At 47.1% G+C, this 85,500-nt stretch carries 86 protein-coding genes (1 of these 86 only partly in view); 31 read left to right on the top strand and 55 right to left on the bottom strand.

Annotated elements, in window-relative coordinates:
• Nucleotides 1–209: 209 nt before the first annotated feature.
• Complete coding sequence (locus BHE18_RS16700) at nt 210–1,043, bottom strand: SDR family NAD(P)-dependent oxidoreductase (RefSeq protein ID WP_071619670.1); 834 nt, start codon at nt 1,041–1,043, stop codon at nt 210–212.
• 112 nt (nt 1,044–1,155) lie between these two features.
• On the opposite strand from BHE18_RS16700, the gene BHE18_RS16695 reads away from it, so the two are divergent.
• Nucleotides 1,156–2,133: a helix-turn-helix transcriptional regulator gene (locus BHE18_RS16695; RefSeq protein WP_071619639.1), complete on the top strand. Its 978-nt coding sequence runs from the start codon at nt 1,156–1,158 to the stop codon at nt 2,131–2,133.
• A gap of 77 nt (nt 2,134–2,210) precedes the next feature.
• Here the strand turns inward: BHE18_RS16695 and BHE18_RS16690 are convergent, their stop codons facing one another.
• From BHE18_RS16690 to BHE18_RS16680, 3 genes are all read right to left on the bottom strand, one after another.
• Nucleotides 2,211–2,813 (bottom strand): response regulator transcription factor, encoded by a 603-nt coding sequence (locus tag BHE18_RS16690; protein WP_071619638.1) that lies wholly within the window; start codon nt 2,811–2,813, stop codon nt 2,211–2,213.
• Nucleotides 2,810–3,901 (bottom strand): sensor histidine kinase, encoded by a 1,092-nt coding sequence (locus BHE18_RS16685; protein WP_071619637.1) that lies wholly within the window; start codon nt 3,899–3,901, stop codon nt 2,810–2,812. The genes BHE18_RS16690 and BHE18_RS16685 overlap by 4 nt, the downstream gene beginning before the upstream one ends.
• Nucleotides 3,902–3,967: 66 nt before the next feature.
• Nucleotides 3,968–4,387: a hypothetical protein gene (locus BHE18_RS16680; protein ID WP_141771906.1), complete on the bottom strand. Its 420-nt coding sequence runs from the start codon at nt 4,385–4,387 to the stop codon at nt 3,968–3,970.
• Between the two features lie 171 nt (nt 4,388–4,558).
• Between BHE18_RS16680 and BHE18_RS16675 the strand changes: the two genes are divergently transcribed.
• Together BHE18_RS16675 and BHE18_RS16670 are read left to right on the top strand one after the other, a co-directional pair.
• Nucleotides 4,559–4,750: a hypothetical protein gene (locus tag BHE18_RS16675; RefSeq protein ID WP_071619635.1), complete on the top strand. Its 192-nt coding sequence runs from the start codon at nt 4,559–4,561 to the stop codon at nt 4,748–4,750.
• Between the two features lie 179 nt (nt 4,751–4,929).
• Nucleotides 4,930–5,637: a DNA alkylation repair protein gene (locus BHE18_RS16670; RefSeq protein ID WP_071619634.1), complete on the top strand. Its 708-nt coding sequence runs from the start codon at nt 4,930–4,932 to the stop codon at nt 5,635–5,637.
• Between the two features lie 270 nt (nt 5,638–5,907).
• Here BHE18_RS16670 and abc-f read toward each other — a convergent pair whose 3' ends face one another.
• Both abc-f and BHE18_RS16660 read right to left on the bottom strand, forming a co-directional pair.
• Entirely contained in the window at nt 5,908–7,542 is a 1,635-nt protein-coding gene (gene abc-f / locus BHE18_RS16665; protein ID WP_071619633.1) for a ribosomal protection-like ABC-F family protein, read from the bottom strand.
• 541 nt (nt 7,543–8,083) lie between these two features.
• Nucleotides 8,084–8,596 (bottom strand): hypothetical protein, encoded by a 513-nt coding sequence (locus BHE18_RS16660; protein ID WP_071619632.1) that lies wholly within the window; start codon nt 8,594–8,596, stop codon nt 8,084–8,086.
• Nucleotides 8,597–8,958: 362 nt separating this feature from the next.
• On the opposite strand from BHE18_RS16660, the gene BHE18_RS16655 reads away from it, so the two are divergent.
• Nucleotides 8,959–9,738, top strand: coding sequence for a TerC family protein (locus BHE18_RS16655; RefSeq protein WP_071619631.1), 780 nt, complete (start codon nt 8,959–8,961; stop codon nt 9,736–9,738).
• A 50-nt stretch (nt 9,739–9,788) separates the two neighbouring features.
• Here BHE18_RS16655 and BHE18_RS16650 read toward each other — a convergent pair whose 3' ends face one another.
• The gene (locus tag BHE18_RS16650) at nt 9,789–10,907 is read right to left on the bottom strand and encodes an NADH-dependent flavin oxidoreductase (protein WP_071619630.1); all 1,119 of its coding nucleotides are present in this window, start codon (nt 10,905–10,907) and stop codon (nt 9,789–9,791) included.
• A gap of 184 nt (nt 10,908–11,091) precedes the next feature.
• Here BHE18_RS16650 and BHE18_RS16645 point away from each other — a divergent pair, with 184 nt between their 5' ends.
• Nucleotides 11,092–11,433, top strand: a complete 342-nt coding sequence (locus BHE18_RS16645; protein ID WP_071619629.1) for a VOC family protein — start codon at nt 11,092–11,094, stop codon at nt 11,431–11,433.
• A gap of 58 nt (nt 11,434–11,491) precedes the next feature.
• Here the strand turns inward: BHE18_RS16645 and BHE18_RS16640 are convergent, their stop codons facing one another.
• From BHE18_RS16640 to BHE18_RS16615, 6 genes are all read right to left on the bottom strand, one after another.
• Nucleotides 11,492–11,890: a DoxX family protein gene (locus BHE18_RS16640; RefSeq protein WP_071619628.1), complete on the bottom strand. Its 399-nt coding sequence runs from the start codon at nt 11,888–11,890 to the stop codon at nt 11,492–11,494.
• Nucleotides 11,891–12,137: 247 nt separating this feature from the next.
• Entirely contained in the window at nt 12,138–13,340 is a 1,203-nt protein-coding gene (gene chrA / locus BHE18_RS16635) for a chromate efflux transporter (protein ID WP_071619669.1), read from the bottom strand.
• A 17-nt stretch (nt 13,341–13,357) separates the two neighbouring features.
• Entirely contained in the window at nt 13,358–13,663 is a 306-nt protein-coding gene (locus BHE18_RS16630; RefSeq protein WP_071619627.1) for a PadR family transcriptional regulator, read from the bottom strand.
• Nucleotides 13,664–13,828: 165 nt separating this feature from the next.
• Nucleotides 13,829–14,269: a cell wall hydrolase gene (locus BHE18_RS16625; RefSeq protein WP_071619626.1), complete on the bottom strand. Its 441-nt coding sequence runs from the start codon at nt 14,267–14,269 to the stop codon at nt 13,829–13,831.
• Between the two features lie 354 nt (nt 14,270–14,623).
• Complete coding sequence (locus BHE18_RS16620) at nt 14,624–16,414, bottom strand: hypothetical protein (RefSeq protein ID WP_071619625.1); 1,791 nt, start codon at nt 16,412–16,414, stop codon at nt 14,624–14,626.
• A gap of 2 nt (nt 16,415–16,416) precedes the next feature.
• Nucleotides 16,417–18,474: an efflux RND transporter permease subunit gene (locus BHE18_RS16615; protein ID WP_071619624.1), complete on the bottom strand. Its 2,058-nt coding sequence runs from the start codon at nt 18,472–18,474 to the stop codon at nt 16,417–16,419.
• A 161-nt stretch (nt 18,475–18,635) separates the two neighbouring features.
• Here BHE18_RS16615 and BHE18_RS16610 point away from each other — a divergent pair, with 161 nt between their 5' ends.
• On the top strand, nt 18,636–19,208 hold the full coding sequence (locus BHE18_RS16610; protein WP_328585895.1) for a TetR/AcrR family transcriptional regulator: 573 nt from the start codon (nt 18,636–18,638) through the stop codon (nt 19,206–19,208).
• Between the two features lie 341 nt (nt 19,209–19,549).
• Here the strand turns inward: BHE18_RS16610 and BHE18_RS16605 are convergent, their stop codons facing one another.
• Nucleotides 19,550–20,515, bottom strand: a complete 966-nt coding sequence (locus BHE18_RS16605) for a quinone oxidoreductase family protein (protein WP_071619623.1) — start codon at nt 20,513–20,515, stop codon at nt 19,550–19,552.
• Between the two features lie 262 nt (nt 20,516–20,777).
• Between BHE18_RS16605 and BHE18_RS16600 the strand changes: the two genes are divergently transcribed.
• Nucleotides 20,778–20,957 carry a hypothetical protein gene (locus BHE18_RS16600; protein WP_071619622.1) on the top strand — a complete coding sequence of 60 codons (180 nt, stop codon included), beginning with the start codon at nt 20,778–20,780 and terminating at the stop codon, nt 20,955–20,957.
• 59 nt (nt 20,958–21,016) lie between these two features.
• Here the strand turns inward: BHE18_RS16600 and BHE18_RS16595 are convergent, their stop codons facing one another.
• Nucleotides 21,017–22,111, bottom strand: coding sequence for a flavin monoamine oxidase family protein (locus tag BHE18_RS16595; protein ID WP_071619621.1), 1,095 nt, complete (start codon nt 22,109–22,111; stop codon nt 21,017–21,019).
• Nucleotides 22,112–22,347: 236 nt separating this feature from the next.
• Here BHE18_RS16595 and BHE18_RS16590 point away from each other — a divergent pair, with 236 nt between their 5' ends.
• The 3 genes from BHE18_RS16590 to BHE18_RS16580 all read left to right on the top strand — a co-directional run bounded on the left by BHE18_RS16590 (nt 22,348) and on the right by BHE18_RS16580 (nt 24,093).
• The gene (locus tag BHE18_RS16590) at nt 22,348–22,785 is read left to right on the top strand and encodes a MarR family transcriptional regulator (protein WP_083573841.1); all 438 of its coding nucleotides are present in this window, start codon (nt 22,348–22,350) and stop codon (nt 22,783–22,785) included.
• Nucleotides 22,786–22,906: 121 nt separating this feature from the next.
• Complete coding sequence (locus BHE18_RS16585) at nt 22,907–23,572, top strand: SDR family NAD(P)-dependent oxidoreductase (protein ID WP_071619620.1); 666 nt, start codon at nt 22,907–22,909, stop codon at nt 23,570–23,572.
• On the top strand, nt 23,569–24,093 hold the full coding sequence (locus BHE18_RS16580; protein ID WP_071619619.1) for an NAD(P)H-dependent oxidoreductase: 525 nt from the start codon (nt 23,569–23,571) through the stop codon (nt 24,091–24,093). Before BHE18_RS16585 ends, BHE18_RS16580 begins: the two co-directional genes overlap by 4 nt.
• A gap of 390 nt (nt 24,094–24,483) precedes the next feature.
• On the opposite strand, the gene BHE18_RS16575 is transcribed toward BHE18_RS16580, so the two are convergent.
• From BHE18_RS16575 to BHE18_RS16525, 11 genes are all read right to left on the bottom strand, one after another.
• Nucleotides 24,484–24,861, bottom strand: coding sequence for a DUF5661 family protein (locus BHE18_RS16575; RefSeq protein WP_235860352.1), 378 nt, complete (start codon nt 24,859–24,861; stop codon nt 24,484–24,486).
• A 99-nt stretch (nt 24,862–24,960) separates the two neighbouring features.
• The gene (locus tag BHE18_RS16570) at nt 24,961–25,416 is read right to left on the bottom strand and encodes a hydrogenase maturation protease (RefSeq protein WP_071619618.1); all 456 of its coding nucleotides are present in this window, start codon (nt 25,414–25,416) and stop codon (nt 24,961–24,963) included.
• Nucleotides 25,416–26,825: a nickel-dependent hydrogenase large subunit gene (locus BHE18_RS16565; RefSeq protein WP_071619617.1), complete on the bottom strand. Its 1,410-nt coding sequence runs from the start codon at nt 26,823–26,825 to the stop codon at nt 25,416–25,418. Before BHE18_RS16565 ends, BHE18_RS16570 begins: the two co-directional genes overlap by 1 nt.
• On the bottom strand, nt 26,818–27,723 hold the full coding sequence (locus tag BHE18_RS16560) for a hydrogenase small subunit (protein ID WP_071619616.1): 906 nt from the start codon (nt 27,721–27,723) through the stop codon (nt 26,818–26,820). Before BHE18_RS16560 ends, BHE18_RS16565 begins: the two co-directional genes overlap by 8 nt.
• Complete coding sequence (locus BHE18_RS16555; protein WP_071619615.1) at nt 27,723–28,250, bottom strand: cytochrome b5 domain-containing protein; 528 nt, start codon at nt 28,248–28,250, stop codon at nt 27,723–27,725. Before BHE18_RS16555 ends, BHE18_RS16560 begins: the two co-directional genes overlap by 1 nt.
• A gap of 49 nt (nt 28,251–28,299) precedes the next feature.
• On the bottom strand, nt 28,300–29,307 hold the full coding sequence (gene hypE / locus BHE18_RS16550) for a hydrogenase expression/formation protein HypE (RefSeq protein ID WP_071619614.1): 1,008 nt from the start codon (nt 29,305–29,307) through the stop codon (nt 28,300–28,302).
• Between the two features lie 5 nt (nt 29,308–29,312).
• Nucleotides 29,313–30,419 (bottom strand): hydrogenase formation protein HypD, encoded by a 1,107-nt coding sequence (hypD, locus tag BHE18_RS16545; RefSeq protein WP_071619613.1) that lies wholly within the window; start codon nt 30,417–30,419, stop codon nt 29,313–29,315.
• Nucleotides 30,376–30,627 (bottom strand): HypC/HybG/HupF family hydrogenase formation chaperone, encoded by a 252-nt coding sequence (locus BHE18_RS16540; RefSeq protein ID WP_071619665.1) that lies wholly within the window; start codon nt 30,625–30,627, stop codon nt 30,376–30,378. Before BHE18_RS16540 ends, hypD begins: the two co-directional genes overlap by 44 nt.
• Before the next feature lie 25 nt (nt 30,628–30,652).
• The gene (gene hypF / locus BHE18_RS16535) at nt 30,653–32,944 is read right to left on the bottom strand and encodes a carbamoyltransferase HypF (protein ID WP_071619612.1); all 2,292 of its coding nucleotides are present in this window, start codon (nt 32,942–32,944) and stop codon (nt 30,653–30,655) included.
• Nucleotides 32,929–33,588 carry a hydrogenase nickel incorporation protein HypB gene (hypB, locus tag BHE18_RS16530; RefSeq protein WP_071619611.1) on the bottom strand — a complete coding sequence of 220 codons (660 nt, stop codon included), beginning with the start codon at nt 33,586–33,588 and terminating at the stop codon, nt 32,929–32,931. The genes hypF and hypB overlap by 16 nt, the downstream gene beginning before the upstream one ends.
• Nucleotides 33,585–33,944 (bottom strand): hydrogenase maturation nickel metallochaperone HypA/HybF, encoded by a 360-nt coding sequence (locus BHE18_RS16525; protein ID WP_071619610.1) that lies wholly within the window; start codon nt 33,942–33,944, stop codon nt 33,585–33,587. The genes hypB and BHE18_RS16525 overlap by 4 nt, the downstream gene beginning before the upstream one ends.
• A 268-nt stretch (nt 33,945–34,212) precedes the next feature.
• On the opposite strand from BHE18_RS16525, the gene BHE18_RS16520 reads away from it, so the two are divergent.
• Nucleotides 34,213–34,524, top strand: coding sequence for a hypothetical protein (locus BHE18_RS16520; RefSeq protein ID WP_071619609.1), 312 nt, complete (start codon nt 34,213–34,215; stop codon nt 34,522–34,524).
• Between the two features lie 475 nt (nt 34,525–34,999).
• Here BHE18_RS16520 and BHE18_RS16510 read toward each other — a convergent pair whose 3' ends face one another.
• Both BHE18_RS16510 and BHE18_RS16505 read right to left on the bottom strand, forming a co-directional pair.
• Nucleotides 35,000–35,668, bottom strand: a complete 669-nt coding sequence (locus BHE18_RS16510; protein ID WP_071619607.1) for a P-II family nitrogen regulator — start codon at nt 35,666–35,668, stop codon at nt 35,000–35,002.
• Entirely contained in the window at nt 35,652–37,151 is a 1,500-nt protein-coding gene (locus BHE18_RS16505; RefSeq protein WP_071619606.1) for a DUF1538 domain-containing protein, read from the bottom strand. The genes BHE18_RS16510 and BHE18_RS16505 overlap by 17 nt, the downstream gene beginning before the upstream one ends.
• 348 nt (nt 37,152–37,499) lie before the next feature.
• On the opposite strand from BHE18_RS16505, the gene BHE18_RS16500 reads away from it, so the two are divergent.
• Nucleotides 37,500–38,069 carry a glycerol-3-phosphate responsive antiterminator gene (locus BHE18_RS16500; RefSeq protein WP_071619605.1) on the top strand — a complete coding sequence of 190 codons (570 nt, stop codon included), beginning with the start codon at nt 37,500–37,502 and terminating at the stop codon, nt 38,067–38,069.
• A gap of 44 nt (nt 38,070–38,113) precedes the next feature.
• On the opposite strand, the gene BHE18_RS16495 is transcribed toward BHE18_RS16500, so the two are convergent.
• Nucleotides 38,114–38,647, bottom strand: coding sequence for an MgtC/SapB family protein (locus tag BHE18_RS16495; RefSeq protein ID WP_083573840.1), 534 nt, complete (start codon nt 38,645–38,647; stop codon nt 38,114–38,116).
• A gap of 394 nt (nt 38,648–39,041) precedes the next feature.
• On the opposite strand from BHE18_RS16495, the gene BHE18_RS16490 reads away from it, so the two are divergent.
• Nucleotides 39,042–42,023: a lamin tail domain-containing protein gene (locus tag BHE18_RS16490; protein WP_071619604.1), complete on the top strand. Its 2,982-nt coding sequence runs from the start codon at nt 39,042–39,044 to the stop codon at nt 42,021–42,023.
• Nucleotides 42,024–42,058: 35 nt separating this feature from the next.
• Here BHE18_RS16490 and BHE18_RS16485 read toward each other — a convergent pair whose 3' ends face one another.
• The 5 genes from BHE18_RS16485 to BHE18_RS16465 all read right to left on the bottom strand — a co-directional run bounded on the left by BHE18_RS16485 (nt 42,059) and on the right by BHE18_RS16465 (nt 46,931).
• Nucleotides 42,059–42,844: an HAD-IIA family hydrolase gene (locus BHE18_RS16485; RefSeq protein ID WP_071619603.1), complete on the bottom strand. Its 786-nt coding sequence runs from the start codon at nt 42,842–42,844 to the stop codon at nt 42,059–42,061.
• A 262-nt stretch (nt 42,845–43,106) separates the two neighbouring features.
• Nucleotides 43,107–43,847: an MBL fold metallo-hydrolase gene (locus tag BHE18_RS16480; protein ID WP_071619602.1), complete on the bottom strand. Its 741-nt coding sequence runs from the start codon at nt 43,845–43,847 to the stop codon at nt 43,107–43,109.
• A gap of 12 nt (nt 43,848–43,859) precedes the next feature.
• Complete coding sequence (locus BHE18_RS16475; protein ID WP_071619601.1) at nt 43,860–44,669, bottom strand: carbohydrate ABC transporter permease; 810 nt, start codon at nt 44,667–44,669, stop codon at nt 43,860–43,862.
• A 15-nt stretch (nt 44,670–44,684) separates the two neighbouring features.
• On the bottom strand, nt 44,685–45,575 hold the full coding sequence (locus BHE18_RS16470) for a carbohydrate ABC transporter permease (protein ID WP_071619600.1): 891 nt from the start codon (nt 45,573–45,575) through the stop codon (nt 44,685–44,687).
• A gap of 75 nt (nt 45,576–45,650) precedes the next feature.
• Nucleotides 45,651–46,931 (bottom strand): ABC transporter substrate-binding protein, encoded by a 1,281-nt coding sequence (locus tag BHE18_RS16465; RefSeq protein ID WP_141771905.1) that lies wholly within the window; start codon nt 46,929–46,931, stop codon nt 45,651–45,653.
• 770 nt (nt 46,932–47,701) lie between these two features.
• On the opposite strand from BHE18_RS16465, the gene BHE18_RS16460 reads away from it, so the two are divergent.
• On the top strand, nt 47,702–48,244 hold the full coding sequence (locus tag BHE18_RS16460) for a DUF6143 family protein (RefSeq protein ID WP_071619599.1): 543 nt from the start codon (nt 47,702–47,704) through the stop codon (nt 48,242–48,244).
• A complete protein-coding gene (locus BHE18_RS16455) occupies nt 48,237–48,806 on the top strand; it encodes a DUF6143 family protein (RefSeq protein ID WP_083573839.1) in 570 nt (189 codons plus the stop codon). Before BHE18_RS16460 ends, BHE18_RS16455 begins: the two co-directional genes overlap by 8 nt.
• A 79-nt stretch (nt 48,807–48,885) precedes the next feature.
• Here BHE18_RS16455 and rlmD read toward each other — a convergent pair whose 3' ends face one another.
• Both rlmD and BHE18_RS16445 read right to left on the bottom strand, forming a co-directional pair.
• On the bottom strand, nt 48,886–50,292 hold the full coding sequence (gene rlmD, locus BHE18_RS16450; RefSeq protein WP_071619598.1) for a 23S rRNA (uracil(1939)-C(5))-methyltransferase RlmD: 1,407 nt from the start codon (nt 50,290–50,292) through the stop codon (nt 48,886–48,888).
• A gap of 15 nt (nt 50,293–50,307) precedes the next feature.
• A complete protein-coding gene (locus BHE18_RS16445) occupies nt 50,308–51,177 on the bottom strand; it encodes a DNA-3-methyladenine glycosylase family protein (RefSeq protein ID WP_071619597.1) in 870 nt (289 codons plus the stop codon).
• Nucleotides 51,178–51,292: 115 nt separating this feature from the next.
• On the opposite strand from BHE18_RS16445, the gene BHE18_RS16440 reads away from it, so the two are divergent.
• Nucleotides 51,293–51,727: a DUF4362 domain-containing protein gene (locus BHE18_RS16440; protein ID WP_171910733.1), complete on the top strand. Its 435-nt coding sequence runs from the start codon at nt 51,293–51,295 to the stop codon at nt 51,725–51,727.
• A 54-nt stretch (nt 51,728–51,781) separates the two neighbouring features.
• Here BHE18_RS16440 and pdaA read toward each other — a convergent pair whose 3' ends face one another.
• The 7 genes from pdaA to BHE18_RS16410 form a co-directional block, all read right to left on the bottom strand.
• Nucleotides 51,782–52,555, bottom strand: coding sequence for a delta-lactam-biosynthetic de-N-acetylase (gene pdaA / locus BHE18_RS16435; RefSeq protein ID WP_071619595.1), 774 nt, complete (start codon nt 52,553–52,555; stop codon nt 51,782–51,784).
• Nucleotides 52,556–52,769: 214 nt separating this feature from the next.
• A complete protein-coding gene (locus BHE18_RS16430; RefSeq protein WP_071619594.1) occupies nt 52,770–53,330 on the bottom strand; it encodes a DUF4825 domain-containing protein in 561 nt (186 codons plus the stop codon).
• Between the two features lie 103 nt (nt 53,331–53,433).
• Nucleotides 53,434–53,610, bottom strand: a complete 177-nt coding sequence (locus BHE18_RS23310) for a hypothetical protein (RefSeq protein ID WP_171910732.1) — start codon at nt 53,608–53,610, stop codon at nt 53,434–53,436.
• Between the two features lie 52 nt (nt 53,611–53,662).
• A complete protein-coding gene (locus BHE18_RS16425) occupies nt 53,663–54,100 on the bottom strand; it encodes an NUDIX hydrolase (protein WP_071619593.1) in 438 nt (145 codons plus the stop codon).
• A gap of 133 nt (nt 54,101–54,233) precedes the next feature.
• The gene (locus tag BHE18_RS16420; protein ID WP_071619661.1) at nt 54,234–55,787 is read right to left on the bottom strand and encodes a fumarate hydratase; all 1,554 of its coding nucleotides are present in this window, start codon (nt 55,785–55,787) and stop codon (nt 54,234–54,236) included.
• A gap of 98 nt (nt 55,788–55,885) precedes the next feature.
• Entirely contained in the window at nt 55,886–56,332 is a 447-nt protein-coding gene (locus BHE18_RS16415; protein ID WP_071619592.1) for a GNAT family N-acetyltransferase, read from the bottom strand.
• 414 nt (nt 56,333–56,746) lie between these two features.
• Nucleotides 56,747–56,929, bottom strand: a complete 183-nt coding sequence (locus tag BHE18_RS16410) for an SE1561 family protein (RefSeq protein ID WP_032085683.1) — start codon at nt 56,927–56,929, stop codon at nt 56,747–56,749.
• A gap of 113 nt (nt 56,930–57,042) precedes the next feature.
• Here BHE18_RS16410 and yfkAB point away from each other — a divergent pair, with 113 nt between their 5' ends.
• Nucleotides 57,043–58,170, top strand: coding sequence for a radical SAM/CxCxxxxC motif protein YfkAB (yfkAB, locus tag BHE18_RS16405; RefSeq protein ID WP_071619591.1), 1,128 nt, complete (start codon nt 57,043–57,045; stop codon nt 58,168–58,170).
• Nucleotides 58,171–58,408: 238 nt separating this feature from the next.
• Here yfkAB and BHE18_RS16400 read toward each other — a convergent pair whose 3' ends face one another.
• Complete coding sequence (locus BHE18_RS16400) at nt 58,409–58,588, bottom strand: hypothetical protein (protein WP_032085681.1); 180 nt, start codon at nt 58,586–58,588, stop codon at nt 58,409–58,411.
• A gap of 289 nt (nt 58,589–58,877) precedes the next feature.
• On the opposite strand from BHE18_RS16400, the gene BHE18_RS16395 reads away from it, so the two are divergent.
• Nucleotides 58,878–59,174, top strand: coding sequence for a hypothetical protein (locus BHE18_RS16395; protein WP_071619590.1), 297 nt, complete (start codon nt 58,878–58,880; stop codon nt 59,172–59,174).
• Nucleotides 59,175–59,281: 107 nt separating this feature from the next.
• Here BHE18_RS16395 and BHE18_RS16390 read toward each other — a convergent pair whose 3' ends face one another.
• The 3 genes from BHE18_RS16390 to cax all read right to left on the bottom strand — a co-directional run bounded on the left by BHE18_RS16390 (nt 59,282) and on the right by cax (nt 62,875).
• On the bottom strand, nt 59,282–60,097 hold the full coding sequence (locus BHE18_RS16390; protein ID WP_071619589.1) for a YfkD famly protein: 816 nt from the start codon (nt 60,095–60,097) through the stop codon (nt 59,282–59,284).
• Nucleotides 60,098–60,341: 244 nt separating this feature from the next.
• Nucleotides 60,342–61,661, bottom strand: coding sequence for a hypothetical protein (locus BHE18_RS16385; RefSeq protein ID WP_071619588.1), 1,320 nt, complete (start codon nt 61,659–61,661; stop codon nt 60,342–60,344).
• A 155-nt stretch (nt 61,662–61,816) separates the two neighbouring features.
• The gene (gene cax, locus BHE18_RS16380) at nt 61,817–62,875 is read right to left on the bottom strand and encodes a calcium/proton exchanger (RefSeq protein ID WP_071619587.1); all 1,059 of its coding nucleotides are present in this window, start codon (nt 62,873–62,875) and stop codon (nt 61,817–61,819) included.
• Between the two features lie 141 nt (nt 62,876–63,016).
• Here cax and BHE18_RS16375 point away from each other — a divergent pair, with 141 nt between their 5' ends.
• Entirely contained in the window at nt 63,017–63,436 is a 420-nt protein-coding gene (locus BHE18_RS16375) for a pyridoxamine 5'-phosphate oxidase family protein (protein WP_071619586.1), read from the top strand.
• 137 nt (nt 63,437–63,573) lie between these two features.
• On the opposite strand, the gene BHE18_RS16370 is transcribed toward BHE18_RS16375, so the two are convergent.
• Nucleotides 63,574–63,960, bottom strand: a complete 387-nt coding sequence (locus tag BHE18_RS16370) for an OsmC family protein (protein WP_071619585.1) — start codon at nt 63,958–63,960, stop codon at nt 63,574–63,576.
• Between the two features lie 122 nt (nt 63,961–64,082).
• Between BHE18_RS16370 and BHE18_RS16365 the strand changes: the two genes are divergently transcribed.
• Together BHE18_RS16365 and BHE18_RS16360 are read left to right on the top strand one after the other, a co-directional pair.
• Nucleotides 64,083–65,267 carry an MFS transporter gene (locus BHE18_RS16365; protein ID WP_071619584.1) on the top strand — a complete coding sequence of 395 codons (1,185 nt, stop codon included), beginning with the start codon at nt 64,083–64,085 and terminating at the stop codon, nt 65,265–65,267.
• A 218-nt stretch (nt 65,268–65,485) separates the two neighbouring features.
• Nucleotides 65,486–67,408, top strand: a complete 1,923-nt coding sequence (locus tag BHE18_RS16360) for a heavy metal translocating P-type ATPase (protein WP_071619583.1) — start codon at nt 65,486–65,488, stop codon at nt 67,406–67,408.
• A gap of 775 nt (nt 67,409–68,183) precedes the next feature.
• On the opposite strand, the gene BHE18_RS16355 is transcribed toward BHE18_RS16360, so the two are convergent.
• From BHE18_RS16355 to BHE18_RS16340, 4 genes are all read right to left on the bottom strand, one after another.
• Nucleotides 68,184–68,720, bottom strand: a complete 537-nt coding sequence (locus BHE18_RS16355; RefSeq protein WP_071619582.1) for a DUF1572 family protein — start codon at nt 68,718–68,720, stop codon at nt 68,184–68,186.
• Nucleotides 68,717–69,283 (bottom strand): ATP-binding protein, encoded by a 567-nt coding sequence (locus BHE18_RS16350; protein WP_071619581.1) that lies wholly within the window; start codon nt 69,281–69,283, stop codon nt 68,717–68,719. Before BHE18_RS16350 ends, BHE18_RS16355 begins: the two co-directional genes overlap by 4 nt.
• Before the next feature lie 18 nt (nt 69,284–69,301).
• Entirely contained in the window at nt 69,302–69,703 is a 402-nt protein-coding gene (locus BHE18_RS16345) for a hypothetical protein (protein ID WP_141771904.1), read from the bottom strand.
• Nucleotides 69,704–69,819: 116 nt separating this feature from the next.
• Nucleotides 69,820–71,025 carry an MFS transporter gene (locus BHE18_RS16340; RefSeq protein ID WP_071619579.1) on the bottom strand — a complete coding sequence of 402 codons (1,206 nt, stop codon included), beginning with the start codon at nt 71,023–71,025 and terminating at the stop codon, nt 69,820–69,822.
• A gap of 688 nt (nt 71,026–71,713) precedes the next feature.
• On the opposite strand from BHE18_RS16340, the gene BHE18_RS16335 reads away from it, so the two are divergent.
• The 4 genes from BHE18_RS16335 (at nt 71,714) to BHE18_RS16320 (ending at nt 73,694) form a co-directional block, all read left to right on the top strand.
• Nucleotides 71,714–72,073, top strand: coding sequence for a winged helix-turn-helix transcriptional regulator (locus BHE18_RS16335; protein WP_071619578.1), 360 nt, complete (start codon nt 71,714–71,716; stop codon nt 72,071–72,073).
• 175 nt (nt 72,074–72,248) lie between these two features.
• Complete coding sequence (locus BHE18_RS16330; protein WP_071619577.1) at nt 72,249–72,668, top strand: MarR family winged helix-turn-helix transcriptional regulator; 420 nt, start codon at nt 72,249–72,251, stop codon at nt 72,666–72,668.
• 24 nt (nt 72,669–72,692) lie between these two features.
• Complete coding sequence (locus BHE18_RS16325; protein ID WP_071619576.1) at nt 72,693–73,328, top strand: nitroreductase family protein; 636 nt, start codon at nt 72,693–72,695, stop codon at nt 73,326–73,328.
• 66 nt (nt 73,329–73,394) lie between these two features.
• On the top strand, nt 73,395–73,694 hold the full coding sequence (locus BHE18_RS16320; protein WP_071619575.1) for a putative quinol monooxygenase: 300 nt from the start codon (nt 73,395–73,397) through the stop codon (nt 73,692–73,694).
• Nucleotides 73,695–73,739: 45 nt separating this feature from the next.
• Here the strand turns inward: BHE18_RS16320 and BHE18_RS16315 are convergent, their stop codons facing one another.
• Nucleotides 73,740–74,216, bottom strand: coding sequence for a hypothetical protein (locus BHE18_RS16315; protein ID WP_071619574.1), 477 nt, complete (start codon nt 74,214–74,216; stop codon nt 73,740–73,742).
• Nucleotides 74,217–74,556: 340 nt separating this feature from the next.
• On the opposite strand from BHE18_RS16315, the gene BHE18_RS16310 reads away from it, so the two are divergent.
• The 3 genes from BHE18_RS16310 to BHE18_RS16300 all read left to right on the top strand — a co-directional run bounded on the left by BHE18_RS16310 (nt 74,557) and on the right by BHE18_RS16300 (nt 79,025).
• Nucleotides 74,557–76,191, top strand: coding sequence for a PTS transporter subunit IIBC (locus BHE18_RS16310; protein ID WP_071619573.1), 1,635 nt, complete (start codon nt 74,557–74,559; stop codon nt 76,189–76,191).
• A 2-nt stretch (nt 76,192–76,193) separates the two neighbouring features.
• Nucleotides 76,194–77,003 (top strand): endonuclease/exonuclease/phosphatase family protein, encoded by an 810-nt coding sequence (locus BHE18_RS16305; protein ID WP_071619572.1) that lies wholly within the window; start codon nt 76,194–76,196, stop codon nt 77,001–77,003.
• A gap of 342 nt (nt 77,004–77,345) precedes the next feature.
• Nucleotides 77,346–79,025: a hypothetical protein gene (locus BHE18_RS16300; RefSeq protein WP_071619571.1), complete on the top strand. Its 1,680-nt coding sequence runs from the start codon at nt 77,346–77,348 to the stop codon at nt 79,023–79,025.
• Nucleotides 79,026–79,454: 429 nt separating this feature from the next.
• Here BHE18_RS16300 and BHE18_RS16295 read toward each other — a convergent pair whose 3' ends face one another.
• Nucleotides 79,455–80,312 (bottom strand): alpha/beta fold hydrolase, encoded by an 858-nt coding sequence (locus tag BHE18_RS16295; protein WP_071619570.1) that lies wholly within the window; start codon nt 80,310–80,312, stop codon nt 79,455–79,457.
• A gap of 13 nt (nt 80,313–80,325) precedes the next feature.
• The gene (locus tag BHE18_RS16290) at nt 80,326–80,871 is read right to left on the bottom strand and encodes a DJ-1/PfpI family protein (RefSeq protein ID WP_071619569.1); all 546 of its coding nucleotides are present in this window, start codon (nt 80,869–80,871) and stop codon (nt 80,326–80,328) included.
• Between the two features lie 218 nt (nt 80,872–81,089).
• Here BHE18_RS16290 and BHE18_RS16285 point away from each other — a divergent pair, with 218 nt between their 5' ends.
• The 3 genes in view from BHE18_RS16285 to BHE18_RS16275 are tightly spaced (at most 45 nt apart) and all read left to right on the top strand, a layout consistent with a single transcriptional unit that may run on beyond the window.
• Nucleotides 81,090–82,811, top strand: a complete 1,722-nt coding sequence (locus BHE18_RS16285; protein ID WP_071619568.1) for a pyruvate oxidase — start codon at nt 81,090–81,092, stop codon at nt 82,809–82,811.
• Between the two features lie 11 nt (nt 82,812–82,822).
• Complete coding sequence (gene coxB / locus BHE18_RS16280) at nt 82,823–83,827, top strand: cytochrome c oxidase subunit II (RefSeq protein WP_071619567.1); 1,005 nt, start codon at nt 82,823–82,825, stop codon at nt 83,825–83,827.
• Between the two features lie 45 nt (nt 83,828–83,872).
• Nucleotides 83,873–85,500 carry the 5' portion of a cytochrome c oxidase subunit I gene (locus tag BHE18_RS16275; RefSeq protein WP_440480397.1) on the top strand. It continues 301 nt past the right edge of the window, so 1,628 of the gene's 1,929 nt are visible here — the first part of the coding sequence; the start codon lies at nt 83,873–83,875; the stop codon falls past the right edge of the window.

Here is an 85,500-nt window from a genome sequence, read left to right as displayed (position 1 = left end):
AGGTTAAACTGTAAGTGAGTCATCTTTATTCCCTCTCTTCATTGTTTATCGTCGTTGAAAACAGTGTTGCCAAGAAGGAATAAAATGACTCTTTTTCTTTTTACACAATTATATGGACTTAATCAATTTCCACTATAAAAAAGGCCCGCCCTTCATCACATCAAAGTGATAAAGGACGGGCCACCGAATCCTGGCACCTGTGCCACAATCTATACAGTAAACGGCGGAACATACCGCCCGTCGATATCGGTAAAGCCGTATTCCTTCGCGAGGTCACCAGCCTTAAATACCTGCCCGCTTTTCTCCATCACGTCCGGGTCACCCGCGAGTGCGGTGATGGCCCGTCCGATATAGCGCGGCGATTCGGTCTGCTCCAGATCCGCGAAGTCCTTCCAATTATCTTCATCCGCCCCGAAATGCTTCAGGACCAGTTCAGTCCTCATGAACCCGGGGGAAACGGCAAGGACCGCAATCCCGTCATCCTTCAATTCTTCGGATACACCATACGCCATGCGGACAAGCGCATTTTTTGCCAGGTCATAATAAAACTGTCCCGTGTATCTGCCCTCATCCCAGAAGGTGGTGTGAAAGATGACCCCTCCCCGATTTTCGCGGAGCAGCGGGATCGCATAATGATTCGTTGCCAATTGGGCCCGCACACCCGCCGTGAACATCTTATCCCAAAGGGCAAGCGGCAGCTCCCAGAAAGCACCCGGTTCCACGCCGATATCATGTGCTCCCCATACATTATTGACGAGGATATCCAGCTTCCCCTGTTCGTCACGTATCTGCTTGATGACGGCTTCTGTTTCCGCATCAATCGTATGATCACACCGGACCGCCACAGCTTTCCCGCCTGCCGCTTCAATTTCAGAAACCGTATCATCAATCGTCCCGGGCCAATCATTGGTTGCGTCTCCTTTCGTGCTCCGGCCCGTGACATACATGATCGCCCCCGCTTTTCCAAGCTCGACCGCTATTCCACGACCCGCTCCCCGGCTGGCCCCGGTTACAAGTGCCACTTTTCCAGTCAATGATTTCATGTCCATCATTCCTTCCATGTTCAAGATACTCTCATTATACGATTGCATTCTTGACATCAAGTGTCATATTTAATTAAATAAAAGTAATCAATTTTAGAAAAGGTGAACGAAAATGAGAGGCGACAGACTGATTTCCATCCTTCTATTACTGCAGTCACACGGCCGAATGACCGCGGGCGAACTGGCAGAAGAGCTCGAAGTATCGGAAAGGACCATCTACAGGGACATGGATGCATTAAGCGGGACAGGCATCCCGGTCGTCGCGGAACGCGGTAAAAACGGCGGCTGGTCGCTGCTCGAAAACTACAGGACGGATCTGACAGGACTCAAGGAAGCGGAGATACAGGCCCTCTTTGTTTCCCCTTCCGCACATTTGCTCGAGGATCTCGGCCTGACCCGCACCTCCGCAGAAGCAAGAAACAAATTGATCGCTTCCCTTCCATCGACTTACCGCGAAAACGCCAGGGACGTCTGGAACCGGATCCACATCGACACCCGTTCGTGGCGCAGGCAGCAGGAAAAAACATCTTCTTTCGAAGTCCTGAAACGAGCGATATGGGAAGAAAACAAGTTGATGATCACCTATCAAACGGCAGACGGGAAGCAAGATGACCGTATAGTCTCCCCCCTCGGCCTCGTAGCCAAAGGGGATCTCTGGTACCTGATTGCACTCAAGGACAACGGAGAAATCCGTAACTACCGGGCTTCTCGGATCCAGCGCGCCGAACTGCTCGATGAAGCATTCACGAGGCCAGCTGACTTCGAGCTCGCCGAATACTGGAATTCTTCCACCAAAGCCTTCATCAAGAACCTGCCCAGCTATGAAGTGAAGGTGGAGGCTGCTGCAGCAATTGTTTCCAGGCTCACCTTCAGCGGCCGTTTTGCCCGGGTCCTTGAGGTTGGAGCAGAAAGCGGGAACGGCAGGGTCCCCGTTACCCTCTCGTTCGATACGGAAAATGAGGCCATCGGCTACCTGCTCGGATTCGGGGATCAGGTGAAAGTCGTCGAGCCCGTCGAATTGGGCAGCCGGATTTTGGAGATGGCTGAGCGGACAGCGGCTTCTTATCGTGAACAAGACAATTCTAACTAAAGCAGATAAGACCGCTGCACAGGCGGTTTTGCCGATGAGTCCGGCATCCCTGCCATTATGCTTCGTGGCCGCAGGTCTCAATCGATCCATCCTTTCCTTTTTGCAATCACCACAGCATCGATCCGGTTCTTTGCTTCCAGTTTTTGAATGATCTCGGATATATAATTCCTAATGGTCGGAGGAGAAAGAAATAATGACTGACTGATTTCTGAAACAGATTCTCCCTTTTCTAACTGACACAAAACATCCTTTTCCCTGATGGTGAGGGGATTAACTTCCTCAAACATCGTATGCGACAGCTGTGGACTGAAGACTTTACTGCCTTTCAAGATGGAGCGCAAGTTTTCCGCCAGCTTCGCTACTGGTGCGTCCTTTAATAAATATCCCCTCACCCCCGCCTGGAGGGCTCTCTGCAAATAACCGCTCCTTGCAAAAGTTGTCACGATCACAATCCGGCAAGGGTTACCTTCATGCTGAAGGGTTTTTGCCACATCAAGGCCATTCAGCACCGGCATTTCGATATCAAGGATTGCGATGTCCGGAAGACAGTTCCTGATCAGCCTCAGCGCCTCGCTCCCGGTGGATGCTTCCCCGATCACTTCTATGTCTTCTTCCATGGACAGTAAACTTCCCATCGCACCCCTCAGCATCCCTTGATCTTCTGCAATGATTACCTTCATCCCGTCACCTCCTTCACTGGAACATCCACCATCGGTATATTGATTGTCACTTTTACCCCGCCTTCGGATACTGATTCGATATCCAATCTTCCTTCAATCATAGCAAGCCGCTCCTTCATGCCGAATAAACCGCTCCCTTTCTGCACATTCATCTCTTCCAGACCCCGCCCGTTGTCTTCCACCTCCAGGATATATGACCCGGTGCTGTTATGCAGAATGATTCTGCATCGGTCCGCTTGACTGTGCTTTAAGACGTTTGTGACGCACTCTCTGAGGCACAGTCCGAGTATCTTCCCGATAACTGGCGGAATGTCATCAGCCCGTTCCTCCACCTGAACGTCCAAGCCGGCTGATTCGAGCATCGTTGAAGCTTGAATCACCTCATCAGACAGGCATACCGTCTGCATATCGCTGACCAGCTTGCGCGTCTGTACCAATGTGTTGCGTATGATCTCCTGAAGTTCCCTTGCCTCATCGACTGCTTTATCCGGTTTAACCGGAATCAGCCTTTCAATCAATTCCCCTTTTAAAGTCAAAAGGGATAAGGTATGTCCCAGCGTATCATGCAGATCCCTTGAGATCCGCCCCCTCTCTTCAAGTTTCACCAATCTGATAATTTCCTCATTTGCACCCTGTAGCTCACCCTTCATTTCATAGTACAACTGTTGCGACCGCAGAAAATAAGGAACTCCTAACAGGAAAATGAGAACGGTAATCCAAGCCCAATTCTCCTCTCCGATATCAGCCGCACCATAAAAAGAAGCAGTCAGCGTATATACAATCATCAATAAAACATTAACTGCTGTAATCCGAAAAAAGGAGGATAAGTGACCAGCCATAATGGCTGGATAGATCCCATACCAGCAATTCCATGGAGAAAAGAACACCATCAGCAGGCATACACACCCATGCTGCAGGATGATCAGCAATCCACGGTATGATGCCAGCTTCATGCCCCTCCAAAAAGCCGCGGCAAGAATAAGGAACAGGACATACCCGTACCACTCCTCCCCAAAGGGAAGAAACACCATACTTATTGCAGGAATGACCAGCAGTGTCATCCAATTGAATTTGCTTGGAGTTTTCACTCTTCCTCCCCCTCTTATAAAAAGCTGCATACCTATTGATTTTACAAGGTAAGCCGGAAGTCCTCTTTATTTTCGGGAATAAATCGATTTACGCATCCATACCGGTATCCATGCAATGGAGAGTGCAGCTACGAGAGCATGAATCGTATTTGCCACCCCTGCAATGCCTGGCTCTGCCGGAAAAGCCCAGTCAAACAGCGAGAGCAGCACCCCTGTAAAGACGGTGATCAGTCCGAAGTAAAGCCTGGGCCTTTTCGTTTTGCCCTTTAATTTTAAATAAATGTATGCACCGATGATGTTGACGGTGACACACGCAAATACAATCGACAATGGCGTCATTTTTACAAAACTAACCCCCTGCCAATAACAAAGCACCCAATACAATAGTACCGCCGCTGCACCCGAAACCAGACCGACAGCTGAACCAACCTTCCATACACTTTTCATGCTTGCACCAACTTTCTCTTTACTTCGATTCGCTACCATCCTACCATCCGGGGTAATGGGCAAATAGTGATGAATATCATTTAAAACGCCGAAAGAAAAATTCTATATTTTACCATATAAGGATGATACAATTAAAATAGAAGCATTAGCCTAAATTTGCTTGTACACCTGCTTTGCCCAAAGTGGTTTATAAAAAAGGAGGTTTTTACATTGGTTTGGTTATTCGTTCTGATTCCTTTATCCTTCATGGCCGGGGTCATTATCGTCGGAAGCATCAAAGAGAGATATTTTTCACAAGGTTATCTTACCGGTGACTGCTACGACACTCATAAACCTGAAGGATATAACGCATTTTGCCATGCACAACGCAACCATTTGAGAGGATGGACAGGCGGCCATTAAAACCTGGAAGAAAAGTTAGCTCCGATTAAAATCATTCAATGAGCAGGAATGAAAAGGCATCGCTGTCTGTCATGTCTTTTTTCGTTTTCGTGGAGAAGACAATCTGCAATCTTGTAAAGGAATACATCCTGTATTCGCCGTATTACTAATCTATACTTCTCTATAAAAGGAGCGATACCATGACCTACGAAGAAATCATGCAAAAGCTCGAAGAACTCGGATCTGATCAGACAAAACGGATCTTTATGAACCACGGAGCGAAAGAACCGTTTTTCGGTGTGAAGGTCGGAGATTTGAAAAAGCTGGTCAAATACGTGAAAAAGGACCATGAACTTCCCCTCAAACTTTATGATTCCGGCAATCACGATGCCATGTATCTGGCCGGTCTCTCCGTCAACCCGAAGCTTATCTCAAAAGAAACGCTTGAAGACTGGGCGGAAAAAGCCAACTGGTATATGCTTGCGGAATACACGGTTGCCGGCGTTGCCGCGGAAAGTGATTATGCGAGGGAGCTTGCGAAGAAATGGATGGATTCGGATGAAGAGATGATGGCCGTTTGCGGCTGGAGCACCTATTCAAATTATCTGTCGATCACACCGGATGAGGAGCTTGATTTGAACGAAATCAGGGTGCTCCTGAACCGGGCGAAGAACTCTGTCCACAATGAGCGGAACCGCGTACGCTATGTGATGAACGGCTTTGTCATTTCAGTCGGAAGCTATGTCCCGGCCCTTCATGAGGAAGCGATGGGTGTTGCCGAGTCGATCGGGAAGGTCCATGTGGATGTCGGAAATACCGCATGCAAGGTTCCTCTTGCTAAAACATACATTAATAAGATTGTGGACAAAGATCGTGTTGGAGTGAAGCGTAAGACGTGTATTTGCTGACCTTCCAAGTAAAAAACACCTCCGAATACCTGAATCGGAGGTGTTTTTTTATATTAATACGTTAAATGTCTTTTGAAAAATGGCTAATTGATGCGGATTCTGCCCCATAATCGGATAATTGCACCCTTTATTTAATTATTAGGCCTCTCCCCATCCTCATTGCGCCCTTCAATCAGTTAATTGTGCCCTTCATCTGAATAATTCTACCCTTCATGTCGAAATTTTCTCCATCTAACATGACATACCAAACCGCTACCTATCCAATCCAAGCTAACGCTTCAACCCATTAATCCTCTTCGTCAACTCCAAAAACCGCGCATCAAGTTCCGCATACTGTGCATCACCCGGTACCATGAAACTGAGGCGTCCAAGCACTTCCTGCCTCTCCGTCTCAAGCTTCAGACGCAATTCCTCATCATCATCTCGCACAGCAGCAGGCTCACTCAACTGCTTACGCACCCTTCCATCTTCGATCACAATTCTCACATCGGTCGTCTTCTCCACAAAATAGCGGTCATGCGATACGACGATCAGCGTGCCGTCATACTGAGCCAGCGTCTCCTCCAGCTGTTCCCGGGAAGGCAGATCAAGGTGGTTCGTCGGCTCATCCAGGATCAATACATCCTTTTCTTCTAAAATATACTTCATCAGCTTGCACTTAACCCGCTCGCCCATGCTCATATCCCGGATCGGTTCATGCCACTGAGCCGCCGTAAATCCGAGGTGTTTCATTAGCGTCTGCACCCGGCCCCTTTCCTCGAATGACTCCTTGTAGAAAAGCTGTGCCGGGGTTTCATCAAGCGGCAGGTCGAACACTTCCTGCGTCAGATAGCCGATCCCGGCAGAAGGTGACACCCAAACATCGCCAAGAGATTCTTCCAGACCCATAATGATCTTCAGCAAGGTCGTCTTACCGCTCCCGTTCGGTCCGGTGATCGACACCTTCTCGCCATGCTGGATCGTGAGATTGGCTCCGCTGAACAGAGGCTTTCCATCAAAGGACTTCGACAGGTCTTTCACTTCGAGGAACCTCTTGCCCTTTTTGTGCTGGGATTTGATTGAAAACCTCACCACATGGTCTTCTTCCACCTGTTCGACTTTCGCTTTCTCAAGCTCCCTCTCCAGCCGTTTCTGCTTCGATTTCACCTGGCTGTCCATCCGCTTCGCCTTCACGCGGTAATATTCCTTGTATCCTTCCTGCTTCGTAGACTGGGCATGCGCCTTTTCCGACCATGAAGTGAGCTCCCTCATCTGGCCTTCGATCCGCTTTACCATCTTCTGCTGCTTCTCATATTCACGCTGCTGCGTCAGCCTCTTCTGCTCACGGGCTTCCATATAACTCGAATAATTGCCCTTATGTTCGATCAGCCCTCCATGCTCAAGCGACCAGATCTTTTTCACCGCTTCGTCCAGAAAGTGGCGGTCATGCGACACCAGGATGATGGTCCCTCTGTACTCTTCGATGTGTTTTTTCAAAAGAGACAAACTGTCTGCATCCAGATGATTCGTCGGCTCATCAAGCAGCAGAAGATCTGCGTTTCCCGCAAACCCTTTCGCAAGTCTTGCCTTCAGCTTCTCCCCGCCGCTAAGATGCGTGTAATCATGCCCAGGCACCTGCCATTTTTCCAGAAGTTTGACTTCTTCTGCCGAACCGCCATCTGAAAAATAGTCCTCCGATTCCTGAACGACCATCTCCATATTCAAGCCTTCCTCGAGCCACATTATCCGTCCCTCCGACGGTCGAATATCACCGTGGATCAAATTGAGGAGGGTCGACTTCCCTGCCCCATTCCGGCCGATGATCCCGATTACGTCTCCTTCCCGCACAATTCCGTTCAATCCCTCAAATAATTTCTCATCCGCAATCTCATATCCCACATTCACTAATTTCAGCAATTCTTTCATAAAATCTTCCCCTTTCCGAAAAAGGAGGACACTAAAAAAAGCCTCCCAGTTGATCTGGAAGGATTAGCCGTACCTGTTAAGTGCACAAACAAAGCTATCGCTATGATAGCTCCTGCAGCATTTTTAAAAATGGGCAGACTAATCCTATTTTAGTTCCGAGTTGAAATCAATTTATTTCAATTCATCGCGAAAATAAGATTAGTTCTTCATCGTCCACCCATCACTCCTGTCATTTATTAGTAATTATACTATACCATGCCTGCATACGGCCTTGCAAAAGAAAAATAAGACTTCACTTAAAAAGGACAGCCCATAAAGAACCGTCCAATATTTATAAAAGGCTGTTTTCTAAAAGGTTGTTGCTTTTCGAATATAGGCTAATAACCTGAATGTAGCTTGAGGACGTGCTCTTTTCAAACTCAAGCTTCAACAATAGACGGGCGGACAACCCAAAAATACCCAAGTTCCGGTATTTTCTCTTGTCTGCATAGCAACAAAGTATACGAAAAGAGCCTTATAAAAACATTCATGCCAAAACAGCTTAGCAGCCAAGAAAACGCAGGAACAAACCTCCTCTTACGGTGACAATCTGCCGCCCGCAGGCATCGGTGATCACTTGCGGAGCAAAAGCAAACGCTCCAATCGTATCAAAACACGATTCCTGACAATTTTCCGTCTGACAGATTGTTTGGATCACTTGGTTGACTGGTACCGCGACATCGCTTGCCAGCGTACATGTCCGCTGTCCGAGCCGCAATCCCGCTTTTATCGGAATCAAATCTCCCGCATTTATATGGAACCTCGCTGTTCCAATCAGACGAACGGCATCGATGGTAACCGGACACGTCAAGGTGCCTCCGCAAGGATTCTCCACAGTCCCTTCTGCTTCCTGTTCTTCCAGCGCACATACGAGTTCGCTCAGATCAGAGCACGCACTGAAGTTATCAAACGTGGTGAACCTGAAGGTAAATCCATCCGGAACGATGGCGGTGGCACAGTATTCGATTGTGCGGCTGCAGCTTTCCTCTTCCGGGATATCCAGCTTATCTACCATCTTGCCTTCTGCATCAAAATAAACAACATTGTTCAGAATCTTTCATCCCTCCCTTCTATTACTATCATTTATATGCACGTCTGCTAGAATTGAAAGGGACAGGCATCTGTTTTACAGCGCTGAACCTTGTTTTCAACCTTATAAACCGGCAATTGCTCACTAGTTATAAATTTGTTTAAAAAAATTGCAATTCAGAGAAGATTTAAGCACAAGATAAGTGGTAAGATATACTCTGGAGAATTATTTTCAGAAAGTTTACCATCAAAGTACGGGTTGACTGCAGCGGCAGACTGTACAACCAGTGTCACGCCACTTGCACCACGATCCCGCACGGTATATTCATGTGAAAAGGAGAGTTATTATTGGAGTCGATTTGGTTAGAATACGGATGGACATTATTGATTCTTATCGGTCTTGAAGGGCTGCTGTCAGCGGATAACGCGCTTGTCCTTGCCGTCATTGCGAAACACCTTCCTGAGGATCAGAAGAAGAAAGCCATCAGCTACGGAATCTTTTTGGCATTTGCTTTCCGTTTTGGTGCGCTGTTTGCGATTTCATTCATCGCAAACGTCTGGCAGATCCAGGCGATCGGTGCTGCTTACCTTCTTTATCTGGGACTGAAGCACGTCATCAAGGCAAAATTCGGTAAGAAAAATGAAAATATACGGGAAGATACAGAAGAAGAAGCGAAAGGGAAAGGCTTCTGGCCGACAGTCAGCAAGATCGCCCTCGCCGATCTTGCGTTTGCGATTGATTCGATCCTTGCTGCAGTGGCTCTTGCCCTCGGACTTCCTGATTCACCGCTTCCTGATTTCGGAGGCATGGACGGAGGGAAATTCCTGATCGTCGTCCTTGGCGGAATCGCCGGCTTGATCCTCATCAAGTACGCGGCAACATGGTTCGTGAAACTTCTTGAAACACGCCCTGCACTCGAGACAACCGCTTATGCGATCGTTGCCTGGGTCGGTGTGAAGCTTGCAGTCATCACGCTTGCACATGAAGATATTCATGTATTGGCGCATGACTTCCCTCACAGCACACTCTGGACCCTGATTTTCTACGGCGTCCTTGTGGCCATCGCACTATTAGGCTGGTTCGCACCAAGCAACAAGAACCTGGAAGATAAAGAACTGATGAAATAATAAAACGGCCTGTCCTCATATAGAGGACAGGCCATTTTCATGCTGCACCCTTACACCCCGGGGAACCATCCCGGCGTATTGATGATCGCGTTCCACAGCGGATCCGGTACAACCAGTTCCTTCTGCTTCTCTTTATCTATTTCCGTCACGATTTCATCTTCTCTTCCTTGTTCAATCTTTTTCACCCAGTCGGGATCGATGATAAGTTCACGGCCGAGCGCCAGAAGCGGCACACCGGTCCTGAATGCCTTCAATGCGTCTTCCGCTGAGTAAATTGAACCTACGCCGATAAGCGGTGTGCGGTCCCCGATTGTTTCAAGCAGATACTCCATACGCGGCTTTTCGGTATCCTCCACACCTCTTCTTGGTGTTGAGAAGAAATCGAAAAGGGATACATGGAGATAATCCAGATCTTTATCGGCAAGTGTATCGACCAATGCCAGCGTATCTCCCATCGAGAAACCTTCTTCTTCAGGTTCTTCTGGTGAAAATCGGTAGCCCACCAGGAAAGATGGGTCGGCATGCTTTTCTACCACACTCTTCACTTTCTCAACGATCGCAAGCGGGAATGCCATGCGTTTTTCAAGGCTGCCTCCGAAACGGTCTTCACGCTTGTTTGTCATTGGTGAGAAAAATTGATGGATGAGGTATCCGTTCGCACCGTGGATTTCAACGCCGTCATAGCCGGCTTCAATCGCGCGGCGTGTCGTCTCGCCGAACGCTTCGATGATTTCCTCCACTTCCGCTTCGGACAATGCGCGAGCTTTTTCCTTACCGTTTTCATCCTTCACTTCACTCGCACTCACAACATCGCCGGCCACAAGATCCGGCGGACATTGTACGCCTCCGTGAAAAATCTGCAGGACCGCTTTCGCCCCCTGCTCCTTGATTCCTTTTGCCAGTCTTTCAAGACTCGGGATCATCTCATCTGAATCGCCGCCGAACTCACCAGGGAAGCCTTTCCCGTTGGCAGTCACATTTGTACAGGCGGTGATGACCATGCTGACATCCTTCGAGCGGCGCGCATAGTATTCCACCTCAGCATCCGTCACGTTCCCGTCTTCGTCTGATGAAAAATTAGTCATCGGCGCCATGATGACGCGGTTTTTCAACTCGACTCCGTTTTTAAATGTATATGGAGATAACAGTTCTTTGAATTGTTCGTTCATGATTTTGCCTCCTTCATGTTGTTCATGGCTATCATAGTAGATGAGAATATTTTTGACCAACTATCTGCTTATCCGATGTGCCGGCTTGTGCATGCTTTAATTTGTTTTTCATGAAAAAGAATTATGCATTTGGTAATAGAGCTCATGTACAATAAAAGAAGATGACAGAAAGAAGTTGGGCAAATTGATAAAAGGTTTCGGAGGGGTATTTTGGAGAACGAAGAATTTAGATGTTGTGAAAAAGTGGTACAGTGATGTATTGAAGATTAATATTGAGGATAACTGGAATGGGACCGTCATTAAGCCAGATCCTGAAAACGCAACGATCTTTTCCTTCTTCACCGGGGATGATGGTTATTTTCCAACCGACCAACAAGTGATGCTGAATTTCCAAGTACATAATATGGATGATATGATGCAGCAGCTCGGGGTACCGCTTGTGAAGGAAAAAGAGGAGAGTGAATTTGGAAAGTTTATTTGGATTGAGGATCCGGACGGCAGGCTGGTCGAGCTTTGGGAGAAATAGAGATTTTTATACTATGCAAAAAACTCGCCAATCCTATGGCGAGTTTTTATATTTAAAATTAAAACAAGATCGCATCCAAAGCATATTGACCCGGTCCGATCAAGGCAACCCCGATCGCCACTGCAATCAGCGTCAAGTTATACTCATAACCGTTGGACGTCACCCATACCCCATTTTGCCAGTGCACCTTGATGATTGCCATCAGCATTGTCGCTGCAATTAAGATTCCTGCAAGCGGCGTCAACAGACCGAGCGCAAATAATAATCCTCCGAAAAGCTCAGATAGACCTGCCAAAAGCGCCAAGGTCACACCAGGCTTCATCCCGATTGACTCAAACCAGCCGCCTGTCCCCTTCAGTCCATGACCCCCGAACCATCCAAACAACTTCTGCGCTCCGTGCCCAATGAACAACACACCAATAACCAAACGAATAATCAATAACCCTAAACTTAACATATTACATTCCTCCTAATATTTTATCTTGAATTCGAGATATTTACCCAAAAAAATTTATAACTGCATGAAAACGTATATGAACAGATCCAGCCCTCTGTCTGCTTTGTCTTCTCCTGGACAAACTATCTTGAAATTAAATATCTTGAATATGAGATAATTTTATATCATTCCTTCTCAAGTGTCAATGGGTGTTTCACTATTTTTTATAAAATAAAGACCCCTCGCCATGGCAAGGGGTCCACCGGAATTAGAATCCAAGTGCCTGCAACATATATCCGCCTGCCACTCCGATGATGACAATCATCCAGGCAGGGACTTTCCAAACATTCAGCAGTGCGAATAATACCGCACCCAGAGCAAAATCTGATCCATCAAGAATCGAGCTCTTGATCACAGGATCGTAAAATGCAGCCAGGAGGATTCCGACCACGCTCGCATTCACCCCCATCAGGATTCCCTGGAAGGCGGCGCGCTTGCGCAGTTCGCTCAAGAAAGGAAGTGCTGCCACTATGAGCAGGAATGAAGGCAGAAAGATCGCAGCTGTTGCGACCGCAGCCCCCGCAATTCCTTCGATCATCGTTCCGAGATAACTTGAAAAGGTGAACAATGGACCCGGCACGGCCTGCGCCATTCCGTATCCTGCCAGGAATTCATCAGCCGACAGCAGACCTTGCGGAACGAGTTCCCTTTCGATCATCGGCAGGACCACATGTCCGCCGCCGAACACGAGCGACCCGACCCTGAAGAAGATATCAAAGATGTGGAGCAGGGTGCTGTTGAAGGTGTTATTCAAAATCGGAAGAAAGATTAATAATCCGATTAATACAGATAACGAGACCAATCCGGTTTTTTTTGAAATACTGACGTGGAACGGTTCGATCTTCGATTCAGCTTTATCCTTGAACAGTTTCCATCCCAGCAGGCCGGCAGCCACAATGATCAAAATCTGGATCCAAGCTGATGGAGCCACCAGCATGATTACCGCTGCCCCCAGCGCAATCGCGATCCTGCTTTTGTCCGGAGTCAGCTTTTTCCCCAATCCGATCAACGCATGAAGAACAACGGCAGCAGCGACCACCTTCAAACTGTGGATAAACCCTGCATCCCCGAGAGTAAAGGTTTGATAGAGCAGTGCAAAAATCACGAGGACTATGACGGAGGGCAGTGTAAATCCAAGGAATGAAATGATTCCTCCCAGTATCCCCCCGCGCAGCATGCCGATCGAAATCCCCACCTGGCTGCTCGCCGGTCCCGGCAGGAACTGGCATAATGCAATCAGATCTGCATACGTCTTATCCGTCAGCCATTTCCTTCTGTCCACATACTCATCTTTAAAATAAGCAAGATGCGCCACAGGTCCTCCGAACGATGTCAGTCCAAGCTTGGTGGACGTGAATAATATTTCGAGCAATATCGATAATCTGCTTCTGTCTTTAAGTTGTTGATTCAATTTCAAACACCTTCCTTCTACTTGATTTCTTTAAAGAGCTCATAAGCTTTCGCCCTGGCTTCCTGCAGGACGATATCCCCTTTATCGGTAGTGCGGTAATATTTCCGGATCTTCCCGTCCACATTCACATCTTCCCTGGAGAGAAGCCCGTCCTTTTCCATGCCGTGAAGAATCGGATAGAGCGTCCCGGCGCTGATATCATATCCGTGCTCATGAAGCTCCTCCACCATCCAGGACCCGTAGACCGGCTCCTCTTTCGCATGATGAAGGATGTGAATATGGATGAAGCCCAGGAACAATTTCCGAAGCACTTTATTTTCCATAAAAAAAAACCTCCCCGAATTCGTTATCTAAATTCGATATCGAATTTAGATTATGATTTTATACCATCTCCAAATTCGATTCAACTTATTCTTCATATCTTTACAAAGACGTAACATTCCAACCTAAAAAAGGAACTTCCGTTGAAAAACGAAAGTTCCTTTTCTTCAGCCTCCATACACACTTGCACACGTGCCGGCAGCAGGCTCATAATAACAGTGCTGTTTATACTGCCCCGCAAACGGCTGGCCGTACCATGTAGGGGGACAAGGAGCATACGGATTGAAGTACCAAAGTGCATATTTGCCCGGATGCTGCCTCCAATAGTCCAAATTTTTTTTTGCTAATTTTTTCTCAACGGATCTAGCCCTATTATAAAAAAGATTCCCCTTCTGAACTGCTTCAAACGAGTAATTACTGCCCTGCACCTGAAAGATGACCTGATAGATGGTCCTTACATCTTTAAAATCCAGACAATCCGCCACTGCACGGTTCACAATGACATTGCCTACATACAACATGCCCTGCTTCCCTTCACCCTCAGCTTCAGCCCGCATCATCCTGGCCATCAAAGCCACATCTGAATCTTTATATTTCACTCTTGGCATATTTTTCACCTCAGAAATAGTGTATGAAAAAAGAGTGGGTTGATGTCCGGATTCTTATATTGATGTGCAAAAAAACAGGGACTGCGGTTTCCGCCGGGAAATGCAGGCCCTGTCTTTTTTTGGTTTGTGGTTTTTGTGGTGCCTTTTTGTGGTGCCTGCTCAAAATCGACTATTTGAGCCAGGGTCGAAACGGAGCAATTGAGCCAGGCTCAATCTGCTTTGTCTGAGCCTGGCTCAAATCAGTGAAATGGTGCCTGGCACAAAGTTGAGGAATTGTTCCTGGCACCAAACCCCTCATTTGTTCCAGGAACAAAACCACCTATCCGTGCCTGGCACCATATCTCCTCACCTATCTCACCTGAACAAATCCAAAAACAACTCCCAGAACCCTTTCTCTTTTTCAGGTTCCGCCTTCTTCACTTTCTTCTCTTCCTTCTCGATGCTCTCCGTCTTGATCACGAACTGCACGGAGGAGACTTTCTTATTCTCAGATGATACGAATGAGACCGGTTTGAAATCGGACTTATCGTATTCTGCCAGCATCTTATCGATTTCAGCCTGCATCTTTTCAGGAAGGTCTTTTGTTTCCTGATGCAATTCAGATGTACCGTCATGGAGCTCGTTCACCCCGCCTGACAGTTCACTTGTTCCGCCGGCAAGCTCAGCGATTCCGGAATGAAGCTTCTCGTAATTCGCGGAAAGCTCACCCACACCGTTTGTATAGCTAACAAGTCCTGAGTGGAACTCACCGTATTTGCCGGACAGCTGGCTCAGTCCTTTTTGAAGTTCAGCCAGACCGCTCATATCCGTTTCCTTCAGGGAAGAGGACAGATTGTTCGAGATCGACGTCAGCTGTCCGCTAATTTCCTTCACCGCGCCGTTCATTTGATTCAGCGACGGCTCCACTGCGGCAAACGCCTGGTTTACGCTGTCATAGGTGCCTTTAACTTTTTGCGCAGCGGCATGGGACGCAGCCAGCTTATCGACGACTTCCGGATTCGCCGCACTCTTACGTAAAGCAGCGATATCTTCTTCAGAAACCTGACTGGCCGGAATCTCCTTGATGGCTCCATCCAGCGCATCATACGCCTGCGAATAATTATCCTTCAGCTTCGTCATCCCGGCTGCCGTCTCATTCAATCCGCCAGCCAGCTGATTCAGCCCCGCAGGCAGTTCATTCAGACTGGATAAATCCACTTCAGCCGACTGTCCGGAAAGGGATTTATTGATCGTCGCCAGCGCATCGCGGATCGAACTAGACGCTCCGACTAATTGAGACGATGATCCGTTCAGTTCCCCAAGTCCATTTTTCACCTGCGCAGATCCATCTTGGAGGCCGGCTGCTCCGTTATTGAGCTGGGACACTCCGTCCTCGAGTTCAGCCACCCCGTCATTCAACTGCCTGATCGCATCGGACAATTCGGACATATCATCGGTCATGCCCTCAGTCCCCGTCGTATCGATTGGAAGGGTGGACGGTACCGCAGCGATTTCGACTCCTTTGAATTCGAAGTCCTTCACATACGCCTCCACTTTCAGCTTCTTCTCCTTCCCGGGCATGACTGTGAATGTGACCTGTTTATTCTTGCCGGCATTCGCTACCATGCCGTCCCCCGCTTCGATATTTTCATACGTATTCGGGAGGCTCAGTGATACCTGCAATAAATAATTTTCATAAAAAACAGAGTCGCCGCTCGTATTTTCAGCTGTATCGATCTCAATTTCAAGATGGCCGCTTTTTCCTGCAAGCTCCGACGGATCCACTTTCTTTCCATCGAGCACATACGCAACCTTCACATCCCACGGAAGCTCCGTCTCTTCACTCATATTCCCCTGATAAGTGAACTTTCCTTCAGGAGCTTCCATTTCGATCTTCTTCCCTTCCTGGTTGAGATCCTTCAGGTCGGTCAGATTCTTCACGCTGTTGTACCGCCCGTAATCGAGGATCTTACCGGCCCGTGCTACATCAAACGTATTCACGACATAGATATGATCGAGTCCGCCTCCTGCGTCCAATGTCGCATACACCACTTCATCCTTTGACGACACCTTCCCTTCGGTCGCCGCCTGGGCAGGCATGCTCAGAAATGAAGGCAAGAACAGCATCAAGGCGAGCGCACTATAGGTCAGTCGTTTTTTTCTCATCATCATTTCTCCTCATAATAGTTTGCTTTGTACGTTGTTTTCTTATTGAATTTATCAAATACCAGAAGCATCGCCGGCAGCACGAACAACACCATGATGAATGCGAGGAGCGCCCCTCTGCCCATCAAGAGCCCGATGGATCCGACGATCGGATTGGATGACGTGATCCAAAGGATGAATCCGACACTTGACAGGATCGCCGCCGAAATCGAGATCGAGAACGTCTTTTCATCGAGCGTCCTCACGATTGCCTGTTTAGCAGGCATCTCTTTGCGGTAATGAGTATACGCTTCCGTGAACAGGATTCCATAGTCGACCGTCGCGGCCAGCTGCACCGTACTGATGATCAAATAGCCGACAAACACGAGCGGTGTATTCGTAAAGTACGGGATCGACAGATTGATCCATACCGCTGCTTCAATTGTAATAAGCAGGATGACCGGGATGGTGATGGACCGGAAGCTGAACAGGAGCACGAGCGCAATCGTCACAACCGTCAGCACATTGACGACCACATTATCCTTCGTGACCGTATTCTTGATATCATACAGCGTCACGCTTTCCCCGAGCGCGAGTGCATCATCCCCGTAATAATCGGAGGCCGCTTTTTTCACCTTTTCGACGATTGAAAAAGGGACCTCGCCTTCCGTACCCTGATTCGTGTTGATGACGATCCGGCTGTAGTTTTCAGAGTAAAATTCCTCGGTGATCGATTTATCGAGATAGTCCGGCGGGATCTCGGTCCCGACCTGATTCACATACGCCATGACACCCGTGACATAATCGAGATTCTCGATATCCTCGACAAGCTCTTTCTCTTTCGCCATATCCCCTTTAGGGACAAGCATGACGATCGGCGTGGTTTCCCCGAATGCTTCTTCGACCTTTTTGAAATCACTGCCGACACGTGTGTCTTCAGGCGCTTCACCCGAGCCGTAGATGAACTTTGTGTTCGTCTGCCCCAGAAATGCCGGTACGATGATCGCGAACACAAGGATCAAGCTTGGGATCTTCAATTTGACAACCTTACTCCCGATTCCCTTGAAATCAGGAACAAAGCTCCTATGCTTCGTTTTATCCATCCATTTATAAAAAACAAGCGTCAGCGCCGGCAGGAAGACCATCACGCTGATGAAACTCAGGACGATCCCCTTCACGAGATTTACACCAAGATCCGACCCGATCTGAAACTCCATGAACGTCAGCGCGATGAACCCGAAGAACGTCGTCGCCGCACTCGCCGTGATTGCCGGGAACGACTTCTTCATCGCAAGCTTCATCGCTTCCTCAGGATTATCCGTCTCCTTTCGGTAATCCTGGAAGCTGTGCAGAAGGAACACCGCGTAATCAAGCGACACCGCCAGCTGCAGAATCGGCGCCACCGACTGGGTGACGAACGACACTTCCCCAAGGAAGATATTCGTCCCGAGATTGATCAGAACCGATACTCCGATCGCTGTCAGGAAAAACAGCGGCTCGACCCAAGAAGTCGTCGAAATGACAAGAATCAAAATGATCAGCGGAACGAGCAGCATCCCCGCATACATCGACTCATTGCCGGCCATCTTCTGGGAGTTCGCCGTATTTGCCGCCTCCCCGGCAATCGCACCTTCTTCCCCGATCAGCTTATAAATCTCATCCGTGATCCGGACTTCATCCCCGGTCCGCACACTGATCGAAAACAGCGCATTCCGGCCCTTATAGTAATTCTCGACCGTATCGGTGTCCGCCACCTCAAGAGGCGTCTTCAGATCGACCATATCATCGAGCCACATGACGTCAGTTACCCCGTCGATCGCCTCCAGTTTTTCCTTGTAGGCCAGTGCCTCCTGGATCGACACATCAGTCACCATGACACGCGTATCCGGCACCGCTCCTGTAAACTCTTCCTCCATGGTCTCCATCGCCCGCGTCGCCTCGGCATCATCGGGCAGATAATCGACCAAATTATAATTGACCTTCACAAAGAACTGCGCTGCCGTCGACAGGACCGTCAACAGCACAAACACGATCAGCACAGCCTTCTTATGCTTTATGATCCACGATGCAATATTTGTCATTTCTCAACCTCACTTGTTTCTCCAACATTTTCACTTTATCATTATAATAAACACCGTGTTGGATATTCAACGGACAGTTGGATAGTGAATGTTCTATAACCAACACTCTTCAGCCATATGTCGGATAACTGACGACGCGGCTGAAATTGGAAGAAAGGAACATGGATATGACTTCAAAAATGGACAGGCGCAAGCAATACACCCGCATGGTCTTAAAAGAAAGCCTTCTCGGACTTCTTCAGAAAAAACCGATATCCAGCATCACCATCAAGGAAATCTGCGAAACGGCAGACATCAACCGTTCCACCTACTACGCTCACTTCTCGAACCAATACGAACTGCTCGAAACAATTGAGGAAGAATTCATTGAAGACCTCGTTGCCAGGCTTGGCAGGTATAACTTTTCAAAAGAAGAGGAAGCGTTGCAAATGACCGAAAAACTATTCGAATTCCTCGCTGACAAAAGCGGCATCTGCCAGATCCTCCTCAGCGAGAACACCGATATGTACTTTTTGAAAAAAGGGATGGGCATCACCCACGACTTCATCTTCAAAAACTGGATCACCGACAGCCGGATCGATCAGGAAACCTATGAATACATCAATATGTTCATGGTGAGCGGAAGTATTCATGTGATAAAAAATTGGCTGGAAAATGGGATGGATAAGACTCCCGGGGAGATGGCGGGGTTTTTGCATCATTTTATTAATCGGGGGTTGTCGGGGGTGCGGTAGGTTATTTTTTGCGCACAGGATCAGGGGAAAATTGGGAGGCTGCGCTTGAAACCGGCCTCACGCGTCGATCGAGACGGGTTGAACATGGCAGCTGCAACTGATTGTGCCTTTCATCAAAGGAATTATACCTCTCATTTGATTAATTGCACTTCATGTCGAATAATCTTTGTCTTATTATAAAACACAAATTGGCGAAAATTAGGCATAAAAAAATTCAGCCTGTCATTCTACTAAAACACCAAATAAGCAGGAGTGGAACCCCCTGCTATTTTTATTAATCTTCCTGCTTTATGAAGCAAAGTCCTCACCATATCGACACCGTAAAAACATGATTGCCTCCATCACACCCTGATTAAAACCTTCCCTTCATAAACACGGCTTTCAATCAATTTATGTGCCTTTGCTGCATCTCGCAGATCAAAGATCCGTGCAATCGGCAGGCTGATTTCTTTAGAGGCAAACAACTCCAGTACCTTTTCAGCTACAGGTGCCAGAAGCTCTGGTCTATGTTTTCTGGTCGTCCCCAAGCTGAATCCTTTTACATTTCTGCAGGAACTATGAACATCGCTTGTTTTAAAGATGCCGGTGTCCCCGCTGCTGTTGCCAAATTGAACAATGGTTCCATATAAGGCCAGACACTCCATACTCCTGGCAGTGACATCACCTGCAACTGAATCAAATATTACATTTGCTCCAGTATTATTGGTTTGCCTTAAGATTTCCTCAGTAAAGGTATCATACGAATAAACCTGGTCAGCACCTAAATTTTTCACATATGTTTCTTTCTGCAGATTTCCGACGGTTGCAATGATCGTCTCCACGCCGCCCATTTTTGCTAATTGTACAAGCATCGAACCTACACCGCCCGCCGCACTATGGATGACAATCGTATCACTCTTTTTCACTTGACCGATTTCATGTAAGAGAATATAAGACAATATTGATACGGTTGGCATGGCCGCCGCCTGTTCAAATGATAGGCTGTCAGGGATATTGAAGACCAATTTTTCATTCGCCTTAACATATTCTGCGTATGAACCGCCAGATGGAAAGGCAATTACCCGGTCTCCCTCTGAAAAAGAGGAAGCCTTCCCTGCCTTCACGATGGTTCCGGCAGCATCCAATCCCAGAATGAGAGGGAAGGTGCCAGAACTTTTAGCCCCTTTACGCGATTTGATATCTGCATAATTCACGCTTGTATATACTGTTTTTATTAACACTTCATTTTCACTTATTTGTGGAATTTCTATATCAGTGAATATTAGTACCTCAGCGTTTCCAAATTCGTTTTGAATAACAGCTTTCATGAGCGACACTCCTTGTGCTGCCAGATCGGCATAACATATTTTCCCAACTATTATTCTACTAAATTACGGGGGAGACTAATAATATGAAATTTGGAAGGCTTAGGATAACTTTCACTTATTGAGATTAACACAATAGGGTATCAACGTTTTAAGTTAAAGATATTGAAAACACCCTTATCCCTTTACGCCCATACCCTCTCCCCATACTATGAATACCCTTTAAAAAAGAACCATGATCCCATTCTGGTGAGGTGACTTGGATATGTATTACGGATATTATCAAATCAGACCTCAGATTCCGAGGCAATATTCTGCAAACGTCTGCTCCTACCGGCTGGAAATGCTGGAAAAGAAGATTCACGAGCTTGATCGTACAGTTTATAAATTAAGCCGGAAGGTGCACAGGCTCGAACAGCTCGCCGGCTCCAATCGTGGATATTGAGACACACAACATAGAGCAAGGCCTGAACGGATGATGATTCTGAGTTCAGGCCCTGTATTTCATTCCAACTCCACTATTTCCTTTACCGCACGTCCAGCAGAGCGCAGTGCCCCCTCAAGATGACCCCCGTGTTCCGGGGAGGTTTCGGTCCCAGCAAATATAAGTTTCTTCTCCCAAATCCCCGCATTCACCGGGGGACCATACTCCGGAAAGGCTGCCAGCCTTTCCGCATCTTCCTCCACTGTTGTCAAGGAATCATCGGACCAGTCTTTATATAACAAGGAAATCGGTTTTTCCGCCGCGGGTCCGAATAGCCGCTTCAGCTGGTTAAGTACAAGCTGGAGTATCCTGTCCTTCCCAAGTTCCCTGCGTGTCACCGCCGGAATCCCGAAGAATCCGAAGAGTGCGCCATTTCCTGCAGGAGGCGATGCATCGTGGATTTCCTGAAGGGGACCTGCCCAACTCATCGCCTGTCCTGAAAAACCTTCTTCGCGCCAGAATGGCCGGTCATACACAGCCACAACTTTAGCATGACCACCCATCCATGTCGGTTTTTCCAGCAGACTTGCTGAAAGCGCCTGAGGCAGCGGAGGGGAGAACTCAATCCTCCCGGCGGCTATCCGCGGGGGCAGGGCCAGGATGACGGCGGCTGCCCGGATTTTCTTCACGCCATCAGGCTTCTCAACTTCAAGCTCGACAGTCCCTTCATCCCTCATCTGGACGCCCTTAACTGATGAATGCAATTCGACCGTCCCCTCCGGAAGGGTCTCCGCAACGGCGTCGATGAGCGTCCGCACACCCCCGGCAATCCGCATCGATTTTTCAACAGCATCTTCCGGCAGTACATGACGCTCCGCCTGTTGACTCTCAGTCTGTTCGAACAGCAGCGCTCCTTCCGTATACTGCTCAAAAGCCGGTATGCTCAACTCACTGATCAGATTCTGAATATAGGTTTCGTGCTCCGGCCAGAACCAAGTCGGGCCCAGGTCATACATGCCAGCGTCAGGGCCGTTACCTGCAGGTTCACTCAACACCCTGCCCCCAATCCTGCTGCGTGCTTCGAGGACCCGGCATGGAATTCCTTTTGATGTAAGCAGGGAAGCCGCCCTGATACCGCTCAGTCCTGCTCCGACGATGATGATGGGATCATTCATTTGCCAACCTCCTTTTTTACAATTCCGTAATCTATGTATGAAAGCAGATTATCAGATATCGTTCGTTAGTACAAAAAAAGAGCTCGATTCCCTCCATCTTTCATATTTCAATTCTCTAAACATTAACCACTTTCATCATTAGAGCGATAATGGGATGCACCCTTGCCCGCCTTCCAAGTTGACAACTAGTTTTCATCCATGTTAATTTGTATATGCAAATGAAAGAGGTGAAGGTCTTGAAGAACGAAGAGGAAGAAGTCCTTATTCATTGTCTATATTTTACCGCCAGCCGCTTTGCCCGTAATATTACCAAACTGGCCGAAAAGTTCCTTGATGCCGGTGATCTGGCCCCTTCCTATTTTTATATGATCATGGTCGTTCACTTCCATCCGGAAATCACCCAGAAAGAGCTGTGCCGGAAACTGTCGATCGCTCCTTCGACCAGTACCCGCTTCATCGATAAGCTCGAGAAAAAACAACTGGTCTCAAGGAAGATGTCCGGAAAACAGACCTTTATCTCCCTGACACAAGAAGGAGAAGCAGTGTACAGCCAGTTCCGTGTTTCAATCAAGGAACTATTCGATGATTATTCCGAAACATTGGGAAGGGATTTCAGCCTTAACTTAAGCAGAATGCTGCACGAGGCAAGCAACAAGCTGGAAAAAGAAGAGTGATCGTATGAAAAGCTCTCTTTTTCACTCATTCATTTGCACATACAAATAAAAAGCTCCTTACCATCTTTTTTTACACTATCATTTGCATATACAAATATTATTCTGATCAGGAGGAAAGAATATGAACAAAACCATCATCATCATCGGAGCTGGTAAAGGAATCAGCTTTCAGACTGCAAAAAGGTTTGGACTAAAAGGATTCAATGTCGCCCTGATTTCACGCACTCAGGATTCATTGCAAAAATTAGAACAGAATCTGGCTTCACAGAAGATCAATGCCAAAGGTTTTCAAGGAGACGTATCATCCCCTGCATCACTGCAGCAGGCACTTCGTTCAGTAAGAACAGAATTCGGGGAAACGATTGATGTCCTTCTCTACAATGCGGCTTCGATCAAACCCGGAAATCCGACAACGATCAGTCCGGAAGACTTCGTATACGATTTCAAAGTCAATACGGCGGGTGCCCTTACTGCCGTCCAGGAACTCCTGCCCGACTTAGAAGCGAACGCAGGATCCATCCTCCTTACAGGGGGCGGCCTTGCACTGAATCCATATGCAGAATATGCTTCCCTTTCTGTTGGAAAAGCGGCCCTCCGCAATCTCGCATACAGCCTGAATCAGGAACTCAGCCCAAAGGGAGTATACGCAGGAACCTTGACCATCAACGGATTCGTACAGGAAGACACCTATTTTTCAGCAGAAAAGATTTCCGAGGCCATCCATGACATGCATATAGACCGTAAAAACGCAGAAGTGGTGTATGAACAGGAGGAAAAATCCCAATGAAAACACTCGTCATCGTCGCTCATCCGAATATAAACGAATCCAGGATAAACAAAGCCTGGAAGCAAAGATTATCAGAGGAAACGGACATCACCGTCCACGATTTATACGAAGAATATCCTGATAAGCAAGTCGATGTCGAAAGGGAGCAGGCGCTTCTCCTTGCTCACGACAGAATCGTCTTCCAATTCCCCTTCTATTGGTACAGCAGTCCCGCCCTTTTAAAAGAATGGCAGGACACCGTACTCACATATGGCTGGGCCTACGGTTCCGAGGGGACGAAACTGCACGGGAAGGATTTCATGCTGGCCATTTCAACAGGCGGTCCCGAAGAAGCCTATCAGGCAGGAGGGTACAACCGCTACAGTATGAGCGAACTCACAAAGCCTTTCCAGGCGACGGCCAATTTGACAGGGATGCGCTTCCTCCCTTCCTTCGTGCTTCAAGGGGTGCGGATGCTGGGTGAGGATCAGGTGAGGGAGAGTGCAGAAGAGTATATCAATCACATTACGTTATCCAGATAAAAAATTTCATCAAATTTAAAGGAGATATCCATTAGGACATCTCCTTTTTGCTATAAAACTTATAACAAATCAGGTTAGAACTCCACTGAATATTCATGAAAACCGGCAAACGGTCCTTGCAGCCGGCCATCACAGACTGTAGATGGCTATGAAGAAGGCAGTTGGGGCTAATTGCACCCTTCATCAAGGGAATTGTGCCTTTCAATTGATTAATTACACCCCATATTTTTTTATTATGCCCTTCGTAAAAATAATTGCGCCCTTCCCGCTGTTAATTATGCCCTTCATGTCGAATAATCTTTATCATAAGAAGAAACCAGTCTCTGCAGCCAGGCAAATGATCAAAAATGATAAAAAAACCAGAATAAAGCCGCTAATTCTAACGGTGGCTTACTTATTCCAATACGCTTTTGCCTCATCTTCAAGAACTTTCAGCCTTCTATAATAATCAGGAAATTCGTTTAAATGAGCCAATGCAATTTTACCGATCGTGATAGGGTCATCGCCTGTCACATTGGTTTTATTGTATTTTCTCCCGTGTTCAAGTTCAGTATTTACTCCCATCCAAAACTCATTTAAATTAAATTTACTGGTAGTAAAATCAACACCTAATAACAAAGCTATTGCTGCCGCTTCTTCTTTAGAGAAGCTGGTTTTAGCGGTGGTTGAATTCCCGTTTACAGGCTGCCTGCCATAGTGATGCAATGGTGTATGGACATTATGAGGCTGCTGATTTCGATATGGATACATCCCAGGGACATTGTACAATTTTTTTCATTCCCTTCACTGATATACGAAAATCATATGCCTATACTTCAAGGAATGTTCTTGACTCTATTTTCATTGAAAATAATACTGTTTATTCTCTTAACCCTTAGCAATCAACCGATCGATGGTCTGTGATACTTCTTGTAAAATCGTCTCCCATTTTTCTTTTAAAATGCTGCTTAATCCGATATGGAACCGCACCTCGTGAGGATCGATCCCTATGAGGTAGCCCTTCATTGTATCTCTCTGCTGGAACAATGATTGGAACAAGTGAAAGTTATGCGCCGAAATGTCCAGAGTGTGCTGTTCATGTAAATCGGCAATTGAATAAACGGCAAGTTCTCCGGGTTTATTCCCTGAAAATACAGCATCCACAATGATGGCGAATGTTGACCCCATCATTTCTTCCATGCAGTAATCAATGTCGGATTCTCCGATTATAAAAGATACAGGAAGAGAACGGTTCAGCTTGGATAACTCCTCAACGAGATAAAGGCCGATTCCATCATCCATCATTAATCGATTCCCAATGCCCAGAACGATTATTTTTCCCATTAAAACACCTTTATCGTTTTTACTTGTTTTCCCGGTCTGTATACATGTGTCGCGCAGGACATGCACGGATCAAATGAACGAAGAATTCTGCCAATCTCTGCAGGTTTATCCGGATCCTGAATCGGGGTGCCGACCAAGGCTTCTTCAGCAGTGCCTCTGAAGCCGCTGTCATCCTTTGTTGAGAAATCCCATGTGGAAGGAGTGATGATTTGATAGAAGGAGATTTTTTTATCCCTGATCTTTAACCAATGGCCCAGTGCCCCTCTCGTCGTATCCACCAACCCTCTTCCGGATGCCGATTCCGGGAGTTCATATTTTTTCTGCACATCTACTCCAGGGATGATGTGCTCAAGCAATATTTTCATAATTTCTGCGATCTTCTTTGCTTCCAGTGCTCGGGCAATCGTCCGGTCCATTGCCGATATCCCGTTGGTATACGCTCCACTCAGGATTAGTCTTGCCAGCGGTCCGACCTCAGCAGGGAGGCCATTGTATCTTGGTGCTTTCACCCAGGAATAGGCTTTTTCATTGTCCATATCCGGCTCGGTCAATGCTTCAGCCGGCTGAGTGCTGTTATTAGTAGACTTATAATAAGAATAATCTATTTTTTCTTTAATTTTATTTTCATCAAATGCTGTTACAGATTCCATTGTTGAGAATAGCGGATTAACATATAGTGTCCCCAGCTCTTTGTAATGGTTAAAAGCACCGTAGGTTAATAGATTGCCATACCCTCCGCCCAATCGATAATAATCTGGATAAAAGTGTGCAATGTCATAAACATCCGGGATCATTTTTTCATCAATAAAACGACTGATTTTCTCCAAAATGGAATCAATGTGAGCTACCTTCTCAGCTGTTGCCTGTGTCGTGATCCCTCCAATAAAAACACCATGATTATGGGGGGCTTTCCCTCCCAGTACGGCCAGCATCTCGTGAGCCAGACGACTGAACGTAAGGGAATCAAAGTAATGCTGCGAAATACGGTCATTAATATTTTTAGGTAATCGAAAATCCTCATGGTCTGCCTGAAAAAGGGAGTTTTGTTCAATCTTCGCATAATCCGGGACGGTGTATTGATAAAAGTGACGGATATGATTCTGCAAAAATTCACAGCAGTGAATGATATCCCGTAAATATTTCCCCTGCTCCATTGGTTCAATGTTCAAAGCATCTTCCAAAGCAAGGGATGAAGCCATCGAGTGTGCGGCTGAACAGATGCCGCATATCCGCTGAGTAAAATATACCGAATCGAACGGACTTCTGCCTACCAGCATTTGCTCAAAACCGCGGAACAGATTTCCTTTCGTTTTGACATCGACGACTCTATTCTGGTCGACCACTACATCTATTTCCATAAAACCGCTGATTCGCGTCAGCGGATTAATCACGATTCTCTTCTTACTCATCCTTTACCACCCTTGTCGTGTCGTAGCTGATGAACGGCGCCATCGCATCCGGAAAACCAAACTGGGCACAGCCGATGCACGGTGTATTATCCCCAATCGGCCAATTCACATGACCATTCCATTGCCTTGTCGGACAGTCCACTCTCGTCACGGGGCCCCGGCACCCAAGCTTGAATAAACAGGTTTTATCACCCAATTTTTCAGCGAAGATCCCCCGGTCAAAAAATGGCCTTCTCGGACAGCGGTCATGGATAAGCGTGCTGTAGAACATTAAAGGCCGGTCCAAACTGTCTGTTTCCGGCTCCCCATATAATAAAAGATGCGCCAAGGTCCCGAGGAACCAATCCGGATGGACAGGGCATCCGGGAAGTTTAATCATGTCTTTGTCAGGCAGCACCTTCTGCAGCCCTACGGATTCGGATGGATTCGGTTTAGCTGCTGATACCCCGCCGTGTGTGGCACATGCCCCCACAGCTAAAATATAGGAAGCCTTTTCCCCGAGCATCCTGGCTGCTTGTAGGCCTGTAAGAGGCTTCCCTTTCCAGCTGCCGATGATATTGTACATTCCATTGTTCTTTAACGCGACGGCTCCTTCAACGGCCAGAATATACTCTTCATCCATCGCCTCTATCAGTTTCTCGATCGCCCTCTCTCCCTCGGCAGCCATTAAACTGTTGCAATAGCGAAGATCGACCATTGAATTCAGCGTGTACTCAAAGTCCGGATTCCGTCCGTTCAACAAGGAAATGATATTCCCCGAACAACCATTCAACTCTAAGTAAATGAGGTTTTTTTTCTTGATCGTCTTTCTTTCGAGGCTCTTCAGTGCCGTACTAGTCAACCTTTCAGCAATGGCTTCATTTGTTAAAGACTCCGGCGGCAAAATTTGTCCTTCCATTAGACCAGCCTCCCTGCAATGGGCAGTGCAGCCAAAATCGATTGCTGCCCGGCATGGCAAGAAGCAAATTCCTGCGTGTACTCTTTGCCGGCAGTTAAGCCGAAGTGGGAAGCAGCTGCCCAAGCCCGATTAGTTGTCATATCATACACAATGCCATTGACCGCTACGTAAGCCGGTCTCCCATTTTTCCCGGTAAAAGTGGCTAATTCTCCAATTGTAAACGTTCGTTGATTAGACGGTGATAGAGACTGAGTGGGTAAAGAAGGAACGGGAGGGTTTTGTGACTGATTTACATTCTCTGAAGGAACTGGAATAGATGATTGTGAAGGTACTATAGGATAGCCGTTCTTCGCTTGATTGGCCAGCCATTCACTAAGAAAATGAATCGTAGAGAGTGCATCCCATAGCCGCTGTAAAATTTGTGCTTTGCGGGAGGGGTCACTCAATGTTGATAACGTATGGAGATCCTGACGGGATTGTGTCACAAGATGATTCACCTGCATTCTAATCATTTCGATGCTATCCATGATGTTCTCCCCCTTGGGCCATTTCCCCTGTCACTGGTTTCAAAATGGATTAACAAATTCTCGGCAGAAGCTGACCTGACAGGCGATTGAGTCTTCTAGTCGTGCCCACAGCCGTTCGTAAAAGCAGCTTGCCGGTTTGAACATGACAGGATGTGATGCGGCCGATCACCCTTGCATCCTTTCCTGCTTCATGACCCTTCAACATATCAAGGGCCTTTTGTTCATCATGTGAATCCACGATGACCACTACTTTCCCTTCATTGGCTAGATAAACGGGATCATAGCCCAAAATATCGCAGGCGCCCTGAACATCAGCGCGCACCGGAATAGAAGCTTCATCGACTTCAAGTGTAAAATGGAAATCTTCACACAGCTCCACGAGTGTAGTGGCCAATCCCCCTCTTGTCGGATCCCGCATGATCCGGATGCCTTTGATGTCCCCCAGGAGATCATGGATCAGATGGTTTAATGAAGCACAATCGCTCCTGACATCTGTGACCAGACCCAGCTCCTGGCGTGCACTCAATATCGCGACCCCGTGATCCCCGATGGTACCACTGATGATGACGGAATCGCCTTCTTGAATCAATTCAGGCTTCAAGCGATGCTGTTCTTTCATGACACCGATGCCTGTCGTATTAATGAAGAGGCCGTCCACACTTCCCTTTTCGACTACTTTTGTATCACCCGCAATAATGTTCACCCCGGCTCTTTCTGCTTCCCCCGCCATCGTGTTGACGATTTCTTTCAGACTTTTGACAGGGAACCCTTCTTCAAGGATAAAACCGGCCGTTATCACGTGAGGTTCAGCCCCGCTTACAGCTAAATCGTTCACTGTCCCTGTTACTGCCAGCTTCCCTATATTCCCGCCGGGAAAGAATAGGGGGTTTACCACATAGCTGTCCGTTGTGACAGCTATGGTTTGTGATGGGATGTCAAGAATCGCAGAATCGAATTGTGTATGTTCTGAGTGTCCAAACGACCGGATAAAGAGGTCCTGTATCAATCTATGTGTTAATTCGCCGCCTTCTCCGTGAGCCAGACTGATTCGCTGCACTGAAGCTACACCTCCCTCATGAATTGATAGTGGGCCGCACAGGTTCCTTCTGTTGAAACCATGCAAGGACCGATGGGATTAGTGGGCGTACATCCTTTATTGAACAGTACACACTCTTCCGGGGTAATTAATCTGCGGACGATTTCACCACAGCGGCATTTGGTCACCCTCGGCTCCCCTATCGAAATCTTAAACTTCTTTTTGGCGTCGTACCTCGCATACTTCTCTTTGAGAACCAATCCGCTTTTGGGAATCGTCCCCATCCCTCTCCAAGCCTCGTCATGGGCTTCCAGGTATTCTTCCAGTAATTGTTGGGCCACGACATTTCCTTTGTCTTTTACAACATATGTATAATCGTTGATGATTTTAACCTTTTTTTCCAACTGGTGCTGCAGCAGTTTATAAATCCCGCTGAGTAACTGAACGGGTTCAAACCCGGTGATGACACCCGAAACAGAAAATTCTTCCTCTAAATAACGATAGCTGTGCTCTCCTATCACAACGGAAACGTGACCCGGCAGGAGAAATCCATCAAGCTTCACTTCGCCAGAGTGAAGAAGGGCTCTTAAAACAGGCTCCACCAATTTTGTAGTCATCCAAACCGAAAAATTATTCACATTCCTTCTTTCTGCCTGGAGAACGGCAAGAACGAGAATGGGAATCGTCGTTTCAAAACCGATCCCTAAGAAAATGACTTCCTTATCGGGATTTTCCTCAGCTATCTTCACACTGTCCAACGGCGAGTAGACGACTCTGATATCCTTTCCGTCTGTCTTCGCTTTCATCAAGGTAGATTTAGAACCCGGTACCCGCATCATATCCCCAAATGTACAAAGAATGGTGTCAGGCTCTTGTGATAATTGAATCATGGCATCGATTGACTTTTGATCTGTCACACATACGGGACAACCCGGCCCGGCTATCAGCTGTACATACTCTTTCAATCTCGTTTTTATTCCTGTTTTGGCCAGTGCCATCGTATGCGAACCGCATACCTCCATGAATACCGGAATCCGGCCTTTTTCTTCTTTGAATTTCTTTGCTAAATCGATGACGGCCCCAACTGAATCACGAGTCAAGACCGGATCCGAAAAAAGGTCCATGCTTGCCATCTAACACATTCCTCCATTCTTCTATACTCTCTTCGGCATATTTCTCATCCACCACGGTAAGGGCCTGCCCCGCATGCAGCAATACATAATCACCGACCCTCACCTCCGGAACAAAAAAGGTCCCTACAAACATCCTCGACCCCATTACATCCACCAGGGCTTCCTGACCTTTTATTTCAATGACTTTAGCCGGTACTCCCAAGCACACATCCATTCGCCACCTTCATTTTCTTTTATCTTCCTTCCAGCCTATGAGCAGCAATGATGAGCTGGCCTAATGATAAGCCCCCATCGTGACAAGGAACGTGTCTATGGGTATAGACGTTGAATCCCTCTTTTTTGAGCCCTTCCCGGATTTCCCTTGCCAGAAAAATATTTTGGAAGGATCCTCCCGACAGTACGACTGTTCTATTGTATTCCGGCCGATTCCTGAAAAGTTCCAACACCATCTGTATACAGCAAGACACCAAAGTGACATGAAATTTCTGAGCGATTTCCTCTATGGGTTTTTGCCATTTGTCCTGGATGATTTCATAAATCCTAGGCGATAAGTCAAGTTGAAGCTGGTTTGGGGTGCTTTTATTTATATGATAGGGATATGTTTCCCCTGCGTTTTCAAGTTGGGTTCTGCTCATATAATCAGATAATTTGACCGCCGCCTCCCCTTCATATGTTGAAACCGTGCATATTCCGAGAATGGCACTAATTGCATCAAATAAGCGGCCGCAGGTCCCGGCCATCGGCGTATTGATCCCATGGGCAATCATCTGTTCCATAACGTTTATTTCCTTTGCTTTCTCAGGAAACAGCTTCAGGCATAATTCTTTCCCATTCTCCGGCCAGTAATGAAGCAGCATCCCCACTGCATTCCTCCACGGTTCTTTCACGGCTTTTTCCCCGCCCGGAAGAGGAGTGTATGTCAGGTGAGCCAGTCGTTCAAATGATTGTGCGTCTCCATATAAGAATTCAAAGCCCCAGATATTCCCGTCTTCCCCGTATCCGGTACCATCCAAGATGATCCCCGCACATGGCTCGGTAAGACCGTTATCCTCCAAGCAGGATACATGGTGTGCATGGTGGTGCTGAACGGTTATGGTTTTACCCTTGAGTTTTTTTGCAATAGAAGTGGATGCGTATAGGGGATGCATGTCGACAGCCATGCTCACTTCATTGACCCCCAGATACTCTTTATAATGGCGCAGCTGTGATTCAAAGGAGGCGATCATTTCTTCGTTCTCCAAATCACCCACATGGGGACCCATAACAATGGTATCCCCCTTCCCGACGGAGAATGTATTCTTTTGATTTCCTCCCAGCGCAATCATTCGATCCACACCAGTTGCTGTCTTCAGCGGCTCTGGAACGTATCCTCTTGCGCGCCGTACTAATACCGGATGTTCCTCGTCACACTGAACGACCGAGTCATCAATCGGAAAATCGATTCTGCGATTATGGGTTAAGGTATAATCACAGATGTTTTGTACATGTTTTAAATCCTCATCTTTATATAAAATCGGAAGCCCTGAAGGATTCGCACTCGTCATCACGATACAGTCCAACTTATTTTCTTTAAACAGAAGATGATGAAGAGGGGTATAAGGAAGCATCACCCCGATCGTCGATAAGCCAGGGGAGATATTCTGCGATAAAGCACCCCCTCTTCTTTTTTTCAAAATAACAATCGGCTTTTCAGGGCTCATCAGAAAATCTTCCTCGCTGCTCGAGATATGACAGAGATCCCTTGCCGCCTCTAACGACTTGACCATAACCGCCAAAGGTTTCTGCGGCCGTCTCTTTCGAATCCTTAATCGGTCAACAGCCCTTTCTTGATACGCATCACAAGCTAAATGGAAGCCGCCGATCCCTTTGATGGCCACGATATATCCTTGTTTGATCAACTCGAATGTCCGGGTGATGGCTGTTTGATTTTCAGCCAATGATTCCCCGCTTTGGTTATGAAGCGTTACGGTTGGCCCGCACTCCGGACAACAAATAGGCTGGGCATGGTGGCGCCGATTCAATGGATCTTCATACTCTACCCGGCAGTCATGGCACATAGGGAAATCCTTCATGGTCGTATGTGGACGATCATAAGGAAGTCGATTGATAATCGTATAGCGCGGTCCGCACTGGGTGCAGTTTATAAACGGATAGTGATAACGCCGGTTACAGGGGTCGTTCATTTCCTCCAGACATTGGTCACAGATACCCGCATCCGCAGGAATCCAGGGAACAGCCCTCCCGTTTACCCGGCTGGGAATAATCGTAAATCCTTTATGATGGGTAAGCGGAATGGGATGGGTGGTTATCTCATTGATCTTCGCCAATATAGGCGGATGCCTTTTGATTTCATCTACCATATTCCCTAACTGCCCTTCCTCTCCTTCCGCCAGGATGATGACACCGTCCAGATTATTTTGGACCGTTCCACTGAGCTGATATTTTTTTGAAAGGGAATAGACAAATGGACGAAAACCCACACCCTGCACCTTTCCTCTTACGATTACTTTTATGGCTTTGTACATTGACGATATGCATCCTTTATCCAAGTGATCCATTCTTCCATCCCTTCACCCGTTTTGGCGGATAAGGCTTTCAACTGTGCCTGCGGGTTTATTTCCTTTAAATTTCTTGCGGCTTCTTCTAAATCGAAGGATACATACGGAAGGATGTCGATTTTATTCACGATTGTTAAATCGGTGCGCCTGAACATGACAGGATATTTCGGTATTTTATCGTTTCCTTCAGGCACACTTAAGACCACTACTTTATAGTCTTGTCCTAAATCATATCCAGAGGGGCAAACCAAATTCCCGATGTTTTCAATAAAGAGAATATCAATCGAATCCAGTTCAAAATTAGGCAGCGTTTTCGCAATCATCCTGGCATCAAGGTGGCATCCACCCACCGTATTGATCTGAACCGTTCTGACACCCAGCGAACGTAGCCGTTCCGCATCCAGTTCCGTTGCCAGATCGCCTTCGATCACAGCCATACGGAACTCCTTATTTAAAGCCTTGATCGTCTCTTCCAGTAAAGTCGTTTTCCCTGCCCCCGGAGAACTCATCAAATTAATGACAAGTGTATGGTTTTTCTTGAATGCTTCCCTATTGAATGCAGCAGCCAAATTCTGATCCTTCAACACATCCTCTTGCAGCTCGATCTTCACACTTCATCACTTCCTTCATATGATTCAACCCGAAAAGTCTCACCTGAAACAAGCTCACAATGGGGCAGCCCGCACTTCTGGCAAAGCGCCACTCTATAATCGGGTGTAAACTCAAGCAAACACTTTCGGCACCTTGCCTTCGCCGCTTCACTTATCAATTCCAATTCCGTCGTTTCATCAAGAATGACCAACCCCTGCTTCTGAAAATAAAAAAAGGCCAGCTCCAGCGCATCAGGCAGTACATTTGATAAATCACCAACAATCACACTTATCCTGGACACTTTCCTGATCCCATTCACCTTGGCATCGTCAGAAACTATTCTGATAATCTCAGCCATAAGCGACATTTCGTGCATCCCTAACACCTCTCAATTTCATATCTATGCTCGGCTTTAGTAAAAAGAACATCTTGTACAGAAGTGCTTTTTGGGGACTGATCATAAATAAAATCAAGGATACCTCCTCACTAAATGAGCGGTATCCTTGTCTTTTCAAACACTTCAATTATTTGCCGGACAGCCTATGTCATGCGTTTTCAACCCGTACGAAGAACGAGCCATATTATTATCATCACCATCTACAAGGCAGTAACCATGAATCCTATATATTCAGGGGGCTGTCGGGTTGAGGCAGCAGCGCTTCTTTATTTATTTCGTCAGCTGCCCCGACAGCCCAAACACTTTTTATGATGTTGAATACCATTTAATAACCCCATTTACTATTCGAAATGAGGTGATCGTGATCATGCATTTTGGCTGTATTCCATATCCCGCTCAACTGCAGAGACAATATACAGCAGCTATCTGTTATTACCGATTAGATCTATTGGAGAAAAACGCACGCGAACTTGACCGTTCAATTCATCAACTGAACAGGAGAATACACCGGCTGGAACAGCTAGCCGAGTCCAGGCACCCTGATTATAAGAATGATTAAGTTGAATATCAGAGTCGATTAGATTTCTTTAAAAAAGGAGCTCAACTCCGGGAAGAGTTGAGCTCCTTTATCATGGAACGGTCCAATTCAGCGAAAGTTTTTACAACTTTTTCTGTAAAGTAAAATGAAACTTCCGCCGAGTGTTAGCAAAGAAATGAACTTACTTCCCAAAATCAAAAAGGAAGTAGTCTGATGATCAAAATCAGTGTATGGATGTTTCACCATGCCGTACACAATAAGCAGGCCGAATAAAAGGATGGTATAAGCACGATTGAACGATAAAGTTATGATTTCTATACTTTTATCCGTACTGCTGTTATTCAAGATTATTGCTTCGTAGGTTAATACCAGCAGCAATATATAAATAAGCGCAGTAATAGCAAAATGCATAACCAAGTAATCTGCCTCCCCTACTCCATTTTATAAACCGGCGGCCAGCCTGATTCGAATTGTTCACATTGCAATCAGATGCCGTTCATTCATATAAACCGTACGTTTTATTCACATCTTGAATGTAAATGATCCCGTTTCCCGGTTCATCGATTTTCAGTTTGGCTCTAATCGAGGAAACGATGGCATCGGTATTTTCATTATTAGAAAGGATCATGACGATTTCTTTTTCAGGTTCAATATCCATGTTAAATACCTTGCTCGTTTCATGAATGCCGGATCCCCGGGCGTTAATGATGGTTCCGCCTTTTGAACCTGCTTCCGATGCCGCGTCGATTACTTCTGTTGCATTCCCTTTTTCCACAATCACTGTAATGGCATGATACATTGGTCCTTCCGCACCCCTTTCTTCTTTCTCATCATTCTTTACACTACTCCGGGCTCCTAATACATACCCTACAGATGTAGTAAAGGCAATCCCATGATTTTTCCTTGTGAACTTCAATTTCATATCAAGCTGTTCCACCACTTTATAGGCTGTATTTTTATCAGCCACCATTAACACAATTTCTTTACGGCTCGATGATAACGCCAAAAGTTCCAGGAGGTTGTTTTTAATCGTCCCGTTTCCAATCATGACCGTGCCTCCTGAAATACCGAACTTTTTTGCTGTCTGCAGCACTTTGCTTCCCTTTCCAAAGTCAACGATTATACATATCAGCTCATACTCGGCCATTTCATTGTGTTTGGGCATCCTTTTCAAATCCTCCCTTTTTTGATTTCAGTTTAAAGACAAGCCCCAATATCTGCAAAGCGATAATCGGAGTCATGGCGACCATGGCAATCATACCGAAGCCGTCTTTTAATACATCTGCACCTTCAACCGCTTCCGCCGCACCTTGAACAAAAGCGAGGATAAATGTTGCGGTCATCGGTCCTGATGCCACGCCACCCGAGTCAAATCCAATCCCTACAAACAGCTTTGGAACAATATAGGACAGAATGAGTGCGATGAGATATCCCGGGAGCAGATAATGCCATAATTGAAGTCCGGGAACAAGGATCCTTACTATGGCCAAGGCTATAGCCAGGCCGACACCTACGCTGAGTGTGGCAAGTACAGCCTTCCTTTTGACATATCCGCTTGTAACATCCTCAATTTGGCGGGTTAAGACATGAACAGCCGGTTCTGCGAGAATCGTCACCAGACCAAGAACAAAGGCTATGATAATAACATATGCTTTATTGTCCATAGAGGCGATACTATGGCCGATTTCACTGCCGACATCCATAAATCCGGCGTTTACCCCCACAAGGAATAAAACCAGTCCAATGAATGTGAGGAGGAAGCCCAGCATGATTTTCTTGACCCTTTTCTTCGACATCTTAAATGAAATGAACTGGAATATAAGGAAAGTAACGACTATGGGAAGCAGGGCGATGAATATTTCCTTGATCAAGAATTGCGAGTGATGAAGAAACGGAGCGATGACATCATTGGAATCTGAGTGCATAGATTCAAGACTGCCTGTTATCTCATCCGTTTTAGAAATGATGTTCATAATCATGACGGTTATGATTGCCCCGGTGGACGCGATGGCGACCAGGCCGAAGCTGTCTTTTTCTGAAGCCTTACTATCCCTTTTCAATCCGGAAGCCCCTAAAGCCAGGGCCAGAATGAAGGGAACCGTCAAGGCACCTGTCGTCGCCCCTGATGCATCAAAAGAGATGGCCAGAAACTCAGGTGAAGTAAAAATCGCCAAAATTAAAATGACGAGATAAAGAATGGTCAACAACTTATATAAAGGAAAGTTATACACGATCCGGACGAGACCGACCGCAATCAATAGACCAATGCCGACCGAAACAACTACCACTATACTCCCCTTTGAAATCAAACCTGAAGTAACACTTTCCACCTGCCCGGAAAGTATATGCAAGTCAGGTTCAGCAATCGAGATGAAAAAGCCAAGGCCTAAACCAATTAAAATCACAACCCAGATTTTATTCGATTTCGCAAGCATGCCTCCCATCGATTGACCGACCGGCGTGACCCCTACATCAACACCAATCAAGAATATCGTTAATCCAATAACAATCAATATGGCGCCGATAATAAACCGCATCAATAAAGCCGGACCCAAAGGGACTAATGTAAAGTTCAAGACCATCACTAAGAAGGTAATTGGGAGAACGGCAAACAATACTTCTTTTAACTTTTCAACCAGTACATTCAACTAAGCTTCATTCCTTTCCTGTAGTTATTTATTTGTTTATATCAGAATCACCCCGCTATTTCAGATCACTGGTACCAGGCCGTGAGAAATAAAAAAAGCCTGTCGTTAACGGGCATACATACCCCGCTGCGACAGACTCCACCGAATTCAAAGTTTATTCATTTTTCAGACCATTAACTATATTTTAACATAAAAACGGAAACTTGGGGAACGTAATCACTGTTAATAAAAAATCACCTATAGCAATCCATCTACAACCTCCCTTAATACGTGAAAGCAAATTAACCGGTATTGACCTTATGCTACAATAAATATATAATTTTCAGACTTTTAAAAGGAGCAGTGCAGATGAAGAAAAACCTGACCGATATTGTTCAATCACAAGTGATTGCCTCCATAAAAGAAGAAGCGGACTTAGACAGGGCCGCAAATTCAAATGCGAACATCGTGTTCATCTTGACAGGGAACTTGATCACGATGAATGATTACCTGATAAAACTGAAGGAAGCCGGGAAGACCACCTTTATACATATTGATTTCATCGACGGGCTGTCGAATACGAAGAGCGCGATCAAGTACATAGCGGAAATCTGGAAGCCTGCCGGCATCATCACAACGAAGAGCAACCTGATCAAGTATGCAAAGGAAGAAGGCCTAATGACGATACAGCGCCTTTTCCTTATCGACCGCAATGCCCTTGCCAAAGGAATCGAAATTGCCCATAACTGTAAGCCGGATGCCATTGAAGTCCTTCCGGGCCTCATGCCGGCCATCATTGATAAATTGACGACAATGACTGCACTGCCGATCATTGCCGGAGGCCTGATCAGCAACAAGGACGATATCCTCAAAGGACTCAGAGCCGGGGCACTTGCGATTTCCTCGGGTGACCCGAGGCTTTGGAATCTGGATCTTTAATTAAAAAGAGCTCAACTCCGCGAAGAGTTGAGCTCTTTTTGCATTCAGGTCCCTACCTTTTTTTCTTCATCCTCCGTTTTCTTCTTTTTTCCGAACCCCGGGAGGCGCACACTCGTAATCTCCTTTTCTTCAAAGAAGTTTCCGATTCTCGTAATGATGAATGTTACCAGCGTGGCAAAGATGACGATTGAATAAAACCCTGCCCCGATTCCGATCCCCACTCCACCGACATAAAAGATCATCGCCGCAGAAGTCAATCCTTTCACCCGCAATCCATCTTTCAGGATCACGCCCGCCCCCAGGAATCCGAGTCCGGATACAATTTGTGCCGCCAGACGGAGCGGGTCCATCATTTTTCCGCTGTCGGGCTGGCTGAGCATCTCCGCTCCTTCGATTGAAACGATCGTGATCAGTGTGCATGCCACCGCAACATATGTGTACGTTTTTAACCCTGCAGGCTTATTTTTCGATGTTCTATCCCACCCAATGAGGAATCCCAGTACAGCACTGACCACAATCCGGAAATAAATTTCAAAATCCCAGAAGAATCCTGACATATCATTCAATAAATGCCCCATTCCACCATCTCCTTTTACGATAAAAAGAGACCGCTCCATAAAACGAACGCAGACTTCCCCCGCCTAGCAGAAAGGAAATCATACCGTCCGCTTCATAGGGGATCTCTTTTACTCTTCCTACCAAGCCGGAACCTATACGATTGTTATACTAATCATAAACCATCATCAATATCTTTTCAATTATATTTTCGAATAATTCAGAATATAATGTAAATTACTACTATTTTCATATTGTCACACCCTTCCCAGCACTGTATGGTTAAACTACATGAAGAATATCCGGGTAGAGATGAGGAGAGCCCTGTGTCAATTGCGTGTACAAGCCGTACATGTTTTTGCCATGGGGCTCTTTCCATTTTCACATAAATAAACGTTTCATAAAGGAGGAAATGCATTGAAAAAGAACCCGCTTGCCCGGGCAGCTGCCACTCTCGTTTTAGGATTGGGATTTTTCCTGCTATTTGTCCAGAATTCTGAGGCGGAAGATCCCTCCCCCTCTCTTATCATCACGGAAATCGTCGCTAAATCGGCCGGTTCCGGACAGCCTTATGAGTATGTCGAAATCTACAACTCCACCTCAGAGGCAATCAATCTCCAAGACTATCAGCTCCAATATTTTACAAGCAATTTTTCAAGCCCGGCAAATCGATGGAAGATCTCAGACAAAGTCATCCAGCCAAAAGACTCTCTGGTCCTATGGTTAAAGAAATATGCTTATCCTGATACGCCATTATGGGATTTCAACTCGAACTATGAAAGCTCTCTTACCCCCGAAGAAGTGTTTGAAGTGAGGCTGACGACTGCAGCCCAGGGACTTAGTGACAGCGACAGGCGTAAAATAGGGATTGCTGATGCAGACGGCCATATTCTCAGTACAGCCATCATAAACGATGGTGAAGTGGATGGCATCGCAAACCGGAGTGTCATTTATAAAGCCGGCAGCTCGGCAGAAATGATGAAGATCCGTAATGGGGAAGAACCTACCCCTTCCCTGCTGCTCGCTGAACAAGTGACCGGCCCGGCGGCACCTGCAAATCTGAGTGCCGCTCCTTCAAACGGATCGGTTCTACTGGAGTGGGAGGCATCAGAAGGTGCGGTGTCATACAACATCTACCATTCTGACGGCTCGGCATTGTCATCCGATACCAACACCGCCACCATTGACGGCTTGGAAAACGGCAAGGCATACACCTTCAGGGTGACGGCAGTCAACGCAGAAGGAAACGAATCACCTGGATCGAAAGGTGTCACGGCTGTGCCGCAGGAGAACGTGGACACTGAAGCTCCCGCTGTACCGTCCGGCCTCAGGGCAATACCTGGGAAAGATCATGTTAAGCTGCAGTGGAACGCCAAAACAGAAAGCGACCTAACAGGATACCGTATCTACATTAACGGAACGATTTTCGGTACTGTTCCTGCAGACATAACAAGCATAGTCGTCTCCCCTCTCGAATTAAACAGGGAATATTCACTTACGGTCACTGCAATCGATCGGGCAGGTAACGAATCAGACGCATCCCGTCCGCTTGTGACAGGACCTTCGGAAAACGCGCCGATACCGAATCTATTAATCACTGAATTGATCGCAAACACCGATAACTATGCGGGTTATGATGCATTTGAATACTTCGAGCTTTATAACAACAGTCCGGAGCCGATTGATTTGAAGGGGTATCGATTCGCCTCTTATAACTGGGATAAAGAGATCGGAGAAAATGTTGTACTGGAGCCTTGGGAGACGGTTGTGGTCTGGACACGGAACGCTTCCATCGCCCCGATTTCACTTGAAGCGTTCAACTATAACTATTTCTATTCCTATAAAAGCAAGTATCTGACGGAAGAGGATTCGATCGTCCTCGGGGATATCGCCGGCCTGGTCAACGGAGGCAATACCCTGGCTGTTTATGATCCCGATGGCCATGAAGTGGTGAGAGCCGATTATTCGGCAGAAGACGTTACCTTGAAGGAAACCGTCACTTTTGCCTATCCAAAAGATAACACCCGCTCGATGGAAAAATTAGCGGCCAATCAGAAACCGACACCGGGATGGCTGATAGAAGATCAAGTCCCTGAACGTCCTGAACTGGATGATGAGGCGCCAGCGCCGCCATCCGGACTCCAAGCAGCTCCAGGAAGCGGAAAAGCCGATTTGAGCTGGGACGCACCAGACGCCGATGACCTGTACCGCTATCACATTTACAAAGACGGCAAACTTGAATACTCCGTCGATCCATCACAGACAGACTTTACGCTTTATACGCTGGTCGGCAATCAAACGTACACGCTGCAAGTCAGCGCCGAGGATACATCGGGGAATGTTTCCGTATTATCCGAACCGGTACAGGTGACGCCTGAACACCAGACCATCACCCAGCTGGAACGGTGGGAGCATGAAAAGGATCCTGCCTACCAGGATCTGTGGGACATCAGTTCGGATGGCCCTGTAATCGCAGGTCTGGCTCAGGGACTGGTTCCCCAGGGGTTGACCTACTATAAGAAAAAAGACTGGCTGCTGACGATCAGCTATGTCGATAATGGTATCCAGCCGGGTACGATAACCGTAACGAACCGGACGACTGGGGAACTGGTGAAATCCGTGGTCCTTTATAACACGGACGGCACTCCATACACCGGCCACGCAGGCGGAGTGACCGTCAGCCGCGATCACGGCTGGGTGGCATCCGAGAACCAGTTATTCTCCTTCAAGCTGAGCGACCTGGTCCAAGCCGAAGACAACGGGGAAATCCACTTCACCAAGCAGATTCCCTTACCGGTCGAAGCTGCCTACACCGTCTATGATGAAGGCATCCTCTGGGTCGGGGAATTCTATGAGGCCAGTTCCTATCCGACCGACCCTTCTCACCATATCCAAAACAGGGACGGAGACATGCACTATGCATGGATGACCGGTTTTGACCTGGAACGGAACAATGATGATCTGTCCGCGGAACACTGGAATGGATCACCAGACCATGAAGCAGTGCCGGATTACGTCCTGTCCACGACCGGAAAAGTCCAGGGGGCTATCATGCAGAAAGCGGCAAGGAACGGTGTAACGCTTAGCACCTCCTACGGAAGGGCCAATGACAGCGTTCTGTACCGCTACGAATACCCGCTGAAAGAGGACGCTCATGCCTATGTTGAGATTGAAGGAAAACAAGTGCCGCTGTGGTTCCTTGACGGCCATACGGCCAAACCGCGTCAGAGCATCGAAGCCATCCCGATGCCTGAAGGGATCGTGGAGGTGCAGAAAGAGCTTTACGTCGTGTTTGAATCCGGTGCGGATAAATACCGCTACACCACCACCTACCCGATGGACCGGATGCTCCGGATCGACATGAAGAAGCTGATGAAGGACGATAAAGGAATCGAATAAAAGGAAAAAGGAAGCGGCTGGGCCGCTTCCTTTTTTCATGTCGTTTTTTCCGTTAACAATCCCTTTACTGAAGGAAGCACATAATCCGGCTTCCAGGCTGCAGCCCCGAGATCCTCCCTAGTCGTGATCCCGCTGAGAACAAGCGCTGTTTTCATCCCGGCTTCGATGCCCATCCGGATATCCGTTTCCAGGCGGTCACCGATCATGACACACTCTTCAGGCCGCAGCTGCAAGATCCTCAGTGCTGCCTCAACGGTCAGTACGGACGGTTTTCCAATCTGCACATCGATCTTTTTCCCTGCCACCGCCTCCACTGCCCCGATCATGCCGGCACAGTCGGGAACATCCCCGCCCTCCAATGGACATGTTTTATCAGGGTTGGTTGCAATCAGGACAGCGCCATGCTTTACCGCCTGATAGGCAAAATTCAAATGGTCATAGTGAAAATCTCGGTCCCAGGAGAGCACCACGACATCAACCTCGGACGGGGCCATCCCCTCACGGAACCCGGCAAGGGCGAGCTCATCCTTGATCGGCTGCTCCCCGATCACATATAAAACGGCATCCGGATGATGCAGACGCAAATAATCAATCAATGTAACGGTCGGATTCAAAATGTTCTCCAGGCTTGCGTGGATGTTGAATCCGTTAAGCTTCTCCACGTAACGCTGACGCGATTCAATCGTCTTATTTGTCAGGAACAGCACTTTCTTCCCTTCATCGAGCAGGGAGTTGATCACAGTGTCTGCCCCTTCTATCAATTGCTTGCCAAGATACACGGTGCCATCCAAATCAAAAATATACCCTTTCAAATCTTTCATCGGTACCCTCCATCCAATAAGAAAAGCGTAAGCTCCTTGTTCAGCCCCGACAGGTGTTCCGACCATTGAAGTCGTTCTTTGACTTCAGCGGGCAGACCAAACGTCTCGAGGGGCTAGGCGCTGGAGCTGGCCATTTCTCAAATTTAAGTGATGCTTTCTTAAAACAATAAAAAATTCCCTGAACATGACGATTTCTCCAATTCAACAATTGGATTTCGCCATACCCAAGGAATCTCCTCATCTTTATCCTTGAATCTATTATTTATAAGTGCATGCTCATCAGATCTTCCCCGATGACAACCTTCCCTTTTCCATGCTTTGCTGCCTCTTCTTCGTATGGTTGATTGTCTGATAAATGGACCAGGACAATCTTATCGAATTTATCCAGGTCATATTTTTCGGCGATCTCAACAAGACTGCTGTGGTTGCCTGCAACTGTACGTGCGGAAGTGGCTTCATGTATTAACATATCTATATGTTCATATCCTCCGATCCGTTCGTTGATTTCCGTATCGCTGGAATAAACGGCGGTCTGCCCGGCACACTTCACTTCAAGCCCAGCAGTCGGAACTGAATGAAGTGCCTTGAAGCAGGAAAACGTCATTCCCCCGCCGCACATAAGCTCCTCTTCCTGATCCCCGTCAAAGGTTTCAATCTCAATGTCAAAGTTTATCGGCCATTTGTCGGCCTCCATCGTCTCAAGCCACTCCTGAAGCTTTTTCTTATTGCGGTAATCGCAGAAAATCCGTAAAGGCTTCTTTCTGTCCTCGAGCCACATCCCCCATAATAGGGACGGGAGCCCGTAGATATGATCGATATGAAAATGGGTGAAGACCACTGCATCAAGTTCACAGAGATCCACCTTCAGCTCCTTCAGCTTCCTGCACGGGTTGCCGCTCACATCGACGAGCACTTGATACCCGTCATTGCAAAAGCAGATTGATGTATTGTCGCGTTCTGAACCGGGATATGCGCTTCCCGTTCCTAAAAAATGAATGTCCAATTATTCCACCACCTATTTGATTCCTGAATGCATGAAGCTTGATACGAATTGTTTTTGAAAAAGGAAGAAAGCGATCACGAGCGGCATGATGACCATGACCGTCCCTGCCGCGACCATCCCCCACTGCGCTCCCGTCTCATAGGACTGGGCAAACAGTGCAAGTCCGACAGTGAGCGGACGGGACTCGACAGAATCCGTGATGATCAGCGGCCACATGAAGTTGCTCCAGTGGTGACTCACCGATACAAGGGCAAAGGCGATATAGGTCGGTTTTGCCGACGGGATATATACATGCCACAATGTCTGATACCATTTACAGCCGTCGATTTTTGATGCTTCGTCCAAATCATATGGAACCTGCTTGAACGTCTGGCGCATCAGGAACACCCCGAACGCCGATGCCCAGTACGGCATCATGACGGCAAGCTTCGTATTCACGAGCCCAAGCTGGCTGATTACCTGGTAGTTCGGGAACAGCAGGATTTCAGGCTGGATCATGAGCTGGAGCAGGAAGAGGATGAACAAAACATTTTTCCCTTTAAAATTCACCCGTGCAAAGGCATACGCAGCAAGCGTGACCGTGACCAGCTGGACGATCAGGACCCCGAACACGATGACAAACGTATTGAAGTAATACTGCATAAATGGTGCTGTATTCCACGCGTTGACATAGTTTTCGACCGTCGGGTTCGAGACCCAGAACGGAAAGCCCCCATTGATCACTTGATTCCCCGGGGAGAAAGAAGTGATGACGACCCACAGGAGGGGGATGAATGAAATGATTCCTAATACAATAATGATGCCATAGTTTACTTTTTTCATTGATTCCACCCCTCCTTAATAATGGATTTTCTTATCAAGATATAAATAGTTGAATGCGGTGATGCCAAGCATGATGACAATCAGAATGACCGTGAGGACGGCAGCTTTCCCAAGATCCCAGTTCGTAAATGCCGCTTCATAGATATAGTAGAGTAATAGATTACTTGCATTATCAGGCCCGCCTTTTGTCATTATGTACAAGTGGTCGACGTTTTTAAATGAATTCGTAATCGCCACGATCATGACAAACAGCGTCGTCGGCATCAGCAGCGGAAATGTGATATGACGGAACATCTGGAACGGTTTCGCCCCTTCCATCTCAGCCGCTTCATACACATCCCTCGGCAGATTCTGTAATCCTGCCAGGTAAAAGATCATGAAGAAACCGGCATCTTTCCAGATGATCATGACGATCATTGCGATCATGACGGTGTTCGGATTCCCCAGCCAGTTATGATCTCCCGCCCCGAATGTTTGAAGGAAGTTATCGAGCAATCCATACTGAGGGGTGTAAATGAAAAGCCAGATATTCGCCACCGCAATCAGCGGAACGATCGTTGGATAGAAAAATGACGTGCGAAGCAATGAACTCCCGGCCATTTTCTTATTCAGCCAGATGGCAAGATACATCGCCAGGAACAAACTGGTCGGCACCGTACCTACCATGAAAATGATGTTATTCAGGATGACTTTGCGAAATATCTCATCCTCGAAGACGCCTTTATACTGATCGAGTCCTGAAAACTGCAATCTCGTCATCGGACCGCTGTAGAAGCTTAACTGAATAGACTTGAGCGTCGGGTAAAAAGTAAACAGAGTCAAAAAAATGAAAGAAGGAAACAGCAGTCCGTAGGCAAACAGATTATTCCTCGCCCCGGTGCTGAGTTTTCGCTGCTTCGTCGTCATCTAACAGTCCCACCTTTCTTGTGAAAAGGAGCCCGCAGCCTTCCACCCGGGCTCCATTTCCTTCAGTCAGCCTTCTTATTGAAAAGGCTCAAGCACTTTTTCCGCCTTTTTCTGTGCATTATCCAAACCTTCATCGACCGTGCTCTGACCCGTCAGGATCGATTGGATATGGTCATTGAAGATTTTCTGAACCTCACCGTTTTGGTACGTGGCCAATTCACTATCTGCATATTCCAGCTGCTCGCGTGCCACCAATGCTGCAGGGAATTCCTCTACATACTTCTTCAACAGGTCAGTTTCATAAGCAGATTCAGTTGTCGCAACATAGCCTGTATCGATCGACCACTGCGCTACACGCTCAGGCTCTGTCAGGAACTTCATGAACTTAACGGCAGCTTCCTTGTTCGCTTTCGGAAGATCCTTGAACAAGTAGATGTTTCCGCCGCCGGTTGGTGAACCATACTGATTATTCGCCGGCAGGAAGGACACACCGAAATCAAAGTCCGCGTTATTCTTCACATTCGTCAGGTTACCCGTCGTATGATACATCATCGCCGTTTTCCCGCTTAGGAAGTCAGAAGGAACCGTCGCCCATTCTGTGACGCCTTCTGGCATGATTTTATGCTCTTTTCCAAGAGACAGCCAGAACTCCATGGCTTCTTTCGCGTAAGGTGCGTTGAAATACACTTCTTTTCCGTCCTGGGCCATGATGTTCTTCTCAGTTTGAAGCGCTAAAGCCTGGAACATCCAGTACTGATAGCCGGTACTCGGAATTTCAAGTCCCCATTGATCCTTGCCGCCATTTTTCGTCAGCTTCTTCCCGTATTCAACAAGCTGATCCCAGTTTTCAGGAGGAGCCTCGGGATCAAGCCCCGCTTCTTTGAACGCATCCTTGTTGTAGTAAAGGACGATCGTACTTCTTTGGAACGGAAGGCTGTATACCTTATCCCCGATGGAAGAGTTCGCCATGAAGCCATCATAGAAATCATCCATATACTTTTCATCAAACATCGGGTTCAATTCCTCGATCAGATCATTCTCAAGCAAAGTGAACAGGTCAATCGAGAATAACACCGCAAGCTCCGGCGCATTACCCGCCTGTGCAGATGCCATTACCTGCGTCATAGTCTCGGCATAACTGCCACCGTATTTCGCATTTACTTTGATATCTGGGTTTTCTTTTTCAAAATCAGCAACCATCCCATCCACTATCTTCGCTACATCCCCGCCGACCGCTACCGGGAACCAGAAATCAATTTCAGTCTTTCCTCCATCCCCGCCGCCGGTTTCACTGCTGCTGCATCCGGCAAGCACAACCATCAACACTAAAACGAATGATAAAACCTTGGTCTTCATGCACATTTCCTCCCCTTTGTTTTCATTTTTTTCATAAAAAAACCCATGAACAATAAACTGCACCACAAAAAAGTGTCATGCAATTCATTGGTCACAGGGATTCTCCGCATCTCTACCCTTAGACAACTACCTGTCTAAACTATATGTCTGATTATTCATAATAATACAATACATGCTAATAGTTGGCAATGAATTTCTTGATTTTTACAACAGCTTTACAAATTAACTTCTTGCTATTACTCCTTAAGTGGGTGAGAAGAAGGAAAACAAAGACACCAAAAAGTTCTTAAGGCAGTAACTAATAAATAATAAATCACCCCAGTGTATGCTTTATTAACGCTATTGATTTCCGTGCAAGACTTCGCTTTCCGCGGGTAGCCCGTGAGCCTCCTCGGTCGTACCTCCCTGTGGGGTCTCACATTAGCTACTCTTCCCGCAGGAGTCTTCGTCTTGCACTCCAATCAACTGCTGAACAAACTTAAACTAAGCGCTCATATGTACAATACCTATAAATGTCCCAACTAATTTGGCACTCTTAAAGCAGCTTGGGTTTTACCGGGCTAAATGATTTTTGTCCCCGCATCTATTATTAGCTGACATTAAAAATAAACAAGCAACCGTTCATTTGCACTCATTACTTTGCGTTTAATATGGTTCATTCCAACACTAGTTGTGTCAGCTTATCTTGTACCTTATTTATTCAGATTGAACAATTGCCTATACCGTTTCATATATATACTCATGACAAATGCACAGTTAGGAGTAATAATATGCCAAATAAAACGAATAAACAGCCAATTGAAGTGGTGAATGTGTCCAGTCCTTCCTTAAATTCAAGGCGCGGAAAATACTTTATCGGTCAAACGGGAGTGTTGAATTTCGGCGGCGGATATTCTGCATGGGGCGGTTTAGTAAATCCGATTGATTCAGGAGTCAATGTATATATCGATATTTTCACGATAACAAACTTTTCAAATCAACATTTCATCAGTGAAATCCTGTTAAACGCCGCACCTCCAAAAAATGCAGCCGTTTCCTCCAATGTAACCCCAACAAATCAGGCATTTTCTCCTTACCAACAGCCTAAAGCAGTAATGAAATATGCTGGATATTCTGCTGAGCCCATGTCAAAAGGTGTGAATATATTTGATAGGATTGTTGCTCAAAATTCCACCCTCGTAAGCGATTCACACAACGGTTCGATCATCATCGGCCCGGGAGACTCATTCTCAATCCTTCTAAGACCGCCGGGATATCAACATATTACAGGTACAATCGTTATGACCTGGTGGGAGGAAGCGGCCGATGCATGATTATGAGAAGGCAGATATGAACTTTGAGCCAAGAGTTAACGAAAAAAACATTCAGGAGGCAACTGTACTGCCGGAAAATGTTTATCACTCCTATCTTGGTGAGTACTTTCTGGGTCAAACTGATCTCATATCCTTGGGAGGAGGGTACACTGGCTGGGGCAGTCTAGTTAATCCGGCAGGGTCAAAGGTGAATATGTTTCTGAATGCTTATACCATTTCCAACTATTCAAATGAGCCATTAACAGCTGAAGCCTGGCTAAGCAGTAAACGTCCCGGTAGAGGAAAAACGTCGCCACATTTTGCTGCCGGGAACCAGGCTATTCATCCTGCCCGGATGCCTGAAGGGAAAATAAGAAACGCCAGCTTCGTATCAGGAACCCCCCAGGGCGGCACCCATGCATTCGTAAGAAGGGTTGAACCCATGCTCACCCTTACAAAACATGATTTTCAAGGCATATTCATCCTGCCTCCAGGAAGTTCCTTTACCTTATCCTTTTTATCTCCGGGGCAAAAGCAGGCATATGCACGAATCGCTTATGGGTGGTGGGAGGAAAAAGCTTAGCCATTTGACTTCTTCCAATGATCTATCCAAATAAAAAAGGTGCTTGAACCCATACTGGGATCAAACACCTTGCATTGTTTTATTTCAAAATCATCTGCGCCACACACTCCACATGCGCCGTCTGCGGAAACATATCCACCGGCTGCAAATATTCAACAGTGTACTGCTTCTTCAAATACTCAATATCCTTTGCCAGCGTAGAAGGATTACAGCTTACATACACAAACTTCTTCGGCTTCACTTCCTTGATTGTATCAAGGAACTTCTGGTCGCATCCTGTACGCGGTGGATCGACTACGACCACGTCCGGTCTCCAGCCTTCTTTTTTCCACTTCGGCATGAGTTCTTCGGCGCTTCCCACGAAGTAATCGGCATGGTTGACTCCGAATCGTTCAGCATTCTTCTTGGCGTCGTCGATTCCTTCTTTTACTACATCCATCCCGCGAATTTCTTTCGCACCGTCAGCAAGCCAGAGTCCGATTGTACCGACTCCGCAGTAAGCGTCGACAACCCTCTCTTCACCTGTCAGAGCCGCTGCTTTTTTCGCTTCGTTATAAAGCTTTATGGTCTGGATCGGGTTCAGCTGGAAGAATGCACGTGCTGAAAGTTCATAGGTGAATTCATCAAGGCGTTCTTCAATGCTTTCTTTTCCTGAGAGATGGATCGTTTCGTCGCCGAAGATGATGCCCGTCTTCTTCGGGTTGATGTTCTGGGCAATCGATACGACTTCCGGCAGGCGTTTTTCAATCTCAGATATCAGCAAATCCTTGCGAGGGATCTTTTTGTCGTTCGTTACCAGTACGACCTGCACCTGTCCAGTTTCGAATCCGACCCGCGTCACGATCGTTCTCAGGATCGGCTTTTTCTTTTTCTCATCATAGACAGGGATGTTGAAGTCGTTGATGATACGTTTGATTTCTGTTGTGACTTTGTTGGTTGCCGAGTGCTGGACGATGCATTCGTCAATGTTGATCAGCTTGTTGGAGTTCATGCTGTAGAGGCCGGCGAAGGCTTTTCCTTTATGGGTCTCTACTTGGAATTGGCTCTTGTTGCGGTAGTGCCATGGGTTGTCCATGCCGATCGTCTGACGGACATCCAGTTCGTCCAAGTTCAGTTTGGTATGACGTTCCAGGGACTGAAGGACGATATCGCGCTTTGCTTCGAGCTGACCTTCATACGTGATGTGCTGAAGCTGGCAGCCGCCGCATTCTTCATAAACGAGGCAGGGAGCCTTTGTCCGCTGCGGTGACTTCTTTCGGATTTTCTTGATGCGTGCTTCCGTGAATTTCGGGTGCACCTTGGTGACTTCGACCACCACTTCTTCCCCTGGCAGGGCTCCCGGGACGAAGACGATTTTCCGTTTAAAGAAACCGATGCCCTCACCGTTGATGCCGATCTTTTTTATCGTAAGCGGAAACTGCTGTTTCAGCTCGATCTTCACTTCATTATTGTTGCCTTGCCGTTTTTTCGTGTATTGCTTTTTCATTGATTCACGTCCGTTCTATTCGATACTTCTCCATAAATATAGGGATGCATAGCTTAAATAAGGATGCCACGGCGAGCTGAATTGTTCAAGCTCTTCCTGGGTGGGTTTTCTGTCCATTTTATATAGCAATTTAATGGCGTTCTGAATACCGATATCGGCTGTCGGAAACAGATTCGGGCGGCCGAGTCCGAACAACAGATAGCTCTGTGCCGTCCACGGTCCTATGCCGCGGATCTTTGTCAGCTCTTTAATGATGGCTTCGTCGGATTCTTGTGCAAGCTCATCCAGATTCAGTTCTCCGCTTGCCACCTTCTCCCCGAGTCCGATGACGTATTCCGCTTTCCGCTGTGAAAACTGGAGCTCCCTAAGTTCTTCCACCGTAAGTGCTGCCGTTTTTTCAGGAGATGGATAAAACCACACGCCGCCCTTCTGCCATCCGTAAGTCGTGACAAACCGGTGCGTCAGCGTGAAAGCGAACTTCAGGTTGAGCTGCTGGTGAATGATGCTCTTCACGATGCTCGCGAATGGATCGAATTCAAGGACGAGCGGCGTTCCCGCATGCTCCTCGAATATGGGCTTGAGCTCCGTTTGCAGGAAATGCTCATGCATCTCATGGAGACCTTTATGCCACTGAAATATCTCAGAGATCCGGTTGTGCTTCTCTTCCAGCATTTCATCATTTTCAAAGGTGATATTGAACTCGGGCTCCTCTGTAGTTCCGACTGCCTGCACGTTGATGACCTCTCCATCTCCATGCGTTAAGTAATAAGGCACCTTGACGCTCCGGCCTTCCTTATCCACTGCATTCAGCGGATCCAGCGAAAGCCTGTCCAGCACCCGGTCGAAATTGTACGGCCCTTCAATCCTGACATTCCTCGTTACCATCTTCTCATCCCTCCGCGTCAAAACTCGTATGTGTATTATAGCATAAGCCAGGTGTAACCTTTAAACGTAGAGCGGCGTCTAATTTGGTAGAATCAGGTAAGAAGGGATGATGGGAATGAAAAAGTTGATGGTCGCAGGGTTATTTTTGGTGATGCTGGTTGGAGGTTGTGATGAGGCGGGGGATAAGGCAGAGATTGAAGTCGGGAAACCATTTGCCCCTGCTTCAGATGATGTGGTCAATAGACATGGAAAGATAGAAAATCTGGATCAGTTTGAGGCTTTTTTCGAAAACGTACAGAACGATAAGAAAGCTCATATTCGAATTGTCAGTTATACGATTGAAGGAGACCCCATTCTCCATGACTTGGAATACGATGGTGACGTCATTCATTCTTTTGAAGATTCACGAAGGGATGCCTATGGAAGTGGTGAAACAGTAAAAATGAAATGCAGGAAAATTGAATTTACACCCTCCGACAGACAAAGCGAATATAACTTAAAAGAATGTAACAAAAAAGAATACAACAAAACTGTATTATGGTATGAATGATCCATCCTGGTTTATACACCTAGGGACGGACCACGATTGGCCCGTCCCTTCAACTTATTTCATCGCCGGATGTTCATCCAGACTTTTAAACGTGTAACCGCGTTTTTTCAGATCTTGAATCGCTTTTTCCAATGCATCGGCATTGTCCTTGGAAACGGAATGAAGCAGGATGATCGCTCCGGGATGGATCTGAGCCATGATGTTGTCATAGGAGTATCTCCAGCCGTGCTGCTCGTTCGTCTTCCAATCGACGAATGCAAGTGACCAGAAGACATGCTTGTAACCTTCTTCCTGTGCGACCTTAAGGGTACGCTCGCTGAATACGCCTCGTGGCGGGCGCAGGTACTTCATTTCTTTCTGACCGGTCAGCTCTGAGGTCTTCACCTGCACTTTTTCGAGCTCTTCGCGGATCCGCTGGTCAGTCGTAGTGGTGAAGTCCGGGTGATGCCAGGAGTGATTACCGATGATATGACCTTCTTTCACCATTCGTTTCACCAGGTCCTCTGCGCTTAACAGATAGTGTCCGGTTACGAAGAACGTCGCAGGCACTTTTTCTTTTTTAAGAACATCCAGGACTTTTTCTGTGTAACCATTTTCGTAGCCATTATCAAATGTGAGGTAAATATCCTTTTTATCAGGGGAGCCTTTATAGAAAGCCCCGTACTTTTCAAGAAGCGTGTCATATGCCGATCCAGCCTCTGCCGGTACTTCATCGCGGCTCTTCTTGAAACCCCAGCCGATCGGATTGTTCGACACGGCCTTCGCATTGGCCGGCAGGATCAGGATGAACAGGGACGAAATCAATAGGATTTTCAGTAACTTAGCCATAATAACCTTCCTTCTCATTCATTTTCTTTAGTTTTTGAGAAGTTGGAGGTTTCATGCTTACTAAAAGTATCCAAATGCTGCAGCTCGTCTAGTTTATGCTCGAAAAGTTTGGTTTTTTGCTCGGCACCTTGGATTTGTGCTCGAAAACATATGATTTGTGCTCGGATTACGGAATTTATGCTCGAGCTGTCGATTTTTCTTTAAGGCGCTGCACTTACTGAAAAGCCTGATACTCTTCACTGGCAAGTTCCTTTAATTTAGCCTTGTTTTTATCAATGAATTTCGTGACGGCTTCTTCATCATTCACATCGGGAAAATCCTTGAATTCTTCCTTCAATTCCTTTTCGACCTGCTGTCTCGTGACATCAAGTGTAGTATCCTCGATTTCAAAAGAGTATCCTTTCGAATTAGGAACTAAAAGCGCCAGATAAATGGCATTATAATAAAAGTTCTGCTTATCGACATTTTTCCCATTGAACCAGTACTTATTGAACTGCTCTTGTGAGATGCCGGATCCTTCTTCAAGACCATATGTAACCTTGATTCTTTCAGCGGACAAGTCGATTCCCTTCACGGTTTCACCGCCTGGCAAGCTTTGAACGATGCTGTATACTTTATTATTGTCCCCGACATAGGTTCCGGTCATTTTCTTTAACTTTTCCATATTTACATTTTCTATTTTCGTAATTTTAACCTTATGCGCCGGCTCGCTGCAGGCTGCAAGAATTACTGCCGCAGCAAGTATCAAGATGAAGATTGCTGTAATCCGTTTCATAAGATCCCTCCATTTCCCCGTAGTATACTAAAGATGGCGATTGTTGGAAAGTTCTTCAGTATATTCGTAAATAAAAAAAACAGCAGGAAATCCCATGCTGCTTTCAGTGACCTCCCGAACTCCCGCGGTGATCACCTCCAGTATAATTACTATCTTCCCCGGGCTTCGCACCCGGATTGATTCCATGCAGATGATCATCATTTTCCCTCCGCTTTCTCCGAACATCAATCAGATAAGCAAAAATCAAAATCCCTGCAATCATGATCCAGAACCACCACATAGTCGGACGCCTCCTTTTTTACTATTTTATGTAATTCCGATTCCGGCAATCATTAAAACTCTACATAAAATGGGTGAGTCCCTTCATCCAGGCAGTATCTAATCCGTTCCCTGAAATTCAGAAACGATACCATTTCCAATGCCTCTTCCACCGGGAAGAAGCCGACCTCGAGACTTTCCTCAGAAATAGTCAACGTCCCGCCGACAGGCTTTGCCAAAAACAATGTGTTGCAGATGGACGCATTCACGTTTTGAAAAATCCCGCAGAACTTCGTGATCTCAACTTCAATCCCGGATTCCTCGATTGTTTCCCTGATGGCCGCTTCCTTCAGTGATTCGCCTTCCTCTACCTGGCCGCCCGGCATTTCCCAGCCTCTATCCGGTCCTTTGATCAACAACAATTCACCCTTCTCATTCAAGACGATTGTGGCGGCAGAGACGATATGTTTTGGCGTTGTAAAGGTTTGCTGCGCGTGTTGATTTTTGCTCATAGTACTTCCTCCTTTCAAAACGCATCAATTATCCTTATTTTACCACAAGCACCCGGTGCACTGACCGTTATTTCCAATAACCTCCATAAAAAAAAACGCCCCGGGCATAAAACCCGAAGACGCTGTTCTTCTATTATTTAAATACCGGTTCCTTGAACTGAGCCAATTTTTCCAGTGATGATTTATCGACCTCTTCGTGCAGTGAGTTCCCGTGTGAATCCATTGTCACGACCGCAGTGAACCCTTCTACACTCAGGTGCCACATGGCTTCAGGGATACCGAACTGCATCAAATCGACACCATCCACACCTTTGATGCAGTCAGCATAGTACTGAGCTGCTCCGCCGATTGCATTTAGGTAAACACCGCCGTGCTCCTTAAGTGCAGCAAGCGTCTTAGGCCCCATGCCGCCTTTTCCGATGACTGCGCGGATGCCGAATCGCTTCATGATATCGCCCTGGTAAGGCTCCTCGCGAATCGATGTCGTCGGGCCGGCCGCTTTCACGTGCCAGTTGCCTTCATCGTCCTTCAGCATGACCGGTCCGCAGTGGTAGATGATCTGTCCGTCGAGGTCTACCGGCGCATCGTTGTCACTCAAGTATTTGTGGATCGCGTCGCGGCCCGTGTACATGCGGCCGTTGATTTTCACTACGTCTCCCACTTTAAGTTCGCGGATCTGCTCTTCCGTGATCGGTGCTTGAAGCGTCACCACATTCGGCGCCTCACCGGCATCAGCAGCTGCCGTCTCAAGTTCAATTTCGGACCCTTGAGTAAGATCGATCTTCTCGCCTTCCTGATAGAACCACTCAGCGATTCCACCTTCGGCATCAAGTTTCACACCGAGACGGCGGAACGCCCAGCAGTTGTAGGCAACCGATACGAAGAAGCTTGCCGGAATGCGGTTCATCACGCCGACCTTACAGCCAAGAAGCGTCGTTTCCCCTCCGAAGCCCATTGTACCGATGCCAAGTTCGTTTGCATTGTCCATCACGTATTCTTCGAGTTTGCGAAGATCTTCATTAGGATTCACGTCATCCACTGAACGGAATAACTGTGCCTTAGCAAGATCATATCCCGACGAGCGGTCTCCCCCGATACCGACTCCGATGAATCCTGCGCTGCAGCCCTGCCCCTGTGCCTGATACACGGAGTGCATCACGCATTTTCGGATCCCGTCAAGGTCACGGCCCGCTCTGCCAAGGCCTTCAAGCTCACATGGCAGGCTGTACTGGATGTTTTTATTTTCACAGCCGCCGCCTTTTAAGATAAGGCGTGCGTCCACATAATCTTTTTCCCACTGCTCGAACTTGATGACAGGAGTACCCAGACCCAGGTTGTCCCCAGAATTAGCACCAGTGAGGGAATCAACTGAGTTCGGGCGCAGTTTCCCGTCCTTCGTTGCCTGTACCATCGCCGCATAGATCGCATCTTTGATTTCCAGTTGATTCACACCGACCGGAGTCTTTATTTTAAATGTAGGAAGCCCTGTATCCTGACAAATCGGAGATACATTGTCATCCGCCATCTTTACGTTATTCGAAATCGTATCAAGGCTCATCGCCGCCCGCGTCCCCGCATTCTCACGCTCTTTTGCAGAACGGATCGCACGGCGCACATCCTTCGGCAGGTTCGTGGACGTTTCCACGATCAAGTCATACATACTTTGCTGCAATGTCTCTTTATTCATCATTCTTCCCCTTTCCCCTCTACCAATTGAATTGTATAAACGATTCATGATTTTTCACCAATCATTATACTCCTATAAGAATCGGATTGAAAGGGATTTCACAAAGGAAATTCCTTTTGGTAATAACAGGACACCTCATCCTCATGAGTCTCGGAATACCCGTTCTTTTTATAAAAATGGATGGCGTCCGCCCACTGTTTATTCGTCTCAAGAATCAGCTTCCTAGCGCCCAGTGCCTGTGCCTTATTTTCCAAATGAGCGAGCATCCGCCGGCCGAGACCGTGCTTCCGGTAAGGCTTCAACACAGACATCCTCACGACCTGAAAAGTATCTTCGGATTCCCTCCTGATCGCCCCGGTACAAATCATTCTATCCCCGTCCATCCCCACATAAAATAAATCGTCCTCCTGCATGTACTCACTCCAGATATCCTGTATGTCTGGGTTCAGGGTATGGTCGATGAAACCGAACCGCTCAAGGAATCCGGCCAGGATGACTTCCTTTGCTGCGGGGCACTGCTCTTTTTGTATCGCATGGATTTGCATATGTATCTCTCCTTTATAAGTGAACCACTGTTATGTATTTGACTAAAATCGGTGTAATCCCTTCTGGGCTCAGAGGAATTATGACAGGGTTCATCATTTTCCGGGAAATATCGATATTATTTTTTCGGTGCCAGGAACAATGGTGGGGAATTGTTCCTGGCACAGCAGGAAGTAATTGTACCTGGTACAAAGGGGATCGGATGTACCTGGTACAACAAGCTTAATTTGTACCAGGTACAAATCACCTGAAATGTACCTGGTACCGATCACCATTCCCGAGCCTGGCTCAATTACCTCATTTTGAGCCTGGCTCAAATCCACTCAATTGAGTCAGGCTCAAAACATCAAATCTGAGCCAGGCTCAAGAAAATCCCACTCCCCAACAATAAAAAAAGAGTCCCATCACCAGGACTCTTATTCGCTCTTCTTAAATTGTTCGCATTTCGTCTCTATATCATCGATCATGGAAATCAGGCGGTCGATATCTTCCACATCGGCCTGTTCAGGGTCGATGGAATCCAGCACATCTACAAACAGATTCAAACGCTGTTTCAGGTAGTCTACCTGTGAGTTTTTATCATTTACGGCTTTGCCCAAGAGAATCTCTCCTTTCATACCTTTATCATGGTAACCAATAACTTTCGGATTGACAAGGGGTCAGCAGTTTTCAATAATGAGTTAGTGACTTATTGTAAAGGAGTTTTTACTATATGAAATCAACCACTCTCTCCAAGAAGATGTCGATTGACCATGACCCTTGGGAGGCATATCTCGATATTGAGGAGCACGGGGGCATTACGCTTTCCAACATCGAATTTACGACAACTACGCTCTGCAATATGCGCTGTGAGCACTGTGCAGTCGGTTACACGCTGACGCCAAAGGATCCCGAGACACTGCCGATGGATACCGTGTTTCAGCGCCTTGATGAAATTACGACGCTTCGTTCTCTTAGTATTACTGGCGGGGAGCCGATGCTTTCCAAGAAATCGGTGGAACATGTGGTGCTGCCGCTATTGAAGTATGCGCATTCGAGGGGTGTACATACACAGATTAATTCGAATCTGCCCCTGGACCTTGACCGTTATTTGTTGATTGCCCCTTATCTAGATGTTTTACATATTTCCCACAACTGGGGCACTACCGATGAATTCATCGATGTCGGCTTTGCAAATATGGAGCGGAAGCCGACACGGGAGCAGCGCCAGAAGCTGTTTGACCGGATGATTGAGAACAGCCGTGCTCTTTCGGAAGCAGGGGTGCTTGTTTCTGCTGAAACGATGCTGAATAAAAACACGCTGCCTTATCTCGGAAAAATCCACCGCCAGGTTGTCGATGAGATGAAATGCGGCCGACACGAAATCCATCCTATGTATCCTTCAGATTTCGCTTCGAGCCTCGAGACCCTGTCACTTGATGAGACGAGGGATGCCATTAAAAGCATCCTGGAATTCCGTGATGAAAATGTGTGGATGTTGTTCGGTACGCTGCCATTCTATCCATGCAGCACCTCGGAAGAAGACCGTGCCTTATTGAAGCAGCTGTTCTCAGCCAAAAATGTAAGTGTGCGAAATGATCCCGATGGCCGCTCGCGATTGAACGTAAATATTTTCACCGGCGACGTCATTGTAACCGACTTCGGTGATACGCCGCCGCTTGGAAACATTACGAATGACTCACTGCCAGATATTTTCGATAAATGGCAGGAAGAGGAGCTTGCGAAGGAATTGAACTGCTACTGCCCGGCAGCTAAATGTCTCGGACCGAATGTACTGGTGAAGTCCATGTATTATGAGAATGTGGATTTTTCTAAAAGAAAAGCGTTGATTGAGCGGTGATGACCGTGTGCCCGGCTTCCTGGTGGAGCCGGTTTTTTTGCGTCTGTTTATTGGGCCTGTCTCATGATTATTGCGCCGGTTTCCCGGTAATCACCTCCATAATAATTGCGACACTTTCCCTATTACTGTGTAACTCACTTTCCCTATTACTGTGCAACTCACAATCAGAATCGAAGGCTGTGTGCTGCTTCACTCAAAACAAAAAAACACCCCGGAAAGAAATAATCCGAAGTGTTTCTTATTTAATCGTCTTTTCGTCAATCGGTGCTGGTTCACGTGCCGCCTTCTCAAATGGCTGTTCACCTAAACCGTAGCGCTTGATTCGTTCTGCGTAATACTTCGCGCGTCTGGATCCGAACCAGATTCTCATAGCCGTAGCCAGCACGAGCACAGCTCCGAATACTAATAAATATTCCATTTCAATTCACCTCCATATATTTAGAGTATTCTGAATATTATAACATATATCAGAAATGTTTCATAGGGGTTGAGGGAATTAATTCTTTTCCCTTTTTCGACAAATAGTAAACCTTTTTATTTACAAATAGTCGAAGGTTCACCTGAAACAAGGTTACTTTATTTTCTAATATTTGGTATAATTCTTTGTAATGTTTTTTATAATTAGTAACGATTCTAGATCGGTCAACGTTCCATATATTCACAATGCAATACGAACCATTTATAAATAATTGCAGGAGGAATGACAGGTGGCAATGGGCGTAGCATTTTTCATAAGCGTCATGGCACTGATCTTTGGATTTTATTTAAGTAAAGGCCATTCGGTCAAAAGAAAGCTGATCACCTGGGGCATTGTATTCATGGCGGGCTTGGCTCCGTTCTTCTCCTTTCTTTGCGGCATAGCATTCGGCATCAGGGTCGGGGATGGATTTGCCGGAGGGGCTGTGATGGTCATGCTCTTCGTCCTCTTTTTCCTTATCGGTCTCATCCTTACAGCTTTCGGTATTTTTAAAAAGCGCAAGCCGCCACTGAACTCACACACCTAAAACAAGGTCTGTTCCTTAGCACATTAATATGTTAAGGAACAGACCTTTTGAATGGGAGCTTGTGAATTAATCTACTGAAGGACCTCCTTGAGGAATGACCTTCTCTTTTATCTCGGTACTTCGCTTGCCATAAATCCGAAATGCACGTGATCCTGGATCGGAATCCAGGCTCCTACTCCTTGAGAGGTAACGTTTTTGACAATAACGGAACGCTTTGTACCCTTCATCTGCAGATATACTTCTCCATATGTCACTTTTCCTTTTTCATTGATGGCAGGTGCGTATGCATACAGATAGCCCAGGCGTTTTGGTGAAATATTATAAACCTGGTTCTTTTTCGTACCTGCACCGACGATCGTCTGGAACGCAAGCGGCAGTTGGGAGTTGTCCATGGCTTTTATCATCATCATTTTTTCTACGTCATCCGCATGCGGCACTTTCGCTGTCAGCCCGCCTTTTACTACTTTCTGCGCTTCTTGAACGTAGTGGATTTGATAGTTGCCTTTTCCACCGCGGTTATCATAGTAATTCGTGTTGATCTTCTGGTATTCCCAGTTCGGGGATGTCTCGGTTGAAGCATAGTTGAGCGGCCATTCCCCGAGATAGATGGTTGCACGCAATCCGATGGTCGGCGCTTTATTGATGGAAGATTCATTCAGGATGCGGATCAGGTTTGGGTTTTCAATTTTAACATTTGCTGTATCCAAGAGCTCTTGGGTAAATTCGCTGGGCTGCAGATACGGCTGATCCTGTGTTGAATTTGGGTATGTGTTTTCTTTTGCAATGTCCAGGACGGAATTTGGAATTGTGACTTTTCCTGAATCAGCATCTTTTCTCGGAGCGGGACTTTTTTCTGCATGAGTGCCGGTAGACACTACAAGGAATGCGAGTATAAACATAAGAACTGTACGCATTAGCTTCATGGTATAGTCTCCTTTCAACTTAAACTTAAGGGTTTGCCCTTAGTTTTTTCTTTGTTGCAGGAGCTTATCCACGGAAAAATAAAATCTTATAACTGAAAGAATATTTACAAAATTCGATAATTATTTTATAATGAAGTCACCTGGAGGGTTGTCAGACATCTTGGAATGCTGGCAGTTTTTCATAAATCATTTTCTATTTTCCCAAAGAAGCAGCGGTTCCCTAAACGGGGAACCGCTGTTTTTTTTAGGAACCGATCCTGATTCGTTTTCTGACGGACTTTTTCTTTTCACCGACCGATGCCACCGCTTTTATTTTGACGGTTCCAATTATTCCTTGATTCGGCTGGATATACGCAGCGAAACGGCCGTCATCACCTGTGACCACTTTGCTATCTTTAAAAAGAACTTGCTCATGGGACGTTGTCAGTTCCACCTCAACGCCTTTTAGTGGAAATCCGTGTGACGTAAGCTGACCCATGATTTTACCGCCATTTGAGGTAACGGGTCCTTCCGGAATCTCAAGTGTCATGACCGGCCTCGCTGGCAGGCAGCCAGCTGACACATCGACTGTCACCGAATCAAATTTACCATCGACTGTGGCACTCGCCGTGAATGATGCAGGCTGAAAAGGCGTTCCCGGATCCACTGCGATCACGGATGTAAATACACCTTCATCATCGGTTATCGGATTGGACGGAAGGAATTGCAGTATCGGTGAACCTGTCAATGAGACGGTCCGATTGGCAAGCGGCTGTCCATCGCAGGATAATGTTCCTGAAATGACGGCCCTGCAGCTGATCCTGTTCCGTTTCAGAGTACTCAACGTGATGGACAGGTTCTGACATTTCACACACAGGACGGTGACTTGACGTGTAATGGATGAGACTTGCTTTCCGCCAATCATGGTACTTGCCGTGATGGTGATGATTTCATCGATATCCGGGAACAGGACAAGTACAGCCGTATATGTGCCGTCCGCAGATGTAATTGCAGGATTAGGGGCAGCGATCACTTTATTGGAGGCAGATTGAATCGTAAACGTGATTAGAGCACCTGCTATCGGCACTCCGTCACAGGTAAGCTTCCCGGTCAGCTGTGTTCCCCGGCAGCCGACGGTATCTGGAATTGGATTCAAGGTCAGGAGAGGATTGAGGCACACGATGCAATCCACACGGATCGTAATTTCATCTTCAAGCGTCACGGTACCGACTTGGGCAGTTGCCGTTATTTTGACGCCCGCCGTGATCTGAGTCCCGGGTACAACCGTCACCCTCGTAGAAAAACGGCCCGTACTGTCCGTCACCGGAGTGTCGTCCTCGAATTTCAGTCCGTCGAAGGATGATTTCAGGTTCACCGTCACCCCCTGCAGCGGCCTGAAATCACACAAAATCCTTCCGCTGATGATACCCTCACAGCTGATCGCTCCAACTTCATCCAGCTGAAGCACCGGGTTTTCACACACGCCGGGAGGAAAGAAACCGCATCCTTTCGGAGGCAGCGTGATCTTACAATGAGTTTCTTTTTTAGGCACGACTTTCATTTTTCTAAGTTTTATTTTTTTCACACGATCATCCCTTTACGCAGACTCTTGTCTTATTTTATTCAGCATAAATGGGACGGTTCGTACAATCCCCGGATTTGTTGAAAATAGTCTGTCCGCCTAAAAAGGTCAAATGAAAAAAGACCAGAGGCTCCCCCCTGATCCTTCTTCTTGTTTGCCTACAACAGATAAAACCCGATTCCCATAATAAAGTACGCAGCCAGCAGGGTCAGTCCTTCAAACCAATTCGTCTCCCCGTCATTCGAGATGATGATCGTGACGAGGACGGCTGAAACCATCGCGACCAGTTCAGGGAGTGTGAAGACAAGCGGCATGCTCGTTTCGAACAACAATGAAATGAACACGAGCACAGGTGCCACGAACATGGCAATCTGCAGGGTGGAACCGACGGCGATTTCGACGGCGATGTCCATCTTGTTTTTATAGGCCATGATGATGGCGGATGCATGCTCGGCGGCATTCCCGACGATCGCGACGATGATGACCCCTATGAACAGCTCACTCCAGCCAAATGCAGTGCCAACCTCTTCAAAGGTATGCACAAGGCTTTCCGATACGTATGCAACGGCTGCCGTGGAAGCCGCCAGGATGAGGAGTGCCTTCCCTTTGCTCCATTCCGGCTCTTCTTCATGAGCATTCTTGTCTCCAACCTCTCCATGCTGATAAACACCGCGGTGCGTGACAAGCTTGAAGAAAAGGGCGAACAGATAAAGGGCAATCAGGATCCCTGCCACCCCCACACTCATCACCATCGTGGCACGTTCATTCATTTCCTGTGCGAATACTTCCGGAATGACGAATGCCACGATGACCGCGAACATCAGCAGGCCCGAATTGTGGCGTGCATCAAACACATTGAATTTCTGCCGCTTGAATTTGATTCCGCCCACGAAGAATGAAAGCCCCGCCACCAACAGGAGATTACCGAGTACAGATCCCGTCAATGAAGCGAGCACGACTCCGATGAGTCCTGCTTTTAACGCAAATATTGAAATGATGAGTTCAACCGCATTTCCGAATGTGGCATTCAGCAGCCCGCCGATTCGCGGACCCGATATCACCGCAAGACTCTCCGTCGCCCTGCCCATGAAACCTGCAAGCGCGACGATCGTCAGGCAGTAAATGACGAACATCAAGACGGTCGGCCAGTGCAGCAGGCTGCCGATGACCGATATCGGGACGCCGGCCAGTACAAGGATTAAAAAAATTTTGTTCACAGTGCAGTCCTCTTTTCCTGTTTATATTTGTAAGGTCCCTTACTAGTGTATGGAGTGAGATTTTTTTTTTGCGAAGAAACTCATGAAACTATCATGAAAAGCCACATTAATAGATAGAACTTTTTCAAGGAGGAACTTTCTATGACCAACACACTGAAAGACAAAGTAACTGAATTATTTTCCCACCACAAAATCGGGACACTGGCCACCATCCGCGACAATAAACCATTTTCACGCTTTATGATATTCAATCATGATGGTCTTACTCTCTATACCGCCACAAATGAGCATGCCCACAAGGCAGAGGATATCTCACAGAACCCGAATGTCCATATCCTGCTCGGCTATGACCGTGATTCAGATCATGAACATTATGTAGAAATCGAAGCAGAAGCATCCGTTGAAGAATCTGCAGAACTCAAGAAGAAATTCTGGTCGGAAGAGCTCAGGCACTGGATCGCGAGTCCGGATGACCCCGAATATCTCCTATTGAAGCTCAAACCCGTCACCATCCTTTACTACGAAAAACCTGGCAAAGAACCTCAAGAACTGTCGCTTTAGCCGGTGTTCTAATCAATAGATGCCGTGGCGGGCCATCAACCTATCAACCATATTCCACCTATTCTTATAGTTGAAACAAAACGGGCCGTCAAAGGATAACTTTCCCTTTGACGGCCCGTCTACGCTGCAGTATAAGATTACTTTGCAGCAAGTTCAAACGTTTCTTCAATTTTGATTGAGTCCTGGACGGATTGGACCATGGAGCAATTTTTACGCGTAAGCTTCATGGCTTTTTCGATTTTTTTCTCATCCAGGTTTTCTCCCTTGATTGTGAAGTGAAGAGAGATTTCTTCCACTCGGTTCGCTTCGTCTTCGTTTCGCACGACATCCGCTTTGATATGGATATCATCGAAATCGATGCGCATTTTCTCGAGCACCTTGCGAAGGACGCCTCCACTGCAGACTGCTACTGATGATACGAGAAGCTGGAATGGGCGGAATCCGTATTCTTCATTGCCGGATACCTCCAGCTTCCCGAAACCTAAATCAGAATAAAAACCGCCTTCTTGCATCTTGAATTCCATGTAAAACACCTTCCTCATTCATTATTTCTCTAAATTTTACTCCATACCCCTCCCCATTGCCAAACAATCGATTCCGGGGTACCATCTAATAAGGAAAAATCACTAGTTTAGGAGTTTTGCAGATGAATCAATCTCATTCATTCCGCTTCCGGGTGCTTGTGGCCATCGTGGCTATTTCGGGCTTTTCACAGGGGATGCTCCTCCCGCTGATTGCCATCATCTTCGAGCAGGACGGCCTCTCCTCTTCGTTGAACGGCCTGAACGCTACCGCACTCTATATCGGGATCTTACTTGCTTCACCTCTCATGGAAAAACCGCTTCAAAAAATAGGCTACAAACCGATGATCATCATCGGCGGGATCATCGTTGCATTGTCACTCTTTCTGTTTCCGTTATGGAAATCATTCTGGTTCTGGTTTGCACTCCGCCTCTTCATAGGGATCGGCGACCATATGCTCCACTTTGCCACCCAGACATGGATCACATCTTTTTCACCTAAAGAACACCGCGGAAGAAACATTTCGATCTACGGCGTATCGTTCGGTATCGGATTTGCAGTCGGACCTCTGATGGCACAGCTCATCGAATACAGCCAGGCTCTTCCGTTCATTATTTCATCTCTTTTGAGCCTTCTTGTCTGGAGCTTCGTGTTTAAGCTGAAGAATGAATTCCCCGAACAGCATAATCTCGGCAGTGCTTCGTTCCTGGGATCATTCCAGCGCTTCGGCAAGGTTCTGAAATACGCCTGGGTCGCGCTTCTTCCGCCGCTCGGCTACGGATTCCTTGAAGCATCGCTTAATGGGAATTTCCCGGTATTCGCCCTCCGGAATGGAATCTCGATCGAAGCCGTCTCAATCCTCCTGCCCGCATTTGCTGTCGGAAGCATCATTTCTCAGGTGCCGCTCGGCGTCATGAGCGATAAATACGGGAGACAGAACGTGCTGCTGGTCGTCATGATGATCGGATTTATGTGCTTTACCGCTGCCGGCTTCGTCTCGGAATCGACGATCGGATTGTTCACCTGCTTCACACTTGCCGGCATGGCGGTCGGATCGACTTTTTCACTCGGCATCAGTTATATGACCGATCTCCTGCCGAAGGAATTGCTTCCGGCGGGAAATATTATGTGCGGCATTTTTTTCAGTTTCGGAAGCATGATCGGCCCGTTCATCGGCGGAATCGTCATCGAATGGTTCAGCGGACCGAGCTTCTTCTATCTGATCAGCTTGATGATGCTGTTGATTTTTGTGAGTCTGCTTGTCTTTTCCCTGCAAAACAGACGCCGGGAAGTCTCACAAAATAATTAATCCGCACAAAACCCTTTCCTTTCTCATATAGATATGGTACTATCAGATTATAATAATTATAAATTAAGAGATTCTTTAAAAAGTCCATTCAAAACACATATAGATTTGCTGTCATCCTTAACAGGTGGCAGCTTTCGTTGTTTTATAGGGATAATGACGTTGATTATTATTCTCAATTAGGAATCCTGATTTTCAGTTAATCAAAGGAGGAGTACCATATGAGCTCACAGTCCAAAGCCCTTTCAATCGGAACACCGAAGGAACAAAATCACTTCCTTGAAAAAGTAAAACCACACGCAGAATTGATTGCCGCCCTCATAAGCGGTGTGTTCATCTTGCTCGGCTGGCTTTTCTCGAAAGGAGACAGTGATACCCTCAGTGTCGTCTTCTATCTGCTCGCATTCGTCATCGGCGGGTTCGCAAAAGCCAAGGAAGGAATCGAAGAAACGATTGAGAACAAGGAACTCAATGTCGAGATGCTGATGATTTTTGCCGCGGTCGGTTCCGCAATCATCGGCTATTGGACAGAGGGTGCCATCCTCATCTTCATCTTCGCGGTCTCAGGAGCGCTCGAAACATATACGATGAACAAAAGTCAGAAGGAAATCTCCGCACTGATGGAAATGCAGCCGGAGGAAGCCTGGCTCGTGACATCCTCGGGTGAAAAGAAAGTCCACGTATCCACGCTTGATATCGGTGACCGCATCCTGATAAAGCCCGGAGAACGCGTGCCGACTGACGGAGTGATTGTAAAAGGAACGACGTCCATCGACGAGGCAGCCATATCCGGGGAAGCCGTCCCAGTGACAAAGGAAGCAAACGATGAAGTCTTCGCAGGAACGGTCAATATCAACGGTGCTGTCACCGTCGAAATGACTAAGCCGAGCAGCGAAACCCTGTTCCAGAAAATCATCGATCTCGTGCAATCCGCACAAAGTGAGAAATCCCCGTCCCAGTTGTTCATTGAACGCTTTGAAGGCACATATGTCAAAGTGGTCCTTGCCGTCGTCTTCCTGATGATGTTCGTCCCTCACTTCCTGCTTGGATGGAGCTGGACGGAAACCTTCTACCGTGCGATGGTCCTGCTCGTCGTCGCTTCACCGTGTGCACTGGTAGCATCGATCATGCCGGCCAGCCTGTCCGCGATTTCAAACGGCGCGCGGCACGGGATCCTTTTTAAAGGAGGGGCTCACCTCGAGAACCTCAGCAACCTGAAAGCCATTGCATTTGATAAAACAGGGACGCTTACAAAAGGAAAACCCGTCGTAACCGATACACTCGTTACAGAAGGCTACGACGAAAAGGAAGTCATGACGGTCATCGCTTCCATTGAAAATCAATCGAACCACCCGCTCGCCCAGGCCATCACCGGCCACGTGCGCAGGGAATTGAAAGCTGACCTTATCCAGCCGGATTCACTCGAGGACGTATCAGGCTGGGGTGTAAAAGCTGCTGTCGACGGTTCAGAGTGGAAAATCGGGAAAGCTGAATTTGTCGGGAAGGAGCTGGCCACGGCTTTCGAGAACGGAGCCTACAGCGAATTGGCATCACACGGCAAGACAACGGTTTTCGCAGCCAAAGACGGGGAAATCGCTGCGTTGATCGCCCTGAAGGATATCGTCCGTCAGGAAACGGCCGAAGCCTTGCAATTACTGAAACAAGAAGGCATTGAAACGATCATGCTAACGGGAGACAACGAAAAGACAGCCCGGGCCATCGCAAAAGAAGCAGGCGTCACCTCCTTCATCGCAGAATGCCTTCCTGAAACGAAAGTGGAAGAATTAAAGAAACTGAAAAACCATATCGGGACAGTCGCCATGGTCGGGGATGGAATCAATGACGCGCCGGCTCTCGCCACAGCCAACGTAGGCATCGCGATGGGCGAAGGAACCGACGTGGCACTCGAAACAGCTGATGTGGTCCTGATGAAGAACGACCTCACCCGAATCGCAGAAGCAATCAAACTATCGAAAAAAATGAAGCGCATCGTCCAGCAGAACGTTGTCTTCTCGATTGGTGTCATCATGATCCTGATCGCATCCAACTTCCTGCAGGTGCTTGACCTTCCATACGGGGTCATCGGGCATGAAGGAAGTACGATCCTGGTTATTCTGAATGGGCTGCGGTTGTTGAGATCATAAAGAAAACCACCTTCGTATGAGTAACGGATTCGGTTTTGAAGTACAAAATTTGAATTAGCAGTGCTTTTCGCACGGTAATTTTCAGTTGAATTAGTAGACACTTTAGAAGTGAAATTAGCAAGTGTAAAAGCTCGGAGCCATCATACTTCGAGCTTTTTTATCATCATTCTTTATTAAAGATTAGCACCCTTACGTTTAACAAGGAGAGTCGGTTCCCTGGCGTTTGAAAATTAGCGGAAGAATTCCGTTTAAATCGAAAAATGCCGGTATTTCACGGATAATAGCCGGAGTTTTTCCGCTTATAGTAAAATTTCCGTTACGTATTGTTCCTTATTGAGCAGTTAAGCGGAACTTCTCCCCTTATTTCAGCGTTTTAACCCTCCTCCAGCTGCCTTAGACGGAATTTCTCCGCTTATAAATCTACCCCGGAATAGGATCATCTAAGCAGTATGATTTATTGCGGGATTACTTTAACAAGTATCATTCCCCCCCGAATATGCCTCCTTTCATTTTTTACAAATTTCCAAAGGCCTGTTTGCCATTTTTAACACACCAATTTGCATAGCAATAAGCACTCGAATACATACGGTTCAAATAACTTCTGGGGGTGCGAATTCGAATGTTAAAACTCCTAAAAAGGTCATTGAAAACCTTGTTATTAACAAAAATGAAGCAGTCCAATTCAGTTACGAATTGGACTGCTAATTTGCGGGCGAATCAAGTTTTTATACTTGGAAACCGAAACCGCCTTCGTATGAGGGCGGTTTTTTCCTATTCACTTACCGTGCTTCTTCAACATTTCTCTTGAAAACTCCTCTGATTTCCCCTTTGGAATGCTGAGGCTCTCCCAGCGTTCATTTTTCAGGAGTTTGCCGATATAGACAAGCTGGCCCACATGATAAGAATAATGGGCAAGCTGCCTTTCAATGGCATCCAACACCAAGTGGCGCTCGCCGCGAATGGTGACCGTTTTTAATAGATCTTGCTCCGTGAGTTCCTCTAATGCATCCATCAGGGTTTGCCAGCCCTTTTCCCACACAATGGCCACTTCAGACTTTAAAGATAAATCGTTCTGGAACTCCCCGTCCCTGTTCCGGTAGTCTTTTTCACCGTCGGCAGTCAAAAAGTCCGTCCACCTTGAAACCATATTCCCGCTCATATGCTTTACGATGATTGCGGCACTGTTCGACGCACTGTTATCGGTCCAGAAGATGTCCTCTTCCGATAGTTGTTCCAACGTTTTATCCCCAAGACGTTTCACACTCATAAATCGTTTAAGGATGACTCTTATATACTCATTCCCCAGACTCATATTGCCCCTCCTTCTACCATTCTCACTATCTCTCCAATGACATTTGCCACTTCCGCTTCATCCCTGATGACAAACAGATGGTCCGCTTCCCCTTCATCAGGAGCAATCACATTGCCTATTCCAGTCTCTTCATTTTGACGAGCCAGCACTTCTTCGAAAGCAGTGGCATTCCTGAATATGATTTTACTTCTGGTGCTTGCCGCAATACGCTTCTGGATTAGTTTATCAGGCAGATCGAAGTGGACCAGGATGCTTTTGAACCCATTGCTGTGGAAGTAGTGGAGCAGTTCCTCTCTTCCGCTCCTGTTCCGGTTTGAATTGCAGATGATGAGATGACAGTCTGTATGCCCGACTGCATGGTCGACAATAGTTTTCGAGACTGCATATTTGATTGTATTCGGCCCCTCTTTCGCCAATAACTTTCTATAATAAGTATTGATGAATTCCGCGTGGCGGTCCTGGTCTATCACGACGGCATTCTCCATTTGCTCTTCCAATTTATCCGCAAACGTCGACTTTCCGCTGTGGGTCTTGCCGACGGTCATGATGACGAAACGATTCATTCTATTCCCCCGTTCGTTCTATTTCAATAGTTTTATGAGCTTCTCCCTGTTCCTATCACCGCTGATTTTAAAATTATCGCCTTCCCCGGCCCTGATGATATGTGTATACCGCCCTGAGCTTTCCCATACCCTGAACTCATCTGTGCCGCCGTCTTCATAAGTGACCGTGACCAGGTAGTCTTCATGATTGGCCATTTCATAGATGGTATTCTTCTCGTGCCTTGCTCTGTTCAGGCTTTTGGTGAATATCTTGATGGAATACTGATCTGTCAACACTTTGCCTTGATCATATGACTCCGTTTTATGGTTGTACGCTTGTATTTTCATCCGTTCAATATTGGAGATGCCGTTGTAAAAGTACACATAGGCGCCGAAACCAAGAACCGACAGTGCCAGTAGAATCAGTACCCACTTTTTCATCTGCCTCACCCTTCCCATTCACCACTTATACATCCTTATTTTACCATAACGCTCCGTTTAGCTCCCTCCAAATTCCCCCCAAAAAAACGCCCCTTCACTAGGGACGTTTCTCCGTTTTATCTATTCTGATACTCAAGCTTTCGCAGCCAAGCCGTAAGAAGTACGGCCCCGGCCACCAAGATTGCCCCTATCCAAGGTGTATGGATCAGTCCGATTCCGTCGACGATGAGGCCGCCGACGAATGATCCGATCGCGATCCCGACATTGAATGCAGCGATATTGAGGGCAGAGGCCACGTTAACGGCTGACGGCACATATTTTTCCGCCAGGTCAACGACCAGGATCTGAAGACCCGGAACATTCATGAACGCAAACAAGCCCATGAGGAAGATGGCAATCAAACCGGCAATCTTGAATGGCGCAGCAAAGGTCAACCCGACGAGGATGACTGCCTGCAGAATGAACATCCAGAATAATGCCTTAAGTGGATTTCGATCGGATGCTTTCCCTCCGACGACGTTTCCGATCGCAACAGCGATTCCATATACAAGCAAAATGATACTCACCCATTTTGAGCTGAAGCCTGTGACATTTTCCAATAGCGGTGTCAGGTACGTGAACGCGACGAATGTACCGCCGTAACCAAGTGCCGTAATGGCAAATGCCAACAGTAATTTCCCATTACGCAAAATTTTTAATTGCTCGCTGAATTTAGCCGGCGGTGTTTCTTTTAGATTTTTTGGTACAAGGATTGAACTTGCAATGATTCCGATGACCCCGAGCAGTGCCACTCCCCAGAATGTCGCTCTCCAACCGAATGCCTGTCCGATGAACGTGCCAAGCGGTACTCCCGTTACCGTTGCAACTGTCAGGCCGGTGAACATGAAAGCGATGGCGCTCGCCCGTTTATGGGCAGGGACAAGGTCTGCAGCGATCGTCGAACCGATCGAGAAAAAGATACCGTGCGAAAATGCCGTGATGAATCGTGCCACAAGAAGCAGACCGAAACTGGTTGAAAGGGCTGAGACCGAGTTGCCGACAATAAACAGTATCATTAGCGACATCAAAAGCGACTTCCTGCTCATTTTGCTTGTCAAAGCTGTAAGGACCGGGGCACCGATTGCAACTCCGACCGCGTAGCCGGATATCAACAATCCGGCGAGCGTGATTGAAATCGACAAGTCATCCGCAATCGATGACAATAACCCGACCGGGACGAATTCAGTCGTCCCGATTCCGAAAGCGGAGATCGCCAGCGCCAGCAGCGCAGGCGTGCCTCCTTTTGTTTTTGAGTGGTTCATTGTATGTGTATGAGAACTCATTAGAGAATTCCTCCTTATTGATTAAATCTGACGTGAGAACCGACTTTTTCATTTGATTTTAGTTGAAACGCAGCATTTTGAACTGAATTTCGTTAATTAATTGCTTGAAAGACCGTTTTGAAGCTGTAAAACTATTCCCTGGCTGCACGTCAGGACGATTTATTATCAAAAACGGGCAGTTTATTATCAAAAATCCGATTATATTATCAAAACCGGATGATTTATTATCAAAAATCCAATTTTATTATCAAAAAGCAATATGTCTTCAAAAACGGATGCTGCCCCAGTCTGAATCAGACTCCTAAACTAAACAACCGGTACTCACGAAGGCGCCTTTCGCTTTCCCGCCTATCCAACATTATGAGGGGTACGGTTCCATAATGGAATTACGCACTTTAAAGTGCTGTAGGCACCCCGGAGTTTCATAGGTACCCCAAAGTACCCAATAGGATGATCCGGAAATTTGCCGTACCATCAGAGTACAGGGTTGATTATGCATCCTTCCGGAAACCTTGGGAAGTACGCACTTTAAAGTGCAATAGGTACCCGGGAGTACCCATAGGACGCCAATCCGTCCATTAGGCGGTGTATGATCGGTTATGTTATATTCAACTGTAAAGAAGCGAATGAACACTACAATACGGAACAAGATATACAGGTAGAAAAGATCCTTAGAGGAGGGTTATTAATGAAAAAGTACAATATCCCCGTGGAAGCCGCGCTTGAAGTGATCGGCGGTAAATGGAAAGTCGTCATCCTTTGCCATCTTATCGACAACGGTACGCTGCGCACCAGCCAGCTGAAGCGGATGATGCCGAACATCACGCAGAAAATGCTCACCCAGCAGCTGAGGGAACTTGAAGCAGACGGCGTCGTCAACCGCATCATTTATAATCAGGTGCCCCCGAAAGTGGAGTACGAACTGACTGATTACGGCACCTCCCTTGCCCCCGCCCTGCAGATGCTTTGTTCATGGGGCGAGCAGCATATTGAAAAAACGATTTCTGAAGGTGAAGATGTATTAGTAATTTCTGGAGAAAACGAATGACTGTAAACGCAAAAAACACCCCGATCTGAAAGGATTCAGGGTGTTTTCCTTTTACTAAAAACCAGCCATCTTCATGAGGGGGGAACCGGATGTTTTGACTTCATAATACGACCTGTATTATATTAGTTGACGCATCAATGATTGACCCCTCAATCATTTGAAGGAGGAGGATGCTTTGTCCGGCGAAGAAACGATTTTACGTCATTTCAATGACATTTATAAACAGCTGAGCCCGAAGTTCGAACGCTGTACAGGGATCAGCCAGTCACGCCTCGATCTGCTGCACAAGCTGATGGAAGTCGATGAAATCAGCCAGCGTGCCCTGCAGCGGGAAGTGAATATAGACAATGCGGCTGTTACAAGGCATTTGAAGCAGCTTGAAGCTAAGGGAATGGTATCCCGCAGAAAGAATCCGGACGACAACCGGATTACGTTTGTCAGCCTCACAGATGAAGGCAGGGAAAGAATCGCTTCTCTGTGTAAGGAAAAGAAACAGTTCATCGCACAGATGCTGAAGGACTTCAGCGAGGATGAACAAGAGATTCTTTCGGATCTGCTTATGCGAATCCAGCAAAATGTAAAAGATATTCAATAGTAAAAATAAAAGGAGTTTTTCAACATGAACACAACAAGAATCAATGACTTTCAAGAAATCATTTCAGGACGCCGCTCAATCCGCAACTACGATCCGGCTGTCAAAATCAGCAAGGAGGAAATGACTGAAATCCTGCAGGAAGCGACACTTGCCCCTTCTTCCGTCAATCTGCAGCCGTGGCGCTTCCTTGTTATCGACAGCGCTGAAGGCAAAGAAACATTGGCTCCGCTCGCCAAGTTCAACCAGACGCAGGTAAAGACATCTTCAGCTGTCATCGCTGTATTTGTTGACATGAACAGCCTGGATTACGCTGATGAAATCTATGATGAAGCCGTTGAAAAAGGCTATATGCCCGCTGAAGTCAGGGACCGCCAGCTTCCTGCGATCAAAGGCCTTCTTGATGTGATGCCGGCAGAACAATATAAAGAAATGAACCTGATCGACGCCGGCCTCGTATCCATGCAGCTGATGCTTGCAGCCCGGGCACATGGCTACGACACCAACCCGATCGGCGGCTATGAAAAAGACCAAATCGCGGAAGCATATGGAATGGACAAAGACCGCTACTATCCCGTCATGCTCATCTCCATCGGTAAAGCAGCCGATGCAGGCTACAAATCCGTCCGCCTGCCGGTCGAAAAAATCACAGAGTGGAAATAATCCGGGACAAGGGGACAGGTACACTGTCCCACCCCGCTATTACTATAAAAGAAATGAGGAATCCATATGATCATCATCCACGCACATTTTCAAATCACCCCTGAAAAAGAAGGTGCATTCCTTGAGGAAATGCACTCTCTGGTCGCTGCCTCACGGGCAGAAGACGGAAATGTCTCCTACGATCTGATGAAATCGACAGACACAGACCATCATGCATACACAATGGTTGAAATCTGGAAAGACCAGGCTTCCGTGGAAGCTCACAATACAAGCAGCCACTTTACTTCATTTGCGGGAAGAGCGCCGGAGTACATGGCCGCTCCAATCGATGTGCAGATTTTTGCCGGTGAGAAAATCGAGAAATAATACTGAATAAAAAAGACCCTCTTCGTGACGGGTCTTTTTTCATTTTCACCTTTCCATCATCCTTACTTCTGTCTCTAAATGAAGCACAAGTTTATAAAATCCGACCAGAATTAAGAGAAGCAAAGGATCTTCAAGGGCTGAATACTCCCATTTCCACCAGCCGTATTGAAAATATCCCCACGGCTCAGGCAGTCTTGTCGCCAACTCATAGATCAGCAGACCTCCCGTCCATACCGCCACATAGGAAAACTGCTTCAAAAAACCTTTTCCGAAGGGAAAAAAGTTGAGGAACAGTATGTTCACAGGCGGCAGCAAGATAGTATGTCCCATCAATCCCGGCCAGCTGATTCCTTTATCGAAATACCAATATGCCATATGCTTATATTCGACGATCAAGTCATGTGTCAGCTGAAAGGCAATCGTAAACGTCCATATATGCAGTTTATTATTCCTTGTCAACCGGCCGCTGCAAAAATAAGCTGCCGAATTGAATATGATTATGGCTAGTATAAGTCCTATCATTATATAATCCTTTGCAAGCAATATTTCTTTTAGTATTATACAAAAATTTACAATCATACTTTTTTCCAAAACTCCATCATTTTTAAATGTTGAAAAGGTTCGGCAAACCGATATTTTCGCGAAATAATTTTTTCCTATTGATTTATCGTAAGGGTTTTCTTATAATAAGATTTATCGAATTTTCTCGTGCAAACGGTTGCATCCTACTTTAAACATTTAAATACAACTAGACAGGATGCAAATCCGCCTTTCATTTTTACATTAACAAATGAAAACGCACACAATCTTTTTTGAAAACGAATACACGATAGATATTGGTATTAAAGGAGGAAACAGATTTATGAAGAATTTATTGTCATTTGACTTCTGGCAGAAATTTGGGAAAGCATTACTCGTCGTAGTGGCTGTCATGCCTGCTGCGGGAATCATGATTTCGATCGGTAAATTGATCGGAATGACGGTTGGAGACCTCGCATTAGTGCAAACGATTGCAAGAGTAATGGAAGACATCGGTTGGGGGATCATCACGAATTTACATATCCTCTTCGCCGTCGCCATTGGGGGATCATGGGCGAAGGAGCGGGCCGGCGGTGCATTCGCCGCGCTCATCGCATTCATCCTGATCAACCGCATCACCGGGGCGATTTTCGGAGTGAACGGGGACATGCTTGCCGATCCTGAAGCAACCATCTCTTCCCTTTTCGGGCAAACGTTGATTGTATCTGATTACTTCACATCCGTTCTTGGTGCACCTGCATTGAACATGGGTGTGTTCGTCGGGATCATCTCCGGTTTCCTGGGAGCGAATCTTTTCAACAAATATTACAACTTTGATAAACTGCCGGACGCTCTTTCGTTCTTTAACGGTAAACGTTTCGTGCCATTCGTGGTCATCGGCGGATCAGTTATTACAGCGATTGCATTATCCATCGTCTGGCCGTTCATCCAGGGAGCCCTGAACGATTTCGGTCAATGGATCGCGACTTCTCGCAACAGTGCGCCGATCATCGCGCCATTCATTTTCGGTGCCATGGAACGTCTGCTGCTGCCATTCGGACTTCACCATATGCTGACGGTTCCGATCAACTACACCGAGCTTGGCGGAACATACAAGATCCTCACGGGATCGAATGCGGGTTCAACGGTAGCTGGACAAGATCCATTATGGCTTGCCTGGATCGCCGACTTGAACAATTTCCTTAAGGCAGGTGATACAGAAAGCTACAAGCAATTATTGAATGACGTTACACCTGCACGTTTCAAAGTGGGTCAGATGATCCTTTCATCAGCTGCCCTTATCGGTATCGCCTTCGCGATGTACAGAAACGTCGACCAGGATAAAAAGAAAAAATACAAGTCCATGTTCTTCTCAGCAGGTCTTGCTGTATTCTTGACTGGTGTGACCGAGCCGATCGAATTCATGTTCATGTTCGCTGCACCGCTTCTTTACGTGGTATACGCCATCATGACAGGTCTTGCATTTGCGATCGTCGATATCATCAACATCCGCGTACACTCATTCGGATCAATCGAGCTGTTGACGCGTGTTCCGATGATTGTTAAAGCAGGACTGTGGATGGACCTTGTCAACTTTGTGATCGCTTGTCTTGTCTTCTTCTTCCTGAACTTCGGGGTTGCCAACTTCCTGATTAAGAAGTTCAACTTCCCGACACCGGGACGCAACGGGAACTATATTGAAGACGAAGCAGCAGGAGGAAATACTGCTGTTAAAAAAGATTCCATCGCTCCGCAGATCGTCGCTTTACTCGGCGGTCAGGAAAACATCGTGGACGTGGACGCATGCATGACCCGTCTTCGTGTCACCGTTAAGGACACTAACCTTGTCGGCACCGAAGCGGAATGGAAACAGAACGGTGCTCTCGGACTGATCCTCAAGGACAAAGGCGTACAAGCCATCTACGGTCCGAAAGCCGATGTCATCAAATCCGATATTCAGGACCTTCTTGGAGCCTAATGATGAAACTGCTGACACTGAACTGCCATTCCTGGCAGGAAGACAACCAGCTAGAGAAAATCTCGGTTCTGGCGCGTAAGATCGCAGAGAAATCCTACGATGTCATCGCCCTCCAGGAAGTCAGCCAGCTGATCGAGAGCGAGAACGTTTCGGGAATTATTAAAAAAGACAACTTCGCCCTTGTTTTACTTGGGGAGCTTGAGCGGCATGGCGTCACCGATTATCGTCTCGTCTGGGATTTTGCCCATATCGGCTATGACGTCTACGAAGAAGGCGTCGCGATTTTGACAAAGCATGATATCGTCGAAGAACACCGCTTCTTCATATCCAAAAGTCACGACCAGTCCTACTGGAAGACACGCAAGATCGTCGGGGCCACGCTTTCCTATCACGGCCGCCCCCTTTCCTTCTACTCCTGCCATCTCGGATGGTGGGAGGACGAAGAGGAACCATTTCAGTATCAGGCAGACTCCCTGCTTGAAGGGATTTCGACTGAGTCCCCTGCCTTTTTAATGGGGGACTTCAACAACAACGCCCATGTCCGAGATGAAGGATATGACTATCTTTTAAGGAAAGGTCTCGAAGACACCTTTGAGCTTGCCGCGGAACGTGACGATGGTGTGACTGTTGAAGGGGAGATCGCCGGCTGGGATGAGAATAAAGTGGACTTGCGGATAGATCTTGTTTTAGCGAATGAGCGATTCGATGTGGCTTCTTCCCGCGTTGTGTTTAACGGGGAAAATGAAGATGTGGTTTCGGATCATTATGGGGTTGAGGTTGTGATTGAGGATTCTTCTTTAAAATTGAATTAGTTTTTTTGCCCGCCTGATTGAATAGGCGGGTTTTTATATAGCTAAAAACATGATTTGTTAAGCCCTTTTGGGAAAAACAAAGTAAATTTAAGCCCTTTTTGGATGAAAAGGACTTGTAGTTCGTTACGTAATACGGTGAATAAAGTGCATGCAAGTCATAATTGTGCCGCTTTCTGATTAATTGAGCCAGTTGTCGAATTTTCCCGGTCGATCGTATATCCACATCCATCGATTCACCCTGCTGCCGAAATCTCCTATCCAGAAACATTTTGAAACCTCCCCCTCTCCTCATCCGTATATAAACCATACACAGAAATAGACCTTTGAAAGGGGTACACCAAATTGGGTAATATATTTTTATTTTCAGTGATTGTCGGATTGATCATGGCGCTTCTCTTGGTCCCGGTCACTTTTACAAAAAAGAAAGAAGGCAAAGCGAATCCTTCCGTGTTCGGGATGATCGCAGCCACCATGATCATTACGGTCATCGGTGCCTTTATCTTCTATTACATGACGAATCTCGACCGCAACTTTACGTCGATGTGGATTCTATTCATCATTGCAGCAGGTGCCGGAGCTGCTTTTGCAGCCGGTAAGGAACGTATGATCAAGGGAGCGATTTTCCTCATCGGTCTTGGTGTCGGTGCTTACTTCCTGACTGCATTCGTCTTCAATGCCGATGAGAAGTATCAATCGGCCAAAATGGATGTGAAAACGGAAATCGAAGCATTTGATGAGAACGAAACTCCAGCGAGCGTGCCTCCGAAATTTGCACGCAACAAAATGAAAAAAGCATTCGGCCAAGTACCGAATACCAGTTACTATGAACTTGGACGTCTGCAAATCCAGAAGGTGAACGGTGAGTATGTCTACATCGCTCCGGTCGAATTTTCCGGATTCTTCAAGTGGATCAAAGGAGACGAAACACCTGGTTACTTCACGCTGAGTGCGACTGATTCATCAGCAAATCCGAAATTCATGAAGGAAGAAATGACCTACACTCCATCTTCTTTCTTCAATAAGAATATTGAACGTCATATCCGGATGCAGTATCCAAAATATATTTTCAACGGTGATCCGCAGCTGGAAATTGACGATGAGGGCAAACCGTTTTATATCCGCACTTACGGTAACTTCATCTCTGCCCGTAATGGATTTGAGGCAGAAGGAATCGTCGTGGTGGATCCTCAGAACGGCGAGACGAAATCCTATAAGCTGAGTGAAGCCCCTGACTTTATAGACGGTGCGGTGTCACCGGAAACGGTCAGTCTGCAGAACAGCTACTTCGGTAACTATGTCCAGGGATTCTGGAACAGCGTTTTCGGTAAATCGGAAGTGAAGCTGCCTTCTGATGAAGGAACTGAAGCGAATGTCAGCCCTATTTTCACCGAAGACGGCGAAATGTACTACTTCACTGATTTCACGTCTCCGAAAGAAGGCGTCGATTCGATGCTCGGGTACTCCCTGACCAACTCACGGACAGGCGAGGCAACATTCTATACAGGCAATCTTGAAGAATCCTACATGGATTCACAGGGTGCCCTGCAGATCATCCAGAAGAAATTCATCGAGAAAAAATGGGACGGTGAAATGCCGGTTCTTTACAACTTCTTCGGTGAAGCGAGCTGGCTGACACCGGTACTTGATGCGAACGGATTCCTGCAAAACTACTTCATCGTATCAGCAGCGAACCCGGAGGTTTCTGCCTATGCCGATACGCCGAACCAGGCCATCAAGAAATATAAAACCGCCATGCAAAAAGGCGGCGGCACAGTGGACGGCAGCTCCAAGGCTGAAGAAAAGCAAGCAGCCGGAACCGTCGTACGCGTATACAAAGAAAAGGTCGGTGACTACACGGCTGTCTCCTTCCTATTGAATGACGGAAAGAACTACCTCGTTTCTTCCGAGCTCAGCCCGCTGGCGATTTACCTGAAGGAAAATGACAAAGTGAAGGTCACCTTCATGGATACAGGCGAAAGCTTCCTGCCGGTGAAGGAATTGAGGATTGAGGGATTGGAATAATGGATAAAATCCAATAAATATTGTCTATAAGCAGCAAAATTTCATGAGCGGTTCTAAATACCGCTCATTATTTCCGTGCAAGACTTCGCTTTCCGCGGGTAGCCAGTGGGCCTCCTCGTCACTGCGTTCCTGCGGGGTCTCACTTGTCCAGTTGCAGGGCTTAGAGGCACATGTCATAAGTCAAACCGACCAAGAAGGCAAAGAGCGCCTTCGTGGCCGATTCGCCTTATGCCACCCGCCTCTGAGCAAAGCCCTTCCGCTTTTCTCATAAGCTACTATTCCCGCAGGAGTCTTCGTCTTGCACTCCAATCAACCGCTGGAACGACTTGAAAATTATACGTACATTTGTACACTTATTTTAAAACCCAAACTAATTTGAATCCATGTATTCATGATAGTTTGGGTTTTCTTCTTTTATCCTATCCTCATTTATTTTTGGCTTGATTCCAGGAACCTTCTAATTCCACCAAGATCGAACTCTTCATTCCAGTGGACATAATGGCCGCCATCCAAGGAATGATAGGTTACCAGGTCTGTTCTTCGTTCCATGTACATAACTGCTTTTCTCGTAGCAGCCGCTTCTTTTTCATCGATTCCTTCAAACGTTGCATATACAAGGTGGACGGGTACCTTCACCTGCTGCAGCAATTTGGGCAGGTTCAGGTTGTAATAGCCGAACATCAGGTTCAGTGCATCGATTGAAAAGTCCACCTGCGATTTCAATGCAAGCCTTACATGAGGAGTATCGGGGATGGAGAATCTACGGCAAAACTGCTCTGTTTCTGCTTCCATGTCCCTCTCATCCGAGCCATCTTCCCCAGAAAACAAGGGCTCAAGCCTTTTCAGGAAGCGACGGCCAAATACTTTGACCCCAACATTCAAAAGGGGTAACGCGTACGCGAAGGTTCCGAACTCTGCTGCCGGAATCCGTGGAAATCGTTTATGGCCCTGATCGAGCAGAACCAGCTTGTTCATCCTTTCAGGAAAATGAAAGGCAAATGCCAGAAGGAGCGCTCCTCCCATAGAATGACCGATAAGAAACGCTTTTTCGATTCCTTCCCTATCCAAATATCCTTTTACCCACTCTGCCATTTTCATAGAGTCGGCCGTACCCTCGATTTCCCCGCTTCTCCCAAAACCGGGAAGATCGATCATATGAGTCTCAAAACCTGAACTCAAATGCTCTGCTATATTCAATCCTTCGTTTCCTGAAAATCCTGCTGCTGGGAGAAAAAGAATCGGTTTACCGCTGCCTGCCCTATCTACGTGATAATCGTATGTATCCATGGCCACTCTCCCTTCAACCTTTATACCAGCCGTCATCAAAGGAAAGACCCAAGGCATCTCCTACAACAGTACCGAATTCGATAAACCCTCTGCCTCTCGCAGTGATGATTTTCCCATCCACTATCACAAGTTCATTAGAATAATTCTCCTTTTCAAATACACCTGATGCATCCCGTGCCTGTTCATTCAGGCCAACCGTATACTTCTTTCCTTTTAATAATCCTGCCTGTGCGAGAAGGAGCGGTGAACTTGAAATAGCTGCGATGACAGTCATCCGGCTTTCGATTTCTTTTAAAAAATGTATCAATCTCTCATCACCCGCTGCTTTCATAATATCCATGCAGCCTGGTAATATCAGACTATCAATCTCTTCATGATCGAGATTATCAATCGTGACATCCGGAATACAATTCAGACCGCCCTCTCCCCTGACCGCACCTCCCTCAATACCCGCCGTCACGACCGGCTTGCCGCCCTGCATAAAGATCGACAGTGCGACGCTCAGTTCATATTCACTGAATTGAGGATAAAGAAGTACGGCTGTGGCTGCTTTTTTCATTTCTCATCCTCCTCTCATTCCCCTCTCATTTGAGGTACCTTTTAGTGCTTATTATTTTAACATAAATATCCAATCGGACTAGGACAAATCTCCCTTCAGTAATGGCACACTCTTTCCATTCACACTCACATAACATAAATCTTTCCTCCCTCTCCGTTTACTCATTCTGTATAAGTGGTAACGAATTACAAAAACCAAATTTTTGGAGGATGATAGAAATGAGTGAACATTCAGCAGGAAAGATAGCTGCAGAAGTCATGGAAGAATGGGATATCCGGCATATATTCGGATTGCCCGGGGATTCGATCAATCACTTTGTTGACAATTTGAGAAGTGAAAAGGAGCAGCTGGAGTTCATTCAGGTCCGACATGAGGAGGTCGCTGCACTTGCCGCCTCTTCTTATGCGAAGGTGACCGGCAGGATCGGCGTCTGCCTTTCGATCGGCGGACCCGGTGCGATCCATCTTCTCAACGGTTTGTATGATGCGAAGGCAGACGGTGCCCCGGTACTCGTCCTTGCCGGCCAGGTGGAGAGCAGCAAGCTCGGGGAGGACTCGTTTCAGGAGGTCCACCTTGAGCGTTTGTTCCAGGATGTATCCGTATTCAATGCCCGTGTTTCTTCACCTGATTCCTTTCCCGATCTGTTGAATCAGGCGATACGGACGGCCTATGCGAGAAAAGGCGTATCAGTGCTCGTCATCCCCGACGATATGCCTGCTCAGAAAATCAAGGACAGCGTCCGTAATACGTCAAGCGTGTCTTCGAGGTCAAAGCCGGCACCGCTGCTTGATGATATCCAGAACGGGCTTCAGCTTCTTCATGAGGCCAAACGTCCGGTCATCATTGCAGGGACTGGCGCCAAGGGGGCAGTGGATGAACTGGAAGAGTTCGCTGACAGGCTGGCCGCTCCCATCATCTTCACCCTTCCGGCAAAAGGGACCCTCCCTGATGAACATCCACTCAATCTCGGACAGCTCGGTCAGATCGGTACCAAACCAGCCTATGAAGCCATGGAGGAGACAGATCTGCTCATCATGATCGGGACGTCCTTCCCTTACCGGGAGTTCCTGCCGGATGATGCGAAGGCTGTCCAGATCGATGCAGATTCCGCCCAGATCGGCAAACGATATCCTGTAACGGCAGGGATTGCAGGTGATTCCAAACTTGTACTGCAGGAATGGAATAAATCACTGTCACGCAGGGAAGAACGTGCCTTTTTAAAAGAATGCCAGATCAATATGAAGAACTGGTGGAAACATGTCGAGAAGGATGAAGTCGAAGCGACGACCCCGATCAAACCGCCTCAGGTCATCCCGATGATTCAGAAGATCGCTGACCATGATGCCACCCTTTCCGTCGACGTCGGGAACGTTACGGTCTGGACGGCCAGGCATTTCAGGATGACCCATCAGAAATTCATCATTTCGAGCTGGATGGCGACAATGGGCTGCGGACTCCCGGGAGCGATCGCCAGCGCCCTTGCCAATCCCGGCAGACAGGCAATCGCCGTATGCGGGGACGGCGGCTTCACGATGGTGATGCATGATTTTGTGACAGCCGTCAAATACAAGCTGCCGATCTTCGTCGTCATCCTCAATAACCGGAAGATCGGGATGATCAAGTATGAACAGGAATCGATCGGCCACCTCGAATATGAAACCGACCTGCAGGATATCGACTTCGCCCAGTTTGCGAAAGCCTGCGGCGGTGAAGGCTACAGGGTCGTGAGGCATGAAGACCTTGAACCCGCTTTTGATATGGCGGCAAAATCGAATAAACCGGTCATCATCGACGTCCACATAGAAGACCAGCCGCCACTTCCCGGAAAAATCACGATGGATCAGGCTGCCGGTTATTCCAAGCATGTAATGAAAAAATTCTTTAAACAGCATGAAGCAGAAATGCCTCCGCTTCGCAAAGCATTAAAGCGGCTGTTTTAAGGGGGATACGCATGAAACGAGTGTTGTCTTCACCAGTCCTATTTTTCACAGTCCTGATGCTCTCAGGGTGCAGTTCCCTTCAGGTCCTTGATCCGAAAGGACCTGTAGCCAAACTGCAGGAAAACTTGTTCCAGCTGTCCATCGGAATCATGCTCCTTGTCTTCATCACCGTTTTTTCAATGTTTGTCATCTTTACATGGAAATACAGGGAAACCCCTGATCGCAGGGATGTGACCCCTGCATACGTGAAAGGGAACAGAAAATATGAAATCGCCTGGACCGTTTTCCCCATCATTCTTCTCTTGATCCTGGCAGTCCCCACCGTCCAGGGAACTTTTTCACTGTCAGATTCCCAGGAAAAAGAAGACGGAAAGATGGAAATCACCGTGACAGGACATCAGTACTGGTGGGAAATCAACTACGGCGATGCGGGGATCACCCTGTCGAATGAGGTCTGGATACCGGTGGACACGCCGGTCGTATTCAAGTTGAAATCAGATGATGTCATCCATTCCTTCTGGGTACCGCAGCTCGGTGGAAAAAAGGACTTAAATCCCGGGGGCACAAACCCTAACCGGCTGACCCTTCACGCGTCTGAAACCGGGGTATATGAAGGAAAATGCGCGGAACTCTGCGGAGCCTCCCACTCCTTGATGAGATTCAAAGTCCATGCCGTCAGCAAGGAAAAATATGATGAATGGATAAGTGATAAACAGGAGGATTCCGCACCTGAGGCGGATGCATCCGATTCATATGAAAAAGGAAAGAAACTGTTCACATCCAACTGTCTAAGCTGCCACGCCGACGGATACACGGAGAAACGCGACGGTCCGAACCTTGCCGGCATCGGCAGGAAGGACTATATCGCGAGTGTCATTCCCAACAGCAATGAGAATATGAAAAAGTGGATAAAGGATCCAAAATCCTTGAAGCCGGGAGTGAAAATGCCCGGATTCAGGGATCTGTCGGATGAGGAACTGGAAGCACTCGCCGACTATCTATCAAACTTAAAATAACCTGCAGGGTGAAAAGGGGGTACTCCAATGGACATCAAATATACGATTTTCGGCAGGGACTTTGTATTCCCGTCGGATATCATCGCAGCGGACCTTTCGATTCTGCTGATGGGAATACTGGCCGTATTTTTCCTGACCCGGTATAAGAAGTGGACATACGCATGGGACTGGATGACCTCCACCCACCACACGAAGGTCGGGATCATGTATCTTGCCGCCGGCGCGGCATTTTTCCTGAGGGCCGGTCTCGATGCGCTGATCATCCGGCTGCAGCTGGCCCTCCCCGAGAATCAGTTCTGGGTCTTTCAAGGTGAAAAATACAATCAGATGATGACGACGCACGGGACGACCATGATCTTTTTCGTGGCGATGCCGCTCTTGATCGGATTAATGAATGTGGCCGTCCCGCTCCAGATCGGCTCAAGGGACCTCGCCTTCCCTTATATGAATCTGCTCAGCTTTTGGCTGTTCCTGGCGGGCGGGGCGCTGGTGAATGTGAGCTTTGTGCTTGGCGGTTCACCGTCAACCGGCTGGACGGCGTACTCCCCTCTCAGTCTCGATGCGTTCAGTCCCGGCCCCGGCCTTGACTATTATACGCTCGGGATACAGATCGCGGGGGTCGGTACTATGCTCTCGGCCATCAACTTTCTCGTCACCATCATCCGGAAACGTGCAAAAGGGATGACATTCATGAGGATGCCGCTTTTCACATGGTCCTCATTCGTTACATCGATATTGATTTTGTTTGCCTTCCCGGCATTGACCGTTGCTTTGCTGCTCCTGATGATGGACCGCGTGTACGGCACGGCCTTCCTTAGCGGCACGGACGGGAATCCGTTGATCTGGCAGCATTTATTCTGGATATTCGGTCATCCCGAGGTCTACATATTGATCCTTCCCGCTTTCGGGATCTTTTCCGATGTCATCACGACTTTTTCAAGAAAGAATTTATTCGCCTATGGAGCCATGGTCTTCGCGCTCGTCCTGATCGGATTCCTCGGCTTCATGGTTTGGATCCACCATATGTTCACCGTCGGGCTCGGGCCGATTTCGAATGCGATTTTCGCCTTGGCGACGATGTCGATCGCCGTCCCGACCGGCATCAAGATTTTCAACTGGCTGTTCACCCTCCGCGGAGGCGTGATCAGGTTCAAGACGGCCATGCTTTTCTCGCTTGCCTTCATCCCTACGTTCCTGATCGGCGGAGCCACCGGGGTCATGCTTTCATCCGCGCCGGCGGATTATCAGTACCATGACAGTTATTTTGTCGTCGGTCACTTTCATTATGTGATTGTAGGGGGCACCATCTTGGGGGTCTTTGCCGGAGTCTACTACTGGTGGCCAAAAATGTTCGGCTTCCTTTTAAACGAGGTGCTTGGAAAATGGCATTTCTGGCTGTTCACCATCGGCTTCCACGTGACATTTTTCCCGATGCACCTCATGGGACTGAACGGGATGCCGCGCAGGGTCTTCACCTATTTTGAAAGGGACGGGCTCGGCAGCCTGAATCTGATCAGTACGGTCGGCGCCTTCATCATGGCCGCTGCCGTCATGATTTTCTTGTTCAATATTTACTGGAGCATGAGGCACGGCGAAAAAGACACGACCGGGGATCCATGGGACGGACGTACGCTTGAATGGGCGCTCGCGTCCCCGCCCCCGGAAGGCAACTT

The sequence above is a fragment of the Rossellomorea aquimaris genome, from assembly GCF_001877785.1.
GTDB classification, from domain to species: domain Bacteria; phylum Bacillota; class Bacilli; order Bacillales; family Bacillaceae_B; genus Rossellomorea; species Rossellomorea aquimaris_A.
This window is presented reverse-complemented; position numbering and strand designations above follow the sequence as displayed.

What these genes read in the sequence shown, in the direction of transcription:
- BHE18_RS16445 (WP_071619597.1), bottom strand. Translation starts at nt 51,177, where the DNA reads ATGGTAACGAGGAATGTCAGGATTGAAGGGCCGTACAATTTCGACCGG.
- BHE18_RS16560 (WP_071619616.1), bottom strand. Translation starts at nt 27,723, where the DNA reads ATGGAAGGACAAATTTTGCCGCCGGAGTCTTTAACAAATGAAGCCATT.
- BHE18_RS16570 (WP_071619618.1), bottom strand. Translation starts at nt 25,416, where the DNA reads ATGGGAAAAATAATCGTTCTGGGCATTGGGAATCGATTAATGATGGAT.
- hypD (WP_071619613.1), bottom strand. Translation starts at nt 30,419, where the DNA reads ATGGCAAGCATGGACCTTTTTTCGGATCCGGTCTTGACTCGTGATTCA.
- BHE18_RS16315 (WP_071619574.1), bottom strand. Translation starts at nt 74,216, where the DNA reads ATGATAGGACTTATACTAGCCATAATCATATTCAATTCGGCAGCTTAT.
- BHE18_RS16465 (WP_141771905.1), bottom strand. Translation starts at nt 46,931, where the DNA reads ATGAAGACCAAGGTTTTATCATTCGTTTTAGTGTTGATGGTTGTGCTT.
- BHE18_RS16485 (WP_071619603.1), bottom strand. Translation starts at nt 42,844, where the DNA reads ATGAAAGATTTGAAAGGGTATATTTTTGATTTGGATGGCACCGTGTAT.
- BHE18_RS16625 (WP_071619626.1), bottom strand. Translation starts at nt 14,269, where the DNA reads ATGCCAAGAGTGAAATATAAAGATTCAGATGTGGCTTTGATGGCCAGG.
- BHE18_RS16295 (WP_071619570.1), bottom strand. Translation starts at nt 80,312, where the DNA reads ATGGATACATACGATTATCACGTAGATAGGGCAGGCAGCGGTAAACCG.
- BHE18_RS16615 (WP_071619624.1), bottom strand. Translation starts at nt 18,474, where the DNA reads ATGACAAATATTGCATCGTGGATCATAAAGCATAAGAAGGCTGTGCTG.
- BHE18_RS16345 (WP_141771904.1), bottom strand. Translation starts at nt 69,703, where the DNA reads ATGAAAAAGTGGGTACTGATTCTACTGGCACTGTCGGTTCTTGGTTTC.
- BHE18_RS16340 (WP_071619579.1), bottom strand. Translation starts at nt 71,025, where the DNA reads ATGAGTTCTCATACACATACAATGAACCACTCAAAAACAAAAGGAGGC.
- hypF (WP_071619612.1), bottom strand. Translation starts at nt 32,944, where the DNA reads ATGTACAAAGCCATAAAAGTAATCGTAAGAGGAAAGGTGCAGGGTGTG.
- BHE18_RS16510 (WP_071619607.1), bottom strand. Translation starts at nt 35,668, where the DNA reads ATGCCCAAACACAATGAAATGGCCGAGTATGAGCTGATATGTATAATC.
- BHE18_RS16370 (WP_071619585.1), bottom strand. Translation starts at nt 63,960, where the DNA reads ATGGAATTCAAGATGCAAGAAGGCGGTTTTTATTCTGATTTAGGTTTC.
- pdaA (WP_071619595.1), bottom strand. Translation starts at nt 52,555, where the DNA reads ATGGCTAAGTTACTGAAAATCCTATTGATTTCGTCCCTGTTCATCCTG.
- BHE18_RS16595 (WP_071619621.1), bottom strand. Translation starts at nt 22,111, where the DNA reads ATGAATGATCCCATCATCATCGTCGGAGCAGGACTGAGCGGTATCAGG.
- BHE18_RS16460 (WP_071619599.1), top strand. Translation starts at nt 47,702, where the DNA reads ATGCCAAATAAAACGAATAAACAGCCAATTGAAGTGGTGAATGTGTCC.
- BHE18_RS16525 (WP_071619610.1), bottom strand. Translation starts at nt 33,944, where the DNA reads ATGCACGAAATGTCGCTTATGGCTGAGATTATCAGAATAGTTTCTGAC.
- BHE18_RS16325 (WP_071619576.1), top strand. Translation starts at nt 72,693, where the DNA reads ATGAACACAACAAGAATCAATGACTTTCAAGAAATCATTTCAGGACGC.
- BHE18_RS16565 (WP_071619617.1), bottom strand. Translation starts at nt 26,825, where the DNA reads ATGAGTAAGAAGAGAATCGTGATTAATCCGCTGACGCGAATCAGCGGT.
- BHE18_RS16470 (WP_071619600.1), bottom strand. Translation starts at nt 45,575, where the DNA reads ATGACGACGAAGCAGCGAAAACTCAGCACCGGGGCGAGGAATAATCTG.
- BHE18_RS16420 (WP_071619661.1), bottom strand. Translation starts at nt 55,787, where the DNA reads ATGAATAAAGAGACATTGCAGCAAAGTATGTATGACTTGATCGTGGAA.
- BHE18_RS16690 (WP_071619638.1), bottom strand. Translation starts at nt 2,813, where the DNA reads ATGAAGGTAATCATTGCAGAAGATCAAGGGATGCTGAGGGGTGCGATG.
- BHE18_RS16335 (WP_071619578.1), top strand. Translation starts at nt 71,714, where the DNA reads ATGAAAAAGTACAATATCCCCGTGGAAGCCGCGCTTGAAGTGATCGGC.
- BHE18_RS16305 (WP_071619572.1), top strand. Translation starts at nt 76,194, where the DNA reads ATGAAACTGCTGACACTGAACTGCCATTCCTGGCAGGAAGACAACCAG.
- BHE18_RS16320 (WP_071619575.1), top strand. Translation starts at nt 73,395, where the DNA reads ATGATCATCATCCACGCACATTTTCAAATCACCCCTGAAAAAGAAGGT.
- BHE18_RS16670 (WP_071619634.1), top strand. Translation starts at nt 4,930, where the DNA reads ATGACCTACGAAGAAATCATGCAAAAGCTCGAAGAACTCGGATCTGAT.
- BHE18_RS16555 (WP_071619615.1), bottom strand. Translation starts at nt 28,250, where the DNA reads ATGGATAGCATCGAAATGATTAGAATGCAGGTGAATCATCTTGTGACA.
- BHE18_RS16285 (WP_071619568.1), top strand. Translation starts at nt 81,090, where the DNA reads ATGAGTGAACATTCAGCAGGAAAGATAGCTGCAGAAGTCATGGAAGAA.
- abc-f (WP_071619633.1), bottom strand. Translation starts at nt 7,542, where the DNA reads ATGAAAGAATTGCTGAAATTAGTGAATGTGGGATATGAGATTGCGGAT.
- BHE18_RS16390 (WP_071619589.1), bottom strand. Translation starts at nt 60,097, where the DNA reads ATGAAGCTAATGCGTACAGTTCTTATGTTTATACTCGCATTCCTTGTA.
- BHE18_RS16290 (WP_071619569.1), bottom strand. Translation starts at nt 80,871, where the DNA reads ATGAAAAAAGCAGCCACAGCCGTACTTCTTTATCCTCAATTCAGTGAA.
- BHE18_RS16605 (WP_071619623.1), bottom strand. Translation starts at nt 20,515, where the DNA reads ATGAAAGCTGTTATTCAAAACGAATTTGGAAACGCTGAGGTACTAATA.
- BHE18_RS16440 (WP_171910733.1), top strand. Translation starts at nt 51,293, where the DNA reads ATGAAAAAGTTGATGGTCGCAGGGTTATTTTTGGTGATGCTGGTTGGA.
- BHE18_RS16700 (WP_071619670.1), bottom strand. Translation starts at nt 1,043, where the DNA reads ATGAAATCATTGACTGGAAAAGTGGCACTTGTAACCGGGGCCAGCCGG.
- BHE18_RS16360 (WP_071619583.1), top strand. Translation starts at nt 65,486, where the DNA reads ATGAGCTCACAGTCCAAAGCCCTTTCAATCGGAACACCGAAGGAACAA.
- BHE18_RS16680 (WP_141771906.1), bottom strand. Translation starts at nt 4,387, where the DNA reads ATGGTAGCGAATCGAAGTAAAGAGAAAGTTGGTGCAAGCATGAAAAGT.
- BHE18_RS23310 (WP_171910732.1), bottom strand. Translation starts at nt 53,610, where the DNA reads ATGTGGTGGTTCTGGATCATGATTGCAGGGATTTTGATTTTTGCTTAT.
- BHE18_RS16375 (WP_071619586.1), top strand. Translation starts at nt 63,017, where the DNA reads ATGACCAACACACTGAAAGACAAAGTAACTGAATTATTTTCCCACCAC.
- BHE18_RS16650 (WP_071619630.1), bottom strand. Translation starts at nt 10,907, where the DNA reads ATGAACGAACAATTCAAAGAACTGTTATCTCCATATACATTTAAAAAC.
- BHE18_RS16610 (WP_328585895.1), top strand. Translation starts at nt 18,636, where the DNA reads ATGGATATGACTTCAAAAATGGACAGGCGCAAGCAATACACCCGCATG.
- BHE18_RS16640 (WP_071619628.1), bottom strand. Translation starts at nt 11,890, where the DNA reads ATGTTAAGTTTAGGGTTATTGATTATTCGTTTGGTTATTGGTGTGTTG.
- BHE18_RS16580 (WP_071619619.1), top strand. Translation starts at nt 23,569, where the DNA reads ATGAAAACACTCGTCATCGTCGCTCATCCGAATATAAACGAATCCAGG.
- BHE18_RS16425 (WP_071619593.1), bottom strand. Translation starts at nt 54,100, where the DNA reads ATGAGCAAAAATCAACACGCGCAGCAAACCTTTACAACGCCAAAACAT.
- BHE18_RS16415 (WP_071619592.1), bottom strand. Translation starts at nt 56,332, where the DNA reads ATGCAAATCCATGCGATACAAAAAGAGCAGTGCCCCGCAGCAAAGGAA.
- BHE18_RS16400 (WP_032085681.1), bottom strand. Translation starts at nt 58,588, where the DNA reads ATGGAATATTTATTAGTATTCGGAGCTGTGCTCGTGCTGGCTACGGCT.
- BHE18_RS16600 (WP_071619622.1), top strand. Translation starts at nt 20,778, where the DNA reads ATGTATTACGGATATTATCAAATCAGACCTCAGATTCCGAGGCAATAT.
- BHE18_RS16430 (WP_071619594.1), bottom strand. Translation starts at nt 53,330, where the DNA reads ATGAAACGGATTACAGCAATCTTCATCTTGATACTTGCTGCGGCAGTA.
- BHE18_RS16500 (WP_071619605.1), top strand. Translation starts at nt 37,500, where the DNA reads ATGAAGAAAAACCTGACCGATATTGTTCAATCACAAGTGATTGCCTCC.
- BHE18_RS16695 (WP_071619639.1), top strand. Translation starts at nt 1,156, where the DNA reads ATGAGAGGCGACAGACTGATTTCCATCCTTCTATTACTGCAGTCACAC.
- BHE18_RS16585 (WP_071619620.1), top strand. Translation starts at nt 22,907, where the DNA reads ATGAACAAAACCATCATCATCATCGGAGCTGGTAAAGGAATCAGCTTT.
- BHE18_RS16495 (WP_083573840.1), bottom strand. Translation starts at nt 38,647, where the DNA reads ATGGGGCATTTATTGAATGATATGTCAGGATTCTTCTGGGATTTTGAA.
- rlmD (WP_071619598.1), bottom strand. Translation starts at nt 50,292, where the DNA reads ATGAAAAAGCAATACACGAAAAAACGGCAAGGCAACAATAATGAAGTG.
- BHE18_RS16660 (WP_071619632.1), bottom strand. Translation starts at nt 8,596, where the DNA reads ATGGTAGATAAGCTGGATATCCCGGAAGAGGAAAGCTGCAGCCGCACA.
- BHE18_RS16350 (WP_071619581.1), bottom strand. Translation starts at nt 69,283, where the DNA reads ATGAATCGTTTCGTCATCATGACCGTCGGCAAGACCCACAGCGGAAAG.
- BHE18_RS16630 (WP_071619627.1), bottom strand. Translation starts at nt 13,663, where the DNA reads ATGGAAAATAAAGTGCTTCGGAAATTGTTCCTGGGCTTCATCCATATT.
- BHE18_RS16475 (WP_071619601.1), bottom strand. Translation starts at nt 44,669, where the DNA reads ATGAAAAAAGTAAACTATGGCATCATTATTGTATTAGGAATCATTTCA.
- BHE18_RS16455 (WP_083573839.1), top strand. Translation starts at nt 48,237, where the DNA reads ATGCATGATTATGAGAAGGCAGATATGAACTTTGAGCCAAGAGTTAAC.
- BHE18_RS16620 (WP_071619625.1), bottom strand. Translation starts at nt 16,414, where the DNA reads ATGAGAAAAAAACGACTGACCTATAGTGCGCTCGCCTTGATGCTGTTC.
- yfkAB (WP_071619591.1), top strand. Translation starts at nt 57,043, where the DNA reads ATGAAATCAACCACTCTCTCCAAGAAGATGTCGATTGACCATGACCCT.
- coxB (WP_071619567.1), top strand. Translation starts at nt 82,823, where the DNA reads ATGAAACGAGTGTTGTCTTCACCAGTCCTATTTTTCACAGTCCTGATG.
- BHE18_RS16355 (WP_071619582.1), bottom strand. Translation starts at nt 68,720, where the DNA reads ATGAGTCTGGGGAATGAGTATATAAGAGTCATCCTTAAACGATTTATG.
- BHE18_RS16365 (WP_071619584.1), top strand. Translation starts at nt 64,083, where the DNA reads ATGAATCAATCTCATTCATTCCGCTTCCGGGTGCTTGTGGCCATCGTG.
- BHE18_RS16310 (WP_071619573.1), top strand. Translation starts at nt 74,557, where the DNA reads ATGAAGAATTTATTGTCATTTGACTTCTGGCAGAAATTTGGGAAAGCA.